Consider the following 115343-nt stretch of genomic DNA (forward strand, 5'->3'; position numbering starts at 1 on the left):
ACTGGAGCCTTTTTTGTACGAGGCCGCCTCGACAGCCGGGACAAGCGCAACGAGCACCATGCTCACCGAGAGCAGTACCGCGAGTGCGAGACACAAGCGTTTGGATCGTTTCTGCATATACAAAACTCCTTCGCAGACGTTTGGTTCTAGTCTGCGAAGGAGCGTTTTTTCTTATACGGTCAAATTTGAAATATCAGCTTTTGCGCGACTTGACATCCGCCTGCAGGCGCGCGATGAAGTCCGAGAGGCCCTCAACGCTCTGCTCGCCGGAGAGGGTGCGCACGGAGATGGTGTCGTTTTCCGCTTCCTTATCGCCGAGGACGAGCATGTACGGGATCTTCTGGCTCTGCGCCTCGCGGATCTTGTAGCCGATCTTCTCGTTGCGCAGGTCGGTCTCGACGCGCAGGCCAGCCTTCTCCAGACGGTCGGCAACGTGCTTGGCGTAGTTGTTCGTGCGGTCGGTGATGGGCATGACCTTGACCTGCACGGGCGCGAGCCACAGCGGGAACGCGCCGGCGTAATGCTCGGTGAGGATGCCGATGAAACGCTCGATGGAGCCGAAGCACACGCGGTGGATCATGACGGGGCGGTGCTTCTCGCCATCAGCGCCGACATACTCAAGGTCAAAGCGCTCGGGCATCTGCATATCCAGCTGGATCGTGCCGCACTGCCAGGTGCGGCCGAGGCTGTCTTCCAGATGGAAGTCGATCTTCGGGCCGTAGAACGCACCGTCGCCCTCGTTGATGACATAGGGCTTGCCAAGCTCGTTGAGCGCGGAGACGAGGCCGTTTGTCGCAACCTCCCACTGCTCGTCCGTGCCGATGTGATCCTCCGGCATGGTGGACAGCTCCATGTGGTACTTGAAGCCGAAGAGCGAGTACACATCGTCGATGAGCTTGGCCACGCCCTTGATCTCGTCCTTGACCTGATCGGGCGTCATGAAGATGTGCGCATCGTCCTGCGTGAAGCAGCGGACGCGGAACAGGCCGTGCAGGGCGCCGGACAGCTCATGGCGGTGCACGATGCCGAGCTCGCCGACACGCAGCGGCAGGTCACGGTAGGAGTGCGGCTGGGACTTATAGACCAGCATACCGCCAGGGCAGTTCATCGGCTTGAGCGCGAACGGCACATCGTCGATGACGGTCGTATACATATTATCTTTATAGTGATCCCAGTGGCCGCTGCGGTGCCAGAGATCCTGGTTGAGCATGATCGGCGTCGAGATCTCGACATAGCCGGCCTTCTTATGGATCTCGCGCCAGTAGTCGATGAGCTGGTTTTTGAGCACCATGCCGTTGGGCAGGAAGAACGGGAAGCCCGGGCCCTCGTCCATGAACGTGAACAGGCCGAGCTCCTTGCCGAGCTTGCGGTGGTCGCGCTTCTTGGCCTCTTCGATGCGGGCCAGATACGCATCGAGCTCCTCCTTCTTCGGGAAGCAGGTGCCGTAAATGCGCTGGAGCATCTTGCGGTTGCTGTCGCCGCGCCAGTAGGCGCCGGTGACGCTCGTGAGCTTGATGGCATTGCCCTTGACGCGACCGGTGGAGTCCAGATGCGGACCGGCGCAGAGGTCGACGAATTCGCCCTGACGGTAGAAGGAGATGACGGCATCCTCCGGCAGGTCGTTGATGAGCTCGACCTTGTACGGCTCATCGCGCTCCTCCATGAACTTCAGCGCTTCGGCGCGCGGGAGCTCAAAGCGCTCGAGACGCAGCTTTTCCTTGCAGATCTTGCGCATCTCGGCCTCGAGCTTTTCGAGCACCTCGGGCGTGAACGGCTGGGGGCTGTCAAAATCGTAATAGAAACCGTCCTCGATGGCCGGGCCGATGGCCAGCTTCACCTCGGGGTACAGGCGCTTCATGGCCTGGGCGAGAATGTGGCTGGTGGTGTGACGGTAGGTATCTCTGTAGGTCTTGTTTTCAAAGGTGTACTGATCGTCCATAATGTCTCCTCCTAAACTAAAAACACCCCTGCGCCTCGCGGCACAGGGGTGCTGAAATCACACGGTTCCACCCTGAGTTTCCCTCAGTTGGCGCTGTAACGCGCGCCGCACGGGTCGCCTTACTGCAAGGTTCGGGCGATCGGCTCGGGGAAGGTCTGCGCCGGAGGGGTGCCGCAGGCGGCTCACAGCCTATGACCGCCATTCTCTGTCCGTCCTCACTCGGGTGCAAGTCCCGTCATTGCCTTTTGAACGGTATCATCGTAACACCGACTGTTATCCCCTGTCAAGCACAATTTCATACGAAATCCGGCCGGAAATGCCGCCGTTTGTGCATGAAACGCTGCACGGATCGCTTGCCAAATGCAGACAGTCCGTGCTATACTGAATCTGGAAGTCCAACCGATAACAGAAAGGAGCGCACCACCATGACCATAGGCGACAAATGCCCCTACTGCGGCAGGGAATTGCTCTCCGGCTATCTGCAGAGCGCGCGGCAGATCATCTGGAGTCAGGAGGAAAAGTCCATATCCTTTCGCGCGGACGAGGACGGCGATCTCGTGGTGAGCCACGGGATCTGGGAAGGCAGCTTTGCCGACTGCCGGTACTGTGCAGACTGCGGCATCTTCCTGCTGGAGCGCCCCGCGCAGCCGCCGAAATTCGGCGAGCGTCTGCACGGGAAATTCGGCCGCCTGCGCGGCGGCGACACAACGGAATAAGAAATGACCGCACGCGGCGTTTTGCCGCGTGCGGTTCGTCGTTTTCCAGAAAGATCAGACGTTGAAGCGGAAGAGCGTCACGTCGCCGTCGTGCATGACATAGTCCTTGCCCTCGGAGCGGACGAGGCCTTTCTCCTTGGCGACGGCCATGCTGCCGCAGGCTTTCAGGTCGTCGAACGCGACGATCTCAGCGCGGATAAAGCCGCGCTCGAAGTCCGAGTGGATCTTGCCGGCGGCCTGCGGCGCCTTCGTGCCGCGCGTGATCGTCCAGGCGCGGCACTCATCGCTGCCGCACGTCAGGAACGAAATGAGCCCCAGCAGGCTGTACGAACACTGGATGAGCCGGTCGAGGCCGGACTCTTCGATGCCGAGCTCCTCGAGGAACATGGCGCGCTCGTCGGGCTCGAGCTCGCCGATCTCCTGCTCGACCTTCGCGCAGATGGGCAGCACCTGCGCGCCCTGAGACGCAGCCAGATCGCGCACCTGCTGATAGTACCTGCAATCTTCATACCCGGCGGCGAATGTATTTTCGTCGAGGTTGGCGGCGTAAATGACGGGCTTGATGCTCAGCAGGTCACTCGTCTCGAGCAGGGCACGATCCTCGTCGCTGCAGTCATAGGTGCGGGCGCTCTTGCCGTCGTTGAGATGCTCGAGCAGGCCGCGGAACACATCCGCCTCGTGCAGGCAGGCCTTGTCGCCGCTCTTGCCGGCCTTGGCCGCCTTGTCGATGCGGCGCTGGACCATCTCGATGTCCGCCATGATGAGCTCGAGGTCGATGATCTCAATGTCGCGCAGCGGGTCGGTCGAACCCTCGACGTGCATGACGTTTTCATCGTCAAAGCAGCGCACGACGTGCACGATCGCATCCGTGGCGCGGATGTTGGACAAAAACTTGTTGCCGAGGCCCTCGCCCTTGGACGCGCCCTTGACGAGGCCGGCGATGTCGACAAACTCGATCACCGCGGGGGTCTTTTTCTTCGGCTGATACATCTCAGCCAGATAATCCAGCCGCGCATCCGGCACGGAGACCATGCCGACGTTCGGGTTGATGGTGCAGAACGCATAGTTGGCGACTTCCGCGCCCGCGTTCGTAATGGCGTTGAACAGCGTGGACTTGCCGACGTTCGGCAGGCCGACGATACCGAGTTTCATAGATCCGAGCATCTCCTTCGTTTCCCAGCCGCGGCCGCGGCTGACATAGCAGTTTATTATAGCATGGGTGCCCAGGCATTTCAAGCCGTCACTTGACCGGATGATAGTTGTCCGGGTCGAGATACTGTGCCGCCATGCGCACGTACCAGTCCTTCGTCCCGCGCCAGTCGGTGCGGTCTTTGTCGGTCAGCTCGCGCAGCGGCCTTGCGGGCACGCCCGCGACGAGCGTCTCCGGCGGAATGATCTTGCCCTGCGGCACGAGCGCCGACTCGGCCACGATGCTGCCCGCGCCGATCTCGCTGCAGAGGCTGAGCACCGCGCCCATGCCGATGCTGGCCTCCGGCCCGATCACACGCGCGTGGATGATCGCGCCGTGGCCGATGGTCACGCGGCGCGAAATGGTCACGACGGGATCTTCCCCGCCGGTGTGGATGATGACGCCGTCCTCGACCGCGACCTCCTCCTCGAGGACGATGCGCGAGGCGTCGGCGCGGATGACGGCATAAGGGCCGATATAGCAGCGCGGGCCGACAATCACATCGCCGATGAGCTCCGCGCTCGCACTGACGAACGCTGTCGGGTCGACCTGCGGGGCTTTCCCGCCAAAGGTATAGAGCATAATGGTCTCTCCATTCAAATAAAAGATGTATGATTTTATCATGCACAGCCGCCGGATGCAAGCACAACGCCCGGGCAGGTGGAACCTGCCCGGGCAAACGTATTTGGATCGCAATTACAGACTGCGTGCCGCCTCGTAGCCATCCCAGATGGCGCCGAAGATGTTGCGCACACGGCGGCCGTCGCCGAGCGCGAGCACGGTCTCATAGTCATCGCGGATCGCGTCAAAGAGCGCATGGTTGGCCTCCATGCCGACCGCTGTGATGACCGTGTCACCCTCCGCCAGCGCGGGCACGCCCTCGACCTCGTAATAAACGCCCTTGGCATCGACGGATTCCAGCGCCGCGCCCTCGACGATGTGCACGCCGTGGAACACGAGCAGGTCGCGCAGCATGAGCTCATTCATGGCCGGCAGCTTGGCCGAGCGCAGGAGCTTGCGCCGGGCGAGCAGCGTGACGGTGTGGCCGTTTTGCACCAGGTGCAGCGCCAGTTCGCAGGCGACGAGTCCCGCGCCGATGATGACGACCGACTTGCCGGCTTTCGCCTTGCCCTCGAGCACGTCGAGCGCGCTGACCACATTGTCTCCGTCCGCACCGGGCAATGCCAGCGTTCTGGGCGTGCTGCCCTCGGCGACGAACACCGTCTGCGGCTTGAGGGAATCGAGCAGCGCCTTATCCGCGCGTGTATTCAGGCGCACGTCCACGCCCAGATGCGCAAGCGTGGCGGCATACCAGGCAACAAGATCACGATCCGCCTGCTTGAAGTGCGGCACACCGGCCGGCTTGAGCGCGCCGCCGAGGGCATCGCTCGCTTCGAGCAGCGTGACATCATGGCCGCGCAGCGCGCTCACGCGCGCCGCCTCCAGGCCGGCAGGCCCGCCGCCGACAACGACCACGCGCTTTTTCTCCGCTGCGGGCGCGATGCCGACGAGCCGCTCGCGCGCGCACTCGGGGTTGACCGCGCAGGAGCCGACCGCGCCGTCAAACGCGCGGCCGAAGCAGCCCTCGTGGCAGCACAGGCACGGACGGATGAGCGCGAGCTCGTCGTTGCGCACCTTGCGGACGTAGTCAGGCTCGGCCAGGAGCGGACGCGCCAGACCGATCATGTCGCAGCGGCCGTCTCGCAGCGCCTGCGCCGCCAGATCCGGATCGTCCATGCGTCCGGCAGCCAGCACAGGCACGTCCACGACCTGCTTGACCTGCTCGGCAAACGGCAGATAGACGCCCTTGTCAAAGTACATCGGCGGATGCGCCCAGTACCAGCTATCGTAGGTGCCGGCATCGACATCGAGCGCGTCGTAGCCCGCATCGACCAGGATCCTGGCCGCCTGCAGGCCCTCGTCTGTATCGCGGCCGAGCTCGGTGAACGTCTCACCCGGCACCGCGCCCTGACGCAGATCCTTGATATAGCTCTTGAGCGAAAAGCGCAGGATGACCGGGAAATCCTCGCCGCAGTACTGCTTGATCTTCTGCACGATCTCGATGGCGAAGCGCAGGCGGCCGTTGAGATCGCCGCCGTACTTGTCCGTGCGCTTGTTGAACAGCGACATGGCAAAGCAGTCGAGCAGATAGCCCTCGTGCACGGCATGCACCTCAACGCCGTCATATCCGCACTTTTTGGCGATAGCGGCCGACACGCCGAACTGCTCCACAAGCCGCTCGACCTCCTCCGTCGTCAGCTCGCGGCACTCGATGCGCGGGTTCCAGCGGTTGCTGATCGTACTCGGCGCGACAAACTTGCGGTCATGGATCATGGCGGGCATGGCGCTGCGGCCAAGGCCGGCCGTGAGCTGCACGAAGATCTTGGTGTCAAAGGCGTGCACGCGGTCGGTCAGCTCGCGCGCAGCCTTGATGTATTTCCCGGGGCAGATCGTCGGGCACGGGAAAGAACCGGGGCTGTGGACCTCAATGTTGTTGTCCACCCAGTTGGCGCCCGTGATGATCAGGCCGACGCCGCCGGCGGCGCGGCGGACGAAATAGTCCACGGCGTCCGGCAGGTAGGCACCGTCCTCATCGTTGTGCGTAACGGTGCCCATGGCGGCCATGAAGTAGCGGTTTTTAATGCGCGTATTGCGGATCGAAAACGGTGTAAACAGCGGTTCGTATGCGGGGTTCATGTGGTTTCCTCCTCCTCTGGTTCGGGTTGTGTATCAAATTGCGCGGCGCACTCCGGTGACAGTTGTCCCCAGGCGACTGCCTCCTGTGCGAGCGCGCAGCGAAAGCGCGGATGCGCGATGCGGATCATGGCGCAGATGCGCGTCTCCAGCGGTTGATTGTGCAGATCGGCCGCGCCCCACTCCGTGACGATGTACATGACATCGCTGCGCGGCGTCGTGACGACTGCACCGGACGGAAGATGCGCGCGAATGTTGGACGTGAGCGTCCCGTCGGGCGCTTCGTGCGTGGAATGCAGGCACAGAAAACTCCGTCCGCCGACAGAACGCGCCGCGGCGCGGACAAAATCGAGCTGACCGCCGACGCCGGAATACTGCCGGCCGTCAATGGCCTCGGCGCAGACCTGCCCGGTCAGATCGGCCATCAGGCAGCCGTTGACCGAGATAAGCCCCGGCTGCTGCGCGGCACGGAACGGATCGTTGAGCACGTCCACCGGGATCATGCGGATGTGCGCGAGCGCAAAATCATCCAGATGCCCCGCCGCGTCGAGCACGATGGACGCCTCGACCCGATCGAGATCGACCGCGCCGCTGGCCATCAGGCGCAGCTGCGCCTGTGTGAGCACCTCCGTGTAAATCCCGAGCCGTTTGCGTCCATGCAGCCCGTAGGCGACGGCGTTGGGAATGCCGCCGATGCCGACCTGCAGCGTATCGCCGTCCCGGACGAGCGGCAGGATGTGCGCGGCAATGCGCGCATCGAGTGCATCGGGCGCTTTATAATGATAGGTATTGAGCGGATGATCCGCGCGGCAGAGCGCCGTAACCTCCGAGACATGGATGCGATGGTGCTCGCCGCGGGTGCGCTGCTGAAAGGCGTTGACCTGATAGATGCGCTTTTCGACCTGTGTATCGAGCGAACTCCAGGCCGTGCCGCGCGGGCCGTAATACAGATACCCGTCCGCATCCGGCTCGGACACCTCGAGCATCAGCGTATTGACACGGTAGACCTCGCGCGCTGCGCGCACGGTCTGGTGAAACTGCACGGAGTTTTCGTGCAGGCCGCCGCGCTGCTGAAACTTGCGGTCGGCGCGGCCGAGAAACAGGGAGTGATACGGCGTGCGCGCAAAGCAGACCGGGTCGGACAGGGCGCGGCTCTCCGTGCCGTTGACGACGGTCACGACCGGGATGCCGCGCAGCTCCGCGCGGTCGCTCACCGCGTCGATCAGCACGGCCGGGAAGCTACCGGCGCCGCCGGCAAAGATGCGGTCGCCGGGCGCGATCAGCGCCGCCGCCTGCTCCGGCGTGCAGAGCCTGCGCGCATAGATCTCACGCCAATCCATCGTGCTCACGCCTCCCGCGGTGCAACGGGAAAGAAATGATTCGGATCCAGGTACGCCGCCGTGAGCCGGACATACCAGTCCTTCGTGGCCTGCCAGCTCTCGCGGTCCGCCTGCGTGAGCGGGCGCAGAGGCTTGGCCGGGATGCCGGCAACGAGCGTCTCCGGCGGAACGGACTTGCCCTGCGGCACGAGCGCGGACTCCGCCACGACGCTGCCGGCACCGATCGCACACCCAAGGCTGAGCACCGCGCCCATGCCGATGCTGGCCTCCGGGCCGAGATAGCGCGCATGGACGATCGCCCCGTGACCGATGGTCACACGCCGGGACAGCAGGCAGCGCTTGTCCGCCCCGCCGGCATGGATGATGACGCCGTCTTCCACCGCGACCTCCTCCTCGAGAATGATCTCGGCGGCATCGCCGCGGATCACGGCGCCGGGACCGATATAGCACCGCGGGCCAACCGTCACATCGCCGATAAGCTCGGCGCTGGCGCTGACAAACGCCGTGGGATCGACGCGCGGGCATTTTCCATGAAACGAATAGAACATGATCGGATCTCCATTTCTGATAATAAGGGGGGAGCGACCCGGCCCGGGGGCCGAGCCGCTCCAAAGAAAAAAGAAGGGAATGGGGGGATTACCAAAGTCAGGCGAACTTTGCGATGGTCGCCTCGCACTCGTGCATCATCTGGCCGATGATGGTCTGCACGGGCAGCACATCGTGGATCAGGCCGGACGTCTGGCCGCAGCAGATGACGCCGCAGTTTTCCACGTCCGCGTTCTCGAAGAACATCTTGCAGGCCGTCTTTCCGGCCATGTCCTCGGCCACATCCTTGAATTCGCAGCCGGCCTGCTCCTTGGCAAAGACGCGCTTGGCGACTTCGCTCTTATACATGCGCGTGGAGTTCTGGAACGAGCGCAGAAGCAGGATCGTCTCCATCTCGTTGGCGTGCTCGACGAGGTAGTTTTTCACGGCCGGGAGCACGGGGCACTCCTCAGACAGCAGGAAGCGGGTGCCCATGTACACGCCTTCGGCGCCGAGCATGAGCGCGGCTGCCATCTGGCGGCCGGTCGAAACGCCGCCGGCGCAGATGACCGGAATGTCAAGCGCCTCCACACAGCGCGGCGTGAGCACCATGGTGCCGAGATCGTTCTCGCCCGGGTGGCCGGCGCACTCAAAGCCGTCGGCGACGACCATGTCCGCGCCGAGCGACTGCGCCTTGAGCGCGTGCTTGACGGTGGTGCACTTGTGGATGAGCACCATGCCGGCGTCCTTGATGGCGCGCACCATGTCGTCCTTCGGCGGGCGGCCGGCGGTCTCCATGACCTTGACGCCCTCTTCGGCGCAGACGCGGATGTAGCCCGCATAGTCCGGCACGACGAGCGACGGCATGAGCGTGAGGTTGACGGCAAAGGGCTTGCTCGTCATGGACTTGATCTTGCGGATCTCCGCCTGCAGCTCATCGGCCGAGGAAAACGTGCTCGACGACAGCAGCCCCAGGCCGCCGGCCTCCGACACGGCGGCGACCAGCGGTGCGCGGGAAATCCACTGCATGCAGCCCTGCACGATGGGGTATTCGATCCCCAGCATTTCGGTAAGTTTGGTACGGATCATAGGTATTACCTCCTGAAATATTCACGTGTGCCGCTGTGCGGCGTCTGGTTGTTTGTGATTTCACAATAGCAAACCGTCAGTCGCTTCACAACGCTGATTTCTCCAAAAAACAGCAGTTGCCGCCGTGCGCCGGATGGGCACGGCCTACAAGATGCGCGCGTCAGCTCGCCTGGACACTGCGCGCGCGCAGCACGGCCGTGAGCACTTTTCCGGTCGCGCCCTTGGGCAGCTCCGGCACGATCTCGATCTCCTTCGGCGCGCGGAACGTCGGCATATGCGCGCGGCAATACTGGCGCAGCGCCTCCGCCGTGAGCCGGCTGCCCGGCATGAGCACAACGCTCGCTTTCACGTGCTCGCCCCAGGTCTCGTCCGGCACGCCGTAGACCGCGACCTCGGCCACGTCGTCGCAAAGCTGCATGATGACATTGGTGACCTCTCCGGGATAGATGTTCTCGCCGCCGGAAATAATGAGATCGTCGGCACGGCCGCTCAGGAACAGGTACCCCTGCGCGTCGAGCATGCCCATGTCTTTCGTGCGGTACCAGCCGCCGACCAGCGCCGCGTGCGTCGTCTCGGGCGCATCCAGATATTCCAGCATCCGGCCCGGGCCGCGCACATAGATCTCACCCGCGGTGCCTGCCGGGCAATCGCTGCCGTCCGGCGCGACGATGCGCACGGCCGCGCCGGGGATCGGCCGGCCGACGGACGAGAGGTACTTACCGCCGTCGCGCAGGTGGTCTTCCGGCAGCAGCGCTGTGACGGTGCTGCCCATTTCCGTCATGCCGTAGGACTGATAGAAGCTGCAGTGCAGCTTCTCGATCGCGCGCTGCAGCAGCGCCTTCGGGATCGGGCAGGTGGAATAGTTGACGGTCTTGAGGTGCGAGAGATCATAGTCCCCGTTGTCCGTCTCGTCGAGGATCCACTTGAGCACCGTCGGCACGACACTGATGGACTCGATGCGCTCGGACACGAGCGTGTGCATGTAATCCTCAAGCGCGAAATGATCCTTGAGCACCATCGTGCCGCCGGTCGCAAGCGACAGGTGCGCACCGATGGCGGCCGAGTGGAACAGCTGCGCAATGAACTGATACCGCTGCCCGTCCGGGTAGGGATAGACCTGCAGCATGCTCACGATCTCGCGGAGCATGCCGCCGTGCGTGTAGACGACGCACTTCGGCTCCCCCGTCGTGCCACTCGTGTGCAGGCGGCAGGCGACATCGTCACGCGAGACCGGCACGTCCGGCGGCGTGTCCGGCTCGCCGCTGACGAGCGCGCACAGCGCCGAGCGGCCGTCGACCGGCTCCAGCCGGATCAGGCGTACGCTGTCCGCGCACAGTCGCTCGAGCTCCGCGCCCCACTCCGGCTTCTCCGCCTTGAGAAAGGCGACCGACACCTGATTGCGCGCGAGCATGCGCGCCTGCTCCGGCGGCGTGAGCCGCCAGTTGATCTTGACCACAATGGCGCCGAGCTGATAGAGCGCAAACTCGGCAATGATCCACTCCGGGCAGTTGCGCGACAGGATCGCGACCCGGCTGCCCTTGCGCACGCCGAGGTGCCGCAGATAGTGCGCCGTCTGGTGGATGTAGCGCTCCAGGTCGCCATAGGTCAGCCGCCAGTCCTCGTATACAATGGCCTCGCGCTCCGGGCAGCGCGCGAACGCATCATCCATGAGCGCGCCAAAGCTGCTGCACCGTGAAAGCTTCTGAGCAATTTCCCGCATGGGTGATCCCTCCGATCCTCTTTTTCATGGTTCTATTCTTTATAAAATTATGAATTATCTCCCGAAACGGCCAAAATGGAAAGAACCTACTTGCGCGTTTCGGATTTAACGTTTATATTTTAACGTGCTTGAAAAAAACGCACACCGTCATTCCGCCAGAAACGACCGTCGTTGTTTTTGCACATGAATCGTCACTTTCACGGCGGCGTTTTCGGAGCGATTGCACAGTCGCGCTTTTTGTTGGAATTTCAAGCGTTCCCGGGGATATGCAATCGTCGTTTCTGCACAGGTTTTGTGCAAATACGCACACTTTTTTCGTAACTCCTGCCCTTTTCGTTTGCAGTCGGCCACCTGTATAATTGGAATTGTTAAAAAGCAGTCATTCGTCACTTTCGCGCATTTTTGTTGTCTTTCGTGCGTGCGATGAGGATGGACTGAAAAATACAGGAGGTTGATACAATATGAATAAACCACTCGAAGGTCTTTTCGTCGTGGAGCTGACGACCTATTGGGCCGCCCCCTCCGCAGGTGAGTTTCTGCGCTGCCTCGGCGCCAGAGTCGTCAAGATCGAGACCGGCAAAGCGGGCGACTCGGTTCGCTACTGGGGCCGCACCTGCGGCATGCCGATCGAAGCGAACGAGAACCCCTCGTTCGACCTCTTCAACGGCGGCAAGGAATTCATGCACATGGATCTCAACGATCCCGAGCACGAGCGCGTGCTGCACAACATGCTCGCCAAGGCGGACGTATTCCTGACGAGCATGCGTCTCGGCGGTCTGAAAAAGCACAACCTGGACTATGACACCCTGAAAGAGAAATACCCGCGCCTGGTCATGGCGCACGCCACCGGCTACGGCTGCAAGGACGGCCCGCTGTCCGCTGCCCCCGGCCTGGACGCCGTGGCATTCTTCGCCATGAACGGCCTGATCTCCGACCTGCGCCTGAATCCGGACGACTCCCCGATCTGCCCGCCGACCGGCATGGGCGACCTGACGACCGGCATGCCGCTGTTCGGCGCGATCATGACGGCGCTGTTTGCCCGCGAGCGTACCGGTAAGGGCGATTATGTGTCCGCCTCTCTCTACGGCACCGGCAACTGGGTCACATCCGCGATCAACTCCGGCACGCAGTACTTCAACCCCTGGCCGCGCTCCCGCTTCACGCAGAGCCCCATGGGCCAGGCGTTCGAGACGAAGGACGGCAAGTTCGTGCAGATCTTCGTCAATGAGTACGAGCGCTACTTCCCCGTCTTCTGCAAAGCCTTCAACATCGAGGACATGCTCGACGACGAGCGTGTGAACACGCGCCCGGCGCTGAACGTCAACGGCAACTGTGCCATCATCGTGGCGCGCTGCATCGAGGAAGCAAAGAAAAAGACCGCCGACGAGATCATGAGCGTGCTCCAGGCCGGCAACGTGCCCTGCACCGTGCTGCGCGGCATCGGCGACAAGTACAAAGAGCAGGAGCAGCTCGACCAGTGCCTGTCCAACGGCTACCTCGGCGAGGGCACCTACGAGAGCGGCAAGCACTACTATCAGCCGCAGATCCCGATCTACATGGAGAGCGTCGGCGTGCAGAACTACTTCGCGCAGAGCAAATCCATCGGCGCGGACAACGACGCGCTGTTCGCGGAATTCAGCAAGTAAGCAGATCACTGCCGGACGACCGGCCAAAGGGGTGCCGGACGGCACCCCTTTTTGCAAATCAGCAATCAGCCCCCGTCCCGGGGACAGAAAAATGGAAGTGTGGTGGATTCTGAATGAAATTGTCTTTGCAACTGATCCTGGAAACCCTGACGGAATACGGCGCACAACTGATAGAGACCGACGGCGATTTCACCTTCACCGGCGTACAGATTCTGACCTCTCCCACGGATATTCTGGAGCCGGACACGCTGTATGTCTGCACACCGAAAGTGCTCCCAAAGCTGAAAAAGCAGCTTTTTGAAAACCACTGCTTCGTTTTCAAGGCCAAGCCGTCCCAGCTGCAGTGCCATCATGCGCTGCACGGCATCCTGCTTGACGAAAACACCGACCTCAACGAGGTCGTCAACCGGCTCATTACCCTCTTTACACAGTTTCACGCCTTTGAGTTTGCCATCAAGGAGGCCTCTCTCGAACGGCGCGGCTACGAGCCGTTTTTTGAGATCGCCAAAAAGGCGTTCCCGCACTGTCTGATCGTCGTCACGGACTCGGCATACAACATCGTGTGCTCCACGCGCAGCTCCGTCGATGACATCCCCTATTTCCGCGACCTGCTCCAGCGCGGCTATTACAGCCGTGAGGATATGAACCAGATCGCAAGCTGGGGCTACTATGAGGACGAGCGCAAGTGCGTCCAGCCGGTGCTCTACCCGGCGGAAAAGACCATCTGCGGGTACCCGTTTCTCGTCCGCTCCTACAAGAATCACGGCGCGGCCTACTGCTTCATCGGCTGCTATTTTCTCGATGTGCCGCCGACGCAGCGCGACATCTCGCTCTACACCTGCCTGACGCAGGAGCTGGAAAATTACTATAAAGTCAACGGCATTTTTGACGCCGGCATGCTCGGCAAACAGCAGCAGCTGCTCGACGATCTGATCCGGCCGAAGCAGAACTCGCCGGAATATTTCCACGACCGCTGCGCGCAGCTGAACATTCCCTATCAGGGCACGTTCCGCATCGGCCTCGTGCAGTGCGAGAGCTCGACCCTGTTCAAAGTCTCACACATCTCCAATCAGCTCCGCGCCCACTGCCCGCTGGCAAACTACGGCGTGTTCCAGTACGGCTCGTCCGTCATCATCCTCTTCCGCGACTGGAACGACGCAAACGTGCGCATGCAGTCCGGCTTTTCCGAGGACTGGAACGCCCTGCTGACCACCCTGCGGCAGAACAAGGCCTGCATGGGCATCAGCCTGCTGTTCAGCGACGTCACGAAGCTCTACGTCGGCTACCGGCAGGCCGAAGCCGCATCGAATATCGGCAAGCGCCGTGATACGGACGGCACCGCCTATTTCTACTCGAAATACTATCTGGAGGACATGCTCGAGCATTATGCCGACACCATGCCCCTCGAAGACACCTATACGCACTATCTGGACCGGCTCATGGACGATAACAACAGCGTCTGCAGCAACATCAAGCTCCTGTATTACTTCCTGTGCTCGGAGCGCAATATCTCCCTGACCGCCAAGCATGTGCACATGCACCGCAACAGCGTCATCTACCGCATTCAGAAGATCCAGGACATTCTCGCGCTGGATCTCGACGATCCGGATGTCCGTCTGCGGCTGATGATCTCGTTCAAGATCCTCGAAATGACCGGCCGCATCCCGCACTGGGAAACGCCGCACGGCGAGAACGATGCCGGCAACAGCGGCATCGTGCATCAAGAGTGACCACCGTTTCGCGCCCGCTTTCTCCTGAAACAGGAGAAAGCGGGCGCTTTTTTTCGTCATTTCTGCACAGTCGCTTGTGCGGAGGCGGGAAAAAACGTCGTTTTGAATGACGTTGTTCCGTGCCGCGTGCCTCGTTAAAATGTAATCAAAGTTGGGAAAGTACGTGCTTTCCCGTGAGAGGAGCAAGATTTTCATGAGCAAATACGGTTACTATCTCGGCATGACGCCGGAGCAGCAGGATATCGTCAAAATGATCCGCGAATTTGCCGAGCGTGAGCTCGACCCGGTCGTAAAAGAATATGATGAAAAGGGCGAATTCCCGGTGCAGCTACACGAAAAATGGGGCGAAATGGGTCTGTTTGGTCTGGACGTGCCGGAGCAGTACGGCGGACTGGGACTCAACGCCGTGACGCGCTACTGCATCAGCGAGGAACTGGCCAAGCATGACGCCGGCTTCACGATCTCGAACAATTCCTACTCGTTCGGCCTGTCGGCGATCCTCGCCGACGGCACGGAGGCGCAAAAGCAGGCCGCCTGCGCGCGCATTCTGCGCGGTGAGGGCATCTCCATGGCGATCACGGAGCCGCAGAGCGGTTCGGACGTCGGCAGCACGCGCACGAGTGCAAAGAAAGTGGACGGCGGCTACGTGCTCAACGGCGTCAAGTGCTTCATCACGAACGCCACGCTCTGCTCGGCGTGCGTGGTGCTGGCCGTGACGAATCCGGATGCGGGCTATCACGGCATGAGCCTGCTGCTGGTGGAAAAAAGCGACGCCGGGGTGAGCGTCGGCAAGCACGAGGACAAGATGGGCATCCGCCTGTCGGACACGGCGGATTTCGTGATGGAGGACGTGTTCGTCCCCGCCGACCGCCTGATCGGCACGGAGGGCAACGGCTTTGCCCAGACCATGAAATTCCTCGCCGGCAAACGCCCGGTCAGCGTGGCGGGCGCCGTCGGCGTGGCGCAGCGCGCGCTGGATCTGGCCGTGGACTACGCCAGGGAGCGCAGCTTCAAGCACGGGCCGATCGCAAAACTCGAGGGCATTCAGTTCCTGATCGCGGACATGGAGATGCGCATTCAGGCCTCGCGCGCCATGGCGGTCTACGGCGCGCAGATGACGGACGCCGGCATCCCGATCGGCACGCTCGGCAACTCGCTCAAATGCTTTGCCTCGGAAATGTGCTACGACGTGGTGAACATGGGCCTGCAGGTCTTTGCCGGCTATGGCTACAGCCGCGAATACCCGCTGGAAAAGCTGCTGCGCGACGCGCGCATCTACAGCATCTTCGAGGGCACGAACCAGGTGCAGCGTCAGGTCATCGGCAAGACGCTGCTCGGCTGAGGGCGGTGCCGCGTGAACATTCTCGTCTGTATCAAGCAGGTCCCGGACACGACCGAGATCCGCATGGATCCGAAAACCAACACCCTCATCCGCGCCGGTGTGCCGAGCACCGTCAACCCCTTTGACAAATACGCGCTCGAGGCGGCCGTGCAGCTCCGCGAGACGCTCGGCGGCACCGTGACCGCCATGACCATGGGGCCGGCGCAGGCGGCGCAGGCGCTGCGCGAGTGCTATGCCCTCGGTGCCGACCGGATGGTGCTGGTGTCCGACCGGCGCTTCGGCGGCGCGGACACTTATGCCACAAGCTACACGCTCGCACAGGCCGTGCGGGCGCTCGGCGGCTTTGACCTGATCCTCTGCGGCCGGCAGGCCATCGACGGCGACACGGCGCAGGTCGGCCCCATGCTGGCCGAGCATCTGGGGCTGCCGCAGCTCACGTGCGCATGCGCCATCACGATCGAGGACGGCGCGATCCGCATCCGGCAGGAGGGCGAGCGCGCCTACCGCGTGCTGCGCGCGCCGCTGCCGGCCGTGGTCACGGTCGTGAAGACCATCAACGAGCCGCGGCTGCCGAACGTCATGCGCAAGCTGCAGGCCAACCGCATGCAGCCGCAGACGCTGACGGCGGACGATCTGCCGGCACTCGATCCCGACTGCATCGGCCTGCACGGCTCACCGACAAAGGTATCAAGAACATTCGTGCCCGTGCGCACCAAGCAGACCGTGCGCATCGACGGCGCGCAGCCGGAGGCCGCCGTGGCGTCCCTGCTGGCGCAGCTCGACGCGGCGCACATCTCGCTGGAAGGAGGCGGGGATCATGTCTGAGAGCAAACACGTCTGGGTCTTCCTCGAGACGGAGGACGGGCAGCTGCGCAGCGTCGGGCTGGAGCTGCTGGGACAGGGGCGCCTGCTCGCCGACAAGATGGGTGAACAGCTCGTCGGCGTCATTCTCGACCCGCACGCCGGCACGCTCGCCGCGCAGGCGATCGGCTGCGGCGCCGACACAGTCATCACCATGGAAGATCCCGCCTTGGCGCACTACAATACGGACATTTTCACCGCCGCCATGTGCCACCTCGTGCGCAAATACGCGCCCGAAGTGCTCATGATCGGCGCGACGAACGTGGGGCGCGACCTCGGGCCGCGCATCTCCTGCCGGCTGCACACGGGGCTGACGGCCGACTGCACGCATCTCGACGTGGACGCGCACCGCTGCGTGCTCTGGACGCGGCCGGCCTTCGGCGGCAATCTGATGGCGACCAATATCTGCCCCGACACGAAGCCACAGATGGGCACCGTGCGGCCGAACGTGTTCCGCGCGCCGGCATTTGACCCCGCGCGCACCGGCGCGGTCTTTGTGGAATCGCTGCCGGAGGACGCCCGGCGGAGCAGCACGGAGCTGCTGGAGCTGATCCCGGTGCTCGACGCCGCGACCGCGAATCTGACCGAGGCGCAGATCATCGTCTCCGGCGGACGCGGCATGAAGGGACCGGAAAATTTCGCGCTGCTGCAGGAGCTGGCCGACACCGTCGGCGGCTGCGTGGGCGCATCTCGCGCAGCAGTCGACGCCGGCTGGATCTCCCCCATCCATCAGGTCGGCCAGACGGGCAAGACCGTCTGCCCGCGCGTCTACATTGCCTGCGGCATTTCGGGCGCGATCCAGCACCTGATCGGCATGAGCGCATCCGACACCATCATCGCCATCAACCGCGACCCGAACGCGCCGATCTTTCAGGTGGCGGACTACGCCATCGTCGGCGACCTGTTCCAGATCGTACCCGCTCTGACAAAAGCGCTGCGTCAGCGCCGGAAACCGGAGCAGGCATAAAGGCATAAAGAAAGGAGCCAGACCATGTCCTATCAGGAATTTCTAAGCTTTGAGCGGCGCGGCGCCGTCGGCATCGTGCGGCTCGCGCGGCCGGAAAAGCTCAACACCATCAGCGCCCCGTTTTACGAGGCCATGATCGAGCTGCAGCAGACCGAGATCGTCGGCGATCACGACCTGCGCGCCATTGCGCTGCTGGCAGACGGCCGGCACTTCTCCGCCGGCATCGACCTCAATTACGCCAAAGCGGTGATCGGCAAGCCGGGGCGCAGCCTCTACGGCGTCTATCACTGGCAGCAGGCCTACCGCTTCTGGAGCGAGTGCAACCTGCCGGTCGTGGTCGGCATCCAGGGCGCGTGCATGGGCACCGCCATCGAGCTCATCACGGCGTGCGATATCCGCATTGCCGCCGACAACGCAAAGTTTTCCCTGCGGGAGGTCGACGTCGGCATCAGCACCGATCTCGGCGGCACGACCCGCCTGACCAAGCTCATCGGCCCCGGCATGACAAAGCTGCTGGCCATGACATGCGAGGATATCGACGCGCAGGAGGCCGCGCGCATCCGGCTCGTGGAGCGCGTGGTGCCGCTCGGCGAGCTGGATCAGACGACGCTGGCCTATGCCGAAAAGCTTGCGGCCAAGCCGCCGATCGCCGTGCAGATGTGCAAAAAGTGCATCAACATCGCTACCGACGCCGGCACCTCCGTGGGCCTGCTGGCCGAGGAGATTCAGGGCATCTACACCGTATCGACCAAGGACAAGGCCGAGGCGGCCGCCGCCATGCTCGAAAAGCGCCCCGGCCGCTACACGTGCGAATAAACCAGGAGGAAACGTCCATGAACATTCTTGTCATCAACGGAAGTCCCCGCATGGAGCGCAGCAACTCGCTGCGCATGACGCGCGCCTTTCTCGAAGGGCTCGCCAAGACCTGCGACACGCAGGTCGAAGAACTGACCGTGGCCAAAATGCACATTGAGCCGTGCCTCGGCTGCCTCAACTGCTGGAAGCGCACGCCGGGCAAGTGCTTCCGCGACGACGACATGGCCGCCGCGATCGAAAGCTACGTCACGGCCGACCTCGTCGTGTGGAGCTTCCCGCTCTACTACTACGCCCTGCCCGGCCAGCTCAAGTGCTTTCTCGACCGCACGGTGCCGATCAACCGCCCCGTCATGTGCGACCGCACCGACGGCAAGGGCAACGGTAAGCACGTCACGCGCTACGACCAGTCGCACCAGCGGCATGTGCTGATCTCGACCTGCGGCTTTTTCTCCCCCAAGGGCAACTACGACGCCGTGCTCGCGCAGTTTGACCTCATGCTCGGCGTGGGCAACTACACGACGCTCTTTTGCGGCGAGGGCGAGATGATGCCGGTGCCGCCGCTGCAGGAGCGTGTGGAAGAATACCTCGGCTATGTCCGCCAGGCCGGCGAGGACTACGGCAGCTACGGCACGATCCTGCCGAAGACGCGCAAGCCGCTCGAAGAGCTGCTGCTGCCGAAAGAGAAATTTGAGGAGATGGGCAACAGCTACTACGCGCACTGCGAGCGCAAGGCCCGCGAGCGCGCGCTGCAGGCACAGGCCGAGCAGCAGACCTGACCCCGATCGGAAGCAGCACACGGCAGCGCCCCGGGAGGCGCTGCCGTGTGCTGTTCTTCTCTTTTCGCGGGCTCATTCCACAAGCGTCAGGCGGTCGCTTCCGCCGTTGTCCGGCTCCGGCGGCTCGTCCGTGATCTCCGGGAGCTTGCCCTCCATCCGCAGGATCTTGAACGTGATCATCAGCCGCAGACGCACATCCGGGTCGTCCAGGTCGAGATTGAGCACGTCCTGAATGCGCTGCAGGCGGTAAATAACGCTGTTGCGGTGCATGTGCACGCGCTTAGCGGTCAGGGAAATGTTGCGCTCCGTGTTCAGGTAGTGGTACAGCAGCAGGAGGTTGCTGTTGCTGTAGCCGCGCTCCCCGGCAAGCTGATCCAGATAGCGCACAATGACGTCATCGAGCGCGAATTTTTCCCGGTAGCATTCGAGCATGTCGTTGAGATAATACTTGGAATAGTGATACTCCAGCGCATCGGGATCCAGCTTGCGGCCGATCTCGATGGCGGTCCGCGCCTGATCGTAGCCCATGCGCAGGCGTCCCAGCTCCGTGAACAGCAGGCTCACGCCGATATGCGCATGGTTCTTGCCCAGCAGCGTCAGCAGCTCGTCCCACCGCTCGCGGAACAAAAGCTGCTCCCCGGCCGGGTAATCGTGCCAGTCCTGAAAGAGGATGAGCACGCTGTTTTGATACTGCATCACGCCATAATTGGCCACGTTGCTCCACGCGCGCAGCTGCAGCACCATGTACCCTGCCTTCGAGGTGGACGCCTGCTCGTCGAACTCGACATAGCCGAGACGGAAGTCGCCCGTCTCCGGCAGGCGCAGGCCGCGCGCACGGTCGCGCACCAGCTCCGGATTCTCCTCCCCATAGCGCAGGAGATCATGGATCATCTGCTGGCGCTGCGGCATGCTCTGGCTGTAAAAGCCCGTCTCGCGGAAGTAATGGTCGAGCTGCTCGGTAAAGCAGCGGAACAGCTCCTGATCCACCATCGTCGGCAGCCGGCCAGGGAAATAGCAACCGGCAAAGGAATAAAACATCCCGTTGGCAATGTAGGAGCGCAGGATCACGGGGTCGTTGCAGATATTCGGCGGCACCGACAGCACCGGACGCAGGTACCGGTCACTGACTTCAAAATAGCCGGCCTCCGCCATGAGCTGCAGCGAGTCCTTGTCGTAATAGCCCTGCTCGAGCATCTGATCGACATAGATATTGCCCGACCCGCGCTCGCGCGTGGCGCCGATGATGTTATACGCCGAGTCGACGACGACGATCGTCGCGTCCGGGATCATCTTCCGCCCGACCTCCATCAGCGGCTCCAGCCCGGCGTGCGCGCGCACGGCCAGACGCATCTGATACTCCAGTGTCTGCAGGCGGTCAAACAGTGTGAGCAGGTGGTTCGTCACCGCGCCGAGAGAATACTGTTCGTCATACAGCAGCGCATTGACACCGGGGCGAACGGGCTCCGCATCCTCCGGGCGCGCCCGGACAACGAAAAAGTGGTCGTGCAGCAGCCCCTTCGGTAAGCGGCGGATCACCTTTGGCTCGCTGACGTAGAGCACGTCTTCCTCGAGCGTGTTCTCGGACTCGGGCGTGAGCATCTGGACCCGGCGGAAGGCAAATGTCCGCTCCAGCTGCATTACGACCCGCGCGCCGAACGGCTGCATGCTCTCGGCGATCATTTCCACGGACAGCGTCATGATTCTCTCCTTTCCGTGCTGCGCAAAACGGCAGTCACAAGTGCATATTCCCACACAAATTTTGAGGAAAAAAGTCCCTTTCCGCAAAAACACCGGAGATCCGAATTTTTGGAGACTTCTACGATGAAATTGGAAGCCATTGGCGCAACTTTCGCGCTTTTGTCCGAATTCTCCGTGTTTTTGCGGCTTTTTCGCCTCATCTTTGTCTTTATTGTAACAATATCACGGCGAATTGTTCAGGGCATTTGTTACGAAATGCGGTTTTTCTCGCCGCCGCGCACTGTGCATTTCCTACGATTGCGTGCGCGTAAAGGGCGCTGCTGCTTTCATTTTGCCTAAAAGCAGACACCCGGGCGGCGCATAAATTCGTAGTCTCCTATGAAGACCTGTCCGCGGTGGTTCGATATAATGCGAATAAGATAATAAATTAACAAGCCGTCGGAACGTTCGAATGATTTTGTATAGGAGCGAGCCAGATATGGATAACATCAGCAGATTTCAAAAAACGACCGGCGTCGGTCAGATCCTCGACGAGAGCTTTGCACGCTGCCCGGAGCGTGAGGCCATTGTATTCGGCGACTGGCGCATCACCTACCGGGAACTGCAGGCACTCATCTACCGGACGGCGCACTGCCTGCGCAGTCTCGGCATTGCGCCGGGCGACCGCGTCGCCATCATCTCGCGCAACTGCCCGGAGGTCATGATCGCGGAAATTGCGATCCTGAAGCTGGGCGGCACCGTGGTCAAGTTCAACTGGCGGCTCGCGCCGGAAGAAATGACCTACCTGCTCGATCTCAACGAGGTCCGGTGCGCCTTCTTCAAGCCGGAGCGCGAGGACTGGGGCGACGCCCTGCGGCAGCACTATGCCGGACGCATCACGTTCCTGTCCCTGACGCCGGAAGCCGACGGCCGCTCCGCCCTCTATTCCCTGCTCGCAGGTATGCCGGACACGCCGGTGGAGACCGTCGTTGCGCCCGACGCCCCTGCCTACCACATGCACACGAGTGGCACGACCGGGCGGCCGAAGTGTGTGGTCTACTCCCACGCGCGCTATCTCAATCAGCTTGAGAGCATGCTTGAAACGCTGGAGTTCCCGGACGGGCAGGTCTATCAGTACATCTCGCAGCTATTCCACTCCGCGTGCACTGGCGCCTATCTCACGCTGGCGACTGGCGGTAAGCTCATCATGATCCCGAACTTCACCGTGAGCGACTATGTGGAGAGTCTCGTGCGGGAAAAGGTGCGCGCCATCGGCGTCATCCCGCTGATTCTGCAGGGCATCCTCGATGAGATGGACCGCAAAAACTACGACCTGTCGCAGTTGAAGGTCATCAACTACTCCACCTGCCCCATTTCCCCGGATCTGCTGCGGCGCGCGCTCGACCGGCTCAACTGCCGCTTTTATCAGTCCTACGGCATGACGGAGATGGCCAGCACCGTCACGGCGCTGCTCCCGGAGGATCACCTGATCCTCGGCGGACGGTATCTCACCTCGGTCGGACGGGCGCTGCTCGGCGCCGCCGTGCGCATCGTGCGGCCGGACGGCTCGCTGTGCGATGCCGGTGAGGAGGGCGAGATCTGCGTGCGCGGGCAGGGCATGATGCTCGGCTACTATCAGATGCCGGAAAAGACCGCGGACGTGATCCGCGACGGCTGGTATTTCACGCACGACGTGGGCTATCTCGACGAGGACGGCTATCTCTACCTGCGCGGCCGCAAGGATTCGCTCATCATCTCCGGCGGCGAGAATATCTACCCCGAGGAAGTCATCGACGTGCTGCTGAAAATGCCCGAGATCGCCGAAGCCGCCGTCTACGGCATGCCCGACCCGAAGTGGGGCGAGCACGTGAAGGCGAGCATCGTCTGCAAGCCCGGCCGGTCACTGACGGTCGAGCAGGTGCAGACATTCTGCCGCGCCAACATGCCGTCGTTCCGCATGCCGCGTGAGGTGGAATTCTTGCCGGAGCTGCCGAAGAACGCCACCGGCAAGGTGCTCATCCAGGCGCTGAAAAACCGCTGAGCACGCGAAAATACAGCACACTGGCGCGTCCCCGTCTGCCCGGCAGATGGGGACGCTTTTTGCCGTTCTGACCACGGAGACGCAAAAAAGCAGGGCCGCTGTTGCGGCCCTGCTTTTGATCGGGAGATGCGCTTTTATTCGCCGTCGCCGAATTCCTTCTCGATGGCTTCGTTGTCCGCGCCCAGCGCTCTGTGCTGTGCATAGAGATCCTGCACGCCGAGGCTGTCAAAATAGATCGGCATCTGCGCCAGATACGTCTTGTTGCCCGACGGATAGGTGTGCTCGATCAGGTAGCCGTTGGAGACCGACTGCTCGAGCCACTCGCCGGAAAAGCGATCCTTGTACTGGTTAAGGATGCAGCTCGGCACATCGTAGGCGACGAGCTCGTCGAGGATATCCTGCGCGTCGCGCTTGAGCGCGTACTCACGGATGATGTCCACGAGCGCGGAGCGGTTGGCAATGATCGTCGTCGACTCCTTGGTCGTGAAGCGCGGGTCGGTCACGACCTCTTCCGGCAGACGCAGCGCCTTGGCAAACTTCGGCCAGACACTCGTATAGTCGTTGACGAACACGTAGATGTAGCGGCCGTCACGGCACTTGTAGCCCTGGCCAAGCGGGCTCATGGTGTGCGCTTCCCGCGGCCACTCATAGCCGTAGTTGCAGTTCGTGGCAAAGCCGGCGGTGACGAAGTTGCCGGTGCCGTACAGGGACGTCATGACGTAGTCGCCCACGCCCGTCTCGCGCGCTGCGAGCAGGGCTGCCAGCACGCCGCTGAGCAGCGTGATGCCGGTCGTCGTGTCGCCCATGCCGGCAGGCGGGTAGATCGGCGGGCTGTCGGGATCGGTGCGGGTGTCAAGGATGACGCCGTTGGCGCCGAAATAAGCGATCGCGTCAATGCCGGGGCGGTTGACCAGCGGGCCGTTGATGCCGTAGCCGGTGACCTGACCCATGACGAGCTTCGGGTACTTGGCGTGCAGCGTCTCCCAGTCCAGACCGAGCTTTTTCAGGCCGGCCGTGCGGGTGCTAGTGATGAATACGTCCGCCTTGGCGAGCATGTTTTGCATGAGCTTGAGGTTCTTGGGATCTTTCAGATCCAGCGCGACGCACTCTTTGCCGCCGTTGAAAATATCGTGGATGGGGTTCTCTTCCGCCGTGATGGGCATGCCCATAGAGCGGCCGTAGTAACGGCAGAAGTCGCCGATAGGCGGGGTCTCAACGCGCACGACACGCGCGCCCATGTCGCGCAGGAACCGCGCCGTCGTCGTCGCGGACCAGTAGCTGGTCATCTCGACCACGAACAGTCCCTCGAGTGGTTTTCTCATGGATATAGCCTCCTTGTTGATGCAGATTTTTTCTGAAATTGCAACGGTTTTCAGTTTGTTGAAATGAAATGGATCCGATGCTTTGTCTATATTATAACGATTGTTTCGGCGCTTGTTACCTGTATTTCTTACAATTCTTTTGCCCCTGCGGACGTGCATTTTTGTGCTGTGTTGCCATAGATTTTCGGGCGCTTCCGGCACGAAAAAAGCGCCGCATCCGAACGGGCGGATGCGGCGCGGGAAACAAAGGGAAAAATCGCTCTTTACGGTTTCGGCATCAGGTAGAACACGATGTGCACATCGGCGCAATGCACGCCGTCGGCGTCCATAACGGGCACATCGAGCGGGTACTGCCCCTTGCCGTGCTCTTCGACATAGGCAATGCGCTCTTTGGCTTCTTCCTCCGTCATGGAGATGTCCACGATCAGGTCGCGCTTGGTCGGCTTGCGGTAATCAATGTTCACGCTCTTGATGATCGGCACATACTTGCCGGCATAGGTGCACTTGATCAGCGTGGCGCCCGAGGACTCGGCCAGCACGAAATAGCTGCCGGCATAGACGATGTTCACGTGGTTAAGGTGCATGCTGTTGGCAGGCAGACGCACGACCACATGGCGCTCCTCAGCGACTTCCGGGATGAGCCCGGCCACGTTCAGGAAGTTGATCTTCCCGTGCTGGAGATTGTATTTCGCCTCTTCAAAAAAGGCTGCGTTCATTTCCGCCATGTCTGGCTCCTTTCTCTTGCGCAGAGCTCAGTCGGCGACATACTTTGCCGCCAGGCCGCGGATGATGGTCTCGGCGTCGCCCATGACCTTCTCGACCATGTCCTTGGTCTTGGGCAGATCGGTGATGCGCTGCGCGCACTCGCCGGCGCCGGCCATGGCGTGCTCCACGTCGCCCTTATAGGTCGCGGCAATACCGTAACGCTCGAAGGTCAGCAGCTCCATCGGGATGCTCGAGAAGTCATCCGGCACACCGACGTAGGAGCCGGGGGCTTCCTTGGCGGTGTTGTAAGCATGCTGCAGGGACACGTCGCTGCGCAGCCAGCGCGCCGGGCCGACAAAGCCGCGGGCAATGATCGTGCCGCCGTCGGCGCAGTCGACGACCATCTTCTTCCACAGTTCGCAGAAATCGCTCTCTTCGGTGGCGAGGAAGCGGGTGCCCATCTGCACGCCGTCAGCGCCCATGGCGAAGGCCGCCGCGATCGACTTGCCGTCGCAGAAGCCGCCGGTGCCGCACACGAGCGTGTTCTCGTCAGAGAACTTCTCGATGATGTCCGGCAGCAGCGTCATGCTGTGCACCGGCTGCCACGCCGTGTGCATACCGCCCTCGTGGCCGGAGGCGATGAGCACCTGCACGCCGGCCTTCTTGCAGCGGGCCGCGGTGCGCACACCCGGGAACACGTGCATCCAGATCATGCCCTGCTCCTTGACGAAGTTTGCCCAGGGCATCGGGTCGCCGGCCGTAGTGACGAGCACGCGGAAGCGGCGCTTCATCTCGGGATCGGCCTCGCGCAGCTCCTTGATGGCCTGCATGACCTTCATGGCATTGGCCTTGACCTCCGCAGAGACCATGACGTTCGCGCCGAAGATACCGTCGGACTCCTTGGTCTCTTCAAACACGCGGGTGAACATTTTCTTGAAGATGGTCACATCGTCATCGGTGGTCTCGGCGTGTGCCTGCTTGCAGAAGTCTTCAAAGACGATGGGGTTGGTCTCGCGGGACGTGGTGGCAAATGTGCTGCACAGGCCGAGACAGCCAGCGTTGGCCGCCGCGATGCACAGGCTGGTGACCGGATACGGACCCATGCCGGCCTGGATGATGGGGTATTTGAGCCCGACAAGCTCGGTAAGTCTGGTTTTGATCATGATGTTTTTCTCCTTTCAAACGCTGTGTATGACCGGCAATGTGCCGGAATGTTACCTTTCTGACTATGACTACTATATCAACTCTGCACACCGCATCCCAGAGCACCGGCTACGAAAGTGACCGCCGATCGCAGCGGCGAAATTAGGCACCTTGACCAGCGGCGCATCTGGAAAGTGTCCCCCGTGCAGAGAATGTCTGCACAGGGGACGGTGGATCTGACGGGGATATTCGGATCAGCAGAGACCGATCGCCTGCCAGAGCGGGACGCTGGCCAGCATGGCGATGATCGTTATGACCATGTAGGCGTAAGAAGCCTTCTGCGCGCAGGGATAGTCGACGCACTTGTCGCCGGTCATCTTGATGAAGCCGACCACGGACGGGTTGCCGTAAGCGGTGTTCCAGTACGTGCCGCACAGCCACTCGACAAAGACGAGGATGAACATGCTCATGCCGTGTGCCTCCATGAGCGGTCCGAAGATGGCGATCATCATCGTGAGCATGCAGGTCTGGGACACGATCACGTAACGCAGGGCAAACGTGATGATGCACAGGCAGGGAACGAAGATATACGGGCTGCTCATGATGGGCGCGAAGATGGGGCCGAGCAGGCTGGCCAGCCATGCGCTGACGCCGGTGGTGTTCATGAACTTGGCGATGCTGAGGATGCCGCCGATGAAGACGACAAGCGTCCACTGGCCTTTGGCGTTGGCCTCCGGCGCCGTCAGCAGGCCGGCGGCGAAGAACGCCACGTCAGCCGCGATGGCCACGAAGCCGGCGTCCACGCCGTGCAGCTTCTGGGTGATCCAGAGGATAATGGCGATGGCAACGATGATGATGCCCTGCTTCTCCTTCTTGGAGATGGCGCCGAGCGCCTTGTACTGCTCCTTGAGGAAGGTCACGTCGCCGGCGAGCTTTTCTTTCGGTTTGCAGATGATCGTGCAGTACAGATAGGTCAGAACGATGAGCACGAGATACCAGACGATCGTGCACTTGAGCCAGGAGCCCCAGGTGAAGGCGAGGCCCTGCATGAAGCCGATCATCAGCGCAACGAACGCCGAGCCGGACATGAAGGCAATGCCGAGGATGTACGTGCCCATGAAGTTGGCAAACCACAGGCCGCGGGCCGCTTTGCTGTTCGGCTCCGCGCCGACAGCCTCACAGACCTGGCCGATCAGGGGCGCCATGATGGAGGTCTTGGCATAGGAGCTGGGGATCATCGGGGTGGTGATGATGCCCGCGAGCATCATGGCCGTGACCTGGCCACGATAGGTGCCGGGGAACTTCGTGAGGACCCACAGCGCCAGGCGCTTCATGAAGCCGCTGTTGTTGATGCCGACCGACATGATGAACACGCCGATGCACAGCCAGACGGTCGTGCCGGAGAACTCGACCGTGACGTCCGCCACCTTGCCGAGTTTGAATACCAGCAGCATGACCATGGTCGCAAGGGTTGCGACCCAGTCCGGCAGGGCGCCGGAGATCAGGCACGTCAGCAGGAAGCCGAAGCACCCGAGATACTGCCAGCCCTGACGGCTCATCATTTCCGTTTCCGGCGGCAGGTAGGCGATCAGCAGCATCAGGACAATACCGCCCAGAATGCCGAAAATCGTCTTTTTCATTTGCTTGCTCATGAGTTTCACTCCTCCTTAATGAATGGTTCTCAACTTGCGCTTTCGTTAGTTAATTATCTGTCAAGTTGGTTTTAGGTTACACCGAATTCAGCGCTTTTTCACCAACAAAGACTACGAAATCCGCAGAGAGAAAAATCATTTTTTTGTACTCCATAACCAAGCGGCCGGAAAACACACATACTGCTGATTTTCAAGTATTAAATTAGGTATTCTCTGCACACTTTCCGCCCGAATTGTACAAAAACGGGTGCGCATTGCGCTGGGTTATCCGTTTTTTGCAAGCCGTACGCGCTTTGTACATTTCCTCCAAAACACGTCGCTGCGCCCGGCCACAACTTTGGTCTGAATACTGTTGAGACCCCCGCCCCGCTTTGATATATTTTTGATTAGCAAGGCGACAGACGCATTTTTTCAAACCATTAAACATCATTAGGAGGTAGCATACATGAAAACAAAACTGACTGAAATGTTTGGCATTGAGTACCCGATCGTCCAGAGCGGCATGCAGTGGCTAGCCGTGCCGCAGCTCGCGGCCGCCGTGTGCAACGCCGGCGGTATCGGCACCATCAACGTCACCTGCTGGCCGACGCTCGACGAGTTTGCCGACGCGCTCGACGAGATGAACAGCCTGACCAACAAGCCCTACATCGTCAACATCTCCCTCGCCCCGACCCAGCGTCTGGACAACGAGGAGATCCGCAAGACCATCCGTCTGTGCGGCGAAAAGCACGTTGCCGCTATCGAGACGAGCGCCGAGGATCCGCGCGAATTCATCGCCGACATCAAGTCCGCCGGCATGCGTCATTTCCACAAGTGCCCGAACTACAAGGTCTCCATGAGTATGGAGCGCAAGGGACTCGACGGCGTCATCATCGCCGGCTACGAGGTCGGCGGCCATCCGTCGGCTGACGGCGTAGGCACATTCGTCATCGCGCGCCGCTGCGCCGCGGACATGAAGATCCCGGTCATCGCCGCCGGCGGCATCGCGGACGGCCACGGCCTCGCGGCTGCGCTCGCGCTCGGCGCTTCCGGCGTTGCCATGGGCACCCGCTTCGTGTGCGTCGATGAGTGCCCGATCTCCGACAACCACCGCCAGTGGGTCATCAACCACACCGAAAAGGACACCGTACTCTGCCAGAAGACCATCGGCAGCATGATGCGCGTGTCCAAGAACAACGCTTCCCTGCTCGCCAACGAGATCGAGAACCGCGGCCTGCGCACCGGCAAGGGCCCGATGGACATCCTCAAGGAGCAGATGCCCGTCATCACCGGCCAGAAGACCCGCGTGGCCTTCCAGGACGGCAATGTCGACAGCGCGATCTTCTGCGCCGGCATGGGTATGGGTCTCGTGCACGATGTCGTGCCGGTCAAGGTTCTGCTCGACCGCATGGTCAAGGAAGCCGAAGAGACCATCAACAGCATCAAGGCGTCCTTCTGATCGCATAACACGCTCCACACACCATCCTTTCTATACATCCACCCCTATTTTCTTCCCCCCACTCAAGGCGCGGATGCAGCCGCGTCCGCGCCGCAGCAACAGCGAGAGCCGCCCCTTTTCCAGGGGGCGGCTCTTCTATATATCGTTTAGATATCGTTGTTTCCCCGGACAGTGTGCGGCGCATACGCCGCGCGCCGGGCAGCAAGAAGGCCGCAGCGCATATGCGCTGCGGCCTTTTGATCGTGATCGTGTTTTGCGTGCGGACGGCTTACAGCTGCTCGCCGGGATCGCTGTTCGGAGCGTCCGCATCCGGTGCGGACGGTGCCTCCGGCTGGGCCGGCGCTTCCGCGTCCGGCTGCGGGGTCTCGGGGGCCTCGTCCATTCTGCGGATGACCTTCGCCGGCGGCTCAATGGTGTCGTCCGGGTGGACGGGCATCACACCGTGCTCACAGTAGTAGCGGAAGTCATCGCCCTCGATCGTCTCGTGGATGAGCAGGTACTCCGCGAGGCCGGTCAGCAGGTCGGCGTGCTCGCGCAGCAGCGCCTCGCACTTGGCGTAGGCCTGGTCGAACAGGTGCTTGACCTCCTCGTCGATCGTGGCGGCGGTCTCCTCGGAATAGCTCTTCGTGGTGCCGAAATCGCGGCCGATGAAGATGCTGTGGCTCGAATCGTCGAACGAGATCGGGCCGAGCTTCTCGGACATGCCGTATTTCATGACCATGTCGCGGGCGATGTTCGTCGCCTGCTGGATATCGTTGGACGCGCCGGTGGAGATATCGTCAAGGAAGAGCTGCTCGGCAATGCGGCCGCCGAGCGCGGAGACGATGCTGTCAAACATCTCGCCGCGGGACGTGAAGTTCTCAGCGTCCTCGGCCTTGCGATACCAGGTGAAGCCGCCGGCAGCGCCGCGCGGGATGATGGTGATATAGTGCACGGGGTCGGAGTTCTTGAGGAAGAACGACGCGATCGCGTGGCCGGACTCGTGGTACGCCGTCAGGCGGCGCGCACGCTCGGACACGACGCGGCTCTTCTTCTCCGGGCCCATGACGACCTTCAGGATCGCCTCGTCGATATCCGCCTGCATGATGAAGCGGCGCTTGCTGCGCGTGGCCATGATGGCGGCCTCGTTGAGGAGGTTCTCCAGATCCGCACCGGCAAAGCCGGCCGTGCCGCGCGCGATGCTCTTGAGATCCACATCGTCGCCCAGCGGCTTGCCGCGGGCGTGGACCTTCAGGATCTCCTCGCGGCCCTTGATATCGGGCAGACCCATATACACGCGCCGGTCAAAGCGGCCGGGGCGCAGCAGCGCGTTATCGAGAATGTCGGCGCGGTTGGTCGCCGCCATGACGATGACGCCCTCGTTATTCGTAAAGCCGTCCATCTCGACGAGCAGCTGGTTGAGCGTCTGCTCGCGCTCGTCGTGACCGCCGCCGAGACCGCTGCCGCGCTGGCGGCCGACCGCGTCGATCTCGTCGATGAACACGATGGCCGGGGCGACCTTCTTGGCCTGGTCGAACAGATCGCGCACACGCGATGCACCGACACCGACATAGAGCTCGACAAAGTCCGAGCCCGAAATGGACAGAAACTGCACGCCTGCCTCGCCCGCGACTGCGCGGGCCATGAGCGTCTTGCCGGTGCCCGGAGGGCCGACGAGCAGCACGCCCTTGGGGATGCGCGCGCCCATCGCGGTATAGTTCTGCGGGCGCTTGAGGAAGTCCACGATCTCGGACAGCTCCTCTTTTTCCTCTTCCGCGCCGGCGACATCGGCAAACGTAACCTTCTTGAGGTTGTCCTCGCCGGTGCGCGTGTGCGCCTTGCCGAACTTGCCGACGCCCGGCGCTCCGCCGCCGCCCGCCTTGTTCATGAGCAGGTACCACACGCCGACGAACAGCACGATCGTGATCAGGTACGGCAGGATGGACATCCACCACGGCGCCGTCCAGCCCTTGACGTAATCATACTCCGTCAGCACGCCGCTGGCGGTCTGCTGCTCGATCAGATCCCCCAGATCCTCACGGAACCAGGTGGGATTCGACAGCGTCTTTTTGATCGTCGTATTGCCATCGCTGTCCGGAGAATAGAGATTGAGCGTGAGCTCATCTCCCTCGAGGCAGAACGACTTGACCTGCTCCTGGCGGAACAGTTCCTCGATCTCGGAATAGGTGTATTCCTTCTGCTCTGCCGGTGTGGTCAGATAGAAGATGACGGCGAGAATGATCACGCCGATCAGCAGGTAGAACCCGATGCCTCTGGCACGGTTCTTATCAGGTTTCAAATTAAATCACATCCTTTATGGGATCCGCACCGGGCGCTCAGGTGGAGTAGACCTCCGGCTTGAGTACGCCGATATACGGGAGATTGCGGTATTTTTCTGCGTAATCGAGCCCATAGCCGACGACGAACGCATCCGGCACCTCAAAGCCGGCATAGGCGGCGTGGATCGGCGCCTTGCGGCGGGCGGGCTTATCGAGCAGGGTGGCAATGGTGATGGAGGCAGGCCGGCGGACGCTGAGATAGTCCTTGAGATAGTGCAGCGTGACACCGCTGTCGAGAATGTCCTCAACGAGGATGATGTCACGGCCCTCGATGTCCTGATTCAGATCCTTGTTGATCTTCACGGCGCCGGTGGTCGTGGTCTGGTTGCCGTAGGACGACACAGCCATGAAATCGACCGAGCACGGGATGGTCACGCTGCGCATCAGGTCGGCCATAAACACAAAGCAGCCCTTGAGCACGCCGACAAACAGCGGCTCGCGGCCGTCGAAATCCCTGGAAATCTGGGCACCCAGCTCCGCCGTGCGCGCCTGGATCTCCTCGGCGGACAGCAGAACGGACGCAATGTCATCTCTCATATCGCTCATAGTATTCTCCCCCATATGTCTGGATCTGTTCCATTCGGATGCAGATCATGGTTTGCCCCGGCGCCGCTGCGCATTGCTCGGCAACGCCGAAACCGGCGATGGCCGCCGGCGCATCTGCCGCGCGGATGATCGGCACGCGGTCGCGCTCGGCCTGTGTCAGCCCCCGTTCGGCGAACAGGTCGCTCACGCGCTTCGTGCAGCCGCGCCCCGCCAGACGGATCCGGTCGCCCGGACGCCGCGGCGTAACAGATAGTTTATCATGGATGATCGCAGATTTAAAGCAAAAAGTGGTGAACGCGCTGTGAATTTCACGAAACGGTTCCGGCACGCCGACCGTGACGCGCAGCCCCAGCTCCGGGATCTCCGCCGTCTCACCCGGACGCAGAATGTGCGTCCCGAGCGGCGGCAGCGCCTGCGCGCCGAAAAACAGCCGCCCCTGCTCGCGCGTCACGCGCAGGCCGGGCACATCGGCATAGCCGAGCCCTTCCCCGTCACACAGCCGCTCGAGCGCCAGCAGATGCCGGCGCGACAGTTCCCGTCCGGCCGCCTGCTGCAGCGCACGCACGCACACCGGGCGCGGCAGCGCCAGCAGCTCTGCGATCGGGATGCCCTCCGCGGGCATCTGTCCAGCCAGAAAATCCGCAGCCAGCCCACTGAGAAACGCCTCGTCCTCGCGCAGGAGCGCTGCCGTGTCGGCCGCGTGCTGCACGAAGGCGGGATTCACGCTCTCGAGCGCCGGCACGGCATGGTGCCGGACGCGGTTGCGGGCATAGGCATCGGCCGCGTTCGTGCTGTCCTCCACGTGCGGGATGGCATGGGCGGTCAGGTAGGCCTCCGCCTGCGCGCGCGTCGTGTCCAGCATCGGGCGCAGGAGCTTGCCGCGCTGCGGCGGGATGCCGGTCAGGCCGCGCAGGCCGCAGCCGCGCGCGAGGTTGAGCAGCAGCGTCTCGGCGTTGTCATCCGCCGTGTGCGCCGTGGCGATCCAGTCGTAGCTGTGCGCCTGCGCGCATTGCGCCAAGAACGCATAGCGCAGCTCGCGCGCGGCGGCCTCAGTGCCCATGCCGCGCACGGACGCAACATCGCCGCGCCCGGCATAAAACGGCACGCCCAGTTTCTCGCACTGCGCGCGCACGAACGCCTCGTCGCGGTCGCTCTCCGCGCCGCGCAGCCCGTGGTTGAAGTGCGCACAGCCGACGGCAAAGCCGCGCTGCGCGCCCAGCGCCGTCATCCGGTGCAGGAGGTACATGGAGTCCACCCCGCCGGACACGGCACACAGCACACGCACGCCGGGCATGATGGCATCAATAGTCATCGTCGTCGTACTTCTTCTCGATGGCCGCGAAGGATGTGTACTCCGGCAGCCACATGAGTTCGAGCGTGCCGGTCTCGCCGTGGCGGTTTTTGAGGATGATTGCCTCGGCGAGGTTCGGATTCTCGCACTCCTTGTTATAATACCCGTCGCGGTAGAGCGCGAGCACGATGTCCGCGTCCTGCTCGATGGCGCCGGACTCACGGAGGTCGGACAGCATCGGGCGCTTGTTCTGGCGCGACTCGTTGGCACGCGACAGCTGCGACAGGCAGATGACCGGAACATTGAGCTCCTTGGCCATGATCTTGAGCATGCGGCTCATGTCGGAGACGGCCTGCGTGCGGCTCTCGTTGGACCAGCCATGGCCGCTGCCGGCCGACTGCATGAGCTGCAGATAGTCGATGACGACAAGGCCAAGGTTCGGGATGCGGCGGCACTGGGCGTTCATGTCCGCAACGGACAGCGACGGGTTGTCGTCGATGCGGATATCCGTCGCGCTGATGGTCGTGGCCGCGGCGCCGACGCGCCGCCACTCGTCCGCCGAGAGCTTGCCGGTCAGGAGTTTTTGGCTGTCGACCAGGCCCTCGCCCGCGAGCAGGCGCGTCGTGAGCTGCTCGCGCGCCATTTCGAGCGAGAACACCGCGACCGTCTTGCCGGACGTCTTGCCGACGTGCAGGGCAATGTTGAGCGCAAGGCTCGTCTTGCCCATGCCGGGACGGGCCGCGATGAGGATGAGCTCGCCCGCGTTCAGACCGAGAATCGTCTGGTCCAGATCCGGCAGGCCGGTGGCCAGGCCGGGGATGCCCCCGCCGCTGCTCGCCGCCTCGGAGAGGTTTGCATACACGCGCTGGATGACCATGCTGATCGGCTGCAGGCCGCCGACATTGCGTCCCTGCCGGAGCGCATAGATCTTGCGCTCGGCCGCCTCGAGCATGGCGTCCGCTCCGCCGGAACCCTCAAAGATCATGGTGTTGATCTCATCGGCCGCCGTGTGCAGGTTGCGCAGCAGCGCCTGATCGCGCACGATGGCCGCGTACTTGAGCACGTTCGCCGCCGTGGGCGTGACCTGCATGACCTCCATGAGGTACTGCTGCGTCGTGTCCTTGTACACACCGCGGACCTTCATCTGCTCGAGCACCGTGACCGCATCCACGCTCTGCCCGTAGGAGAACATGGCGAAGATGGTGTCAAAGATATCGCGGTTGGCCTGAATATAAAATTCGTCGGACTTGACCTTTTCGATCACGTCCGGGATGCAGCTCGGGTCGATGAGCATCGCACCGATGACTGCCTGCTCCGCCGGAGCGGAATGGGGCGGCTGTCTGCCCAGCAGCTCCTCCATGACGGGTCCCTCCCTCGCCTGCGCGCGGTTTATTTCTCTTCGATGACCAGCACGTGGATGGTGCCGGTGACTTCATAGCCGAGCTTGCACTTGACCTCGTACGCGCCGAAGCTCTTGATGGGTTCGGCCTGCACGATCTTCTGCTTTTCGATGGTGAGGTCAAACTGCTCGTGCAGCGCGTCGCTGATCTCCTTCGAGGTGACAGAGCCGAAGAGCTTGCCGTTGCTGCCGGCCTTCGCCGCGATCTTCACCTGAATGGCGCCGAGCTTTTTGGCGTTTTCCTCCGCCTCGGCCTTCTCGCGGGCGATCTGCGCCGCCTTGGCCTTCTCCTTCAGGCGGAAGGCGTTGAGATTGTCGGCCGTGGCCTCCGTCGCAAGCTTGCGCGGCAGGAGATAGTTGCGGGCATAACCGTCGGACACTTCCTTGAGCTCGCCCTTTTTGCCCTGGCCCTTGACATCCACATTCAAAATCACTTTCATAGCAAGATACTCCTTTGCTTAATTTTCCAGATTCTCGTCGATCGACTTGCGCGCCATCTGCACCGCCTGCGCAACCGATACGTCATGCAGCTGCACGGCTGCCGACGAGCGGCTGCCGCCGCCGCCGAGCGCCTCCATGACCAGCTGCACATTCAGTTCGCCGATCGAGCGCGCGGAGATGAACACATCCCCGTCGCCCATCGGATAAATGACCATGGACGCCGTGACCCCGGCGATGTTGAGCAGTTCATCCGCCGCCTGCGCCGCGACGATGCGGTCCTGCGGCTCGGTGGGCGCGGCAATGGCAATGTCCGCGCGGTAGATAGACGCCGTCTGCAGGATCTTATAGCGGGCGACCGTGTGCTCCATGTCCGTCTGCAGGAGCTTTTTGACCTCCGAGGTATCGGCCCCGGCGCGGCGCAGGAACGCCGCCGCCTCAAATGTGCGCTCGCCGGTGCGGACGGTGAAGTCCTTCGTATCGAGCATGATGCCCGAGAGCATTGCCTCGGCCTCCACGCGCAGGATGTCCGGCTGCTCGACCAGCTCCTCGAGCAGCTCCGTCATCAGCTCGCAGGCCGACGACGCATACGGCTCGTGGAAGCTCATGGTCGCGTTGGTGATGTAGGTCGCCGCACGGCGGTGGTGGTCGATGACCGCCACGCGGGTGCAGGCTTCGAGCAGGTTGTGGTTTTCCACCTGATCCGGGCGGTTGGTGTCTACCACGACGAGCAGCGTGCGGCTGTCGGCATGCAGATACGCCTCCTGCGGAGACAGGAACGCTTTGCCGTACTCCGGCACGCGCAGCATCCGGTCACGCAGCTGGCCGGCGGCCGTCTTGTTCGCATCCATGACGATGCGGCAGGGCGTGCCGAGCTTGCGCGCGATGCAGCAGACGCCGGCGGCCGCGCCGAGCGTGTCCAGATCGGAGAATTTATGGCCCATGACGTAGACCTTGGACGAGTCCTGAATGAGCTGGCTGAGGGCGTTGGCCATGACGCGGGACTTGACCTTCGTGCGCCGCTCGACCTCGCCGCCGCGGCCGCCGAAGAATTCGAACGTGACGCGGTTTTTCACCACGGCCTGGTCGCCGCCGCGCGAGAGCGCCATCTCGGTGCCGAGAATGGCGAAATTATAGCATTCATCGAGGCTGTCGCCGTCGCGCCCGATGCCGACGCTGACGGTGGCGCGGATGCCGCTCGGGCTGGTCACGGCGTGCACGCTGTCGAGCAGGGATGCGAACTTGTTCTCGCGCAGCTCGTCAAGATGCCGCTCCTCGAACACGTACAGATACCGGTCACGGTCGTAGCGGCGGAAGAAGCCGCCCTTGCCCTCGCACCACTGCAGGAGCTTGTCCTCAATGGCGTCGCGCAGCTCGTTGCGCTTGCGGTCGGTCAGGCCGCGGATGAGCTCATCGTAGTTATCGATGACGATGACGGCGATAATCGGGCGCGAAGCGTAATACTCCAGCCGGATCTTTTCATAATCCGTGACATCGACCCAGTAGGTGATGCCCATGTAGCTGGCGGCATCGTCCGGATTCGTGCGCACGAGGTTGCCGTGGATCTGATACTTATGGCCCTGATACTCCAGCAGCTCCGGGCACTGGGTATTGCCCTCGAGCAGCCAGCGGCCGGAAAACTCCGGGATCACGTCCGTGATGCGCATATCGACCGTCGGCTTGTGCCGGCCGCAGAGATCGAAAAAGTTCTGGTTGGCCCAGATGACCTGCGAATCTGCCGGACGAAAGACCGCCATCGGCAGCGGGAAATTCTGCAGGGTATTATTTCGTGCAGACTCCGTATCATAGGTGACGGATTCAATATATCGTTCGAGCGTGCGGCGCTTGCGCGCGCGCATGATGACCGAATAAATGATGAGCAGCAGAATGATGACGCCCTCGCAGATCGACAGCCAGAGCCGGTCGGAGAAGAAGAACGTGATGACTGCAAACACGATCAGAAACAGCAGAAACATCCGCGAATTGGGCATCAGCGCCCGCTGCAGCTTGGATTCATTGGGTACATTGCTGACTTTGGGGTCTCGCATCGTCATACCTCCTTGCACCCTGCGGGGCAAAAGCTATTACCCCTATGATAATCAATGATTATATCAGATTCTATCCGTATTGACAAGACGCTTTCCTGCTGAAGATTCGTGAAAGGAGCGTGCGCATGAAAGCAATTTTACTGGCCGGCGGTCAGGGCCGGCGGCTGCGCAGCATCACCGGAAGCCTGCCGAAACCCATGGTGCCGCTCGTCGGCGTGCCGGTGCTCGACCGGCTGCTGGATCTGCTGCGGCGCAACGGCTTCACGGACGTGTGCATGACGCTGTGCTACCGGCCGGAGGTCATTCAGGAGCACTGCGGCGACGGCAGCAGCTACGGCGTGCACCTGAAATACCGCATCGAATCCGAACCCCGCGGCACGGCCGGCGGCGTGCGCGCGTGCAGCGACTTTTACGGCAGGGAGGATTTTCTCGTCATCAGCGGCGACGCCGCGTGCAGCTTTGACCTGCTGGGGCTCTATCGCCGGCACCAGCAGGCGGACGCGGCCGTAACGATCGCACTCTACCCGAACGCAGAGCCGCTGCAGTATGGGCTCGTGCTGCAGGACCGGCAGGGGCTTGTGCAGCACTTCATCGAAAAACCGGACTGGGAGCACGTCGTGACCGATCTCGTGAACACCGGGATCTATATTGTCTCCCCGCGGGCAATGGCCTATGTGCCGGAAGATCAGCCGTTTGATTTTGCCAAAGATCTCTTCCCGCTGCTGCTCGCGGCGCACGAGCCGATCCTCGGCGTGCCGATGGACGGCTACTGGTGCGACATCGGCACGCCGCGCGCCTACTACCGGTGCAGTCTTGACGTGCTTGACGGGCGGCTGAGCCCGGCGCAGCCGGACGCTCCGGACGACCTGCCGCCGCAGCTCCCGCACGCAGACCCGAACCGCCGCACCGTCCCCTGCCGCGACCGCGCGCACCTGATGCGCACGGTCTCGGAGGCCATGATGGAGGCCGGGGCGGACTTTACCGACGGGCTGCACCTGTGCGACGGCGGCTGGGAGCTGAGCATCCGGCCGGACGCGAACGCTTCCGCCCTGCAGGTCGAGGCAAACGCGCCGGACGCCGCCGCCGAGACGGCGCATCTGCTCGAACTGATGGAGCGGGACGAAAACCAATAGAGCGAGAATAGCGCGCAAAAACCGCCGCATCCAAGATGCGGCGGTTTTCCCCTCGGCCGAAAGGATTTTCGGCCGAGGGGAAAACCCGAAAGCACAAATGGGTTTGTGCTTTCGGAGTGCATCTCATTCGAGGCGGGCCTTGCCCCCTCGAGCTCCCCCGCTGTGCGATCGTCTCTTGCCGCAGCAACTGCTTCCAACTGCTGCAAAAACCGCCGCATCCCAAGATGCGGCGGTTTTCTGATACTTATTGCTTGTAGTGGTGTGCGTCCTCGAGGACCATTTCCTTGACCTTCATCAGGCGCACCTTGGTCGAACTTTCGTTCTCGTCCAGCTTCATGGAGATGTAACGAATGTTCTGCTCCAGCTCGGGGATCATAACGTATTCGAGCGCGTTGACGCGGCGGCGGGTCTTTTCGATCTCCTGCGCGAGCATCTGCGTGGTCTTTTCGACCTGCGCGAGCTCGAGCATGTCCTTGAACACCTCCGCCAGCTTCTCGAGCGCATCGTCCAGCTCACCGGACGTCTGCGCAAAGCCGTACGGGAAGATCTCGGACGGATCGCTGTTGCGGGTCTGGAAATCGTAGACCGGCACGTTCACGCTCATGATGTTCTGATAGGTCATGCCCAGCTCGACGCTCTGCCGCGGGTAGAGCAGCGACTGTTCGAGCATTTCCGGGGACATGATCGCGGACGCGACCGACAGAGAGCCGAACGCCTCCGTGAGTCCCTGCTCGACCTTCGCACGCAGCTGCTTGTTCAGGCGCACGTTGTCGAGGAACTGACGCATCAGCTCGTCACGCTTATCCTTGAGGAGCTTATGACCCCTGCGAGCGGTCTTCAACCGGCCCTTGAGCTGGTTGAGCACCATTCTTGTCGGGGTAATCGCTGTATTTGCCATCAAATCACCTCACTTGGTAAGTCTGCGGGACGGATGCGCTCAGGTCTCGGGCATATACTTTTCGATCAGCTCGGGCTTGATACGCTTGAGCTCGGTGCGCGGCAGCAGGCTCAGCAGCTCCCAGCCGAGGTTAAGGGTATCCTCAATGGTGCGGTTGGTGTTGTTGCCCTGATTGACGTAGCGCTGCTCAAATGCATCGGCGAACTTCGCAAACTGCTTGTCGTCGTCGGACAGGGCCGCCTCGCCCAGAATGGTCATGAGCTCCTTGGCGTCCTTGCCGCGGGCATAGGCCGCGAACAGCTGGTTCATCGTGCCGGAGTGGTCCTCACGGGTCTTACCCTCGCCGATGCCCTTATCCTTCAGACGCGACAGGCTGGGCAGCACGTCCACGGGCGGAATGATGCCCTTGCGGTACAGGTCGCGGGAGAGGATGATCTGGCCCTCGGTGATGTAACCGGTCAGGTCGGGGATCGGGTGGGTCTTGTCGTCTTCGGGCATGGTCAGGATCGGGATCATGGTGATCGAGCCGGACTTGCCGATGCGGCGGCCGGCGCGCTCGTAGAGCGTGGCCAGGTCGGTGTACAGGTAGCCGGGGTAGCCGCGGCGGCCCGGGACTTCCTTCTTTGCCGCGGAGACCTCACGCAGAGCCTCGGCGTAGTTGGTGATATCGGTCAGGATGACCAGCACCTGCATGTCCTTTTCAAAGGCCAGGTACTCGGCCGCGGTCAGCGCCATACGCGGGGTGGCAATACGCTCGACGGCGGGGTCGTTGGCAAGGTTGGAGAACACGACCGTGCGGTCGATGGCGCCGGTGCGGCGGAACTCCTGAATGAAGTACTCGGACTCCTCGAACGTGATGCCGATGGCGGCGAAGACGACGGCGAAGTTCTCGTTGTCGCCCAGCACCTTCGCCTGGCGCGCGATCTGCGCGGCCAGCGCGGCGTGCGGCAGGCCGGACGCCGAGAAGATCGGCAGCTTCTGGCCGCGGACGAGGGTGTTCAGGCCGTCGATGGTGGAAACGCCGGTCTGGATGAACTCCGCCGGGTAGGCGCGGGCTGCCGGGTTCATCGGCAGGCCGTTGATGTCGCGGTGCTCCTCGGCGAGGATCGCCGGGCCGCCGTCGATGGGCTCGCCCATGCCGTTGAAGACGCGGCCGAGCATATCCTCGCTCACGCCCAGCTGCAGCGGATGGCCGAGGAAGCGGACCTTCGACTGTGCGAGGTTGATGCCCTGCGCGCTCTCAAAGAGCTGCACGACCGCGTGGTCGTCCTCGACCTCGAGGACCTTGCAGCGGCGGACTTCACCGTTCGGGAGCTCGATCTCGGCCAGCTCGTCGTAGGTCACGCCTTCGACGTTCTTGACGATCATCAGAGGGCTGGCGATCTCCTGGATCGTTTTATACTCTTTAATCACTGCTCCTCACCTCCGGCGATAATCTCTTTGATCTGCGCGGTCATGTCCGCGGCGATCTTGGCATAGACCTGCTCGTACTCGTCGCTCGGCACGCTCTTGGCGCGGCCGATGTCGACGCGGGCAGGGATGGCAAAGAGCTTGTGCATCGGCGCGTTCTTCCCGAGCGCGTCGCGGCACTCGGCGTCATAGTGCAGGATGAGGCCGAGCAGCAGGAACTGACGGCGGTACTCGGAGTAGCTGTCGATATCGACGAAGGCGTTCTGCTGCAGAAAGTCCTCACGGATCATCTTGGCAGTCTCCATCGTCAGGCGGTCAGCCGGGGACAGTGCGTCCTGACCAACGAGGCGGACGATCTCCTGCAGTTCGGATTCCTGCTGCAGGATGCTCATGGCCTTGTCGCGGTTGGCCATATATTCCTCGCCGAACGTGGCCTCATACCACGGCTTGAGCGAGTCAACATACAGCGAGTAAGACGTCAGCCAGTTGATGGCCGGGAAGTGGCGGGCATACGCCAGGCTCGAATCGAGCGCCCAGAACACCTTGACGATACGCATGGTGGCCTGCGAGACCGGCTCGGAAATGTCGCCGCCCGGAGGCGAGACAGCGCCGATGGCGGTGACGGAGCCGCGGCGGTCGCCCTCGCTGCCGATGCAGCGGATGCAGCCGGCGCGCTCGTAGAACTGCGCGATGCGGGACGCGAGGTAGGCCGGGTAGCCTTCTTCGCCGGGCATCTCTTCCAGACGGCCGGACATCTCACGCAGGGCCTCGGCCCAGCGGGAGGTGGAGTCAGCCAGAACGGCGACGTCATAGCCCATGTCGCGGAAGTACTCGGCGATGGTGATGCCGGTATAGATGGACGCCTCACGCGCTGCCACGGGCATATCGGAGGTGTTGGCAATGAGCACGGTGCGCTTCATCAGCGGCTCGCCGTTGCGCGGGTCGGTCAGCTCCGGGAACTCCATGAGAACGTCGGTCATCTCGTTGCCGCGTTCGCCGCAGCCGATGTAGACGACGACGTCCACGTCCGACCACTTGGCGAGCTGGTGCTGCACGACGGTCTTGCCGCTGCCGAACGGGCCGGGCACGGCGGCCGTGCCGCCCTTGGCGATCGGGAAGAGCGTGTCGATGATACGCTGGCCGCTATTCATGGGCTTGTTCGGAGCGAACTTCTGCGCATAGGGGCGCGCGATACGCACCGGCCAGCGCTGGATCATGTTCAGCTCATGGTCGACGCCGTTGGCGTCGGTGAGCACAGCGACGGTCTGGTCGACCGTGAAGTCGCCGCCGGTGATGCTCTTGATCGTGCCCTTCATCTGCGGGGGCACCATGATCTTGTGCAGGATGGCCGTCGTCTCCTGGACGGTGCCGATCACGTCGCCGCCGGTGACGGCGGTGCCGGGCTGCACAACGGGGTCAAAGTGCCAGACGCGCTCGCGGTTGAGCGCGGGCACCTCGATGCCGCGGGTGATGTTGGAGCCGGTCAGGTCGCGGATCTCGGGCAGCGGGCGCTGGATACCGTCATAGATATTCTCCAGCATGCCGGGGCCAAGCTCCACGGACAGCGGCATACCGGTGGTCTCGACCTTCGCGCCGGGGCCAAGGCCCGAGGTCTCCTCATAGACCTGGATGGACGCGCTGTCGCCGGTCATATTCAGGATCTCGCCGATCAGGCGCTGCTCACCGACACGCACAACGTCGGAGACGTTGGCATCGGCAAGGCCGTTCGCCACGACCAGCGGGCCGGAAACTTTTGTAATGGTTCCGCTCAATTTCATTCTTCCTTTCCTTAAAGGATATCGGAGCCAACCGCTCGCTCGACGGCCGCCTTGAGCGCGGTCTGGCCGAGGCCGAGGGGGCCTTCCCTGCCGGGGATCAGGATGATGGCCGGCTTGGGAACATCTTTGAATTTGTCGATCTCATGCTGAAGCTCCTGCGCCAGATTCTCTTCGACATAGATGATGGCGTAGTCCTCAGAGTCTTTCGTCAGGCGGCGCAGCGTTTCGCGCGCCTCCTCGGCATTGGTGACCGGGCAGGCCTCGAGGCCGAGCGCCTTGAAGCCCATGACGGTCTCCGCACCGCCGACAACTGCAATTTTAAGCATAAGTCTCACGCAGCCTTTCCCGGATGACCGCGGGCTGAAGCCCTGCGAGTCTGCCCGTCAGGATCATTCTGGCGGCCGTGGTCTCGTTTTCCATGGCGGCGAGATAAGCGGACACATGCGCCGCGCCGAAGCTGCGCAGCTTGGCCGCGCGGATGTAGTCCATGAGCGCGTTGTCGCACAGCAGCTCAAACGCCGTCAGCGCGCCGCCGCTCATGGCCGCCGCGCCGGCAGCCGCCGCATTGCCCAGCCACGTGTTGCCGTAGAGCGCGGTGAGCGCCTCGGCCGAGTCGAACGCCGCGAGCACGCGGTCCGTGCCGATCGTGCCGCCCGGGATGAGCGCGGTCTTGAGAAAGTCCGCGTCCTTGGCCATGCGGCGCGTGCGCACGGCAGCGCGCAGGTTCGCGCTGTCGATCTGCAGCTGCACATAGCCTCTGGCAAAGCCGCCGTCGCTCAGGCCGTCGGAAAGCGCGAGCATCTGCGCGAAATACGCGCGGTCGAGCTCGAAGTCCGCTGCCTGCGGATTGGTCGTGCGCGCCAGGATCGCGGCGGCGCTGACCATGGCCTGCGCCAGAATGGGCGGGATGTCGCGGTAGTCCTCCTCGAGAAACGCCGTGAGCAGTTTCTGCGGCGCCACGGTGCCGCGCTGCGACAGGATCGCATCGCACTCCACGCCCATCGCCCGCGCCTTGATGAGCGCCTTGGCATTGTGGTAGTCATACTTGAGGCGGAACAGCTGCACGAGCTGCGCCTCCGGGACCATGCCCTCGACCTCATCGAACAGCGCCGCGATGTGCGCCTCGAGCGCAGCGCCGGCTTCCTTCGCGGACAGGCCGCTCAGGTCGCCGTAGCCGCATTCCTCCAAGATCTTGGCCGCCTCGTCGTTCGTGGGCGCGTCGATCATGCGCTCCATGCGCTCAGCGGAAAGCATTTTGGTCTCGCGGGCTGCCAGCATTGCCGTAATCGCAAGGTAATTCGTATCTTTTACTTTAGACAATTCGATTCCTCCCTCATGCGGCGCAGCACTCTGCGCCCCATATAGGATAATTCATTCCCCCCGCACGGGGCGGGGCAGGTCACGCGCCGAACAAGACCTCGGCAACCTGAGCAGCCAGATCACTGCGGCAGAGCTCTGCGATCGTCTCCACGGCACAGTTGACCTCGATATCTCCCTGCTGGAGCACAAACCCGGCGCGCAGGTCGCGCGTGGCCTGGCTCATGGTGAGCCGGCCGGGCTTGCCCTGCTGCGCGAGCAGCGCATTGGCAGCGTCCACGACCGCCTGACCGCACGCGGCCTGATCCTTGGCGTTGAACACCAGGGTCTCGGTGCCGGTCGTCGCGGCCTGCGCGGCGAGTTTGGCCAGATACGCCACGTAGTCCGCCTGCGGCATGGTGCAGATCTTATCGAGCGCGGCGGCAAACGCCGCGTCGACCATCTCCTGCTTGAGGGCAAGGACGCTCTTTCTGGCTTCCATTTCCGCCAGACGGCCCATGCGCTGCACGCGGTCCTCGCACGCTTTCACACCGTCGCGGACGCGGGCCCAGTACTGGTCCTGCGCCTGTTTGTCATAATCGGCACGGATCTCGGCGCACCTGGCCTCGGCTTCGGCCGCGATGGCCTTCGCCTGCTCCTGCGCGTCCGCCTCGATGCGGCCGGTGATTTTTTCAATACCATTCATAGATCTTTGTTCCCTTCTGTCGGAAGAGGATGGGGATTACTTCAAGCCGTTGAGCATCAGGAAGGATGCCAGCAGGCAGAGGATGGCGTAGAACTCAACCGTGATGCAGAAGATCATGCCCTTGGACCAGTCGTCGGGCTTCTTGGCCAGGATGTTCAGGGACGCGGCAGCGACCTTGCCCTGCGCGATGGCGGAGATCAGACCGCCGAGCGCGATCGGCAGGCAGGCTGCGAAGTACTGCAGGCCCTGAGCGACGGTCAGCGGAGCGGCAGCGTTGGCGGCGAAGATCTGGCTCTGAGCCAGGAACCAGATAACGAAGCCGTACAGGCCCTGGGTGCCGGGGATGACCTGCATGATCATCGCTTTGCCGAACTTGCTGGGATCTTCCGAGACGAGACCTGCGCCGGCCTCACCGGCGATGCCGGTGCCCTTTGCAGAGCCAATGCACGCGAGCGCCGCTGCGAGCGCAGCGCCGAGAAGGCCGAGAGCCAGACCACCGATGGATTCGAGAAATGCCATTTTCAATTTCCTCCTTAAATATCTCTTGAGTACGAATGTTTAGAAATTATGATTTTCCACGTCGACATAGCGCGTGTTGATCTCGAGTGGGCGGAACGGTTTGCCGCCGTCGACATAGAACTTGCCGAAGAACTCCAGGCACTGCAGACGCAGGTCATGCACGAAGCAGCCGAGCAGGTTCAGGCCGAAGTTGAGCAGATGGCCCAACAGGAAGATGATGATGAAGATCAACATCGACACGACCGTCACGCCGCCGCTCGACGGCATCGCGGCGAGGGTGTTGAACACCTGCGCGATGACGCTGCCGGCCAGCATCAGAGCCATGAGTCGGGAATACGAGAGAATGTCGCCGAACCAGCCGGTCAGGCCGTTGTAGACCGCGCCGAACACGGCGGTGACTTTGCCGAAGCCCTTGGCCTCGCGGCCGGAACCGTAGATCAGCATCAGAACGCCGATGCACAGCACGACCGGCACGCCGCCGATGTTGCCGATCTTGAGTACGAACAGCGCCAGGCCCGCGAAGATCACGAACCAGGTGCCCTCGTTGAAGATCGCATCGCCGACCTTGCCCTGACGGCACTCCATGACCATGTTCACGACCATGCCGGTCGAGAGCTGGATGAAACCGAGCACCATGGCGCCGATGAGGATCTGCGTCGTATCGGTCAGCGGGTCGAGCAGCGGGCTTGTCAGAATGCCGAGCTTGACGTCGTGACCAAACATGTTCACGATCGTCGGCACGGCGTTGCCGAAGAAGCCGCCTGTCACGATGCCGAGCAGGAACGTCGACACGCCGCAGGCGAACAGCAGCTCGCAGAAATACTTGCTGCCGCGTTTCGGCTTCATCTTGCCGAGCGCAACGAGCGCCGCGATCATCATCACAAGGCCGTAGCCCATATCCGCCATCATGATGCCGTAGAACAAAATGAAAAACGGCGCCATGAGCGGGTTCGGATCGACCGTGCCGTAGGCCGGCAGGCTGTACATGTTCGTGACCATGTTCAGCGGTTCGGTAAATTTGTTGTTTTGTAGCTTGACCGGCACCTCTGGGTACTCGTCCTCCGTGGGATCGGCCAGATCCCAGGCGCAGTCATACTTTGCGAGCACCGCGGTGAGCTTGGCCTCCTCCGGCGCCGTGAGCCAGCCGCGCATGCACACGACGCTCTCGGTACCGACCAGGCGCTCTTCCGCCTCCGCGCGGCCGAGCTTCACGCTCGCGCGGTCGATGCAGAGCTTGAACGCATCCCGGTGCGGGGCAAAGGCGGCAATATCCGTCTCCGCCTGCTCACGCCTGCGGATGACGTCCGCGATCTGCTGCTGCGCGTCCTCAATGTTCTGCTTTGCCGTGCCCGGCGCGCCGTTCAGGTTTGCCAGCGTGAAGCCGGACGCGCGCAGCGCCGTGATGGCTTCCGTCAGCTCCTCTTTCAAACAAATGAGCAGCACATAGTGCTGTTCCTTGTCCGAAGAGATCTCATACAGCTGCGACTCGGGCGCAGCGTCCGCCAGCGCTTTTGCAGCCTCGGCAAGATCCACTGCCGCGGGCAGCATACCCAGAGAAATGCGGGTCCTTACGGTTTCGCCCAGATCCAGCGGCAGGTCGAGTGTCTGCCACGGGCGCAGGGCCTCCATATTGCTGCGGAGCTTAGCCTCCTCGCCGTTGTAGCGGCGCACGGCCGCCTCCAGCTCCTCGAGCTGTGCGACTGCATCGAGCTCCTGACGGTACGCACCGTCATCCAGGAAATCCGCCTCCGTGACCTCCGGCCGGGAGCTGAGCAGCCTGGACTTGACCGGCGCATACTTGTCGAGCAGCTTGAGCGCGGCGGTCAGGCGCGTGAGTTCACTGCGCACCTCCGTCACATTGCCGCTCTCCTGACGCAGGACTGCGGCAGATTCCGCGTCCGCAAGCAAGGCGTCCGGTTCCGAGATCTGCACGCAGCCGAGCAGCATCAGATCCCGGAGCAGCTCATCTTTCTGCCGGCGAACGACCATGAGCCGCAGCTTTTTCATGTGTACAATGGCCATCAGCCGTTCACAATCCTTTCCACGATGAGTGATGCAGCCCGATCCAGATTGGTCTTAGCCTTGATGCGCATGGCAGCTTCCTTGTTCTTGGTCTCCGCCGCCAGCGTTTCCGCATCCGCCTTCGCCTTTTCATCCGATTTGGCCCGCAGCGTCTGCAGCTCCTGCTGCGCCTTACCGACGGCAGCCTCTATCACTGCCTTTCCCTCGGCCTGGGCCGCTTCCACTGCCGCCGCAGCGGCTGCCTGCGCGTCGGCTTTGATCTGTCTGGCCCGGTTTTCTGCGTCACTGATCGTTGTTATCGCCTCAAATGACATCCGTACACCTCCCTACGAATCAAACTGTTATTATGCCGCGCAACGCCCGTTTTCACGAACTGTTTCTACATAATGTAGGTATTTTACCTTATTCACCGCTGTTAATCAAGTGAAATTGCCCAAAATTGTCTGTCAAAATTCAAACACCTATGTGTTAAAAAACTATTGATCCTGCTAGCTTTTTCACGTCATTGACGAAAATTTAACGTTATCGGATTTGCATGATTTCTCGCAATGGGAACATTCATAATTTCTGATGAAAAAATGAACGAAATGTTGGGAAATGCAAGATTTCAACACTTAAAATGTTTTTCCACTTGCTATTGTGCCGGAAATAGCCTATAATATTTTTGCTAAAGTTAAAAAGTTTGAACTATATTCGCATATTCGGAGGTACTTTCATGGAAAGCAAACGCCGTTTCGGTGACCGCAAGGACGGCCGCCTGATCCAGTCCCTCGCACCGTTTTACAAGTTCATGCCCTACATCATGCCCACGAAGAACGACGCCTGCAATCAGTTTGAGGACTGCATTGAGATCACGAACACCGACCGCTGGCTGCGCCAGAAGCGCCTCGAGGGCTACAAGGGCCTCGGCTACCTGCATCTGTTCATTGCGGCCTACATCCGTATGGTCTCCATGCGCCCCGGCATCAACCGTTTCGTGGCCGGCCGGCGCATCTATGCGCGCAACAATATCGAGGTCGTGCTGACCGTGCGCCGCAGCATGTCCACCACCTCGAACGAGACGACCATCAAGGCCGTCTTCGCCCCGACGGACACGATCTTTGACGTCTACCGCAAGATGAACGAGAAGATCGACGAGATCAAGTACGGCGACCAGGACAACAACACCGAGCAGGTCGCCGGCGCGCTGCTGAAGCTGCCGCGTTTCCTGCTGCGCTTCGCCATCGGCTGCCTGCGCGTGATGGATTACTTCGGCATCATCCCGCAGAAGCTGCTCGACGCCAGCCCCTTCCACGGCTCGATGATCATCACCGATATGGGCTCGCTCGGCATCCCGCCGATCTATCACCACCTGTACAACTTCGGCAACCTGCCGATGTTCATCGCCTTCGGCGCAAAGCGCAAGGCGGTCGAGCTTGACCGCGAGGGCAAGCCGGTCGAGCGCAAGTACATCGACTTCATGGCCGTCATGGACGAGCGCGTGTGCGACGGGTACTATTACGCCTCCTCGTTCAAGTACATGAAGATGTTCATGCACAACCCGGCGCTGCTGGAAGTCCCGCCCGAGAAAGTGGTCGAGGATCTGTTCTGAGCATCCATACCTGCATAAGGAAAAACCTCCTGCGCTGCAGGAGGTTTTTGCATTTGTACGGCCACTCGCGCCTCCGGCGCCGACCGAACCGCACGCGCGGCCGAACACAGCAGCAGCATGATGAGCATGACAAAGATCACAAAGCGGAGTTTCTTCACCGCTCCCCCCTCCTCTGCTTTCGTTTGACACCAGTATACGCAGCCGCTGCAAAAAAAGCCGTCGCATCCTGACGGCGTACAGAAAACTTTGCGGAGGCAAAGATCCCCCGGCGCGGAGTGAGCCCGCGCCGGGGGATTTTTACGCATTCAGGGCAGCGCGATGCACCGCGAAAAAACAGGGCCATCCGTTCGGATGGCCCTGTGAGATATTATGCCTCGTCGTCCTGATTTGTGCTGAACTCCGCCAGCGTCAGGCCGGGATTTTTCTGCTCCGCCCAGCGGATGCTCCACTCATTGTTGAAAATGAGCAGGTTGTGGCCGCGGAAGTCCTGCACCCACTTCGTGTCGGAAGCGAGGTTGAGCGCCGTGGGGTCGGTGCCCTCGCTCGTGATCCAGCGGATATAGGAATACGACAGGTCGCGGCGGCGGATGTCGATGTTGTACTCATTCTTGAGCCGGTACTCCAGCACCTCGAACTGCAGCACGCCGACCGCACCGACGATGACCTCCTCCATGCCGCTGTTCGGCTCGTGGAAGATCTGGATGGCGCCCTCCTGCGCGATCTGGGTGACACCCTTGACAAACTGCTTGCGCTTCATGGTGTCCACCTGCGAGATGACGGAAAAGTGCTCCGGCGCGAACGTCGGGATGCCCTCGAAGCGTACGCGCAGCTTCGCATCGCAGATCGTGTCGCCGATGGAGAAGATGCCGGGGTCGAACACGCCGATGATGTCGCCGGCGTAGGCCTCATTGATGATCGCACGCTCCTGCGCCATGAGCTGCTGCGGCTGCGCGAGCTTGAGCGTCTTGCCGCCCTGCACGTGCAGGTACTCATGGTCGCGCTCGAACTTGCCCGAACAGATGCGCATGAAGGCGATGCGGTCGCGGTGGGCCTTGTTCATGTTCGCCTGGATCTTGAACACGAACGCGGAAAACGCCGGCTGCATCGGGTCGACCACGCCGTCGGCCGTCGTGCGCGGCAGCGGCGGCATCGTCATGTGCAGGAAGTTTTCCAGAAACGGCTCGACGCCGAAATTCGTCAGCGCAGAGCCAAAGAACACCGGACTGAGCCGGCCGGCGCGCACCTCGTCGAGGTCGAAGGCGTAGCCCGCGCCGTCGAGCAGCTCGATATCCTCGGTCAGCTTTTCGCGCTGGCGCGGCCCGATCAGCTCGTCGAGCCGCTCAACGTCCGTGAGCTCGCACTCGATGGGGCGGATCTTGTTCTGCCCGCGGTGAAACTCCTGAAACGCGAGGATCTCGCGGCGGTCGCGGTCGAACACGCCCTTGAAGTCGTGCCCGCAGCCGATGGGCCAGTTGACCGGATAAGTGCCGATGCCGAACTCGTTTTCCAACTGCTCCATGAGCTCGAACGGGTCGCGGGCCTCGCGGTCGAGCTTATTGATGAACGTGAAGATCGGGATGTGGCGCATGGCGCAGATCTTGAAGAGCTTGCGCGTCTGCGGCTCGATGCCCTTGGCCGCGTCAATGACCATGACGGCACTGTCCGCCGCCATGAGCGTGCGGTAGGTGTCTTCCGAAAAGTCCTGGTGGCCCGGGGTGTCGAGGATGTTGATGCAATAGCCCTCGTATTCAAACTGCATGACCGACGACGTGATGGAGATGCCGCGCTGCTTTTCGAGCTCCATCCAGTCCGAGACCGCGTGGCGCGCGGTCGCCTTGCCCTTGACCGAGCCGGCGAGCTGGATGGCCCCGCCGTACAGCAGCAGCTTTTCCGTGAGCGTCGTCTTGCCGGCGTCCGGGTGCGAGATGATCGCAAACGTCCGGCGGCGCTCGATTTCCTGTTTCAGATCCATAGTCCGCTCCTCTGTTGTTCTTTCGAATATCAAACCTAGATAGTATACCCGATTTTTCCCGCGAGTGCAACAAAAACCTGCCCGTCAGGCCGTCTGCTCGCGCAGATAGAGCGTGAGCGTGGCGAGGAAGATGTCCTTGGCGTCATAGCGCGGCGTGAGCGGGGCCAGCTGCGTGAAGAAATGCTCGCTGCCCAGCGACGCGCACAGCGCGTGCGCGCGCTCGAGTGCCGTGGTGTCCTCGTCCTCCGTCAGACGCATGGCCAGCTCCGGCAGCAGGAGCTTGAGATCGTAGATCTCCCCGCGCGGGTAGGCATACGCCTCGAGCACGCACTCCGCGCCCGCGAGTGCGCAGGCCGTCAGGTCGCCGGGGCGGTCGCTGAGGATGCGGTCGGTCAGCGGCGTGTCGCTGCGGAAAAAGTCCAGCATGGAGTCCGGCGGCGTCAGCTCCCGGCGCAGCAGCCAGAGCAGATAGTCGCGCGCGACGCCCTCGAGCAGCGTCTGCCCGTCGGGTTCGAACGTGTAGGTATGGCCGATATAGCTGCCGAGCACGCGCAGCGTGTCCGTATAGCCGAGGGCGATGCTGTGACGCAGCGCGTCGGGGTCAAACTCCAGCAGCTTGCCCAGCGGCTCCGCCGGGGCGATGTAGGTCACGAGCGGGTGGTTGGCATATTTTTTCTCCGGCGTCTCCGGCTTGAGGCCGATGGCGATGACGCGGTCAGCGCCGAGGCGGAACGCCGTGCCGATCGGCAGATTGTCCGAGTACGCGCCGTCGAGATAATTCTGCCCGTCGATCTCGCACATCGGAAACATCGGGTAGCACGCCGACGACGCGAGGATCCACTGCGGCAGGTAGCCGGGTGCAATGTCCTGCTTGCGCACCTCGACCGGCTGGAACGACGGGAAACGCGCCGTCATGAGTCCGAAATCCACCGGCGAGGCGAAAAAGCGCGCCTCGTCGAGATATTGGTGCACGAGCGCGCGGTACGGCGTGATGTCCGCCGTACGGCGGTTGAGGTCCGCCCAGTCCTTCACACGCGCGATGAGCTGCTCCGGGTGCTCAGCCAACGCCGCCAGCTCGCGCTTTTCGCGCGGCGTGGCGTCGGCGCGCTCGAGCATGATCTGCTCTTCCGTGATGTGCGTCCAGAGCTCCCACGCGCGGTCAAAATCGCCCTGCACCATCAGCGCCGCCGTGACCGAACCGATGGACGTGCCCGTAACGATGTCAAACGGGATGCCCAGCTCCCGCATCGCCTTCCACGCGCCGACCTGATACGCGCCCTTCGTGCCGCCGCCGGCCAGCGCGATCGCCTGCTTCATGGTACATCCCTCCTTGATTCCTGAATGAATAGTTTACACGCAGCGGGTGCAAAAAGTCAATTCCGAATGAAAAGCACCGGAGGACAGATCGTCCTCCGGTGCTTTTTCACGCCCGCAGCAGGGCGCGGCGGGTCTTCCAGTCCGGCAGATAGCGCGCGATGAGCGCGTAAAACTCCGCACCATGGTTCATGTAGCGCAGGTGCGCCAGCTCGTGCACAACGACGTAGTCGATCGCCTCCGGCGGGTACTGCATCAGCCGCCACGAAAAGCAGATGTGCCCCTGCGAGCTGCAGCTGCCAAAGCGCGTGCGCGCGCCCGTGATGCGCACCTGCGTCGGGTAGAGACCCATCCGCTCGGAATAGTACGCCACGCGCTGCGGCAGATAGGCTTTTGCCTGCCGGATGTACGCCGCCCGCTCGGCGTCCGTCGGCTCCGGGTGCGCGGCAGCGCGGGCCTCCTGTTTGGCCACCCCGCGCGCGATCCATTCGGCGTGCGACGCGACAAAGCGGTCAATCGTTGCCCGCGGTGTCCGGTACGGCGCGCGCACGATCACGCGCCCGCCGCGCACCTCGAGCGCCAGCGTGCGCCGGCCGGAGCGAATGAGTTCATACGGCTGCATGGCCTGCCCCCCCTTTTTTCTGTGGTATGCCAAATCGGTCTTCCGGCAAGGTTATTCTGTCTGCTGCAAACAGCCGTCCATGTACTGACGGATGCGCGCTGCGTCTTTCTTGCATTTCGCCTTGCTGCCGTAAGTCAGTGCAACGACCCACGGCTGTCCGGCATCTGTTTCAAACGTCTGCCGGTAGTTCACGGTTTGACCCCTTTCTATCCACTGTCCGCTTATGTCCTGATTAGAAAAGCAGAGTATCTTCTCGTGGACCCAATGATGGCTATAGACGTCTCCTTCCATGCAAGTACACAGATGGATCTGCTCGCTCCAAGGTACAAACACAGGTTCCGAACGCTTGGGGTCTACAACCGAAAAACCCTGCTGGCTGACCTCAATCATCGTGCGGTATCCAGCTGATTTCATGATATAAACCAATGCCGCGGCGTAACCTAAAACGAATACCGTCACCAGTACCCACACGAAAACCAGTTCCCCTTTTGTAAGAATCTTGTATCCATCCGGGAACATGGCATAGGCAAAGAAGCCCAAAATAACAATAACCGGCATCGTGCAGCCGCTTATCACGCCCTTTTTATTGGGTTGAAAAGTCAATCGTTCCACGCCATCACATCCTCCACCATCAAAACGAATCTGTAAACAGCATACACCATCCGCGGCGCGGTGGCAAGCTTGGCAGCCGCCGCGCGGTGTGCTATGATGGGGGCATCCATTCTTTGAGGTGATCGTATGTTCCGGATCGGCTGCCACATTTCCTCCGCCGGCGGGTATCTCGCCATGGCAAAGCGCGCGGAGGCGCTGAGCGCAAACACGTTCGCGTTCTTCACGCGCAATCCCCGCGGCGGCAGCGCCAAACCCATTGAGGAAACAGACATCGCGGCCTTTCACGCCGAATGCGCCCGCGCGGGCATCGACCGGCTGGTCGCGCACGCGCCCTACACACTCAACCCCTGCGCAGCCAAGGCGAACGTGGCGGAGTTTGCGCGCATGGCCTTTTCCGACGACCTGCAGCGCATGGAGCACACGCCCGGCCAACTCTACAATTTTCACCCCGGCAGCCACGTCGGGCAGGGCATCGACGTGGGCATTGAGAAGATCGCCGCGCTGCTCAATGAGGTCCTCTTCCCCGACATGACCACGACCGTCCTGCTCGAGACCATGGCCGGCAAGGGCAGCGAGGTCGGCGGCCGCTTCGAGGAGCTGCGCGCCATCATCGACCGCGTGGAGCTGACGGAGCACATCGGCGTCTGCCTCGACACGTGCCACATCTGGGACGCGGGGTATGACATCGCCGGCGACCTTGACGGCGTGCTCGCGGAGTTTGACCGCGTGATCGGGCTCGAGCGCCTGCACGCCGTGCACCTCAACAACAGCCTCAACCCCTGCGGCAGCCACAAGGACCGGCACGCAAAGCTGCTCGACGGCTGCATCCCGCCGGAGGCGCTCGTGCGCGTCACCCGGCACCCGGCGCTGGCGGGGCTGCCGTTCATCCTCGAGACGCCGAACGACGACGCCGGGTACGCGCAGGAGATCGCCTGGCTGCGCGCGGCGCAAAAATAGCGGAATCTTTGCCTCCACTGTCCTGATTATTGGACTTTGCATGTGCTATGCTGTGATAAAAGGGAGAAAACAGAAACACAACATGGACATGGGAGGAGAAGAATCATGACCCTGCGAACGTACATTGACCACGCGATCCGCGACGGTGCCGCCTTTGACGCTGTCATCTGCGGCTGCGATGTGCAGCAGACCTTCTGCTGGCAGCCGGACATGTGCATCACAGACGCCTGCGAGGCGGAGTACCGCCCGCTGCTCGACGCGGAGATCCGCATCCTGGCCGCCGCGCCGGGCGAGCGGTTTTCCATCATCGAGATCTGCACGGACAGGCTCTTTCTCGGCGACGCCTTTTCGCAGTGCGCGGCGGGCTACTGCGGCCCGCGCGAGTACCGGCGGCTGTTCCGCGCCGGATAAAACAAGCAGCACCCGCCCCGGAGCCGTTGGCTCCGGGGCGGCCCCGCAGTTACGGGAATGGGGGGATGCAACACGCACGGGACAGCGCGGTGTTAAGCGAGAGAATACTGACTGACAAAGCGCCACAGGAGCGCCGCGCGGGCATAATCGCTGACAGTGCCCGCATCGGCAAAGCCGCTCAGGACGTTCTCCGACTGCGCCGCGTCTGCAATGCCCGCGAGGCAGGCATAGCGGTAGAGGATGACCGTCAGATCCTGACGGCTGATGGCCTGCGTGGGGCAGAACGTGTCCGCGCCGCAGCCGTTGACCACACCGGCGTGATAGGCCCAGAGGACGGGCTGCGCATAGTAGGCACCGGCCGGGACATCGCGGAAGGGCATGTTCGTGCCGGCCGCATCCGGTGCTCCGGCGATGCGGTGCACGATGGTCGCAACCAGGCGCGGTCCAGCGGCAGATCGGGGGCAAAGCGCGTGCCCGCTTTGCGGCGGCCGGCGGGGAATACTGCTACACGATCGCCGCACGCACCGGCGAGATTCTCGACGTGCAGCGCCCGGAGCAGCCCGCACAGACGCCGGACACCCCGGCCACGCCGGGAAAGCCGGACGATTCCGCCGCCCCCGCAGGTTCGGAGATCAGCATATCCGAAGCCCTGAGCCGCGTGCTGCAGGAGCTTGGCATTTCGCTGCCGGACATCCGCGACGTCAATGTCCAGCGTGTGCAGGTTTCCGGCCGCGATGCCTACCACATCACCTTCACGGCGAACGGGAAGCCGTATTCGTTTTATGTAGACACCCACGACGGCGATCTTTTCTGAACAAATCCAGCAGGACGGCCTGTCAAATGACAGGCCGTCTCCGCTTGCGCATCGGTTTTTGGCGGGCCGTCTGATCGTCCGCTCTTGACTTCCGGCGCGCACAAGACTACAATACAATCCGAATTTTCAAAAAAGGCGTGAAATACGTTGCATCATCCGATCATCAAACCAAATCATATGCAGATCCCGTGGCATGACCCCATCCGGGATCAGAAAGAGCTGCCCGTCTCACAGGCGCCGCTGCCCATCCGCGCCGGCGTCGTCGGCCGGGTCGGTCTGCTGCTGCTCTCGTGCGGCACCGGCGCATGGCGTGTGCGCAGCTCCATGAACGAGATCGCCGAGGCGCTCGGTCTTGTGTGCGCCGCCGACATCGGGCTGCTGTCCATCGAGTACACCTGCTCCGACGGCGAGAACACGTTCGCCCAGACGCTGACGCTGACGGCAACCGGCGTCAACACCGCCAAGCTCGACCAGCTCGAGCGCTTTGTCAAGCGTTTTCCGCTCGACGGCGTGTACATGACGGCGGACGACCTGCACACCCGGCTCGACGAGATCGCGCAGGCAGGCGGCAGCTATACCCCGCTGCAGCAGGGAGCGGCCGCGGCGCTCGCCTGCGGCGGATTCACGTTCCTGCTCGGCGGCGGGCCGATCGAGATGCTGCTGGCCTTTCTGGGTGCGGGCGTCGGGCAGTATGTGCGCGCGCGGCTGACGCAGCGGCACCTGACGCTGTTTGGCTGCATCGCCCTGTCCGTTGCGGCAGCATGTCTGGTCTATGCCGGGCTGTTCCGGCTGGCATCGCTGCTCTGGCCCATCGACCCACAGCATCAGGCGGGGTATATCTGCGCGATGCTGTTCATCATTCCGGGCTTCCCGTTCATCACGAGCGGCATCGACATGTCCAAGCAGGACATGCGCTCCGGACTTGAGCGGCTGGCCTACGCGATCATGATCGTCGTCGTGGCGACGCTGACCGCCTGGCTCATGGCGCTGCTGCTGCGGCTGCAGCCGATGGATTTTCTGCCGCTGGGGCTGCCCGTCTGGGCGCGCATCCTGCTGCGGCTGGCGATGAGCTTCTGCGGTGTGTTCGGCTTCTCGCTGATGTTCAACAGTCCCGTGAAGCTCGCGTCCGTCGCCGCCGTGATCGGCGCGATATCGAACACCCTGCGGCTCGAGCTCGTCAGTCTGGCCGGCTTCCCGCCGGCAGCGGCCGCGTTTTTCGGCGCGCTGACGGCGGGCCTGCTCGCCTCCGTGTATAAGCGGCGCTCGGGCTACCCGCGCATCACGATCACCGTGCCGTCGATCGTCATCATGGTACCGGGGCTGTATTTCTACCGCGCCGTGTACGATCTGGGCACAATGAACCTGAGCGACAGCGCGTCGTGGCTCGTCGCCTCGCTGCTGATCGTCGTCTCCCTGCCGCTGGGGCTGATCTGCGCGCGTGTCCTCACGGACAGCAGCTTCCGCCGGTGCACGTGAAAAAGGCATGAAAAAAGGCCGCCGACGGCGGTCTCAGCTTGTCAGGAAAGTCCGTACCGAACTTTCCTGAACGCGCTTTCGCCGTCCGGCCTTTTTCACAGCAAAATGCCGGACGCGCAAAAGCCCTGATCCATCAGGACTTTTGCTTTGGATCGGATTCGAGGTGGGTCTTGCCCCCCCTCGAGCTCCCCCGCTGCGCAGTTTCTTTTTTGTTGGCACAGACACTCTAAAAGATCGAGGCCGCCTTTCGGCGGCCTCTTTTCTATCCTGTTTCATACAGAGATCAGCATTACAGGTGCTTCGTATTGAGCGCGCGGGCGGCGTTGAGCACACACAGGACCATAACGCCGACGTCGGCGAAGATGGCGACCCACATGTTCGCAATGCCGAGCGCGCCGAGCACGAGGCAGACGGCCTTGACGGCCAGCGCAAAGACGATGTTCTCCCAGACGAGGCGCATGGTCTTGCGCGAGATGCGCATGGCCAGCGAGAGCTTGCGCGGATCGTCGTCCATGAGCACGATGTCCGCCGCCTCGATGGCAGCGTCCGAGCCGATGCCGCCCATAGCGGCGCCGAGATCGGCGCGCGCGAGCACCGGCGCATCGTTGATGCCGTCGCCGACGAAGGCAAGGTATTTCCCGGGTGCGCCCTCGCCGAGCAGCCGCTCGACCTGCGTGACCTTATCCTCCGGCAGCAGCTCACTGTGCACCTCCGCGATGCCCAGCTCCTCCGCCACGGCGTCGGCCGCGCTCTTCCGGTCGCCGGTGAGCATGACGACGCGCACGCCGTCCGCCCGCAGGCGGGCCACCGCCTCGCGCGAGCCGGTCTTCGGCTCGTCGGAGATGACGATGTAGCCGAGATACGCGCCGTCGGCCGTGACGTGGATGACCGTACCGGTCTCATTGACCGCGGGCACGGTCAGGCCGAGGGTGTCCATCAGCTTCGTGTTGCCGGCGGCAACAGACCGGCCGCCGACCTGCGCGGTAACACCGTGACCGGCGAGCTCTTTGGCGTCCGTCGTGACAAGGTCGGCCGGAAGCTCTCCGGCCGCGCGGCGCAGGCTCTGGCTGACCGGGTGATCGGAAAACTGCTCCGCCGCCGCCGCAAGCTGCAGCAGCGCCTGCTCGGACAGCTCCGGCTGCGCGGGATGCACCGCCGTGACGGCGAACGTGCCGCGCGTGAGCGTGCCGGTCTTGTCAAAGACGACACGGTCGGTCTTGGCCAGCATCTCCAGATAGCTCGAACCCTTGATGAGGATACCGCGGGCGGACGCGCCGCCGATGCCGCCGAAGAACGACAGCGGGATCGAGATCACGAGCGCGCACGGGCAGCTGATGACGAGGAACGTCAGCGCGCGGTAGATCCAGTCGCCCCACTCTGCCGGGATGCCCATAATGAGCCGCACGACCGGCGGCAGGATTGCCAGCGCGAGCGCCGCACCGCAAACGGACGGCGTGTAGACGCGGGCAAACTTCGTGATGAAGCGCTCAGTGTGCGCCTTTTTGAGCGAAGAATTTTCCACCAGCTCGAGGATGCGCGCGACCGTGGACTCGGCATACACCTTCTCCACGCGCAGGCGCAGCACACCCGACAGGTTCACGCTGCCGCTGACGACGGTGCTGCCCTCCGTGACGTCCACGGGGGCGCTCTCACCGGTCAGGGCGCTCATATTCAGCGCCGACGTGCCCGTGAGCACCGTGCCGTCGAGCGGGACGCGCTCGCCGGGCTTGATGACGATCGTATCGCCGACGGCGACCTCCTCGGGCTTGACACGCACAATGCCGTCAGCAGTCTCCACGTACGCAAAATCCGGGCGGATGTCCATCAGATCGCCGATGTTCCGGCGGCTGCGGCCGACGGCGTAGCTCTCAAACAGCTCGCCGATCTGGTAAAACAGCATGACGGACACGGCCTCGGGATAGTCCCCGAGCACCATCGCGCCGATGGTGGCCACGGCCATGAGCAGGTTTTCGTCGAACGGCTGGCGGTTATAAATGCCCTTGCAGGCATCGACGAGCGTCTCGCCGCCGACGAGCAGATACGGGATGAGATACAGCACGAGCTTGAGCCAGCCCGTGACCGGCACAAAGTGCAGCCCAATGAGCAGCACGGCCGCTGCTGCTATGAGCAGCAGCGACCTTTTCTGTTCGCGCGTCATGAGATTCAGTCCTCGAAGCGGAAGTCCGGCTCGACCTTGAGCGCGGTCTTGAGGATCTCCGCCTTGGCCTCGGTCTCGTCCACACCGGGGGCATATTCGACCAGCATTTTCTGTGCCATATAGCTCACGGTCACTTCCTTGACACACTTGAGCTTTGCCACGTGCCGCTCGATGGTCGCCGCGCAGTTGGCGCAGTCTACTTCGATCTTATAGGTCTTTTCCATGATGATGTACGCTCCTTCATCTGTCATTGAATGTTATTTGAAAAGATGGCCGGGCCATCATTTTTCCAGCACATGCTCCATGCCGAGGGCCAGCACGGACCGGACGTGATCGTCGTCCAGGGAATAAAACACGGTCTTGCCCTCCCGCCGGAAGCGGACGAGGTTCGACGCCTTCAAAATGCGCAGCTGGTGGCTGACCGCCGACTGCGTCAGGTTCAGCAGCCGCGCAATGTCGCACACGCACAGCTCGCTCTCGAAGAGCACATAGAGGATCTTGATGCGCGTCGAATCGCCAAAGACGCGAAACAGCTCCGACAGGTCGTAGAGCGTCTCATCGTCCGGCAGGGCCGCAAGCACCTGCGCCACCGCGTCCTCGTGCACGTTGAGATATTCGCACGCCGGTGCGCTGTCGGGTCTCGGTTCTGCCATGGGATCTCCTCACTTTCGTTTGAACATATGAATGATTGTTCATGCGTTTATATAACCATTTTTCCTCCCATTTGTCAATAGGATATCTGCATTTTTTCAAAAAAGAATTCCCGGATGCTGCACATCCGGGAATGGGTCTCATTTTTCTTCGGTTTTCGGGCTGCGGAAGGCAAAAAAGCGCTGGCCGAGGTAATTCAGACCGGTGAAGAGCACCATGCCGACGAGCATGGCCACATTATCGCGCGTACTCACCGCAGCGTTGGCAAGCAGACGCAGACACAGCGGTTTTGCGATGCCGTAGGCGATCAGGTAACAGACGGCGATGTTCGCCGCGAAGCGCACGACCTGCCCCGCACCGCGTTCCCGGCTCTGGAATGTAAAGTGCTTGTTAAGGAAAAAGCTCAGGATGCTCGTGAGCACGTAGTTTGCCGCCGAGGCCACCCAGTACGAGCAGTTGGCAAGGTTATACAATCCAAACATGATGCCCGTGCCGATGAGCGTGTTGATCACGCCGACGAGCAGAAACTTCCACAGCTTCGCGTCAAAGAGCGTGCGCAGGCGCTTCAAAGCTCCGCCTCCCGGTCATCAAGCTCCGTCTCGATGCGGTAGCGCGGGCGCGCCTTCGTCTCGAGATAGATCTTGCCGATGTACTCCCCCACCACGCCGATGGCCAGCAGCTGCAGCCCGCCGATGGCCCAGATGGACACGGCGAGACTCGACCACCCGGCAACGGTGTGGCCGGTGAAATAGCGCACGAGAAAATAGATGAGCATGGCGATGCTGACGAGGAACATCACGATGCCGATGCGCGTGATGAGCCGCAGCGGCGAGACCGTCAGCGACGACACGCCCTCCCACGCGAACGAGAGCATCTTGCGCAGCGGGTACTTGCTTTCGCCCGCAAAGCGCTTGCCGCGCTCGTAATACACGACCGTGCTCGGGTAGCCCACGAGCGGCACGAGCCCGCGCAGGAACAGATTGACTTCTTTATACTCCGCGAGTGCGTCGAGCGCGCGGCGGCTCATGAGCCGGTAGTCGGCGTGATTATACACCACGTCCGCGCCGAGTGCGCGCAGCAGGCGGTAATACCCCTGCGCGGTGGCGCGCTTGAAGGCAGAGTCCTGCTTCCGGCTGGCGCGCACGCCGTAGACGATATCATTCCCGTTCTGAAAGGCCGTGAGCATGGCATCGATGGCATCAATGTCGTCCTGCAGATCGGCGTCCATGGAAATGACGCAGTCGGCGCGATTCCGCAGCGTCATCAGGCCGCACAGCAGCGCGTTCTGGTGGCCGCGGTTGCGCGACAGGCGGATACCGGAAAAGGCCGGATCGCGCGCATGCAGGTCGGAAATGAGCTGCCAGGTGGCGTCCTTCGAGCCGTCGTCGATGAAGCAGATGCGGCTCATGGGGCCGATCGTCCCGGCGGCGCGCAGGGCGGTGAATTTCTCCCGCAGGCGGCGCGCCGTCTCCGGCAGGACCGTCTCCTCGTTATAACAGGGGATCGCAAGATAGAGCGTCACGGACACGGCCGCGCCTCCCTTCCAAAAATCACAGTTCAGTCGATCGTGCCGCCGCCGAGCACCGTGTCCCCGTCGTAGAACACGACGGCTTGGCCGCGCGTGATGGCGCGCTGTGGGGTCTCAAACGACACGTGCACCGTGTCCGGCCCCGTGGCCGTGACGGTGCACGGCTGCTCCGGCTGCCGGTAGCGGATGCGGGCCGTCACGCGCAGCGGCACGTCCGGCACGTCGCCGGAAATCCAGTTGCAGCCGCCCGCGTCCAGTTCGGTCGAAAAGAGTTCGTCATTGCGGCCGAGCACGACCTCGTTGCGCGGCACATCGATGCCGCAGACGTACAGCGGCATCTCGGCCGCGATGCCGAGCCCGCGGCGCTGGCCGATCGTATAGTGGATGATGCCGCGGTGCGTTCCAAGCACCTTACCCTGCGTGTCCACGAAGCGGCCGGGCTCGCTGTGCGCGCCGGTCAGCCGCTCGACCGCGGCGGCATAGTCACCGTCCGGCACAAAGCAGATGTCCTGACTGTCGTGCTTGTGCGCGTTGCAGAAGCCATGCGCCTCGGCGATCTCCCGTGCCTCGGTCTTGTGCAGACCGCCGAGCGGAAAGCGCGTGTGCGCGAGCTGCTCCTGCGTGAGCCAAGCGAGCACGTAGCTCTGATCCTTCGTCGTGTCCACGGCCTTTTTGAGCGTGTAGCGCCCGTCCGGCAGCTGCTCGACGCGGGCATAGTGCCCGGTCGCCAGCACGTCGCACCCGAGCGCGCGGGCGCGTGTCTCCAGCAGGCCGAACTTCAGATACCGGTTGCAGTCCAGGCAGGGGTTCGGCGTCGCCCCGTGCTGATAGGCCGCGGCAAAGCGCGCCATGACCTGCTCACGAAACGCATCCTTATAATTAAAGACATAGTACGGCATGCCCAGCGCATAGGCCACGCGGCGGGCATCCTCCACATCGTCGAGCGTGCAGCAGGTGTGGCCGCGCGGCACGCCGGCGTCCTCGTTTTCATACAGCTTCATGGTCACGCCCATGCAGTCGTAACCCGCCTGCTGCATCAGGTATGCCGCCACGCTCGAATCCACGCCGCCGCTCATGGCGATCATCGCCTGCGGGCGGCCGCTCTTTTCCGTCTGCATCTGTGCACCTCGTTTTCCTCGGGTTTCTCTTTAGATTATACCGCACAGCCACGGCTTGTCAACGCAAGACACCCCGCCTGCACACGGCAGGCGGGGGGAAAGGCGGGATAAAGCCGTCAGGACTGCGGATCGTTCGGGATGTCGGTGAACGAGCCCTCGTAAATGCGCGGGCCGCCCTGCGCGCCGACGAGCCGGTTATAATAATTTGCGTTCGTGATAGCGCGGTACGGGTCGAGCCAGATGGACACGGGCGCGAACAGGGCGCTCAGCAGCATCCAGCCGAGGAAGCTCAGATCCAGCACAAACAGCTCCCACTTGTGGCCGCGCATGAGCGCTGCGCTCTCGCGCAGGCACTGCCAGGCGGACTTCTCCGGGTGGTCGAGCAGCAGGTACAGTGCCTGCCGGTAGCGATAGGCCGCGATGATGCCCGGTACGACCAGCAGCAAGCTCCACAGAAACACGAACAGCCCCTGCAGGATCGCCAGCCACAACACGCGGAAGAAGAGGGCGAACCCGTCAAAGAGGTTGCCGATCTCGGCCGTTTCATCCCGGCTGACGTGCAGCGAAAAGATCACAAAGCCGACACTGACCATATAGTTCATGATCTCCAGCGCGACGACGAGCACGACCGCAACACCGGACACACTGTAATGCTCAAAGAAGCTGATGTATGCCTGCTCGACCGCGTCGGGGCCGAACTGCGCGGCGTTTGTCAGCGCCGTGGTCAGGCGGTCGCCGCCCATCAGGTACGACGAGAGCGTCGAGATGAGCAGCCCGAGGGCAAAGACGATCAATGCCGCGAGGATCGGGCTCGGGCGGTAGCCGGCGGCGCGCCGGCGGGCGTCTGCTTTGAGGGCAGCACGGTTCAAATCCATTTTGATCACAACTCCGTTCCCGGCATGGCCGGGTCTCATTTTTTCATCGGTATAGTATACCAGATACCGCCGGATTTGAACACCCGGAGCGGAAAAAATTCACGTTTTCGACACACGTTGCGATTTTTTCTGGCAGTTGCGGAAAATACGCTTGACAATCCGCACGCGAAATGCTATATTAAACAGGCTTTGAACGACAAAGCTTATGCGCGAGTGGTGGAATTGGCAGACTCGCTAGATTCAGGTTCTAGTGTCCACTCCGGACGTGCGGGTTCAAGTCCCGCCTCGCGCACCATGGCGAGTGTTCTTACAGCATTTGAAAAGCTGTAAGAACACTCGCTTTTTATACAGCGAGTTCACAGGGGGCGTAGTTGACGACTACGCCTTTTCTTGTATTTACGGACACTTCCGGGATCGGCAGGGGCAGTACCGTTGGGATCTCGATCGTTCCGACGCAGTTATAGTGGATGCGAAGCCGCTGCTCCCAAACGCCGTCGATCTTCTCAGCATTAAACACTTCGATCTTCTCAACCAGTTCGTTCAGCATCCGGGGCGTCAGTTTCCTCGCTCTGGTGTACTTGCGAACAAGACCGATAAACATATCCGTTGTCATGGAACGGCTGCTCTGCTTCTCTATCTCGGAGCGGAGCTTTTTTATTTTCTCCGACAGCTCCTTTTGCTCGTCCTCATACCGCCGGGACATTTTTGCGAAGCGGTCATCGGAGAGCTTGCCGGAAACATTGTCCTCATAGATGCGCTCAAAGAGACCGTCCAATTCTTCGTCACGGGCAAGGAGCGTTTTCAGCTCTTTTTCCTTCAGCTTGCGGTCTGTCTGTTCCGCCTGCTGGGAATGACCAATCACCGCTTTTACAAATTCGTCCTCATAGAGACTGGCGAATTTCGTTAAGCGTCGTATCTCTCCCAGCACCACTTCCTCCAGGAAGTCCACACGGACATAATGGGTAGAGGTACAGGTGCCGCGGTTGCCCTTATAGTTGGAGCAGTTGAAATACTTGATCTCCGGATTGCCCTGATTGAAGTGAAAGTGAAGGTTGCTGCCGCAGTCGGCGCAGACCAGCAGTCCGGAAAACATATTGTGTTCTCCGTTGTTGGTACGGCGCTTGCGGATTTTGCCCCGTTTCTGCTGCACCTGCTCATAGACAGCCCGCTCGATGATCGCCTCATGGACATCCTGGAACACCACCCAATTCTCGCGGTCATTGTCGATTCGCTTCTTATTCTTGTAGGATTTGGAATAAGTTTTGAAATTGAGAATGTCACCACAGTATTCCTGCAGGGAGAGAATTTTGGTTATTGTGGAGCTGTTCCACTTGGTAGGCGGCTGCTGCTTGCCCTTGCCGGGGCGTTTGATGCCCTTTGTAAGCCAGTAGGCCCGCGGGGTCAGGACATCGTCCTTTTCAAGCTGGGCGGCAATCTGCTCTGTTCCGAACCCCTCCAAAGTCATGCTGTAAACGCGGCGCACAACCTGGGCTGCCTCGTCATCCACGATCCAATGCTTCGGATCATTCGGGTTCTTGATGTAACCATAGGGAGGCTGGCCCATCGGCTCACCGGCATTGCCCTTGATCTTATTGCTGATGCGCCGCTTTTTGCTGATATCGCGGGCATACCACTCGTTGAACAGGTTGCGGATCGGGGCAAGCTCATTTTCGCCCTCTGCCGTGTCGATGTTATCCGAAACGGCCACCAAGCGGATATCATGGTTCGGGAAAAATTCTTCCGTCAGCCGTCCGACCTCAATGTAGTTTCGCCCCAGGCGGGAAAGGTCTTTGACAAAGACGGCGGCGGCTTTTCCCTGTTCCAACTGGCAGATCATTTCTACAAAACCAGGGCGATCCATCGTCACGCCGGAAATGCCGTCATCCAGAAAATGAACCAGATTTGTGTAACCCTTTTCCTTTGCGACTTTGGCAAGCAGTTTCTTTTGATTGCCGATGCTGTAGCTTTCGCCTTCAAGATTATCGTCACGGGAAAGCCTTTCATAGAGAAAGGCGGTCACGTCACGGGATTTTTTGTTATTCGACTGTTTCATAAGTCCTCCTTCCGTCAAGGCAGTCGAATAGCAAATATACTTGTACGAACACATTATACCGCCATTTGCTGCCTCTGTCAGCCGGGTTTGAAAGCTATTTACAGCTTTTCACTCTCGGACTTCATCAGGCGAAGGAGAACGCTACCCAGGGTATCCGGGCTTTCTTCTTTGAAAACCGGCTCAACAACGAACGACCGATTGCCAATGTGATAGGTCGTTTTTGCATCCAGAGGATTTTTCTCTGGTCTGCTGGTCTTGCCGGGATTTGTAGCTTTATCTTGCATGATAAAATCCCCTTTCATAAAGCATAAAGATAGCAATGAAAGAGGCAAAACGGACGGCTGCTGGCACAGCTCCACGGGAGTCTAACCCCGGCCCATGCTGATGGGTGCGGCGCACAATGCTTTTTGGGCGTTCAATGCGCGAGTATCTTTGACCCTGCCCGTGTGTCATCGCCCGCAAGCTGCCACGCTTGCTTTGCGGTCTGGTGTTTCTCGCTCTCTCCGCATGGAGGTCATGGCGCACCGACCGTATGGCTCGGCACAAACAGGAATGTATCCGTTTGCCTTATACTGCGGCGCTGGCCTCCCAACGGGCTTTCTTTGTCAAGGTACGGAACACACCATGCGGAAAGGGGAACGCACGGCGGTCATCTGAATCAGGTCAGGTCAAAATCCAGAATCGCAATAATCAGCTTCGTTTCCAGTCTGCGGCGCAGATCATCGTCCACCTGAGAATGAGGACAGCCCTGAGGATCATAGCTTGTCCTTGTGGAAAGCGCCGCTATGTAGCCGGAGTAGTGGCCGATCACACGGTTTACCGCGTCAGGGTCGCCCTGGACAGCGGCGGTAATGACCGGATAAGGAAGAAGATTATTCCGGGAAGCTGCGGTGTCACGCATCCGTATCACCTCCCATCAGCTCTTTCAGCAGCCGATAGGATTTCAGCCTGCGGTTGTTGATCGTCCTGCGGGCCAGGTTCATACGCTCCGCGATCTCACGGTCCGCCATTTCCAGGAACCAGTACATCAGAAGGATATCCCGGTTGTCCTGAGGCAAGGCGTTCAGCGCATCGGCCAGCAGATCGTTTTCGATCAGGATCACATCACCGCCAAGAATGAAGGTGTTGTACTCCCAGGGATAACGGTCATAGGCCGCAAGCTGCTCCATTGCGTCCTCCGGCAGTTCGCTGAAAGGGATGCTGTGCTTCTTCCTGCGGCTGATCTCTCGATAGCCATTGCAGGCCTCGCACTTCAAGACCTTTTTGCAAAAGCTGTCAAAGGCGTGCTGCTTGTGTTCGGCGTGGCGATCAGGTTTCATGTTCTCACCTCCCTTCGTGCCGGGAGGCAGTTCTTTTCTTCCCCTTTCGCCCACTACTCGTTCTGCGGAAGGCTGTTTTGGCCAGCTCTGCCGGGAAAAATCAAAATTATTTTTTCTGTCGCTCATTTGTGCGCTCCTTTCGTCCTGATCGGGTGGGTGGCCGGATCAGGCAAAGGGCGGAGCGCGGGGACAGTAGAAACATCCCCGATAACGACAAAAAGCGCCTGTCTGCAAAACGCAGATAGGCGCAGAAGAATTATAAAATCTATTTACATGATTTCTGTGTTCATACTCATAGCCGGAATAGTCCGATGGAGGGGTTACGCTTTTTTTAACTGGTGCAGATCATGGACGTTGCGAAAAAGCAAAAAGGACACGGCAATACCTCCCAGATACCGCCGTGTCCTTAAAAAAGGGCGACTTTAACACACCCCCCGTATTCTTATTTTTCGAAAAGAAAACGGCGGCTTTGATTTCGTATTAAAGCCGCCGTTTTTTATTTCGCGCAAATCTGCTGTTAGCGGCTCTGTGCGAATGATTTATAAAACTTGATGCTTTGCAAATACACGGCGAGAGATACCTGCACCAACTCCCAAAAAGAGCAGTGCTGCCGGGATTGCCCATATCGCATACAGCATCCCGTTACTCATTTGTTCCACCGACAGGAGCGAAATGGCTAGTACATGATAGATCGGAAGAAGTCCAACCAATCGGAACAATGGATTTACTTCGGTGATCGGCAGCAAAACGGGAAAAAGAAAAATTGCCATCGCCGCAACCAAAGCTACAATCTGATTTTTACTGATTGCAGATAGGAACAGTGTAATTCCCGTAACGCTAAGCGTACAGGTAAATGCCAGCAGAATTTGATATTTGAGCAGCGTACCGCAGGTGATATTAAAAGGGATAAACGCTTCCACATAGTCACTGGGGGCAAATAGAATACTGCAATCCAACCCTTCTGTTCCATAAAAAACAAAAGCAAGAAGCAGGTTAAATGCTGCAATCAGCGTGGTAGTGAGAATGGCGGTGATAATACCTGCAACCACCTTTGCAGTAGCGCATTTGGTTTTACCGTACTTGCTTGTCAATATGATATTATCAACACCTTCATACTCGCCGGAGAAAATCGGAGCAAGCATGATGATAACCGCAAGAGCAAGCGCGACAAAAACCCGCACCATGTTTCGGCTGGTGGAAAGCCAACCGTCCACATAGCCAATTTTGATTTCTTCATTGCCAAATACATCAGAAACACTTAATCCGTTCCAATTTCCCTCTTTATCAGAAAACCGTGAAAAGGCTGCCGATTGCATGGCGTTTTGATAAACATAGATTGCACTCAATCCATGTAAATCTGATGTCGGTGCAAAATCAGACATCATTTGCTGCACTTTTTTGTCTGTCAGGATTCCTTCATATTTCGCTGCAATTTCCTTGTCGATTTCTACTGCTGTTTTGCCAGTACCTTTACCGATATTTTGGTCAAACGCATATTTGTTTTGAAAGGTGGAAAAGGATAGCAAGGCAGAGAACAGGATAATTCCAATTAGAGCGATGAGCGCCAAACGCTTTGAAAACACTTTCCGCAGTTCAAAAAGAATCAGTTTTTTCATTCTTCACAGCCCCCTTTGAAATAGAACAGGTACAAATCTTCCAAAGTAGGCTGCACCCTTACTGCATTTTCCATCGGCGGACGATCTCCAATGATCCGTAAAATTGTCTGGTTTTCGCTGGTGTTTCGCAAGTTGCTTGTGTTGTAGGCAGCCGCGTATTTTTCCGCATAGGCAGTCGGAACCGTACATTCCCACACTTGGCCGTCGATTTCAGAAGTGATCTCCTGCGGATTTCCAAAGTGAATGATTTGCCCGGATTTCATCATGATGATTTCCTCCGCAATAAACTCCACATCGGAAACAATATGCGTAGACAGGATCACAATGCGGTCTTTGGAAAAGGCGCTGATCAAATTGCGGAAACGGACGCGTTCTTTCGGGTCAAGCCCCGCCGTCGGCTCGTCTAAAATCAAAATATGGGGGTCATTGAGCATGGCCTGTGCAATCCCCAAACGCTGCTTCATGCCCCCGGAAAAGGTTTTGATTTTGTGCTTACTTTCTCTCGATAAGTCTACTGCTTCCAGCAGCTCCTTTGACTTCTTCCGCGCCGCCTTCTCGTCCAATCCTTTTAGGGCAGAAACATAGAGCAGAAAGTCAAACGCTGAAAAATCCGGGTAATATCCGAAGTGCTGGGGCAAGTAGCCCAAAAGATTGCGATAGCGTTCACCCAGCCCCACAATGTTTTTCCCGTTCAGCAGAATTTTCCCGGAAGTAGGATTTTGGATATTGCAGAGCAGACGCATAAGCGTTGTTTTCCCTGCGCCATTTGCACCCAGTAAGCCGTAGACGCCATTTGTTAAGGTAATATTCAAATTGTCCACGGCGGTTTTGGAACCGAACTTTTTTGTCAGTCCGATCGTTTTTAATTCCATAAAAAGCCCCTTTCTCCATAGGGAGTAAAAAAATACTCTCCATGTGTTTTCATGGAGAGTATAGAGGGAAAATATCTACTTTTTATCTACAAGGCAGGAGATTTGAAGTAGGCGGATACCTTTGCCCCGGATGCAGTATTTTCGATCTTCAAATAGCCGTTGTGGTGTTCACAAAGCAGCTTGCAAATATACAGCCCAAGTCCAAAGTGCTCGGAATGGTTGCTTTCCTCTGTGTAATATGGACTGGTGGCTTTTTGCAGACCGTTTTTGTCAAACCCCTTTCCATCATCCGATACGGAAAGCAGCAGACCATTGTCACGCAAGGCAAAAGAGATTGTCACCGCAGTCCGGGCATACCGAACCGCGTTGGAGATCAGGTTATTGCTGACCTGTGAAACAAAGGCCCCATCAAGGGATAACTGCGAAACAGGCATGTCATTTTGTAAAATCAATTCTTTTCCGTTTTTCGCACATACGATTTTTGCGCTGTCATACAAAGAAGATGCCACTGTCTGCAAGTCTATCAACTTGTACTCCGGCTGCGCATCTTCCATGCGCCTAAGATTGCTCATACTGCTCACATAGCTTTCCATACGGGAGATATGTTTGCCCATTATGGCGGCGGTTTCTTGTGTTTGAGGATTTTCGCTGGCTTGCAGCATTTCATTATAGCCTTTTAGTACTGTTAGAGGGGTACGCAAATCGTGAGCAAAAGCGGCGTTGAGTGCTTTTCGTTCTTCAACTTGCCGCCACATTTTAGAGAAATTGTCCGCAAGGGTTGTCCGCATGATTTCAAAGGACGCGCAAAGCTGCCCCAATTCATCGTTGTTATCATAGTCGATTGAAAAGTCCAAGTCATTGTTCGCTATTTTTTCAGAAGCAGTCCGCAGTTCCACAAGCGGCTTTTTCAGCCTGTTTCTGTAAAACAGCAGCGCAGCAGCGATAATACAGAATGCAGAATAGATAGGAGTTGCAACAATGGGAAGTTTCTCCAGTAGCGCAATGGTACGCTCGTCCTCTTTAGACATCGGGACGGGCACTGTCCCGATGTAAGCGCCGTCGCCCAACTGTTCCCCCTGTTCATTTGTCAAATAATATTTTTCGCCGGACGGGGGATAAGATGCTCTGATACCTTCGGCAGCACTACCACAGATTGAAAAAGTCGTTACGGATAGAAAGACTGCGAGTACAACAAAGGCAATTATATAGAGAACAAGGCTTTTTCGGAGAGATAAATAGTGCTTGCGGCAATTTACTTGACCCATTTGTATCCACACCCCCAAACCGTTTCAATATATATGCGGTCGGTATATGCCGCGATTTTGGATCGTATTCTGCGGATATGCTCTGCCACAACGCTGCTGTCGCCCTCGCTGTCATAATCCCAAATACGCTCATATATCCGTTCTTTATCAAAGATCTGTCCTGGATTTTGAGAAAGCAGTTCCACAATATCAAATTCCTTTTTTGCAAGACCGACACGCTTATCGCCAAAGAACAAGCAACGTTCTGAATAGTCAATCGTCAAATCACCGGAAAACTTGACTTGTGCTTCAAAATTGTGTCGTGCTTCCCGGCGCAGATGAGCGCGCACCCGCGCTTCAAGTTCCATAAGTGAAAAGGGCTTCACAATGTAATCATCGCCGCCAACAGTAAAGCCTTTTACCTTATCTGTATCTTCGATTCGAGCAGTCAGAAAAAGGATCGGGCAGGATATGTGATCGCGGATACGCTTGCAAACTTCTAACCCGTCTTTTCCGGGCATATTGATGTCAAGCAAAATAATATCCGGTTGTTTTTCCACTTGCTTTAGTGCTTCTGCACCATTGAAAGCGGGCAGGACACGAAAGCCCTTGCTTTCAAAAAAGCTGCCGAGCATAGAAACAATGTCGCTTTCATCGTCAGCGATTAAGATTTTTGCTCCCACTTTACACACCTCCTAACAATTAAGTGTAGTGCTCATTTTTCAACTATTTATCAATTATCTTACTGTCTATTCTTCTCCCGTCAACAGGCTTTTCCGCGTCTTTGGGTATCAACCAAATGCGGCTGAACTTTACCGCGCCGGGTATGCGCTCACCCTCGCAAAGTTTCTGCACCCGTCTTTCGGAAATGCCCCATTTTGCCGCCACTTCCGCACAAGATACATATTCCATACAAGCACCCGTCCTTTCTGTTCAAAACCTACCATGATATATTATATACGGTCAAACGAATAATAGCAATAGACCGAATGTGAATAATAGGAAGTATTTAAGCTAACACAATGAACTAATAGGGCATATCCTTGAAAACGAGGTGAACAGTAGAATGTAGTAGGGTGAATGGATATGCCTAAAAGAACGAAGAAAGATAAGCGGCCTGTTGCGAAAATCGACTTCAAGCCGTATGGCGCAGCAATCAAAGCCGGGCGCACAAAGCAGAAAGAATCCCGGAATAAGGCAGCTGATGCGCTGTTTATTTCGCCGCGCTATCTCGCCAACATCGAGAATAAGGGACAGCATCCCAGCGTACAGGTATTCTTAGAGCTGATGTCCCGGTATCATATCTCCGTGGATCAGATTCTTCATGGCGAAGCTATGGAGGGCAAGTCTACGGAGCGTATGCAGTTTGAAACGCTGTTGGACGAGCTGACGGATGCGGAAATCAAAATCCTTACGGCAACGGCGCAAGCGCTACTGGATGCAAGAGCAGACAGCGAGGGAGAAAATTGAATACGGTGTAAGGAACGCTATGAACAGGTAGTTCATGGCGTTTTTCTTTTGCAAAATCCGCAGATGTGGCCAAAAGGCCCCATTCAGATTGTAGTATGGGTAGCGGAAGGAATACGGGGGTACGAAGTAGTCAGCAAGCACAGCAAGTGTAGCCACACTTGCGGATTTTTCTTCTTTTCAGGTCCCTTGCCCGAAAAGAGAAAACTGCTTGTTGGGATATCCCAAACCCTTATGAGAAACGGAGGTATCCGCTATGGCGAACAGGAAACGGCCCATCGTTCTTCGCTGCCCGGTGACGGCGGAGGAACGGGCTTTGATTGAACAGAAGATGGCTCAGCTCCCCACCCAGCGGATCGGTGCCTATCTCCGCAAGATGGCGATTGACGGGTATATCATCTATACAGATACCGCAGATATCAAGGCGTTCACCAAAGAGCTTTCCGCCATCGGCCGGAACATCAATCAGATCGCCAAGCGGATCAACGCCGGAGGTCCTGCGTATCAGGCCGACATGGACGAGATACGGGAAAGGCTGGACGAGATATGGCAGTTACAAAGACACATCCTATCAAGTCAACGCTGAAAGCAGCCATTGACTATATCTGCAACCCGGAGAAAACAGACGGGAAGCTCCTGGTATCCGCCTATGGCTGCTCCGTCGAAACTGCGGATATCGAATTTGCCTGGACCCGCCGCCATGCCATCGACAAGGGAACGAACCTGGGCCGACACCTGATCCAAGCCTTTCAGCCTGGGGAGGTTACGCCGGAACAGGCCCATGAAATAGGCATGGAACTTGCAAAAGAAATCTTGGGCGGCAAGTATGAATTTGTACTTACCACCCACATAGACAAAGATCATGTTCATAACCACTTGATTTTCAATGCGGTCAGCTTTCAGGATCACAAGCACTATCACTCCAATAAGCGGAGCTATCACTTCATCCGCCGCACTTCGGACAGGCTTTGCAAAGAACACGGTCTGTCCGTCATCATCCCCGGACAGGACAAGGGCAAAAGCTATATTGAACATCAGACCACGCAAAACGGCACCAGTTATAAGGCGAAGCTGAAAGCTGCTATTGACCGGCTCCTGCCAGCCTGTTCCAACCTGGAAGAACTGCTTCGCCGCCTGCAGAGAGAAGGCTATGAGATCAAGCGTGGCAAATATATCTCCGCCAGAGCGCCGGATCAGGAACGGTTTACCCGTCTGAAAACCTTGGGGATGGACTACACCGAAGAAGCCCTTGCCGCCCGGATTGCCGGACGCGCCAGACCTTCCCGCCAACCGAAACAGCAGAATGGAAAGATCAGTCTGCTCATTGATATCCAGAACAACATCAAGGCGCAGCAGAGTGCAGGCTATCGCCGCTGGGCGACCATCGAAAATCTGAAACGGATCGCGGATACCTCCAACTTTTTGACGGAGCATGGTATCGGCAGTTATGAAGAATTGTTGGATCGGTGCGAGGTGGCATCCGCCTCCGCTGCCCGGCTGAAAGCGGACCTTCGGGATACCGGGGCGAAAATCGACGAGCTGGCCTTGAAGATGAAGCACGTCGCCGCCTACCGCCAGCTCAAGCCAATCTATGACCGCTATAAGGCGTCCAGGGATAAGGAAAAGTTTCTGCGAGGGCATGAGAGCGAGATCATCCTTTTTGAAGCCGCCGCCAGGGAGTGTAAGCGGCTGGGTGCGGTTCCGCTGCCTGCCACAGAGCGGATGCAGGCCGAAATAGACGAGCTCAACGCAAGAAAAGCCATTCTAAAAGCTGAATTGCAGAAAGCCCAGCGGAAAGAACAGGACTATGCTGCCATGCGTCAGAATGTGGAGGATTTTCTTTCCCCGCCGCAGCCGGAGCAGGAGCGGAAAAAGAATGTGGAGCTGGAATAAATCCGTTTTCTGCGTTTTATTCTGGGCTTTTGTCAGAACATCAAATATAATAACGATATAGACATATCAAAGGAGGCGAGCCTATGACGAGAGGCGAAGCAATAAAGGATTTCTTTTGCAAGACGATCCTGCCCGTGGCGGCCGCCGCGCTGCTGTACTGCATCTTCCGGTCCGCTTGCGTGAAAACCGGTGAGCTGGACTACCTATGGTTATGGATACTCTGCGGGCTGCCGTTCGGCATCTGGCGGCTGCGCCTCTGGATCATACCAGGCGGCGGCTCCCTGGGCAGTGGGATTGCCTTGTTCGCGCTGAACTTTATTCTGGCCGGGATCATCGGCGGTTTCGTTCTGGTCTGGCGGCTGATCGTGGCGGTGTGGTATGTGCCGCTGACGGTGTGGAGATTGATAGTTGGATGACTACACTTAAAACACAAACCGGAGGGATAATACCCTCCGGTTTCTTAATCATTCCGTGTCCGCAAAAAAATCATATGCATTTTCTTTGTTAAAGTAGTAGTTTGCTATCACTCGGTTTCGTCTTTGATAGTATTCTTTTAGATATAGATTTGAAATGATTGTAACAGCATCAATAACACTTGAAAGCAGTTTAGCAATATCTTCATCTTCTATTTTAATGAGCGGGATGTCTACTCGATCTTTCCATCTTCTGAACGTAGATGTGGACTCAAAGCGCTTGTCTACTTGTCCGTTATTATGTACTATCATGTTCCGAAGGTTCACAATATCCAGTAAATCATCCCAAGTTTCAGCGTTCAAATTCTTTCGTATTTCAATTCCAAATGCCTTTTTGTAGATATCATTTGTTTTTTCAATATTCATAAAGTCGTTCCCAGTATACTTGCGAACAATTTTTTCCAAGAAGCTATCTTTTTTAGATTCACAACTTATGAAGAGTAAGGCCTCAAAATAATCCCTAAATAGAACCTCGATAATAGATGCCAGTTCAATTATTTCGATTTGATAGCAGTCATACGCCAATAGCCACTTCTCTGTTTCAGGTCGATGTTCCGCAACTGCCTGAATACTAATACGATTCATTCGTTTAATACGAACAAAGCGAGCCAGATGCTTTTGTATATTTTTTAGCGTAGATGTTCGGCCACAAGAATGGCAAAAATTATATCCAGCAGTCTTAGATTCTTTCTTATCGTGAATGCATAAGGAAACTGTCCCACAATAAGGGCAACAAAGTTGGTATAGTTGAAATCTTCTGAGGTGCATATTCTTAAAAAAATCCTCAGAAGTTAATGGCTTTCGTTTGATTCTTTTGCAATAGCCAGCATAGAATGAGTAGTAAAGTTTCTTCATATAGTTCAAATGTTGATTGGAGAATTTCGCCAGAAATTCCTCGTCTACCAAGGCATACATCTCATTATCTGCTTTTTCCATAAAGCGATTCCTCTCATAGCAAACATTTTTCTCTAATCCTGACGCAAACAACCATATCCTTATATTTTATAATTATAGCAGTTATTTTTCCAATTTACAAATATCTTCATTTTGCAAAAAGAAAAAAGCGGGAGTACAGCCAATCGGATGAACCGAAAAGCTGTACTCCCGTTTTATGTGTCAGAAAGTGTTTGAAATCAAGCCTTTTTCTTCATGTACCAGCAAACAGACCGACACATGAGAAATCATAAAGGCTCCCTTTGAAAATACGGATACAGGGAATTATTTTGCGGTTTTTCCACCCCTATCTTCACATATTTTAGACCGTTTGGAATTGTAATGCGGACAAGCGACCAGACACGCCCTAAAACTCTGCTTGCAGCCGTGAACACATTTTTTACAAATATGGTTATACTGCCGCCTGCCGTTCTCGCCCAGGAAGAACGCCCATTCCAGCCGCCACTTCTTGCTTCGGCTCATAGGCAGTCATGCTCCGGCACATCACGGCCGGGCTTCTTGCCCTCCGGGGGCTTGTGCTCAGCACACTCCCGTTTGGCATCCTCTAACCGCTCACGGATGGAAGGCTTCTCCGGCGTTGTCCGATCTGCGTACTCCTGGGCTTTTTCCAATTCTTCGCCGCGTCTGCCGTTGTTGATAACGCCATCGATCATCCCGTAGTCATCTTCCAGCGTCATTTCCGCCGTGCGGAGGGGATTGTCCTGTTCCGGCTGCTGCGCGAGGACAGCAAAAGCCCGTGTGCCGTTGCCCATGATGAGATATTTCCCATCGTCAGACTGATGGTGAACCCCATATCCCGCCGCCTCCATTTGTTCCCGCGTCATATTGGTCACACAAAAGCTGCCTCTGGGTGTGCTGATCCGCTCCTGCGTCGCCATCTGATCCGGCGTGGGGATCGTGACCTCCGCTGCCCGTTCCGGCTGCAAAAATTCCGGCACCTGGGAGAAGCCAAAGCGGTCACAGTAATGCGCGGTGTTCTCCCCGTCCTGATGCAGCACCACAATATCGGATACGGACAGGGAGTGCCCCTTGAAGTCTGCCGGGTGGTTGATATTAAATCGGGTATAGATGCTTTCCAAACTGTCCTGCTCTGTCAGCGGGGCGGTGTAGACCAGTTCATAGTTCTCCGGCTTTACAGAAAGGCCATTGTTGCGGATGGCATCCAACGGCTCAAAGCGGTAATCCAATGTTTCATTGCCGCTTTTCAGTTGGTAGATGGAAAAGGTATCTCTCGGAACGGCCTGCGCCTGCTCCGCAATGTCGGCGGGCGTCTGCACATAGGCGGCCGCCTCCGCTGCATACTCCCGTTCTGCCTTTTCCGCAAAGGCCAGCATTTCATCCGCATGGGACTTCTCCGGGTCATCCAAAGCGGCCTTGACCTCCGCCGGATCAAAATCAAGAAATTCCTCATAGCCCGTGGCGTCCTTGAATTTTTCGATCTCCGAAGGAAGATAGTCCTCCTGCGTTTGCCCCAGCGCCGCCAGCTTTTCATCCAGAGCGGAAATGCGCCCTGCCATCAGGTTTTCGTAAAGTTTCTCCTTTGCAGCATGCGCCTCCGGGTGCTCCGCCGCATACTGCGGATCGTTCTGACGGAAAAACTCGTCCATGTCAAAGGCGATATCCATAGCCCATTCAGATTTTTCTTCTTCGGGAAGATCGTCCTGAAAGGTCATCACCCGGTACTCGTCGGGGATACTGCCGCGCTCGCCGTCATAATACTCATGGAAGCTGTCGCCCGTATCACGAACATAGCCCTGATCCGTGAAGGTGCCGTTTTCATCTATCACCACGTCCCGGCCGTAGGCCTCATAATCTATGTAGTTTTGCAGGTGCTCCGGCACCTGCATGACCTCCAGTTCCTCAATGTAATAGCGGCCCAGATCGTCATAGTCATGGATATCGGGATAGACCTCATAGCAATCCAGATTCTCGGTGAGGTTGATGATCTCCTGCAGGCTGCCGCAATGGTCGCCCATTTCCATACCGGCCTGAAACTGTGCGTATTCGCTTTCGCTCATTTCATCCAGCTTCGACGCCAGATAATTCAGCTCGTCCAGATTTTCGTATTCGCCCAGCTTGCTGTAAAGACCATCCACATAGCAATCATAGTCCGTGATGAACCATTCCTCGTAGGGCTGGCCGAAGTCATCTTTCTGGCCGATTCCGATCCGCTTAAACACTTCCTTCAATTCCTCGGCGGTGGTGGGAAACTTCACCCACTCGCCCACAAGCTCGCCCTCGTTATATTTCCCAAGATTGGTGATAAAGGCGGCAAAGGGATAATCCTTGTTGTGATCGTAATATGGCATATCAGCACCTCCTTACAGTTCCGGCGCAGATTTTTCCTTATGGGGCTGCACCTTGTTTTTCTCTGCACATTCCTTCTTGCCCTGTTCCAGCCGTTCCCGGATGGAGGGCTTTTTCTCCGGCTCCGCAGGGCGTTCATGCACCCACTCGTCGCCGGAAAGAGAAATATATCCGTGTTCCGTAAAATGGCCCTGTTCCTCCTGCATGGCGTACTTGCCAAAAGGAACAGGGTCGATTGCTTTCAGAAGTTCCGGGGGCAGCAGCATATCCATGTGCTGTGCCAGATACCGCCACCCCAGATCGTTCAGATCGTGGATATTGGGCTCAAATACGAAATAGTCGATGTTGGCCGCAAACTCCTTGAACTGCTCCGGCGCTGTCAGCTTGAAGGGCGATGCCTGCACTGCCGCCAGCAGTTTTCGGTCCTCCGGGGAGAGGACAGCCACCGCCGCCCTCACTTCGGGTAAATGTTCCAAAGTCTTATTTTCTGCCATTGACACCTTCCTTTCTTTTCGGAAATTCCAGTTTGAAGTTGATGTATTTGCCACCCGTGTCATCCAGGATCACCGCAGCGTCATAAGCAGCCTGTTTCTTTTCAGACCACATTCCCTTGACATTGGTACGTCCCTTTTTCAGAAGGTCCGCTGCCATCTTCTTTGTCAGCTCTTTCTTGCGGCTCGTCCAGAAGCGGTCATTTTTCCAGAGCACGAAACCGCAGGACCGATCCGAACACGCAAAGTTCTTCTTGCCCTCATAAACCGGCTGGCCGCAGCGGGGGCAGGTACCGATCACTTCCTTCTCCGGGGCAAACAGCTTTTTGCCATCCTCGGAAATACAGGAATAGGTGGACACGATCTCCTGGACCATCGTGCGGATACCGTCCATAAAGGTATCCGGGTCAGCGCCGCCCTTTGCGATCTCCGTCAATTTCTGTTCCCATTCCGCTGTCAGCATGGGAGAGGTCAGCGGCTCCGGCAGGACCGTGACAAGGTTGATACCGGCTTTCGTGGGGATCAGACTCTTGCCCTTGCGCTCCACAAATCCGGCAGCCACCAGCTTTTCGATGACAGCCGCCCTGGTCGCAGGCGTGCCAAGACCTTTTCGCTCCGCCTCATCGGGAATATCATCCTTGCCTGCGTTCTCCATAGCGGACAGGAGGGTATCTTCGGAGTAGGGCTTCGGCGGCTGGGTAAAATGCTCGGTAACAGCAACCTCCGCACCGCCAAAAGTCTGCCCTTTGGTGAAGTCCGGGAGCGTATCGCCGTCCCCATCCGCAGGCTTTTCTTTTAGGGAGGTACGGAAAATGCGGTCGATCTCCCGCCAGCCTTCGGAGAGGATGCGCTTGCCCTTTGCGGTGAAGGCGTGTTCGCCGCAGTCAAAAGTTGCCGTGACCGTCTCATACACATACGGCTCCGCCGATGCACACAGCAGCTTGCAGCAGACAAGGAGGAACAAATTGCGCTCGCCCAGAGGCAGAGCCTTGATATCCGCTTTTTCAATTTCCATTGTGGGAATGATAGCGTGGTGGTCGGATACCTCCTTGTCGGAGATCATGGCCTCCACCAGCGGGAAGAAGTTGGAGCAGCAGTCAAAGGGCGGCAGCTTTGCCGCCAGGTGGATCACACAGGAGGCCGTTTCCGCCATATCGGAGGTAAGGTATCTGCTGTCAGTACGGGGATAGGTCAGCAGCTTCTTTTCGTAGAGGCTTTGCGCGTAGTCAAGGGTCTGCTTCGCCGTGTATCCGAACAGGCGGTTTGCCTCACGCTGCAAAGTGGTAAGATCATAGAGCTTTGGCGGCTGTTCTTTCTTCTGCTCCTTCGTAACAGAGGTACAGGTGACGGCCGCACCCTTGCACATGGCCGCTGCCTGTTCCGCCGCTGACGGATCGGTGAACTTCTCCGACACCGCCTCGGCTCCATCCAGCGTCAGGCGCAGCAAATGATATTTTCCCTTGTGAAACAGCGTGATCTTTGCGTCACGCTCCGCCAGCATTGCCAGCGTGGGTGTTTGCACACGGCCTACATTCAGGGTGCGGTGATAGAGGACGGAGAAAAGGCGCGTGGCATTGATCCCCACCAGCCAATCCGCTTTCTGGCGGCACAGGGCTGATTGATACAATGCTTCATAATCGGCGCCGGGGCGCAGACCAGAAAAGCCCTCCCGGATGGCGCTGTCCTCCATGGACGAGATCCAAAGCCGGAGGACCGGCTTGCGGCAGCCGGTCATTTCATACACCAGCCGGAAGATCAGCTCACCTTCACGCCCGGCGTCACAGGCATTGACGATGGTATCCACGTCGGGTCGGTTCATTAGGGCGCGTAGATTTTCAAAGGCGTCCTCCTTGCCCGGTGCAAGCACATAACGGAACGGCTCCGGCAGAATGGGAAGATCGTCATAGCGCCATTTCTTGAAACGCTCGTCATAGCCGCCCGCATCCATCGGGGATACCAGGTGCCCAACGCACCAGGATACAAGAAGGCCGCTGCCCTCATAAAAGCCATCGGCCCTGGATGAAGCACCCAGGGCCGACGCGATAGATTTTGCCACACTCGGTTTTTCTGCGATAATCAGTTTCAAAAGACTACCTCCCAAATTGTGATAGAAATGTTGATTTATCATTGTTGTGCAGTATAATTGTGGATATCAGAGAACGGAGGCGTTATTATGTTTGAACGGAAGTATGAAATAGTCCCCAATGCACCAGCGCATACGTCCTGGGATGACTATTCTAAGATAAGTCTCAAAGAATATCGGAATCTTCTTGAAACAGCATCAGATGACGAAACTGCATTTCAACATTTTTTTGAGGAAAACCCCTCTTTTGTCCCAGGTGCTTTTGAACTCTTTGGCAGTTCTGGACACTACCCGTATACGCAATCTCTGATTACCCAGCCAAAACTTGATGGGGGTATTTTCAATCGCGTTCCAGATTTTATCTGGCTCGCACAAGATAGTTTATCATTTACCCCTGTTTTGATTGAAATAGAGAAGCCAAACAAGCGGACGTTTACAAATGCAGCGATACAGTCCTCAGATTTTACGCAAGCACTTGGGCAACTGCAAGAATGGATGTCGTTATTAAGCATACCTGAAAACATTCTGCAGTTTTACCGTTGCTTTGACATTCCTGAATGGATGAAAAAGAAGAAATTCGCCCCGCAATATGGGTTGATTTATGGTAGACGAGCTGAGTATGAAAATAATTCAATCTTACTTGGAAAACGGGCGCAGCTTGTTCCACCTAATGTAATGCTTGCGTCATTTGATAGACTACAGCCTGACCCCAAAGGACAAGATTTGTTATGTACTTCTTTATCTCACGGTCAGTATACGGTAAAAACAATCCCCCCAACCTTCAGGTACTCACCCATGACAGCGGATAATTTATCTGTAGTAAACGGTTTTGATTATGCAATTACGAAAATGAACCATTGTTCTGATGAGCGAAAGAATTTTCTTATAAAACGATATCCTTATTGGAAGGAATATGGTAGTTTGGACAATAAAGGGGTTATGAATAGCTCCGATTGCGAATAAATAGTTGGCACCATATATTTTGTGGTGCCAACTATTTTTAACTTTAAACTATATCGTCCTCATTGACCATTTCTTCATCCTCAAAATCGTAATCGTCGGGATCGGCGCTGACCTTCATGCCCTGCTTCGGCTTGATGAATTTCACATAAGCGAAGGCCCCACCGCCTGCCAGCGCCAGCAGCAGGACAATGACCAGCAGACCGCCGCTGCTCTTTTTCTCCGGCTGCTCTGCTTCAGGCTCCGGCTCTGCCACTACCTCCTTGCCGCTGCACTCGGAGAGGTTATTCTTGCAGACAGGGCAATTCGTATTTACCGCGCCAGCCGCACACTTTTCCTTGCAATTGCAGACGGCGGGTACCTCCGCCGCAGGCGCATCGTCGCCCATGAGCGTCAGAAGGTCGGCTTCGTCCACCTGGTTCAGAAAATGCACGGTTTCCTCGCCCTCGTCGTCACGGTCAATAATGAGATAGAACACGTTGCCGTTTCTCGTTTCCACAGTGATAAACTGCTTGCCGCTCCGGGTACTGCTGCCGATATCGTCGATCAGCGAAAGGTTCCCGTCCGGCGTCAGGGCGGCATCGCCGCTGCCGCCCATAAGCTGCTCAAACAGCTCGCTCAATTTGTCGGGATCAATGGACAGAGATAGGCCGCCGTCAGCCTCGCCGCCCGTATCGCTGAGCGTCATATAGCCGGAATAGACGTAGCCGATCTTTTCCGGCAGCCGGACCATATACCAGTCGCCATCCGTGCCCACGACCTCTACCACCGTTCCGTTCGGGAGCTGCGCGAAAGCGTAGTTATCCAGCCCAGCGCCCGTGCGGACATTCAGCTTGCCACCATTGGTGGTGACGGTGCCGGTCTTACCGGATTTCTCTGCGCCGCCCAGCACAGAGCCAAACAGCGTGGAGATTAGTTCGGAAAGATCGTCCCCGGTGATATCCGCGCTGTCAGTCGGTTCCGTCTGTGCCTCAGAGGTAGGCACTGTATCCTCGCTGCTTGCAAAAGCGACCGTGGAAAAGGCCGTCATGCAGAGCATAACGGCCAGCAGCACCGCAAGTGTGCGGATCGTGTGCTTATTCTTCATCGTCGGTGCCCTCCATCATGTCGGAATCAGCGGCGGCCTCCATTTCCATCATTCCTTCCGGCAGGGAGATCATGCCGCTGGCGTAGGCACGCAGGAAGGCGGTCAGTTCCTTGTTGTCCATGTGGACAGCCTTTACCATACGGACGATCTCCAGATTTTCTTCCTCCGCAAGCTGCGCCTCCAGCGCACGAAGGCGTTTCTGCTGCTCCGTGATCTTCTCCCGGACCTTCTCAATATCACGACGGATCTTCTCAGTAGTTGCCATAGTCAAATAAACTCCTTTCCAAATCGTTCTCTCCATGAATAGTTGCGTCCAAGCCCCTGAACGGTTTTCAGGTTGGCCCGTGCGTTATCCTCCAATGCCAGCGCACGCCGGAACAAATCCGGGTAATGCTCCCGCAGATCGATGATCTCCTCCGCCCGCATGCTGGGGCAGAAAAAACAGGAGGACTTTCCCGGCTGCGGCAGGCCAGCCGCCTCGATTGCCCGGATACACGCCTCCCGGTCCCAGCCCCATTCCATCAGGGGATACCATTTGCTGTACTTCGGGTCTGCCAGATCACGCAGAAGGACCTTATCGCTGCGGTAGTGCTCGCCAGCGTCATAGCCGATGAACTTGACCACCTTTTTCCCGCTGACCCAGACCTTGCGGCATGGAGGATAGTTGTTGCAGAACTTTTCCTGCGGCCCGATCTTGTGTTTCAGAGAACACCGCTTGAAGCCGTAGGCGATAGAGGGCAGCGTGCCGCTTTTCAGACATTCATCCTCCAAGGTCAGCCTCCTGCCGTCCTTCGTGGTCTTATAGACCCGTGTGATCTCCGGCATACCGTGATCCTTCAACCAGCGATCCATGATATCCAGATAGGCGTAGGTATGGGGATGCTCGCCGCCCGTATCTGCAAACAGGATCAGGTCAACGGGGATACGGTGCTGGTGCAGCCCAACAAGAAGGGCGGTGCTGTTCGCACCGCCGCCATAGGAAACAATATTGATATGCTCACCTCCATCAATCATACGGCGGTCTGCCGTAGGCGTAAAAGTGCTGTTGCCAGTAGCTTGTATTGAGCCTTGCGTACTGGATCGGGTCGCCGCAATGCAGAAACATGGGGTTACCCGCCTCATCCAGTCCCACATAGAAGCCGACATGGGAGATGCCTGCGGTATCATAGGTCCCAACGAAAAACACCAGGTCGCCCGGCTGCGGATCGGATACCCGCGTGGAAATATTGTATAGGCCCTGGGCGCCCAGCCGCCCGGTATTGCATAGACCGCTGTTGGTCAGAACATAGCTGACAAAGCCGCTGCAATCAAACGAGGTGGAAGGGCTGCTGCCGCCCCAGACGTAGGGATATCCCAGGTACTTTTCCGCCTCTGTAATAAGCGCCGCAAAGCGTTCATCAGACAGGTATTCCGCAGGGATTTCATAGTCCTCCGGCGGGTTTGTGATGTACTTACCCACATACCCGGAGGATGGGAACAGGTCAGAGCGGTTTCCCAGCGTGGACATATACACGGCGTACATGGAAAGCGTTTCCTGATCCATGATGTAAACGGGAACATGGCTCAAATCGAAGTTTTCAAGCTCTACGGTGCAGATATACCAGGTGTATGGGACTTCTACCTCATACTCGTTGCCCTCGCTGTCCGTTCTCGTCTCCGTGCGGTAGCGGGTTTCCGTGGTGACCGTCTCGGTAAGAATATATTGCTTGTCGAACAGCATTTGAAGATCATCCTGTACCTGGTCAATGGTGAACTGGCCCTCATGGAGCGCCGACAGAATGGACAGCAGCACATAGGGATCGTGCTTGATCTCGTCCAGAGTAAAATGGTACTCGTCATAGTCGTGGGTCTGCTCATAGGTGTCCAGATATTCCCGCAATTCATCCTCCATCGCGCAGTAGGCGGCCTCTGCCGCCAGCAGGTCAGAATCCTCGGAGAGATAGGAGGACGCAACAATGTTGGACACACCTCCGCCGAAGATAGAGGAACAGGATTGCAGCAGCCCCAGCAGCATGACCAGCAGCAGACCGATCCCGCCCACAAGCAGAAATGCCTTTTTGTGTTTAGAAACGAACTCTCCAGCCTTCTTTGCCGCGTCCGCGCTTTTCTTCGCGCCCTTCGATGCTACCTGCGCCGCTGCCGCTGCGTCCCCAGCACGAAGCGCCGCCCGGTATGCGGCGGCATACTGCTTTTGCAGCTTCTTTTTCTGCCACATCCGGGAGATGGGATTGCTGTCTGCAAGCTGCGGATTCTCCCGCAAAGCCTTTTGGTACAGCGCATCCGCGTTGGCCTGAACCGCCGCCTGCTCCGCGTGGGATACCTCCCGCCAGGGTTTCAGCTTGCGGTCCGCCTGCCAGTTATGGAGCTTGCGGTTTCCGTAGCGGACAGCCTTTTCCATGCCGCGCTCCGTCAGGTGTCCCGCCTCCACGCCGACATTTTCCTGCTCCACCTCATGCACCTTCGCATGGGCGGCGTGGCCGATCTCCTGCAGCGGCCGTGCCAGCGGATTTACCGGCTGATGAAATGAGGGCTGCTTTTCGGGAATGGCGGCTCTTGCCGCGTCCAGCTTATCCGCCGCCTTGTCGGACTTGCGGATCGCCTTTTGCAGCTCCGGCGCAGCGCGTTCCTCGTCTGTAAACTGCAAACGGGAGGATGGGCAATCGCTGGCCGCCGTACCCTCCCGGTAGGACCTGCGTCGTTTCCGGCGCTTTTTCTTTTCGCTTTTGTGGATACGCCGATCATCTAATCGCTCCGCCGCGCTGTGAACAAACGCCGTGGAATCGCCGGAGGGGGAATAGTCCTGCTCCGGCGCACGGTCTGAAACATGGCTCGCCTCGCCTGTGACCATGTTGACGGAAATGGCTCCGTCGCGGGTCATCTTCTGCGCCTCCTTCTCGGCGGCCTTCCATTCCTTCATGCGTCACCACCTGCCTTTCCGTAGGGGCAAATGCTCACGCACTCGCCCGTCTCGATCATAGAGATATATTTGAAAATGGGGTATGCCTGTGGCGGGCAGACCGCGTTGCCCAGGGTTTTCAGCCGTAGGGCGCGGTCTGCGGTGTTCTCGGTGATACGGGGGACTCCCTCCGGCTCAGCGGCCCAGAGGATACGTCCGTCCATTTCCGGGGGAAGCCCATGAGCCATTCCACCCAATCCGGGTTCAGCGCCGCCGTCTCGGATATCGGCCGCTCCTGCCGGATCACCTGGGATGACAGGTTGGCAGACGGAGCGCTGTTGCGAAACGCCGCCGGTTTCAGCGTGGAGCGGTAGCCCTCCGATGCTGCCGGGGTCAGATAGAATACCGCCGCCGACAGGCTGAGGCTCCAGATCGCGCCGTTCTTGTTCACCTTGCGGAATATTCCGTTGTCGGAGAGGTACACATCCAGGTTGGCCGCGTCCCTGCAGGTGTTCTTGTCGGAGGCAAGGGGTGTGGGAAACATCAGCCGCGACGATAAAAGTTCGCTGGCGCTCATGCCATGCGCCGACGCCGCAAGCCGGAAATACGAATGGGAGAACAGCGTATCCCGCTTTTGCCAGGTCAAAGATCGTTTTGTCGAGCCCCATATTGATGAAGCCAGCAACATTTTCCCCAAGCACCCAACGGGGCCGCAGCTCGGTAATAACGCGGCACATTTCCGGCCACAGGTAGCGTTCATCCGCAAAGCCCCTTCGCTGCCCTGCGGTGGAGAAGGGCTGACAGGGAAAGCCGCCTGAGATGACGGTAACTGTTTCAAGTCCTGTTTTTTCAAAAAACGCCTCCTTCGTAAAAGTAGTAATATCCCGGAATCTCGGCACATCCGGCCAGTGCTTTTCCAGAACGGAATAGGGATAGTCTGCCCACTCGCATTGACAGACGGTGCGGAAACCCGCCGCCTCCGCCGCCAGATCAAGCCCACCGATGCCGGAAAACAGGCTTACATGGGTCAGCTGATTTGCTATTTTGTATTCACCTCCTGATTTTGGGCATAGAAAAACCTCGCTTCGGTTGAAGCGAGGTTTTCTTCATCGTGAATATAACTTTGAAATTGGTAATGCAGCACATTCTTCTTTATCGAAATACAAGTACAAGAATTGATGGTACTTTTTCTGATAAATGTCCTCAAACTCAAATTTCAAAATAGAATGATATTTCTGAGTTACCTTGGAAAAATCAAAAACGAGGTTGAACTCCCCAGCGTTCGCACACAAATTGTACTGCGGAGATATAAGCCAGCCACTTTCATTTTTTACAGGTTCGGCATCGACACCGGTTTCCTCATAGTATGTATAGCCCTTATAATCAATCTTATCGTAAAAATCATCAATGGGCGTTGTAGCTATTTCATCAAGAGATGCCAGCCCCTTAACACTTTTTAGATCGTAAAGGTACACACATACCTGAAATGCTGTTGATAATCCCTTGTTTGTTACCTTGATATTAGCACTCTTCCTAAATCCATCTGGCTCCGTTTTTCCTGGTGTTCTAAGAATAATATATCCGTCATTGTAGATTCGGCCATCTGTGTCATTAAATATTCGGAATACTTTATTCTGGGCGTTGTTGTCAAGTGTTGAATATGCGTCAACATCCAAACAAGGAACAACACTTAACTCTTGCTGCTTTTTCAAACACCACACAGATAAAAACAAGCCTCCAACCACACCGACAAACCCCAACCAGTCCCATCCTCCTGTTGGAAATGAGTAATTAAACCACATCGGAAGAAGTACAAACCACAGATATGTTCCAAAGACAAAAGCAACCATGTATCCTACATATTTCTTCAATATACATACCTCCTCACTATGAACGCCAACATTATAGCATACATATTCCCGATAAGGTAGAAGAAATATTTATTGTGACTAAGCGTATTATACTGAAATTGCCTTATTTACTGTTTTTTGCGGCTCTTTTTACCATGGCATTGTGTAACTAGGGTCAGTTCAGTCATAGTCGGCCTCGCTGCCGTCCGGGTCATAGGGCGTCAGATGCGCGCGCCGCAGCTTTGCCTCCAGAATGTCATAGCAGGTGACGCCCTGATCCTCCGCAAAGCCCCACCTGCAGTACATCCTGCGGATCGCCGGGTGGTCGCCGGAGAGGTTCTTTTGCAGCCGCGCAAGCTGCCGCTCCGTTTTTACATCCAGAACACGATTACGGAGATATCCGTACTGTGCCAGCAGGTCAAAGAGATCGCCCACCAGCATACGGAAGGCGCTGCCGGAAATGATGTAGGCGGGATCATTGCTGGAAGCTGCACGCTGCTTTTCTCTGATTTTTGCATCATGCTCTTTCAGTACGGCAGTCAGCGGCGTAAGCTCCGCCGCCTTCAGTTCGGCAAGATCATCCCGGTCCCCGAACGCCAGGTAGCGTCCGGGAATGAGCCAGTCGTCAAACTTTTTCTCCGCGATCTCGCCGTAGTGCTTTGACGTCTCGACCAGATTTGCCATGTCCTCCTCGTCCTTCACCTTCCCGGCGAGGAATGCGAGCTGATGCAGCAGACCGTAAAGATGCACCTCGTCACGGATATGCTTTTCGTAGGTTTTGCTGTCGATCACATATTTCATATCTTGTCCCATCCTTTCCTTATCTGCTTTCCCCGTCGTGGGCGACCTCGCTGGGCTTGGTCGTGAGAAGTTTATACAGCTCTGTATCCTTCGGGAACTCGTCCCGGAACGGAAGGATCACATTCTGGAAGAACAGAAGACCGCTGCCGGGGTCCGCGTTGGTCACATAGGCAAGCTGCTCGGCGGAAATGTTCAGCCGCTCCGTCATCAGCTTGCGGTCGCCAGCAGACAAGTTCAGCAGGTAGATGAAATCGCTGTTTTCCAGAATGTTTTCGATCTCCGGCGAGGAAAGCAGGTCTTTGGGGTTCTGTGTCGCCCCGGTCGGGACGCCGCCCCACTTTCTAAAACGCTTCCAAATCTCGGCGCTGTACGCTGCCGTCTGTTCCTCCTTCAAGAGCAGGTGAAATTCGTCCACGAAATACCAGGTGGCCCGTCCAATGGAGCGGTTCACCGTGACGGTGTTCCACACCGCGTCCTGGACAATGAGCATCCCCGGCTTTTTCAGATTCTTGCCGAGGCCCTTGATATCGAAGCAGACAAGGCGGTTGCGGATATCCACGGTGGTACGGTGGTTGAAGAAGTTGAGCGAGCCGTTTACATACAGGTCGAGCGCCTGAGCCACGCGCTCCGCCTCCGGGATGCCCTGCGCCATGAGCGCGTCCAGCAGATCGCCCAGCACGGGCATATTCTCCGGCCGCGGGTCCGCGAAGTACGGCTGGTAGATCATCTGCACGGCCCGGTCAATGACGGTTTTCTCGATAGCCTCCAGCCCCGTCTTGCTGCCCATGATAAGCTCGCAGAAAGACAGCACGAAATCACTTTTCAGCGCCAGCGGGTTTTCTTCCTCGCTGTAATTGAGGTTGATATCCAGGGGATTCACATAGTCGCGGCTGTTGGGGGAAAGCCGGATCACCTGACCGCCCAGCCGGTTCACCAGCGGGGAGTATTCATCCTCCGGGTCGCAGATGATGACGTTATCCTTCGTGGTCAGCATGACATAGGTAATCTCCCGCTTGCAGCTCATGGACTTGCCGCTGCCCGGTGTGCCGAACACAAGGCCGTTGGGACAACGGGACTGCTTGCGGTCCAGCAGGATCATGTTGTTGGAGAGAGCGTTGAGGCCGTAATACATGGCATTGCCGCCCATAAAAAGTTCCTGGGTGACGAAGGGGATAAATACCGCCAGCGCCGATGTGGTGAGGCTCCGTTCGATCTTGATACGGTTGAGGCCCAGCGGCAGCGAGGACATAAGCCCGTCCTCCTGCTGGAAGTCCAGCCGGGTCAGGATGCAGTTGTGCGTCTGGGCGACGCTGGCCGACTGCGAAACGGCAATCTCCAGCTTTTGTTTCGTGGGCGCCAGATGCAGCATGAGGAAGGTCATATTGAACATTCTCTCGTTGCGGCTCTGCAAATCCTGCAAGAGATTTTTCGCCGCGCCGCCGTAGGTGGAGAGGTCGGAGGGGAGAATATCCAGATCGTAGCCGCTGCGGGCGGCCTTCTTCTGCTCTTGGATCTTCATGGCGTCCAGATTGGTGATCTTGCGCTTGACCATCTTGATGGCCTCGTTCTGGTTGATGCCGCGGACGTGCATGGTGACGAGAAGGTTTCCCTCCACATCCATGAAATCCGTGAGGATACGGTCCTGAATCTCCGGGGCCAATATCTGCAAAAAGGACACCGCGCCGTACATTTCGCCGATGCGGAAACGCCGCGTCTCGCCAAACTCGAAGGAAGAAGGCGCGATAAAGTCCTTGACGGACAGGCCGCTTGCCGGGAGCCAGTTCCATTCAAAGGCGAATTGTCCGCCCTCCGGATGGAGAAGGCCATGCAGCAGCGCCAGCCGCTCTTTGCCGTCCAGCACCCTTGCGCCCGCGCCCATGACCTTGAAGCGGTTCAGGGTGTCTGCCTCGATCCGGGAAAACCTTGCCCGCGCCGCCGGAAGATTTTCCGCCTCGATGGTCAGCGTGACATATTTGCGCTTTACAAAGCCGTTGTTGCCGCGCTCATACTGTATTTGCAGGATGCCGGACGCCTCCACGCGCATATCATCCAGCGCGTCGCCCTGGGCGTCCATGCCGAACAGGTTTCCGTTCTTGTCCTCATGGCGGCTGCTCAGGGTCATTTGCACGCCGATGGAGGGATCATAGCCGTTATAGAAATCGCAGAGGCGTTCAAAGATATCCCGCTGGTCGTCCGGCCCCGCCAGACGGTAGTTGACGTCCTCATAGGCTATGGTCTTGGAGAAAAGCCGGTCGTCCAGCCTGCACAGGCCGTCCGGGTACAGGTTCCGAAACGGGATGCTGTCCTGCACGGTATGGGGCTTGCCGTCGCCCTTCGCCTGCCGGATGATGGCTTCAATCTGTTTTCGCTCCGCCCGCGTGAGCTTACGCTTTGCGGCGGGCTGCGAGTTTTCCGGTTTTGCCGTTCTTTTCAGCAATCGCCCGTACCTCCTTTTCCAGTTTTGCCTGCCGCACCAGGGCGGAATAGGCGTTGTTGGTCTGATAGATGCGCCGCTTCGGACGGATGAACTTGCATTGGATCAGGTGCCCCAGGATCACTTCCAGCGTTTGTCCATTTTTCTCATAGAGGGCAAACAGGAAGAACGGGAGCATGACAAGGATCATGCACAGCGCCGCCGAGGTCGTACCCATGCTGCCCTTGCTCAAAAAGAAAAGCGGCACTCCCACAAGCGCCGCCGATCCGAAACACACAAGCTGCCGCTTCGTCAGGCCGAACAGCATCTTGCTTTTGATTTTTGTCAGGTCCTTCGGGACCGTTACGTATGCCAAAATTGATACCTCCTTTAATGCGCTCCGAACAGGCTTTTTGCAAGGCTGCCGGTTTTGAACAGCGTGTAGCACAGCAGCACCGTGTAGCCCATGCACTCCCAGATCGCCACGGTAATATCATCCCCCACGGCGATATTCTGTACCAGCACCGCATAGATGCCGACGCAGACCATAATAAGAAATGCCTGAAAGCCCAGCGCCAGCAGGGACTTCAAGTAGTTCTGCCCCGTATGACCCCATTCCCGGTTGACCATCGTGGCAAACGGGATTGGCCCCACGGATACGGTCAAATACACCTCGATCATTCTTCCGTAGATCACAAGGAAAATGGCAATGGTGAGGATATGCGAACAGAGGCCCACAAAGACGCTCTGAAACCACAGGCCCAGCAAAGAACCGATGCTCCAGTCCGCCAGCGTTGTTTCCAGATCACCCACGACGCCGGAAATGTCGATCCCAGCATCGGAGATGATGACGCCTGCGCTCTGATCGACCACGCTCTGCGCCACGTCGAACACCGCCATAACGATATTCCAGGTGTTCGTGACGATCAGCACCGCGCAGAAGGTCTTGAAAATCCACTTCCAGAAAAGCCAGGTGTCAAAATCATGGAGATTATTTTTCTCGACGATCAACTGGATCAGCTCATAGCACATGACGAAGGTGAGGATGATGCCTGCAATGGGGACAATGACCGTTTCGGACAGGCTGCGGATCATGTTGAAGATACCGCCGTTCCAGCCGGAGGGCGTCATGCCGACCTCGCCTGCGATCTCGGCCACCTTCGTATTCACGGTATCAAAGGTCCCGGAAAGGTTTGAGATGATGCCGTCGATCAGCACCTCCTTGAACCATTCCTGGATCGTGTCGATTATCACGGGTGGTCACACCTCCTTTCGGGGGCTCCCGCCGTGAAACGGGAGCCTCCGGGTGGGATGGTCCTGCCGCCGCTCAGCCAAGCAGGCCGGACAGCAGGGGGACAAGGGTCACGCCGATCAGGGCGACGCCGCCGCCCGCGACGAGCTGTTTGACGCCCTGGCTTTTTGCTTATGTGTGATAAAGAAGTAATAGAAGTGTAAAAAATTTTGCCTTTCCTATCCGATACTTGTCTTTGGTATCGGATAGGGCAGGCGGTCATTCGGGCAAGTCCACCTTGCCGACGAAAGAATAGTAAATCTCAATATCCTGTCTGCGTGTGCCGTTTTCATCGTAGCTGCACTCATGCACAACGATTTTCTCTACAAACTCACGTAAGAGGGTGTGGGTCAGTTCTTCAAAGTTCATGTGCTTGCGGACAATGTTCATAAACTTTTCTGCGTTTACGGTAGCTTCCTGTGCTTTGGAAAGCTCCGCCTGTATTCTGGCAACACGCTCTTTCAATTCCTGCTGTTCGGCTTCATAGTCTGCCGAAAGCTCCGTGAAACGCTCGTCAGAAATGCGACCGCTTACGCTGTCCTCATACAGCCGCTTGAAAATAGCGGAAAGTTCACCGATACGCTTTTCGGCAGCTTCCAGTTCCTTTTTCTTGGCGGCGTTCCGGCGTTTGCCGCCGTCCTCGTTCTGCTCGATCAGCAGCTTCATAAAACGGGCTTCATGCTTTGCCGCATAGCTCGTCACTTTCCGTAGATTGGAGAGAACGCCCGCAGTCAAAAGGTCGGTGCGGATAAAATGTGCGGTGCAGTCATGGGTGCGCTTCTTGTAGTTCCCGCAGATATAGCAGTCCTGTTTCCGCTTATCGGTCTGGTAACGCTGCTGATACATGACGCTGCCGCAGTCCGCGCAAAAGAGCATACCAGAGAACAAGCCCACTTCATCATAGCGGTTCGGACGCTTGCGCTGTTTGCGTAATTCCTGCACACGCTCCCATGTCTGGGTGTCGATGATAGGCTCATGGTGGTTCTCGAAAACTGCCTGTTTCTCAATGGGATTTTCTATGCTGTGCTTGGTCTTGTAGGACGGTTTCTCCGTCTTGAAGTTCACCAAACAGCCCATGTACTCCCGGTTTTCAAGGATATGCACCACGGTATTTGTCGCCCATTTGCACTCATAGCCGGGGTGATAGCGGCGTGTGCTGCCCGTCCTGCGGTATTCCAGCGTTCCCGGCGTTGGGATTTCCTGCTCGGTCAGCATACGGGCTATCTTGGTCGGACCGTTCCCGGCAAGGCACAGACGGTATATCTGCTTGACCACGGGTGCGGCTTCCTCGTCAATGATGAAGTTTTCGTCCTCGTCCATGAGGTAGCCGTACACGGGTTTGCTCGTAACAGGCTTGCCGCTCATGCCTTTTGACCGTTTTACAGCTTTGATTTTCTTACTCGTATCTCTCACCAGCCATTCGTTGAAAATGTTCCGCAGAGGGGCAAAATCATTATCGCCCTGTGCGCTGTCCACTCCATCGTTAATTGCGATAAAGCGGACGCCTTTTTGTGGGAAAATCATCTCGGTATACATTCCCACCTGCAGGTAGTTTCGCCCTAACCGTGACATATCCTTTACGATAACGGTAGCCACTTTCCCGGCTTCAATGTCCGCAAGCATGGATTGAAAGCCCGGTCTTTGGAAGTTCGCACCAGAATAGCCATCGTCCGTGTACCAGCGCAGATTGGAAAAGCCGTTCTGCTTTGCGTAGGTTTCAAGGATACGCTTCTGGTTGGAAATGGAATTACTTTCGCCTTGCAGCTCGTCCTCATGGGATAGTCTTGGATAAAGGGCAGTGATTTTCTGGGTGGTCTGTCTTAACATAAAATCCTCCGTTTCCGACAGCCAGCCCCACTATTCCGTATTTCGATTATACCACATGGGGCGGCTGTCTGTATAGCGGCTTCTGCTTCTTTACCGCCCGGTAAAATGACGATTTTTCTGTGCGGCTTGTAGCGTTAGGGCGAAAGCTGGGCTTTGTGTCCTGCGGCGGCTTCCGCCTCCAGCACTTTCATCATCTTATCGGCTGCGGTGTCGGTGGTATCTTTTTTGAAAAATCCGGAAACGACAAGGACGGTGTTGCCCATGCGGATCTCTGTCACGCAGTCCGGGCGGCGTTCCGGGGTGGTGTTCTGCTTGTTCTCTGCCATAGGCAACTCCTTTCATTTCATCAATTCTTTTAGTCTGTTCAGCTTGGCTTGCGCCGTTTCACGGCGGAAGTTCTCTCCCGTAAAGAGGATAGGGGCGCACATTTCCAAAAGGCGGCCATAAATCCGGGCATGGGCGGTGTCCAGCGGATTTTGCAGGCTGTCCAATGTCAGATTGGTGGTAACGATTAAGGGCTTGCGGCTGCGGTAGCGGCTGTCAATCACATTGTAGACCTGTTCTAAACCGTACTCTGTGCCGCGCTCCATTCCAAAATCATCAATGATAAGCAGAGGAAAACGGCAAAGACGCCCGATATACTCGTTGCGCCCCTCAAAGCTGGCGGTCAGGTCATTCAAAATCGCAGAGAAGTTCGTCATGCGGACAGCGACTTCCTGCTCCATGAGGGCATTAGCGATACACCCGGCAAAATAGCTTTTTCCTGTGCCGACCTTGCCCCATAGCAGATAGCCGATATTTTCCTCGCGCATGGTTTCCCAATGCTCCACATAGAAGTGTGCAATCTCTATTTGCGGGCATTTCCCGTTGTCGTTGGCGAAAGTCCATTCCTGCATGGTAGGATTGGTAAATCCCCGGCGCTTCAAGTCCTCCACGGTGTCAAGGTGCTTTCTGCGCTGTTCGGCGGCTTCACGCTCCAAACGCTGGGCTTTCTGGCAGTCACATTCTGCCGGGTGGCGGTCACGCCCAAACAGGGCGGCTTGCTTTTCCGGGAAGTAGGCTTCTTTCGGAGTGTAACACTTGCCGCAGTAAAGCAGTCCGTCCTCGCCCGTGTAGTCCTCCGGCTGTGGGGTAACAGCCGCCATATTCAAAACTCGTTCTGTAAACAGATTACTCATAAGCTCTCGCCCTCCTTGCAGGTGTATTCGGGTATGCCCTGTTTCGGGGCAGCCTTTGCGGTATCGTCTGCCGCCCATCTGCGGATAGTGGCGGCGTGGTTTTTATATTTCTTGCCCGTGGACGCGATATAGCCGGAAAGCCGCTCAATGTAGTACGCCCATTTTTCGGGCAGCTCCGCTTGCAGTTCGGAAAGCTCCGTATCAGTCAGAAATACATTCTCATATCTGCCATAGCTGCGGGCGATGGCTTGTCCCTTTAACTCTCCCTCTTTTTCTAACTCTATATCTATCTCTTTCTTTATCTCTATCTCTGGTGGACGAATGTCGGACAAATGTCCGCCATTTGTCCGCGGCGGCAAAAGTGCCTTATTTTCAAGCCTTGCGGCGCGTTTCCGTTCCGCTTCGGTAGAGGATTGACCGATCATCAGCTCGATGTCGGTCATATAAAGCAGCCCGCAGTCAAGCTGCTCCACAAGTCCTAACTGCTGGAAGATGGCTAATGCCCGTTCCACCGTCCCGATTTGGTGACGGGTCAGCGTGGCTATCATCTGGGCGGTATAGGGGATATGCTCGTCAAGCTGCAATCTGCCGCCATTTTTCAGCGATTTTAAGTACAGCTTCAAGAGGATATTGGAATACAAAATCCCGTCTTTCATGTCCTCCAACAGCACAATGGAATCGCTGTCGAAGAAGTTTTCTTTCAGTTTGAGGTAGTAATATTTGCGGTTATCTGCCATTGGCGGTGTCCTCCCTGTGTTTCCATCTCTTAGAGAAATACCGGGGGCAGAGGACGATAATCGCCCGGAAGCTCTGCTTGCAGCCGTGTGTGCAGCCCCGGCAAAGGTCATTGTAGGTAATACGGTTTCGGTGGTTGAGGAAAAAGCTCCATTCCAACCGCCGCTTTTTGCTCATGCGTGGCATTTCTCGCTCCTTTCTGCCGTTTCCGCTGGTATAAGCGGATAGGTCGGTAAAAATGTAGTTTCTCGGTGTCATTTTCGGGGATTTCCTGCGCTGTGCGCCCCGTTTCAAAGGTGGGCAGTATTGCGGATAGGGTGCAGGGCATATCCCCGTTTTGGTATCGTTTCGGGGCGGTTTTTAACGCTCATGTTCGTGCTTTTTCTCTCTGTCTTTCTCGCCTTGCAGGATTTGAGAAAGATTGCTTTTCACGGTATGCAGCTCCTTGACACGGGCTTTTTTCTCCCGGTATTCGTTGTAATGGGCGTTCTTTTCGGCGGTAAGCTGCTCGATTTCCGCTTGCAGGGCTTTATGGCTTGGCAGCTTGGAAACGCCATGCGCCCGAAAATAACGGGTGGCTGCGTCCGCTATGATAAAATCGCTTTCGTGCCGTTCCCGGTAGGCGCTGCGGGCTTTTTCCGTTTTCTGCGCTTTCAGACCGTCACGGGCAGGCTTGGTCTTGGCATAGGCAAGCACCTGTGTCTGAAGTTCCTTTTTCTCCCGGATAGCAGCGTCCAGGGCTTTCAGCTTGGCGGTGCTGTCCTGTAAATCCGCATTGGCGGATACAAGGGCTGCGTCCAGCTCCTCCGGCGAATAGCCGTACTGCCCGTAGGCGGCAACGGTAGCCGCCATTTGTTTCAGATTGTGGACTGCCGCCCAGCGGTCATAGCCCGCGCCCTTTCCCTCCGCTCGCTTCGCTGCCCGGTCAACCATGCGCTGAATACCGTCCTTTTCCGGGGTGGTTTGGACAGCTTTTTTGCCCTGCAAACGCTCCCTTATGTTGCGGGGGTATTCGGGTACGGTTGCGGTCTGCTCGGCGGCTCTGTGGGCGTTCTGTTCCAAAAGGGCAAGAACGGCAGCGCGGTCAAAATCATCTCCCAGCTTGCGGGCGGTAATGGGCTTTGTCCTGTCCGGCGTGAGGTAGGATAGCCGCCATCGGCTCTCCTTGACAGTCACGCCCTGTTGCAAGAGAACGGCGGCGAACTCGCCATAGCTTGCGGCAGAGGACAGCGCGGTGCGTATGGCCTGCCGCAATTTTTCCTTGTCTGTTTCAAACTTCGTGGGCTTGGCTGGCTGCTCCTCGGCTGGCAAGGCGGCAGCTTCCTTGTCCAGCTTTACCTGCCCTTTCCGCTGCGCCCAATACTCACGCTCGGTAATGCGGCTTTTGCTGCCATGCAAAAGGTCGATTTGATAGAGATTTTCCCGGTGGCACAGCTCCATGACTTCGGCTTTGAAGTATTCCATCGCCGCGTCTGTGCAGCGGTGTTTGCACCCGGCGCGGGTGTCTGCCGGTCTGTCCATATAGGGCAAGAATGGAACTTCGGCTATCCGCAGAGAATTGATAACGATATGCACATGGATATTGCCGCTGTGGTTGTGTCCGTCCGGGTGGGTGCAGACAATGGCTTGGTGTCCAGGAAACTGCTTCCGGCAAAATTCCTCGCCCAACGCCTGCGCCCGGTCTACGGTCAAACCGTTGTCCACCGCGTCCCGTGGGTCAAAGCTGATAATGTAGTGGTGGCTTTTTACATCTTCCCGCTTCTGGTTCTTCCCATAGCGGAGATTGGAGCGCATACAGGCAACGGCAAAATCCTCGTCGCCGCAGTTCAGCGTGGCTATTCGATAGTCCTCCCTGAGCATGAGCCGCCCGTTTTCATCAAGGGTGGGCTTCATGGTAAACTCGTCATGTTCAAAGGTGAGGTACTGCTCGGCTGCGCCATAGTCCGCATTTTTAGAGCTGATATGTTTGAATGTTGCCAACAGCGTCACCTACCTTTCGCAGGACTTCAAACTTCAAGGCAGCAAGGTCAGAAATGGCGGCGCGGACTTCAACGGACAGGGCGTTGTATGGTGTGCCGTACTCGTTGAGGGCGCGGGCAATCTGATTGAGGTTGCCACCGATTTTTCCATATTCGGCGGTCAGCCTGCCAACGGCGGACAACAGTTCATCATTGACCGGGGAAACGGTAACGATGGGGCGAATGGTCGCCCGTGTAATGGCTTGCCGGATAAATTCGGCTTGGCTCATGTCATAGTGTTTCAGCCGCTCGGTAAAGTCGGCGTATTCTTCCTCGGTCATGCGGGTTTTGACCACATGGCAGCGGTGGGGCGTGTTGTATTTTTTCTTCAAGCGTTGACCTCCTTTCTCGCCCGACAGGGCGCATGAGCAGGGTTTGGGGAAGGCACTCCCCAACAAGATTTACCAAAGGGGGCAAAACCGCAGATATGCGGATTTTGGCACCGTGGTAGAATCTTGCTCTAAAAAACTACCGCTTTCCTCGGCGGCTCTGGTTTGCGGATATACTGGCTTGCTCCACCAATATAGCGATTGCGGCGGCGTGTTCTGCCCGCTGTTCACCACTACAACGGTGAAAAGGGGTCGTTTTGGCAAACGCAGCGGAAATTTTTTTGTTTTTCCTGTCTGCTCCCTACAACAATCCGGCGGTGTGGTTTGCCAAAGATTTTTGAAAATGGGCGCAAAAAAAGCAGTAAACCTTTTCAAGATTTACTGCTTATCTGCCGCTGTGATGGGCGGCGGTATTAAATTGTCAGCCGTTTTTCAAATGGAATTTATCTGCAATCGCTTTCTTTCCGCTTTCCAATTCCTTTTCTGTAATCTTCCATAATCCTAACGCAATGATCTGCTATCTTTTGCATTCCGAGTTCTTCAAAAAAGGCAATTTGTATTTTCATCAGTTCTTCACAAACAGTCAACTTCTGCTCATCCATATTGCTAATAGCAAGCCATGGGAACGCTTTATATTTCTTAGTGTCCCCAATGAGAAAATTGTACCCTATCAACTCATTTTCACGGAAAACGAAATAGAATTGTGGGCCTGAACCTGGAACTGACTTTTCCATAATTTGCTGCATTGTTCTCACGCCGCCGTATGCCGGAAAAAAACCTATTCGCTCAAGAGCATTTAATATGTCAATCCTTTTATCTGTGGGTATGTCTCTATAATTGATAATCTGTTCCATTTGCTCTACCCTCATTGAAGTTTAATTTGTCAGGCTCTAATTATACAACTTTTCTGTTTAGCGGTCAAAGCGGAACTTCAACAGGCTTTCTATCAGTTGCCTGACGATATGCTCCTGCATATCTGTGTTAATCTGTCCGTCCATCTTCGCACAAGAGCGGACATATCCCGCATAATGGGATAGGACGGCGGCAACAGCTTCCGGGTCGCCCTCGCTTGCCTTAACGATTGTCTCATAGGGAAGTAGCTGGCTCATAGGACAAACCCTCCAACTCTGCCCGTAGCCGCCGTAAAATCATCTGAATACGCCGCCCGGTTGTGTTGCCAGCCCGTCCATATCTCCGTCCAATCTCCCTATGCGTCAATCGTTGGAAGTAGTACAAGAAAATGATTTCCTGTTCCATCTGTGATAGTGCGGACAGGGCTGCGGCAAGCTCTGGACTTTCCAAAAGCACCATCTGACCACAGACGAAAAGCGGATAGCTGGTCATGCCGGATTGCTCCGCAAAGTATTTATCTGTGGTACTGAATGGATAGTGTTTTTCTTCTATCAGATATTCAAGCGAGATTTCCCGCTTGCGGCGGCTCCGTATGCTCCGAGCTGCGTCTATGGCAGCGTGGCGAATAACAGTCTTGCAAAAGGCATCGTGTGTATGCCGGATATGTTCTTGATACTTTTCGTGTTCGGTCATGGAAAATCCCCCTTTCTGAATAATGGCAGAGGGCGGCAGCATCTTGTGCTGTCGCCCTCTTGATTACCGAACAGCAAAGACGGGCGGGGCTGTCAACGGCGGCGCATTTGCGCCGTTCATCTTGACCGTTGACAGGCTCGGCTGGGTTTGCTATCTGCTCACGGCAATTCACTCTCATTGATAGGAATTGCCTCAAGTTCCGTATTCAAATTGTTCCAATAAGAGCCGATATCCGCACTTGTGAAATACTTAAAACCGCCTGCTGCTGACTTCAATTCGCCGTTTTTAACCCCATAGCAGGCGTAAATCAAATCGTAGCTTGTTCCATCTGAGAGGTTAAATCTAAAGCTGGTCACATCTGCTCTGGCAGTTTCCTCAGTCGTTTTGTCTTTTAGGGATAAGCCCTTGAACTTATCATACAGGGTCTTTATATCATTTTCAGCAACAACTACTTTCTTTTCTGCTGATGCAGGCACTCCGTCATAGTGGTACATTTCAACGTTTTCGACATCTTCAACCTCAAATGGGAAGTCGATTTTGACAGGCTCATAAGCAATGTTTATAGGTAACAGAAAGAGAGCTGTAAAAATTGCAATGATACAAAGAGCGATGGAAACGAGAACAGCAATCGTTATCTTTTTTCTGCCTCTCTGCTTTTCTTTTGCCTCATGGCGCATAATAACGCTTTCGCTTTCTTCGTGAAGAACATCTTCGCTCGTGTGAGAAAGCAATTTCTGATAAATTGCGTTACAGTCAGCACAGGCGTTCAAATGCTCTTTTACCATCTCTGCGCTTGCTTCGCTGCAAGCACTGTCAACATACAGCGGAAGAATATCTCGAACAATATCGCATTGTTTACTCATGCTTTTCATCCATCCTTTCTTGAATTTTTAGCTTTGCACGATGATAAGTAACTCTCGCCCATGATTCTGTTTTTCCAAAAATTGCAGCGATTTGTGAAAAAGATAGTTCCCCGAATACGCGAAGCTGAAAGACTTCTTTGTATGGTTCTTCCAAACGGTGAAGAACGAGGTGTATGCGGAACGCCATGTCAGAATCTGCAACTGAGTTCTCAACATTTTCATTTGATGGCAAGTCATTGATTTCACTCACATCAGCTACTCGCTGACGGCTTCGCATTTCATCATGGTAAAGGTTTTTTGCTATGGAGCAGAGCCATGTCAATTCATCTGACTTACCTTTGAATTGTGATGTTGTAGAAACAGCCTTATAGAATGTGTTCTGCGTGATTTCCTCTGCTATCTCACGATTTTTGGCAAGAGAAATAGTATACGAGTATACCTGTAAATAGTAGGCTTTATAGAGCTTTTCATAGTCCATACTTGTCATCACCTCCTTCAGCTTCATAGGTTAGACGGAGAAATCGGAATTTCGTTACAAAGAAGTTTGAAATTTTTATACCTTTACGCTACTCTTGCTTTGTGCGGACTATTGGTAGACGCGCATTAACGGCAAGTAAAGAGATTGCTGTGTCAGCTTGATATGTTCAAATGCTAATTAAGTATAGCATACAGCTATGAATTTTTCTATTGCGTTCCCCTGACTTCGGAATAGTGGCAGGGCTGGCTATCCTTGTTTTGCTTTGTGCTTCTCTACCGTACATGAGCATTGGCCGCAGGGTTATCCTGACCGTAACCTTCCAGAAGGTTGATGCCGCCCCACACGCACAGGCCGCCGCCCAGGGCGATCACGAGAGTCTGCAATACGTCAATAGCACTGTTGAAGAAATCCATAAATCATTTTTCCTTTCGTTTTGTAGAATTGTTGTTGTCGGGTTCCAGATCGGATGCGTTCAATTCGTACATATCGAAAGGCTCGTCCGGCTTCACAATGGCCGGTCTGCGTTTCATGTACCGTTCTACGTCAAAGACGTTTCTCTTGTCGGCGTCGGACAGGTATTTATATCGGGGATGCTTCGTGATATCAAACTTGTCGCTGAAAAACGGGCGCACACCACGAAGCTGCAAAATACACTTGCCGCCGTCCATGACTGCAATTTCGTCCTGGGTCATCAACTCCTTTCCTAATTTCTGATAACTGAGGCCGTGAGAAGTCTGCGCGCCGCGGTTTTCGGACTGGCTCAGGCTGTCGATGGTCTCCTTGCCCAGCAGCTCCGAAATCTCTTTCAGCGTCCCTTTCTCCTTGCCTCCCAAAAACAAGGTGCTGTCGCAGTTGCCGACGATGGTATCTGCCGCGTCCTTGTAGATGGTCTTTAGCTGGCTTTGCGACTGCAAAATAATAGAAGCCGATATCTCACGGCTTCGGATGGTGGCGATCAACTTATCAAAGTTTGGTATCTGGCCGATGTTGGCAAATTCGTCCAAAAGGCACCGCACATGAACAGGCAGCCGCCCGTTATAGAAATCGTCCGCCTTGTCGCAGAGCAAGTTGAAAAGCTGGCTTTGCAGCATGGCAATGACGAAATTGAAGGTGGTATCGGTATCGCTCATAATGAGGAACAGCGCCGTTTTCCGGTCACCCATTGTGTCCAGCTCCAATTCATCCTCCGTCATAATGTCCCGAAGCTCCTTGATATCGAAGGGGGCGAGGCGGGCGCCGCAGCTCACCAAAATGCTTTTGAGTGTCTTGCCAGAGACGAAAAGTCAAGGACTTTTTCATCAAATTCAAAAAGAAGTCACATTTTGCGGACTTCTTCACGGAGCATACGCTTGATTTTGTCCTCCATCGTCTCCTTGGCGGTCTCGCTGAAATGGACACGGACGATATAGGTGGTCTTGCCAATCTGCTTTCTGACAGTCGGGCAAGTGGCGGTGTTGGTTGCGGTATTGTTCATTCAAAATCCTCCTGTAAATGAAAAATGCCCGGTGACTGTTCATCATCGGGCGGTGTCGGTATGAGGGAACAAGGCAAGGCGGCAACATTAAGGTATCTATAAAAACCTTGCCGTCTTTGCCACGCTTGCCGTGTTCCTGTTGTCAGTCTCGGAGATAGCAAACCCATACTGTGCCGTCTTTCTCGGTCACAAGTCTGTCTCCGATACGGCTTTTTGCCGTTCTCATGGTGCGTGAGGAAATCCCACGCTCATTGACTGCCTTTTCCAGCTCTGCACTCGGCATACGCTTTCCGTCCGCAAGCAGTTCCAGAATAAGCATTTGCGCCTGTGCGGTCTTGCTTTCCGTCTTGGCTGTGTCTGTCCCGTCAAGAAGCTCGTCAGCGGTAATGTCATAAGCCCCTATCCACTCAAAACCTTTCTCGTCTCCCAGAGAAAATGCAAGGGACTGTCCGGGCGGCGCAAGGGAGCTTTTCTCATGGATAAGCACCCTCGTTGTGGGGCTGTCCTTCAGCTTGCCGATAAAAAGCAGGCTGCGGACTGCCGCCGTAATGTCGATAGACCCCAATCCCCGGTAGGTGCTTTGCGTTCCTGCGGCTTTATTAAGGTGTCCGATCAGCACGATAGCGCACCCGGTAGCCTGTGCAATGTCTCCCAGACTGCGAAATATCGGGCGCACCTCGTTTGCTCTGTTCATGTCCACATCTGCACCCAGAAAAGCCTGTACTGGGTCAATGATAACCAGCCTTGCGCTGTTTTCCCGGATTGCCCTTGCTATGCGTTCATCGGCAAGGGTCAGCGGCGTGTCTCTATCGTCAATGACAAGCACTCGTTCAAGGTCTGCGTCTGCTTCTATCAGTCGGGGCTTGACGGTATCACCCAGACCGTCCTCGGCGGTCTGATAGATGATATTGAAAGGTTCAAGTGTCTCCATACCGGGCAAAGGCTTTCGATTGGTGCAAGCCGCCGCAAGGCGCATGGCAAAGTAGGTCTTGCCCTCGCCGGGATTGCCCTGGATAATTGTCAGCTTTCCAAATGGGATATAGGGAAACCATAGCCATTCCACGCTCGTCAGCTCCACATCAGCCATACGGAGCATTGGGACAGGCTGGGCGGTTGGCAGCTCTCGCAGCGTGATTGTCTCGGCTATGAATTTGCGGCTCGGAATATCCCCTTGCTGGCGGAGAACATCGTTCCAGTCTTTCCTTGCCGGGACAAGGCGAATGACGGCTATCTCGCAGGGAATGGACTGTGCCAGTCGGGTACAAGCTTCATTTCCTGCGGTGTCGCTGTCAAGGCAGAGGAACACTTTTTGGGTGTCCTTGCGCTCAGAAAGAAAACGGTCAAGGGCTTTGCCAGAAACGCCGCCCAGGGCAAGATAGCTCCTTGTCTGCCAGTCCTGCGGATAAAGGCAGATAAAGGACAAAAGGTCTATCGGCGCTTCAAAGACAAAGAGCTGGTTGCCGTTTCCCTCATAGCGGAACGGATAGGACTTGTCAGACCCGGTAATATCCTGTCTGAATGTGTCTGCCGTTCCTCGCACATGGGCGTATCTCGGTGTGCCGTTTCGGTCTCTGCCGACAAAGACAACATTGTGCCGCTTTGCGTCCTCATAAATATCCCCGGAAAGAAGAAAAGTCTCAACCAGTTTCGGGTTGAGACCTCGGCTTTCGCAAAGATATTGAATTGCTCTGTCGGCTGTTCGGTTGTGCAAGGGCAAGTGGAACGCTGTGGGCGGTGCTGTGGTGGCTTCGGTCTGTCCCTCGCCGTTTTCGCCTGTCAACATCTGGACGGCTTCGGGAAAGGACTTGCCGTAAAACTCTATGACAAAATCAATGGGATAGCCGCCCTTGCTCTGGCTGTGGCGAAACCACTTGTTTCCCCGGACGGTCAGACTGTCATGTTCTTTCCAGCGGTATTCTCGTCCGCTTTTTATCAGTGTCTCTCCCTGTGTGCGGAGAAAATCTTCCAGACTGACGGCATTTGCCCGGTCAATCTGTGCTTGGGTGTAATTCATCGGGATAGTTCCTCCTTTTTCTGTCGTGTTTGGGGTCGATTTTGGAGCTTTTGTTCCTCTGTACGCTCGTTAAATCGGGCGGCAGTATCTACGCATGACTTGACCTTCCAAAGGCGGTGTAAATCGTCTCTGACAGCCTTAAACTCGCCATAGGTGGTTTCGTGCGCCTGTTCCAGTTCGTCATACTCGTCGGACAGCTTTTTCATATCCACCTTGCCGTCCGGGAATTCCCCGGTCAGCTTTCGTCTGGCGGCGTAGAACTGTATCAGTTCCGCTTCATGCTCTGCCTTGTACTTGGCTCTGGGCTTCTCAAACTTGATTTTCTGCAAGCCGTCATAGACAGGCTTCAAGTTCTGGAAAGCAGCGGAGCTGTCATAGAGCTGCTTAATTGCTTTCATTCGGGCGGTCTGCCCGTCCAGCGTTTTCTTCAAGCTCTCTGTGGTGGAGCTGTGTTCATTGACATGGCTTTCCAAATCTTCAAGGGTGTAAATGCCGTTTGCCCGGAGATAATTGAAAGTCTCGTTCATCTCCTTTAGGTTGCTGATTTTGCCTTTCTGGGAATAAGCCCCGGCTTTGCGCTGGGTGTAGTAGGCGTTCAGCAGAGAAACAAGGTCGGGGGTCTGCGGCTTGGCAAGCTCTGCTTTTGCTTCGGCAATCCAATCAAACAGGAGAGTGATTTTCTTCTTGATGTCCCGGATAACGGCATTGGTTGCCTTGGTCCAGCGGTTGAACTCGCCTTTCTCGGTGCGTATGCCTTTCTTCTCCATTGCCCGGACGGTTGCGCCCTCGTGGACGGTGGGAAGAAACTCCACGCCCTGACGCTCATAGCTCCGGTGGTCGATACGAACGTCAAGCTCCTTTTCTGCAAACTTGGCGTTGCATAGCTCCGCCCATGTCTGCCGCCAGTATTCCAGCGTTTCGGGACTGCCCCAGTCGGTAGTGGGAACGGCGTTGAAAACAAACTCGCCGTTCTGGTCTCGGATACGGTTGTCGTCCTCGTCCAGCTCATACACCCGGCGTTGCTTTAGCCCCCATTTGCCGTCCTGCTCGATGGGGCGGATAGGGCAAAGCACATGAAAATGCGGGTTTGGTATGCCGCCGTCCTCCCGGTCTGGCTGGTGTACGGCGAAGTCAACCACCATGCCCCGGCTCACAAAGTTCTCCAATAAAAATTGCCTTGCAAGAGCGATGTTTTCCTCAAGGGAAAATTCATTCTGCAAGGCAATGTCAAAGCTGTATGCAAGCTGGGCGTTCTTTCCACGCTCGGCTTTTTCCACGGCGTTCCATAGGGTCTGGCGGTCTGCGTATTCGGGCGGTGCATGGGACGGCAGGAGAATGTCAGAGCAGATCACGCCGCCCTTGCGGGTGTAGTCGCTGTATTCGCCGTAATACTCGCTATACAATCGCTCCCCGGCTCGGTAGGCAGCAGAAGCGATAGCGGACTGTCCTGCGCTTCGCTTAGTCTGCGTGACGCTCAGATGAAATAGTGCCATCGGCTTTCAACTCCTTTTCTCTGTTTGCTTGGCTGATGTGGGTAATCGCCATGTGACGGACGGCTCGCTGGACTTCGGACAAAGAAAAGATTTGTTCCATCAGCTCTGTCATTTCGGTGCGTGTGAGATCTTTGACCTCCGGGGCAAGGCTCTCAATCGTGCCGCCCAGATTGCAAAGGCGGTGGGTGCGTTTCTTTCTTTCGCCCTGTTCCAGAAATTTCTTTCGGTTCTCCAGACGCTCCAGCTTGTGCTGTTCCTGTGCAAGCTGTGTCTCGACCTGTTCCTTTTCGGCTCGGAGCTGTTCAAGGTTTTTCGGTTTTGCCATTTTTCGTGACCTCCTTTTTTGAAAATGGGGATAAAAAAAGACCGTCAACTTTTCGCAGATTGCGACCAGTCAACGGTCAGTTTTTCGGTATTCAGTTGTTGTGTTCAGTTCGGTAAATTGAAGTTGGTCAAAGTTGTTGGCGAAGATATTCCACAACATTTCCATTCGTATCATAGAAACAGATGTTTCCTACATTGAGGGGCAGGACAATGGCGAAAGGCTTGCCACTATCAATATCAATCACCTGAATGCCGTTGCCATCATCTACTTCAAGTCGAACAATATTTTGGGTATTCATTGAGATAAATGCCCTTTCGTTATTTCCCTCAACAACAAACTCTGCAATGTAATCATCAACCTCAACTATATCTCCACCACCACGGAAGAAATATCCAAAAGACAAGCCAGGGCGATTTACATAGACAGAAAAAGTGTGGTCTGTCTTGTCCTGTGGGTAAGAAATAAATGCAGCCATTGTGTCGGAAATGCTTCCATCAACAATCCAATCATCCAAAATTTTTTGAGATTGGCGAATGTCTGCTTCTAAACTGTTTGCGGTTTTACCAATGTCATTGTTTGCATAAAGGAAACCGAAAACCAACACACAAGCCAAAATAACACCCAAGAGGATTATGGGTAATTTCTTTTTCATAGAATCACACTCCTTTATCAAATTAAGATTCTTGATTTTCAAACTTGCTGGCGGCGAACGGTTTGTCAAAACCGTTTGCGGACGGCAAGTCCACAGGGGATAGCCGCTTTAGCGGCGCAAGGGGGTGTAGCCACCTTGACGGAACGAAGTGACGCAACATTCTCGGTCATGCAGTTTTCTTCTGCTGACGGAGAATGAAGCTCCGCAGGACGCACTACTCTCGACAGAGAGTATAGAAGTGCGCCCTTTAGTTCCTAAAGGGTTTTGCTCCGGCTTAATTTCTCGACAAACTGCAATTAGTCATTTCAGTAAGTATTTTCCGAGTCCTATCTGAATCAAATATAGGACAAGGATATGTGCTGGATAAAAAACATAGAAGAAGTATTTTAGCTTCAGTTTACCACGCTTTCCGTTGTATAGCAGAATAAGCAAGCAGGCAAGAAGCGTACATAAAGGCGGTTGATTCCCCGTTGTCCCCATGTAAGCCAAAAGGAACAGCAACACTTGATAGATTCGGTGATTACGGCAAATATAAAATGCTGATATGAATAAGATCCCCTGCATACCGTAGTCACAATGGATTCCTTCCGCAATGCCGGAAAAAAGCACTACACTGAGAACTTGCAGGACTGCTGATTTTATTCTATCCACCGGTAGGTCTGATTTACACGAAAATCTTTCAAGGCATACCAATGTCAATAAGCCTAAAAACAAGGTGAAAAATACATTTTGATACTTCAAGTAAAACGGAAATGTATCTTCCATTCGTGAATACGCACTAAAGAAACCTATGTCAAATGGAACTTCCGAAATAAGGGCAAATGCAAGCATCAACCCAATATAGCGTTTTTTACTTCTTGTGTGTTGGAATCCTTCTGCCAGCAAAAAACAGAATAGCGGAAAAGCAATCGTCCCAATGCTTTGCAAATCAAACCGTATGAAATAATCTATCTCTCGGAATCTCTCCCACGACATTTGCCCGTTATCTGCCATAGCCCCCCAGTAGTTTGATAGCAGCCATTGCAGCACAATTTTACATAGATGGTCAATAAGCATTGTCAGTACAGCAATAACCTTTAGCGAATTTCCTGAGAGAAATTGAATGCGATTTATTTTCCTATCAAGGCTCATAAAGCAACCTCCTACCAACTTCCAATTCTACGATTTTTCGCATTCAAATTATACCATAAAACTCGTGAACAATTCTATCGCAACTTTGGAATATATGAGAAAAGTCCGAACAGTTTTCTGCCCGGACTTCCTCACTCAATCATAAATCAATTCTGCTTTCACAACTTCCTCTGCCTGTGCCTTGCAAGCGTTCATCTGCCGCACCCATTCCATTTGGTTTTCAGCTTTCAGTTGCTCGGTCACGCCGTACTGTTTTGCCAGCTCCGGCACGATCAGTTCCATGCGGTTTCGTGCCGCTTCGTCAATCTCGGCGCAATGTTCAAAGAGCTTGTCGGATAGCACCAGTTCATTGAACAGTATCGGGCGGTGCATTTCTAAATACGCCTTGCGAAGTCTGCCGTAATGTCCGAGGGGCTTGGTCTTGCGGATAACGATGTTCGGGATAAGATAATCACCGTTCTGTGTGTAAGTGATATTCATGCTGTTTGTACTCCTTTCATCGGCTCTCTCTGCGGTAAACTGCTGACAGGGACGAACACGCCATTTGCAATATCCTCCGCACGAATGGCGGCTTTCTTGGCTTCGATTTCTGCCTTTTTCCGCTTCTTGATTTTGTCCTCGTATCGTTTCTGCGCTCCGCTGGCTTTCCGCTTCAAGTAGTTCTGATGAAGCCTATCCTTGCGTTCCTCACGCTTGCGGATTTCCTCTAATTCCTCCGGGGTAAGCTCCTCTTCTCCAAACGCTGGGGGAACGAAACGCCCGACAAAATTGAAGTAAATCTCGACCTCCTGTGTGGTCTGAATACTGCCCTTGCGGTCACGCTCATGCACAAGGATTTTCTCGATAAACTCGTTGAGCATGGCAATGGTCAGCTTGTCGAAGTTCTCATATTTGTCAATCAGAGCGATAAAACGGTCAGCGTCCTTTTCGTGCTTCTCATAGCTCTTGACTGCCTTTTCCAGAACAGAGATTTCAGCGGTAAGCTCGGACTGTTCCTTTTCGTATTGAGCGTCCAGAGTGGCGTATCTGCTGTCGGACAGCTTTCCCAAAATGTTGTCCTCATAGATTTTACAGAGCAGGACTTCCAGCTCGGACACTCTCTGCTTGGCGGTGGCAAGGCGTGTACGCTGTTTCTTGACCTCTGCCGTCTGCTGGCTGGACTGCGCTTCCTGCACCACACGGACAAACTCGGCTCGGTCATGCTTGGCATACTCGGCAATAGCTTTGAGCATTTCGGAAACAAGGGACAGAACCACATCTTCATTGATACGGTGCTGTGTCGTGCAGAGCTTTCCAACTGGGACTTTGCTGTATTGGGAACAGGTATATTGAGAAATACGCTTGCCGTTGTTGGTGCGGTGGACATACATCTTGCCGCCGCAATCGGCGCAATAGAGCAAGCCCGTGAGGGGAGCTGCTTCGCCCCAGCCGTCCGGGTAGCGTCTGACATTCCCACGGATTTTCTGCACAAGGTCAAAGGTCTGCTGGTCAATGATAGCTTCATGGGTATTCTCGAAAATCGTCCATTCGTCCTCCGGGACATAATGGCTTTTCTTGTCCTTGAAGTGCTTTCGGGTCTTGAAGTTGATGGTGTGTCCCAGATATTCACGCTTTTCAAGAATGTTGCAGATGGTGGAAGAACCCCAGCCGTACACATCTTTGAAAGTCTTGTTTTTGTTCACGCCCTCGCTGTGCTGGGCAAGGTAAGCGGACGGAATGAGGACTTTTTCTTCTTTCAGCTTGCTGGCGATCTGATACGGACCGTAGCCCTCAATCGTCATGGCAAAGATGCGCTTGACCACATCAGCGGCTTCGGGGTCAACCAACCATTGGTCTCTGGCTTCGTTCCAGAGATAGCCGTAAATGACCGTGCCTGTGAGGTGCTTGCCGGACTTGCCTTTTGACTGGAAAGTGGAACGGATTTTACGGCTGGTGTCTCTGGCGTAATACTCGTTCATAATGTTGCGGAAAGGGGTAAAATCATCGTCCCCTCTGGCACTGTCCACACCGTCATTGATGGCGATAAGGCGAACGCCACGCTGACGCAGGATTTCCATAATCTGACCGACTTTCAGATAGTCACGACCCATGCGGCTCATGTCCTTGATACACAGATACTCCACATTCCCGGCTTCAACCTCTTTCATCATTGCCAAAAATCCGGGACGGTCAAAGCAAGTACCACTAATGCCATCGTCCGTGAAATGGACAATGTTTGTAAAGCCCTGCCGTGCGGCGAACTCCTCCAACATAGCCTTTTGATTGGAAATGGAATTGCTCTCACGCTGTTGGTCATCATCTTTGCCAAAGTCATCACGGCTCAGTCGTTCGTACAGAGCTGTGATTTTCTCGTTTTTTTTCATAACTTGCGCTCCTTTCTTCGGTTTTAGGTTGTGTGTTCTAAGAGACTTCCCAACCGCTTGATTAAGAAGTCTTTTAGAGCATACAACACCCGCCGCCATTTTGAATTTGACATACTGCTTGACGGCGAAGTGCTCCGGCTGCTTTTTTGCCAAATCGTCAAAGAGGATATCTACGGGACTTTTATAGGTCTCGTCGTCCTCTCTGGCTTCGCAGGCGTTTAGCAGGTACAGAAGCGTGATGAAGTTCCGTTCCTCTGGCTCTGCCTCATACCAGATGTAGCCGATCAGGGCGCAGTATAAAAGCCGCTCGGCTTTGACCCAAAAATCTTCGGAGGATTTTTCACCGTCGCCCTTCGTGTTGGCGATGATGACATTGACCAGCTTGAGGATATCCTTCTCGGAGCGCACATAGGCCAGCGGGTTATATTTCATGCTTTTGGAAAAGTTGATGGTGTTCAGGACCTTGATGCGGTATGGCTCATAGACGACCTTGCCGCGCTTATCCCGCACCGGCTTTCCGTTCTCGTCCCGCTTCGGCCCGCCGTGCGCCAGGAGCTTTCCCGTCTCCCGAAGGAGCTGCCCTTTGGGATCGGTGACCACATAGGAGCTGTGCATTTGGAGCAGGGACGGCTTGACAAAAAACCTTGTCTTGCCGCTGCCGGAGCCGCCGATGACCAGGATATTTTTATTTCTCGCCGTTTTTGGATCCTTCGGGCGGCTGGTCATGGTGAGGCTTTCCGTCCGGGTCAGAGGGATGTTCCAATCGGGAACGGGGTCTATGTAGGGCGCGATATCCTCCGCCGTGCCCCAGCGGGCAGAGCCGTATTCAATACCCTTGCGGTATTTCTTCGCGTTCTTGCCCTTGACATACACCGTCAGCCGGACGAGGACTGCGCCGAGGATGCCGACGCAGATATCCAGCGCGTGAAAGCTGGGTGCGGAGCTGGCGAAGGCCGTCTGAAAGCCCTGCCCGATATGCAGCAGCTTTTCCGAGGCATCAAGCCCCGGCGCCAGCCGCACCGCCTGGCAGAGCTTATCAAAGAGATACACAAAGAACAGATACGGCAGGTTTGGCAGAAGATATTTTTTGAGCTTATCCTTCATCGCTCCACACTCCGTTCTCTGGTCTTGACCTTTTCGCCGCGCTCCTGCTCCTTGTGCTGCGTTTTGGACTGCTCCTGTGCCTTTTCCAGCTTGTGCCGGATAGAAGGTGCTTTCTCACGGCTCAGATTTTTAGCGGAGAACTCCCGGAAGGCCGCTGTAATCACATCGGCGTCCCGACCCTTGAAGAACACCAGGTAACGGGTATGCTCGCCGGAAGTGTCCTTCTTCAAAGCAAAATCCAGGCCGTACTTCTTCGCTGTGGAAGAAAAGGCCCGGATATTCTGATCTGTGATCTCGATGTTGGAAACGCCGGTGTTGTGCTTCATAAGCTGCCGGAGCGTCTGCTTGCCGTGCCGGAGCTGCGGATTTTTCTTGTGCTTCTCCATGTCTGCCAGCACCTTCTTTATAGCCTGCTGCAAGAGCTGGGCGGTCATTTTGCTGGCCTCCACACATAGCGCAAGGGTTTTCTGCGTGATTTCTTCCTGCAAGGCGTTCACCTCCGATCTCCGCTGCCGTACAGGTCATGGCTGACAAGGGATGTGTAATAGCTGTCCATCGTGACCGGCGCGTTATACAGCGCCGCCAGCAGATATTTCTTGATATTGCGGACATAGGTGGTGTTCTCCCGCATCCGGTCAAGGACATACTCGATATGCGAGGCGTTCAGCTTCAGGAACCGCGACCGGACGACCTCGGCAGGGTAATCGTCCCCAGCCACACGGATCATCTCCCGGTTGGAGCAGACGGTATCCACCATGAGCTCCACCAGCTCGTCCAGCCGGTCCTTGTCAAGCTGCACGTTCTGCGAGAGTACGTCATACTCGATGTTCTCTAAGATCAATGCCCGATAGCTTTCCCGCTTTCGCATCCCGTCCTGTCCGGTCCGCTCCCCGGGGGCTGGGGGACTTGATGGGATAGGACTTGATCCTTGCGTAATTGATAGATCTGTCTTTGATGGATAGTTACTTGATTCTTCTTTATTTAATTGGGCGGGGTTCTCCTGAATTGGAGCGTCCAACATTGGATTTGCCTGTACGGGATTTTCCCGTATAGGTTTTTCCTGTGTAGGTGATGGCGCTTTAGGTTGTTCCAGAATAGTGTATTCGATAGAGCCGAGCTGCCCGTTTGCGCCACGGACACGCGCACGGATCAGATAGCCGTGCGCCTCCAGCTCCCGGATGCCACCACTGATGCTGTCAATTCCATCCTTGCAGATACGGGCAAGACCCTTCATGGTGTAGTCCCAATTCTCCGGCAGAGACAACATGAGAGATAAAAGCCCTTTCGCTTTCAGCGACAGCGACATATCCCGCAGATGATAGTTTGACATGACCGTGTAATCCCTGGTCTTTTCGATACGGAATACAGCCATCTTCGCACCTCCTTCCTCTGAAAATGAAAAGTGTTGATTTCGATGAAAAAAGCCTCCGGTTTGCCTCTCGGATGTGATCCATAGGAAAACATCCATGCCCGCCTGCTTGCGGCGGGCAGAGAGGAAAAAACAGAGGCTTTCGCACCCTAATCACAACACTTGAATTTAGGTATAGAAAAAGGGCGGCTGTCTTAAAAACAGTCGCCCGAAAAGGGGATATATACAAGTTATTTGCTACTCGTCCGCCTTGAAAACCGTTGATATTACTGGCTTTTTCAAAAAGTTCTGTATCACCACTCGCACCACGCCCCGGAAGCTTCGGCTTCCGGGTTTTTTTCTGTCTGCAGCAAATATCACAGCAAAAAAGCGCCGGCCTCCCGCGGGAGACCGGCGCCGGTTTTTTTACGCGCCGAAGCACGTGAACATGATGACGAGATAAACGATGTACAGTCCGCCGATGAAAAAGCCGACCCAACGCTTGAATTTGCCCTGCACAAGCGCAGGGATGAGCGCACCTGCGCACACGACAAGGCACGCCGGAATGTCCAGCAGCAAGCCCTGCCGCTCGACCGGCAGCGGCTTGCCGAGGATGAGCGCGCACAGCGGCATGATAAGCGTGAGATCCATGATGTTCGCGCCGATGATGTTGCCCACCGACAGGGACGACTGCTTTTTGCGGATGGCGGTGATGGTCGTCACGAGCTCCGGCAGCGACGTGCCGATGGCGATCATGGTCGCACCGATGATGGCATCCGGCACACCGATCATCTGTGCGAGCGCGGTGCCGTTGTCGATCAGCAGCTGCGCACCAAGCACAATGGCCGCAGCGCCAAACACAAACTTGCCGATATTGAGCGCGACCGTCCGGCCGTCCGTCTTGGGGCGGGCATCCTGCTCCGGGGCCTCAAGCGACTGCTCACGCCGCGCAGCGACAAGGCTCTCGGCAATAAAGCACACAAAAATGACAAGGATCAAAACGCTCTCAAGGATGGACAACTGCCCGTCGCGCGTGAAGCCAAACAGAACCGCGATCGCCGCGAGCAGCAGCACCGCCTTGACCGCATACTGCCGCCGCGGCATGGTGCACTCCATGCAGATCAGCGACAGGCACATGATCAGGCCGGTATTGGCCGTCACCGAGCCGACGGCGTTGCCGATGGCGATGTCCGCATTGCCCTCCAGCGCGGAAAAGACGGACACAAGCATCTCCGGCAGCGTCGTGGCAAAGCTCACAACGGTCGCGCCGATGATGAATTTTGGGATGCCGGAGGCCTCCGCGATCCACGTGGCGGCGTCGACAAAAATGTCGCCGCCCTTGATGATGCACACAAGGCCCGCCGCGAACAGCAGCAGGACAAGAAAGAGGGTACTGCCGGTAAAATCGAGGTTCATAACGCATTCTCCTTCGTGATCGCACAAAAAAATGAGACTTTCGGCACGATCATAAATATGATGTGCTAAAAGTCTCATTACCTATCACAATAGGCGCATGACCACCGGCGGATGCCGGGAGATTGTTGGTCATGCATTTGTAACTACTCCCTTTTAACGAGAAAGCATCATAGCACACCGCGCCGGGCTTGTCAAGCGATTCCACACCCGGTTGCCGCTCAGCGCACCAGCTTCATGAGCAGGCGCTCAAACTCGCCGAGCATGCCCACGGAATCGGCAAAGATCATGCTCTTTTCGTACATACGGCGGTAAGCGTCCACGTTCTCGTCCGTGCGCGCGGTGTAAATGATCGGGATGACGAGCAGGCCCCGGCGGCGCGCCGCCTGCACGGCCGTGCGCACGTCGTCGATCGCCTCCGCCTCGCTGAAATAGCCGGACGGCAGCCCGTCGGAGAGCACCATGAGGATCTTGCGGCGCTCGGTGCGCTTGGCCAGATCCAGCGCGGCGGCGCGGATGGAATAACCGTCCTTGTTGCCGTTGCCGGCGGCGATCTGCTCCATGGCGTCGATGCAGCGGCTGCCGATCTCCTTCTGGTCGAAATCCTTGATGACGCAGTGCTCCACGGCGTTCGTGCCGCCGTCAAAGGCGACAATCTTCGTATAGGCGATGCCCTTGAGCGCCTCCTCGAGCACGGCCGCCGTGGCCAGTGCCGTAAAGAGCTTGGATGTCCCGTCGCCGATACCGGCGCCCATGCTGCCGCTGCGGTCAATGAGCAGGTAAAACGCCGTCTCGCGCTTGGACGGCGGTGCTTTGCGGCGAAAAACGTCCTTGGCATCGAGCGGGATCTTCCACAGCTCGCGCTGCGAGAGCGCGCCGGTGCGCTGGCTGGCGCTGCGTTCGCGCTGCTGGCGCAGGAGTTTGTCGAGCCGGTGGTGCAGCGCCTTTGCCCGCTCGGCAAATGCGGGCGGCAGCCGCCCGCCACCCGGCGTGATATACGTCTCCGTAAACGTCAGGCCGGCATACCGCTCGGCCAGCCCCTGCCGCTCCCCGGCGTCGAGCCGGGCAGCACGCGGGCCGGAGACATGCAGCTGCTGCTCAATTGCCCGCTCGCGTGTGAGCGCTTTTTCCGCCGCGGCGAGCATGGCGTCCGTCTCGGCCGCGCTGAGCGCAAAGCCGCGGTGCGCGCCCCAGCCCGTGCCGAGCACTTCGCGCAGGCTCTCCGGCCCGCCGGAGGCCGCCTTCTGCGCAGCAGACACCGTATCCGACGAGGTGGCGGTCGCCCCGCTCTGGCCGTGATTGCCGCTGCGGCCGACGCTGGACGATCGGCCGCGGTCCTCCCTGCCGTTTGTCCCGGCTGAGCCGCTCGGCTTGACCTCCTGACTGGCGAGGCTGCCGCTCATGTCGCCGTGGCGCTCGGAGTTGTCGCCGCTGCCGCCGGCTGCGCTGTCGCCTTTTTCAAGATCGGCGTCCTCCCCGTCGGCAGACGGGCCCTGGCGCGCCGCATCCTGCGCCTCACTGCGCAGGCGGAGGCGGCTGTCGCAGCCGTCGCCGAAGGCTTCCGCGCGGTCGCCCTCGCTGAAGGCATAGTCCACGAGCTGCGATGCGATGCGCGCGAGCGCATCGGCATCCGCGATGCCGCACAGGCGCGCCAGCTCCGGCGCGAGCGCCGCGAGGATCTGCCGGCCAATGTCCGCGCACGCGGCGGCCGACGGCGCAAGGATCGCCGCCTCCACCTCGGCCCGGACGGCGGC

Annotated in this window: 112 protein-coding genes, 1 tRNA gene and 1 pseudogene (2 of these 114 cut by a window edge); 23 read left to right on the forward strand and 91 right to left on the reverse strand. The window is 57.6% G+C overall.

All coding sequences use genetic code 11. From position 1 onward, the window contains the following. Positions 1-117 carry the beginning of a spore cortex-lytic enzyme gene (gene sleB, locus OGM61_09770; protein UYI84125.1) on the reverse strand. Its footprint begins 576 nt before the window's first position, so only the first 117 of its 693 coding nucleotides appear in the window; the start codon lies at positions 115-117; its stop codon lies beyond the left edge, outside the window. Positions 118-193: 76 nt separating this feature from the next. Beyond that, entirely contained in the window at positions 194-1939 is a 1746-nt protein-coding gene (thrS, locus tag OGM61_09775; GenBank protein UYI84126.1) for a threonine--tRNA ligase, read from the reverse strand. Positions 1940-2364: 425 nt separating this feature from the next. Between thrS and OGM61_09780 the strand changes: the two genes are divergently transcribed. Next, positions 2365-2655: a PF20097 family protein gene (locus tag OGM61_09780; GenBank protein UYI84127.1), complete on the forward strand. Its 291-nt coding sequence runs from the start codon at positions 2365-2367 to the stop codon at positions 2653-2655. A 54-nt stretch (positions 2656-2709) separates the two neighbouring features. Here OGM61_09780 and ychF read toward each other — a convergent pair whose 3' ends face one another. The 7 genes from ychF to OGM61_09815 all read right to left on the reverse strand — a co-directional run bounded on the left by ychF (position 2710) and on the right by OGM61_09815 (position 11212). Next, positions 2710-3807 carry a redox-regulated ATPase YchF gene (gene ychF, locus OGM61_09785; GenBank protein ID UYI84128.1) on the reverse strand — a complete coding sequence of 366 codons (1098 nt, stop codon included), beginning with the start codon at positions 3805-3807 and terminating at the stop codon, positions 2710-2712. 88 nt (positions 3808-3895) lie between these two features. Further along, on the reverse strand, positions 3896-4426 hold the full coding sequence (locus tag OGM61_09790; GenBank protein ID UYI84129.1) for a gamma carbonic anhydrase family protein: 531 nt from the start codon (positions 4424-4426) through the stop codon (positions 3896-3898). A 114-nt stretch (positions 4427-4540) separates the two neighbouring features. Then, entirely contained in the window at positions 4541-6541 is a 2001-nt protein-coding gene (locus OGM61_09795; protein ID UYI84130.1) for an FAD-dependent oxidoreductase, read from the reverse strand. Continuing rightward, positions 6538-7878: a hypothetical protein gene (locus OGM61_09800; GenBank protein UYI84131.1), complete on the reverse strand. Its 1341-nt coding sequence runs from the start codon at positions 7876-7878 to the stop codon at positions 6538-6540. The genes OGM61_09795 and OGM61_09800 overlap by 4 nt, the downstream gene beginning before the upstream one ends. Positions 7879-7883: 5 nt before the next feature. Next, positions 7884-8426 carry a gamma carbonic anhydrase family protein gene (locus tag OGM61_09805; protein UYI84132.1) on the reverse strand — a complete coding sequence of 181 codons (543 nt, stop codon included), beginning with the start codon at positions 8424-8426 and terminating at the stop codon, positions 7884-7886. A gap of 97 nt (positions 8427-8523) precedes the next feature. Then, complete coding sequence (locus tag OGM61_09810; GenBank protein UYI84133.1) at positions 8524-9492, reverse strand: nitronate monooxygenase; 969 nt, start codon at positions 9490-9492, stop codon at positions 8524-8526. 160 nt (positions 9493-9652) lie between these two features. Continuing rightward, positions 9653-11212: an AMP-binding protein gene (locus OGM61_09815; GenBank protein ID UYI84134.1), complete on the reverse strand. Its 1560-nt coding sequence runs from the start codon at positions 11210-11212 to the stop codon at positions 9653-9655. A gap of 461 nt (positions 11213-11673) precedes the next feature. Here OGM61_09815 and OGM61_09820 point away from each other — a divergent pair, with 461 nt between their 5' ends. The 7 genes from OGM61_09820 (at position 11674) to OGM61_09850 (ending at position 19350) form a co-directional block, all read left to right on the forward strand. Then, positions 11674-12858 (forward strand): CoA transferase, encoded by a 1185-nt coding sequence (locus tag OGM61_09820; GenBank protein ID UYI84135.1) that lies wholly within the window; start codon positions 11674-11676, stop codon positions 12856-12858. A 113-nt stretch (positions 12859-12971) separates the two neighbouring features. After that, on the forward strand, positions 12972-14588 hold the full coding sequence (locus tag OGM61_09825; GenBank protein ID UYI84136.1) for a helix-turn-helix domain-containing protein: 1617 nt from the start codon (positions 12972-12974) through the stop codon (positions 14586-14588). Positions 14589-14781: 193 nt separating this feature from the next. Next, positions 14782-15930, forward strand: a complete 1149-nt coding sequence (locus OGM61_09830; protein ID UYI84137.1) for an acyl-CoA dehydrogenase family protein — start codon at positions 14782-14784, stop codon at positions 15928-15930. Between the two features lie 12 nt (positions 15931-15942). Further along, the gene (locus OGM61_09835) at positions 15943-16755 is read left to right on the forward strand and encodes an electron transfer flavoprotein subunit beta/FixA family protein (GenBank protein UYI84138.1); all 813 of its coding nucleotides are present in this window, start codon (positions 15943-15945) and stop codon (positions 16753-16755) included. Next, positions 16748-17758, forward strand: coding sequence for an electron transfer flavoprotein subunit alpha/FixB family protein (locus OGM61_09840; protein UYI84139.1), 1011 nt, complete (start codon positions 16748-16750; stop codon positions 17756-17758). The genes OGM61_09835 and OGM61_09840 overlap by 8 nt, the downstream gene beginning before the upstream one ends. 24 nt (positions 17759-17782) lie before the next feature. Beyond that, the gene (locus tag OGM61_09845; GenBank protein UYI84140.1) at positions 17783-18574 is read left to right on the forward strand and encodes an enoyl-CoA hydratase/isomerase family protein; all 792 of its coding nucleotides are present in this window, start codon (positions 17783-17785) and stop codon (positions 18572-18574) included. A 17-nt stretch (positions 18575-18591) separates the two neighbouring features. Continuing rightward, entirely contained in the window at positions 18592-19350 is a 759-nt protein-coding gene (locus tag OGM61_09850; GenBank protein UYI84141.1) for a flavodoxin family protein, read from the forward strand. Positions 19351-19422: 72 nt separating this feature from the next. Here the strand turns inward: OGM61_09850 and OGM61_09855 are convergent, their stop codons facing one another. Beyond that, positions 19423-21048, reverse strand: coding sequence for a helix-turn-helix domain-containing protein (locus OGM61_09855; protein UYI84142.1), 1626 nt, complete (start codon positions 21046-21048; stop codon positions 19423-19425). A 478-nt stretch (positions 21049-21526) separates the two neighbouring features. On the opposite strand from OGM61_09855, the gene OGM61_09860 reads away from it, so the two are divergent. Continuing rightward, positions 21527-23068, forward strand: coding sequence for an AMP-binding protein (locus OGM61_09860; GenBank protein UYI84143.1), 1542 nt, complete (start codon positions 21527-21529; stop codon positions 23066-23068). 134 nt (positions 23069-23202) lie between these two features. Here the strand turns inward: OGM61_09860 and OGM61_09865 are convergent, their stop codons facing one another. From OGM61_09865 to OGM61_09880, 4 genes are all read right to left on the reverse strand, one after another. Continuing rightward, positions 23203-24390 (reverse strand): CoA transferase, encoded by a 1188-nt coding sequence (locus tag OGM61_09865; protein UYI84144.1) that lies wholly within the window; start codon positions 24388-24390, stop codon positions 23203-23205. Positions 24391-24653: 263 nt separating this feature from the next. Continuing rightward, entirely contained in the window at positions 24654-25115 is a 462-nt protein-coding gene (locus OGM61_09870; GenBank protein UYI84145.1) for a PaaI family thioesterase, read from the reverse strand. Positions 25116-25142: 27 nt separating this feature from the next. Beyond that, the gene (locus OGM61_09875) at positions 25143-26258 is read right to left on the reverse strand and encodes a nitronate monooxygenase (GenBank protein ID UYI84146.1); all 1116 of its coding nucleotides are present in this window, start codon (positions 26256-26258) and stop codon (positions 25143-25145) included. 234 nt (positions 26259-26492) lie between these two features. Continuing rightward, the gene (locus OGM61_09880) at positions 26493-27890 is read right to left on the reverse strand and encodes an SLC13 family permease (protein UYI84147.1); all 1398 of its coding nucleotides are present in this window, start codon (positions 27888-27890) and stop codon (positions 26493-26495) included. A 502-nt stretch (positions 27891-28392) separates the two neighbouring features. Here OGM61_09880 and OGM61_09885 point away from each other — a divergent pair. Further along, positions 28393-29328, forward strand: a complete 936-nt coding sequence (locus OGM61_09885) for a nitronate monooxygenase (GenBank protein ID UYI85586.1) — start codon at positions 28393-28395, stop codon at positions 29326-29328. Positions 29329-29596: 268 nt separating this feature from the next. Here OGM61_09885 and ftsH read toward each other — a convergent pair whose 3' ends face one another. From ftsH to OGM61_09915, 6 genes are read right to left on the reverse strand one after another with little or no spacing between them, the layout of a single operon-like run. After that, positions 29597-31606 carry an ATP-dependent zinc metalloprotease FtsH gene (gene ftsH / locus OGM61_09890; protein UYI84148.1) on the reverse strand — a complete coding sequence of 670 codons (2010 nt, stop codon included), beginning with the start codon at positions 31604-31606 and terminating at the stop codon, positions 29597-29599. A gap of 37 nt (positions 31607-31643) precedes the next feature. Beyond that, positions 31644-32192, reverse strand: coding sequence for a hypoxanthine phosphoribosyltransferase (gene hpt, locus OGM61_09895; protein ID UYI84149.1), 549 nt, complete (start codon positions 32190-32192; stop codon positions 31644-31646). After that, the gene (tilS, locus tag OGM61_09900) at positions 32173-33504 is read right to left on the reverse strand and encodes a tRNA lysidine(34) synthetase TilS (GenBank protein UYI84150.1); all 1332 of its coding nucleotides are present in this window, start codon (positions 33502-33504) and stop codon (positions 32173-32175) included. The genes hpt and tilS overlap by 20 nt, the downstream gene beginning before the upstream one ends. Then, positions 33494-34843: a replicative DNA helicase gene (gene dnaB / locus OGM61_09905; GenBank protein UYI84151.1), complete on the reverse strand. Its 1350-nt coding sequence runs from the start codon at positions 34841-34843 to the stop codon at positions 33494-33496. Before dnaB ends, tilS begins: the two co-directional genes overlap by 11 nt. Positions 34844-34872: 29 nt before the next feature. Beyond that, positions 34873-35322, reverse strand: a complete 450-nt coding sequence (gene rplI / locus OGM61_09910) for a 50S ribosomal protein L9 (GenBank protein ID UYI84152.1) — start codon at positions 35320-35322, stop codon at positions 34873-34875. An 18-nt stretch (positions 35323-35340) separates the two neighbouring features. After that, positions 35341-37368, reverse strand: a complete 2028-nt coding sequence (locus OGM61_09915; protein ID UYI84153.1) for a DHH family phosphoesterase — start codon at positions 37366-37368, stop codon at positions 35341-35343. A gap of 125 nt (positions 37369-37493) precedes the next feature. Between OGM61_09915 and OGM61_09920 the strand changes: the two genes are divergently transcribed. Further along, the gene (locus tag OGM61_09920) at positions 37494-38501 is read left to right on the forward strand and encodes a sugar phosphate nucleotidyltransferase (GenBank protein ID UYI84154.1); all 1008 of its coding nucleotides are present in this window, start codon (positions 37494-37496) and stop codon (positions 38499-38501) included. 244 nt (positions 38502-38745) lie between these two features. Here the strand turns inward: OGM61_09920 and OGM61_09925 are convergent, their stop codons facing one another. From OGM61_09925 to OGM61_09965, 9 genes are all read right to left on the reverse strand, one after another. After that, complete coding sequence (locus OGM61_09925) at positions 38746-39399, reverse strand: V-type ATP synthase subunit D (protein ID UYI84155.1); 654 nt, start codon at positions 39397-39399, stop codon at positions 38746-38748. 39 nt (positions 39400-39438) lie between these two features. Then, on the reverse strand, positions 39439-40812 hold the full coding sequence (locus OGM61_09930; GenBank protein UYI84156.1) for a V-type ATP synthase subunit B: 1374 nt from the start codon (positions 40810-40812) through the stop codon (positions 39439-39441). Further along, positions 40809-42587, reverse strand: coding sequence for a V-type ATP synthase subunit A (locus tag OGM61_09935; GenBank protein UYI84157.1), 1779 nt, complete (start codon positions 42585-42587; stop codon positions 40809-40811). The genes OGM61_09930 and OGM61_09935 overlap by 4 nt, the downstream gene beginning before the upstream one ends. Before the next feature lie 11 nt (positions 42588-42598). Further along, positions 42599-42913 (reverse strand): V-type ATP synthase subunit F, encoded by a 315-nt coding sequence (locus OGM61_09940; GenBank protein ID UYI84158.1) that lies wholly within the window; start codon positions 42911-42913, stop codon positions 42599-42601. Continuing rightward, the gene (locus tag OGM61_09945) at positions 42906-43907 is read right to left on the reverse strand and encodes a V-type ATPase subunit (GenBank protein ID UYI84159.1); all 1002 of its coding nucleotides are present in this window, start codon (positions 43905-43907) and stop codon (positions 42906-42908) included. Before OGM61_09945 ends, OGM61_09940 begins: the two co-directional genes overlap by 8 nt. Before the next feature lie 79 nt (positions 43908-43986). Then, on the reverse strand, positions 43987-44589 hold the full coding sequence (locus tag OGM61_09950; protein UYI84160.1) for a V-type ATP synthase subunit E: 603 nt from the start codon (positions 44587-44589) through the stop codon (positions 43987-43989). Positions 44590-44625: 36 nt separating this feature from the next. After that, positions 44626-45108, reverse strand: a complete 483-nt coding sequence (locus tag OGM61_09955; GenBank protein ID UYI84161.1) for a V-type ATP synthase subunit K — start codon at positions 45106-45108, stop codon at positions 44626-44628. A gap of 39 nt (positions 45109-45147) precedes the next feature. Continuing rightward, entirely contained in the window at positions 45148-47130 is a 1983-nt protein-coding gene (locus OGM61_09960) for a V-type ATP synthase subunit I (protein UYI84162.1), read from the reverse strand. Then, on the reverse strand, positions 47130-47444 hold the full coding sequence (locus OGM61_09965; protein ID UYI84163.1) for a hypothetical protein: 315 nt from the start codon (positions 47442-47444) through the stop codon (positions 47130-47132). Before OGM61_09965 ends, OGM61_09960 begins: the two co-directional genes overlap by 1 nt. A 401-nt stretch (positions 47445-47845) precedes the next feature. Here OGM61_09965 and OGM61_09970 point away from each other — a divergent pair, with 401 nt between their 5' ends. Further along, entirely contained in the window at positions 47846-48721 is an 876-nt protein-coding gene (locus OGM61_09970) for a hypothetical protein (GenBank protein UYI84164.1), read from the forward strand. Between the two features lie 367 nt (positions 48722-49088). Here the strand turns inward: OGM61_09970 and OGM61_09975 are convergent, their stop codons facing one another. The 4 genes from OGM61_09975 to OGM61_09990 all read right to left on the reverse strand — a co-directional run bounded on the left by OGM61_09975 (position 49089) and on the right by OGM61_09990 (position 53241). Beyond that, positions 49089-50693 carry a peptide chain release factor 3 gene (locus tag OGM61_09975; GenBank protein UYI84165.1) on the reverse strand — a complete coding sequence of 535 codons (1605 nt, stop codon included), beginning with the start codon at positions 50691-50693 and terminating at the stop codon, positions 49089-49091. Between the two features lie 84 nt (positions 50694-50777). After that, complete coding sequence (locus OGM61_09980) at positions 50778-52010, reverse strand: patatin-like phospholipase family protein (protein UYI84166.1); 1233 nt, start codon at positions 52008-52010, stop codon at positions 50778-50780. Positions 52011-52116: 106 nt separating this feature from the next. Continuing rightward, positions 52117-52629 (reverse strand): M48 family metallopeptidase, encoded by a 513-nt coding sequence (locus tag OGM61_09985; GenBank protein UYI84167.1) that lies wholly within the window; start codon positions 52627-52629, stop codon positions 52117-52119. Positions 52630-52680: 51 nt separating this feature from the next. Beyond that, entirely contained in the window at positions 52681-53241 is a 561-nt protein-coding gene (locus OGM61_09990) for a hypothetical protein (GenBank protein ID UYI84168.1), read from the reverse strand. Positions 53242-53367: 126 nt separating this feature from the next. Between OGM61_09990 and OGM61_09995 the strand changes: the two genes are divergently transcribed. Next, positions 53368-54198, forward strand: a complete 831-nt coding sequence (locus OGM61_09995; protein UYI84169.1) for a deoxyribonuclease IV — start codon at positions 53368-53370, stop codon at positions 54196-54198. Positions 54199-54303: 105 nt separating this feature from the next. Next, entirely contained in the window at positions 54304-54609 is a 306-nt protein-coding gene (locus OGM61_10000) for a hypothetical protein (GenBank protein UYI84170.1), read from the forward strand. A gap of 92 nt (positions 54610-54701) precedes the next feature. Here OGM61_10000 and OGM61_10005 read toward each other — a convergent pair whose 3' ends face one another. Next, complete coding sequence (locus OGM61_10005; GenBank protein UYI84171.1) at positions 54702-54989, reverse strand: S-layer homology domain-containing protein; 288 nt, start codon at positions 54987-54989, stop codon at positions 54702-54704. 20 nt (positions 54990-55009) lie between these two features. Between OGM61_10005 and OGM61_10010 the strand changes: the two genes are divergently transcribed. Then, on the forward strand, positions 55010-55423 hold the full coding sequence (locus OGM61_10010; protein UYI84172.1) for a hypothetical protein: 414 nt from the start codon (positions 55010-55012) through the stop codon (positions 55421-55423). Between the two features lie 177 nt (positions 55424-55600). Further along, complete coding sequence (locus OGM61_10015; protein UYI84173.1) at positions 55601-56899, forward strand: threonine/serine exporter family protein; 1299 nt, start codon at positions 55601-55603, stop codon at positions 56897-56899. A gap of 289 nt (positions 56900-57188) precedes the next feature. On the opposite strand, the gene OGM61_10020 is transcribed toward OGM61_10015, so the two are convergent. The 7 genes from OGM61_10020 to OGM61_10050 all read right to left on the reverse strand — a co-directional run bounded on the left by OGM61_10020 (position 57189) and on the right by OGM61_10050 (position 63229). Beyond that, entirely contained in the window at positions 57189-59057 is a 1869-nt protein-coding gene (locus OGM61_10020) for a heavy metal translocating P-type ATPase (GenBank protein UYI84174.1), read from the reverse strand. Between the two features lie 5 nt (positions 59058-59062). After that, positions 59063-59281 (reverse strand): cation transporter, encoded by a 219-nt coding sequence (locus OGM61_10025; GenBank protein ID UYI84175.1) that lies wholly within the window; start codon positions 59279-59281, stop codon positions 59063-59065. 57 nt (positions 59282-59338) lie between these two features. Next, complete coding sequence (locus OGM61_10030) at positions 59339-59710, reverse strand: metalloregulator ArsR/SmtB family transcription factor (protein UYI84176.1); 372 nt, start codon at positions 59708-59710, stop codon at positions 59339-59341. Between the two features lie 138 nt (positions 59711-59848). Continuing rightward, on the reverse strand, positions 59849-60277 hold the full coding sequence (locus tag OGM61_10035) for a GtrA family protein (protein ID UYI84177.1): 429 nt from the start codon (positions 60275-60277) through the stop codon (positions 59849-59851). Beyond that, positions 60274-61236 carry a glycosyltransferase family 2 protein gene (locus OGM61_10040; protein ID UYI84178.1) on the reverse strand — a complete coding sequence of 321 codons (963 nt, stop codon included), beginning with the start codon at positions 61234-61236 and terminating at the stop codon, positions 60274-60276. The genes OGM61_10035 and OGM61_10040 overlap by 4 nt, the downstream gene beginning before the upstream one ends. 29 nt (positions 61237-61265) lie before the next feature. After that, positions 61266-62354: a tRNA 2-thiouridine(34) synthase MnmA gene (gene mnmA / locus OGM61_10045; protein UYI84179.1), complete on the reverse strand. Its 1089-nt coding sequence runs from the start codon at positions 62352-62354 to the stop codon at positions 61266-61268. A 116-nt stretch (positions 62355-62470) separates the two neighbouring features. After that, the gene (locus OGM61_10050) at positions 62471-63229 is read right to left on the reverse strand and encodes a DUF975 family protein (protein UYI84180.1); all 759 of its coding nucleotides are present in this window, start codon (positions 63227-63229) and stop codon (positions 62471-62473) included. A gap of 207 nt (positions 63230-63436) precedes the next feature. Between OGM61_10050 and OGM61_10055 the strand changes: the two genes are divergently transcribed. Beyond that, positions 63437-63524 (forward strand) — tRNA-Leu (locus OGM61_10055). Positions 63525-63572: 48 nt separating this feature from the next. Here the strand turns inward: OGM61_10055 and OGM61_10060 are convergent. From OGM61_10060 to OGM61_10100, 9 genes are all read right to left on the reverse strand, one after another. Beyond that, positions 63573-65282 carry a recombinase family protein gene (locus tag OGM61_10060; protein UYI84181.1) on the reverse strand — a complete coding sequence of 570 codons (1710 nt, stop codon included), beginning with the start codon at positions 65280-65282 and terminating at the stop codon, positions 63573-63575. Positions 65283-65380: 98 nt separating this feature from the next. Next, complete coding sequence (locus OGM61_10065) at positions 65381-65566, reverse strand: hypothetical protein (protein ID UYI84182.1); 186 nt, start codon at positions 65564-65566, stop codon at positions 65381-65383. Positions 65567-65940: 374 nt separating this feature from the next. Beyond that, entirely contained in the window at positions 65941-66183 is a 243-nt protein-coding gene (locus OGM61_10070) for a helix-turn-helix domain-containing protein (protein UYI84183.1), read from the reverse strand. Next, positions 66176-66727 carry a sigma-70 region 4 domain-containing protein gene (locus OGM61_10075; protein UYI84184.1) on the reverse strand — a complete coding sequence of 184 codons (552 nt, stop codon included), beginning with the start codon at positions 66725-66727 and terminating at the stop codon, positions 66176-66178. The genes OGM61_10070 and OGM61_10075 overlap by 8 nt, the downstream gene beginning before the upstream one ends. A gap of 413 nt (positions 66728-67140) precedes the next feature. Then, a complete protein-coding gene (locus tag OGM61_10080; protein UYI84185.1) occupies positions 67141-68217 on the reverse strand; it encodes an ABC transporter permease in 1077 nt (358 codons plus the stop codon). Next, entirely contained in the window at positions 68214-69089 is an 876-nt protein-coding gene (locus tag OGM61_10085; protein UYI84186.1) for an ABC transporter ATP-binding protein, read from the reverse strand. Before OGM61_10085 ends, OGM61_10080 begins: the two co-directional genes overlap by 4 nt. An 86-nt stretch (positions 69090-69175) precedes the next feature. Beyond that, positions 69176-70354 (reverse strand): HAMP domain-containing histidine kinase, encoded by a 1179-nt coding sequence (locus OGM61_10090; GenBank protein UYI84187.1) that lies wholly within the window; start codon positions 70352-70354, stop codon positions 69176-69178. Next, positions 70342-71016, reverse strand: coding sequence for a response regulator transcription factor (locus OGM61_10095; protein ID UYI84188.1), 675 nt, complete (start codon positions 71014-71016; stop codon positions 70342-70344). Before OGM61_10095 ends, OGM61_10090 begins: the two co-directional genes overlap by 13 nt. A gap of 43 nt (positions 71017-71059) precedes the next feature. After that, positions 71060-71245 (reverse strand): helix-turn-helix domain-containing protein, encoded by a 186-nt coding sequence (locus OGM61_10100; GenBank protein ID UYI84189.1) that lies wholly within the window; start codon positions 71243-71245, stop codon positions 71060-71062. Between the two features lie 174 nt (positions 71246-71419). Here OGM61_10100 and OGM61_10105 point away from each other — a divergent pair, with 174 nt between their 5' ends. The 4 genes from OGM61_10105 to OGM61_10120 all read left to right on the forward strand — a co-directional run bounded on the left by OGM61_10105 (position 71420) and on the right by OGM61_10120 (position 74109). Then, positions 71420-71803, forward strand: a complete 384-nt coding sequence (locus OGM61_10105) for a helix-turn-helix transcriptional regulator (GenBank protein UYI84190.1) — start codon at positions 71420-71422, stop codon at positions 71801-71803. Between the two features lie 253 nt (positions 71804-72056). Then, positions 72057-72386 carry a MobC family plasmid mobilization relaxosome protein gene (locus OGM61_10110; GenBank protein ID UYI84191.1) on the forward strand — a complete coding sequence of 110 codons (330 nt, stop codon included), beginning with the start codon at positions 72057-72059 and terminating at the stop codon, positions 72384-72386. Continuing rightward, positions 72347-73693: a relaxase/mobilization nuclease domain-containing protein gene (locus tag OGM61_10115; protein UYI84192.1), complete on the forward strand. Its 1347-nt coding sequence runs from the start codon at positions 72347-72349 to the stop codon at positions 73691-73693. Before OGM61_10110 ends, OGM61_10115 begins: the two co-directional genes overlap by 40 nt. Before the next feature lie 83 nt (positions 73694-73776). After that, a complete protein-coding gene (locus tag OGM61_10120) occupies positions 73777-74109 on the forward strand; it encodes a DUF6050 family protein (GenBank protein UYI84193.1) in 333 nt (110 codons plus the stop codon). A gap of 48 nt (positions 74110-74157) precedes the next feature. Here the strand turns inward: OGM61_10120 and OGM61_10125 are convergent, their stop codons facing one another. The 4 genes from OGM61_10125 to OGM61_10140 form a co-directional block, all read right to left on the reverse strand. Next, positions 74158-75102, reverse strand: a complete 945-nt coding sequence (locus OGM61_10125; protein ID UYI84194.1) for a hypothetical protein — start codon at positions 75100-75102, stop codon at positions 74158-74160. A 476-nt stretch (positions 75103-75578) separates the two neighbouring features. Next, positions 75579-77429, reverse strand: a complete 1851-nt coding sequence (locus tag OGM61_10130; GenBank protein ID UYI84195.1) for an antirestriction protein ArdA — start codon at positions 77427-77429, stop codon at positions 75579-75581. Between the two features lie 12 nt (positions 77430-77441). Next, positions 77442-77921, reverse strand: a complete 480-nt coding sequence (locus OGM61_10135) for a hypothetical protein (GenBank protein UYI84196.1) — start codon at positions 77919-77921, stop codon at positions 77442-77444. Continuing rightward, a complete protein-coding gene (locus OGM61_10140; GenBank protein UYI84197.1) occupies positions 77908-80046 on the reverse strand; it encodes a DNA topoisomerase 3 in 2139 nt (712 codons plus the stop codon). The genes OGM61_10135 and OGM61_10140 overlap by 14 nt, the downstream gene beginning before the upstream one ends. 45 nt (positions 80047-80091) lie before the next feature. Here OGM61_10140 and OGM61_10145 point away from each other — a divergent pair, with 45 nt between their 5' ends. Then, a complete protein-coding gene (locus tag OGM61_10145) occupies positions 80092-80964 on the forward strand; it encodes a DUF4263 domain-containing protein (GenBank protein ID UYI84198.1) in 873 nt (290 codons plus the stop codon). A gap of 43 nt (positions 80965-81007) precedes the next feature. Here the strand turns inward: OGM61_10145 and OGM61_10150 are convergent, their stop codons facing one another. The 18 genes from OGM61_10150 to mobC all read right to left on the reverse strand — a co-directional run bounded on the left by OGM61_10150 (position 81008) and on the right by mobC (position 97389). Further along, entirely contained in the window at positions 81008-82048 is a 1041-nt protein-coding gene (locus tag OGM61_10150; GenBank protein ID UYI84199.1) for a DUF4366 domain-containing protein, read from the reverse strand. Further along, positions 82038-82313 (reverse strand): DUF4315 family protein, encoded by a 276-nt coding sequence (locus OGM61_10155; protein UYI84200.1) that lies wholly within the window; start codon positions 82311-82313, stop codon positions 82038-82040. Before OGM61_10155 ends, OGM61_10150 begins: the two co-directional genes overlap by 11 nt. Before the next feature lie 2 nt (positions 82314-82315). Continuing rightward, positions 82316-83041 carry a phosphoadenosine phosphosulfate reductase gene (locus OGM61_10160; protein ID UYI85587.1) on the reverse strand — a complete coding sequence of 242 codons (726 nt, stop codon included), beginning with the start codon at positions 83039-83041 and terminating at the stop codon, positions 82316-82318. 13 nt (positions 83042-83054) lie between these two features. Beyond that, positions 83055-84965, reverse strand: coding sequence for a C40 family peptidase (locus OGM61_10165; GenBank protein UYI84201.1), 1911 nt, complete (start codon positions 84963-84965; stop codon positions 83055-83057). Continuing rightward, complete coding sequence (locus OGM61_10170; protein UYI85588.1) at positions 84962-85987, reverse strand: DNA cytosine methyltransferase; 1026 nt, start codon at positions 85985-85987, stop codon at positions 84962-84964. The genes OGM61_10165 and OGM61_10170 overlap by 4 nt, the downstream gene beginning before the upstream one ends. Positions 85988-86050: 63 nt before the next feature. Continuing rightward, a complete protein-coding gene (locus tag OGM61_10175; protein UYI84202.1) occupies positions 86051-86815 on the reverse strand; it encodes a hypothetical protein in 765 nt (254 codons plus the stop codon). Positions 86816-86974: 159 nt separating this feature from the next. Then, positions 86975-87595 (reverse strand): hypothetical protein, encoded by a 621-nt coding sequence (locus OGM61_10180; GenBank protein ID UYI84203.1) that lies wholly within the window; start codon positions 87593-87595, stop codon positions 86975-86977. A 19-nt stretch (positions 87596-87614) separates the two neighbouring features. Beyond that, positions 87615-90032, reverse strand: coding sequence for a PrgI family protein (locus OGM61_10185; GenBank protein ID UYI84204.1), 2418 nt, complete (start codon positions 90030-90032; stop codon positions 87615-87617). Next, positions 89980-90384 (reverse strand): PrgI family protein, encoded by a 405-nt coding sequence (locus OGM61_10190; protein UYI84205.1) that lies wholly within the window; start codon positions 90382-90384, stop codon positions 89980-89982. The genes OGM61_10185 and OGM61_10190 overlap by 53 nt, the downstream gene beginning before the upstream one ends. A gap of 14 nt (positions 90385-90398) precedes the next feature. Next, positions 90399-91262, reverse strand: coding sequence for a CD0415/CD1112 family protein (locus tag OGM61_10195; protein UYI84206.1), 864 nt, complete (start codon positions 91260-91262; stop codon positions 90399-90401). Next, positions 91259-91522, reverse strand: coding sequence for a hypothetical protein (locus OGM61_10200; protein ID UYI84207.1), 264 nt, complete (start codon positions 91520-91522; stop codon positions 91259-91261). The genes OGM61_10195 and OGM61_10200 overlap by 4 nt, the downstream gene beginning before the upstream one ends. Further along, entirely contained in the window at positions 91519-93126 is a 1608-nt protein-coding gene (locus OGM61_10205; protein ID UYI84208.1) for a recombinase family protein, read from the reverse strand. Before OGM61_10205 ends, OGM61_10200 begins: the two co-directional genes overlap by 4 nt. A gap of 134 nt (positions 93127-93260) precedes the next feature. Continuing rightward, complete coding sequence (locus tag OGM61_10210; protein UYI84209.1) at positions 93261-93452, reverse strand: transposon-encoded TnpW family protein; 192 nt, start codon at positions 93450-93452, stop codon at positions 93261-93263. Positions 93453-93464: 12 nt separating this feature from the next. Then, positions 93465-94304 carry an ATP-binding protein gene (locus tag OGM61_10215; GenBank protein ID UYI84210.1) on the reverse strand — a complete coding sequence of 280 codons (840 nt, stop codon included), beginning with the start codon at positions 94302-94304 and terminating at the stop codon, positions 93465-93467. Beyond that, positions 94301-95041 (reverse strand): phage replisome organizer N-terminal domain-containing protein, encoded by a 741-nt coding sequence (locus OGM61_10220; protein UYI84211.1) that lies wholly within the window; start codon positions 95039-95041, stop codon positions 94301-94303. The genes OGM61_10215 and OGM61_10220 overlap by 4 nt, the downstream gene beginning before the upstream one ends. Next, a complete protein-coding gene (locus OGM61_10225; GenBank protein UYI85589.1) occupies positions 95031-95225 on the reverse strand; it encodes a hypothetical protein in 195 nt (64 codons plus the stop codon). Before OGM61_10225 ends, OGM61_10220 begins: the two co-directional genes overlap by 11 nt. Before the next feature lie 174 nt (positions 95226-95399). Continuing rightward, positions 95400-97019: a relaxase/mobilization nuclease domain-containing protein gene (locus OGM61_10230; protein ID UYI84212.1), complete on the reverse strand. Its 1620-nt coding sequence runs from the start codon at positions 97017-97019 to the stop codon at positions 95400-95402. After that, positions 96991-97389 (reverse strand): plasmid mobilization relaxosome protein MobC, encoded by a 399-nt coding sequence (gene mobC, locus OGM61_10235; protein UYI84213.1) that lies wholly within the window; start codon positions 97387-97389, stop codon positions 96991-96993. The genes OGM61_10230 and mobC overlap by 29 nt, the downstream gene beginning before the upstream one ends. A 43-nt stretch (positions 97390-97432) precedes the next feature. On the opposite strand from mobC, the gene OGM61_10240 reads away from it, so the two are divergent. After that, positions 97433-97885: a hypothetical protein gene (locus OGM61_10240; protein ID UYI84214.1), complete on the forward strand. Its 453-nt coding sequence runs from the start codon at positions 97433-97435 to the stop codon at positions 97883-97885. Here OGM61_10240 and OGM61_10245 read toward each other — a convergent pair. The 19 genes and pseudogenes from OGM61_10245 to OGM61_10335 all read right to left on the reverse strand — a co-directional run. After that, positions 97830-98255, reverse strand: a complete 426-nt coding sequence (locus tag OGM61_10245) for a hypothetical protein (GenBank protein UYI84215.1) — start codon at positions 98253-98255, stop codon at positions 97830-97832. The two genes, OGM61_10240 and OGM61_10245, sit on opposite strands and share 56 nt — an antisense overlap. A 42-nt stretch (positions 98256-98297) precedes the next feature. Further along, positions 98298-98495, reverse strand: coding sequence for a helix-turn-helix domain-containing protein (locus OGM61_10250; GenBank protein ID UYI84216.1), 198 nt, complete (start codon positions 98493-98495; stop codon positions 98298-98300). After that, a complete protein-coding gene (locus tag OGM61_10255; protein UYI84217.1) occupies positions 98473-98973 on the reverse strand; it encodes a sigma-70 family RNA polymerase sigma factor in 501 nt (166 codons plus the stop codon). Before OGM61_10255 ends, OGM61_10250 begins: the two co-directional genes overlap by 23 nt. Before the next feature lie 116 nt (positions 98974-99089). Continuing rightward, positions 99090-99794, reverse strand: a complete 705-nt coding sequence (locus OGM61_10260) for a zf-HC2 domain-containing protein (GenBank protein ID UYI84218.1) — start codon at positions 99792-99794, stop codon at positions 99090-99092. After that, on the reverse strand, positions 99787-100299 hold the full coding sequence (locus tag OGM61_10265) for an RNA polymerase sigma factor (GenBank protein UYI84219.1): 513 nt from the start codon (positions 100297-100299) through the stop codon (positions 99787-99789). The genes OGM61_10260 and OGM61_10265 overlap by 8 nt, the downstream gene beginning before the upstream one ends. Positions 100300-100544: 245 nt before the next feature. Then, positions 100545-100685: a Maff2 family protein gene (locus tag OGM61_10270; protein UYI84220.1), complete on the reverse strand. Its 141-nt coding sequence runs from the start codon at positions 100683-100685 to the stop codon at positions 100545-100547. A 3-nt stretch (positions 100686-100688) separates the two neighbouring features. Continuing rightward, a pseudogene (locus OGM61_10275) lies at positions 100689-101546 on the reverse strand (TraM recognition domain-containing protein). Between the two features lie 41 nt (positions 101547-101587). Continuing rightward, on the reverse strand, positions 101588-101746 hold the full coding sequence (locus OGM61_10280; protein ID UYI84221.1) for a transposon-encoded TnpW family protein: 159 nt from the start codon (positions 101744-101746) through the stop codon (positions 101588-101590). 142 nt (positions 101747-101888) lie between these two features. Further along, positions 101889-103760, reverse strand: a complete 1872-nt coding sequence (locus OGM61_10285) for an AAA family ATPase (GenBank protein ID UYI84222.1) — start codon at positions 103758-103760, stop codon at positions 101889-101891. After that, a complete protein-coding gene (locus OGM61_10290) occupies positions 103757-105253 on the reverse strand; it encodes a MobA/MobL family protein (GenBank protein ID UYI84223.1) in 1497 nt (498 codons plus the stop codon). Before OGM61_10290 ends, OGM61_10285 begins: the two co-directional genes overlap by 4 nt. Beyond that, positions 105219-105578 (reverse strand): DUF3847 domain-containing protein, encoded by a 360-nt coding sequence (locus OGM61_10295; protein UYI84224.1) that lies wholly within the window; start codon positions 105576-105578, stop codon positions 105219-105221. Before OGM61_10295 ends, OGM61_10290 begins: the two co-directional genes overlap by 35 nt. A 127-nt stretch (positions 105579-105705) precedes the next feature. Next, entirely contained in the window at positions 105706-106230 is a 525-nt protein-coding gene (locus OGM61_10300; protein UYI84225.1) for a hypothetical protein, read from the reverse strand. 300 nt (positions 106231-106530) lie between these two features. Then, the gene (locus tag OGM61_10305; protein ID UYI84226.1) at positions 106531-107361 is read right to left on the reverse strand and encodes a conjugal transfer protein TraX; all 831 of its coding nucleotides are present in this window, start codon (positions 107359-107361) and stop codon (positions 106531-106533) included. A gap of 135 nt (positions 107362-107496) precedes the next feature. Further along, positions 107497-107841 carry a TnpV protein gene (locus OGM61_10310; protein UYI84227.1) on the reverse strand — a complete coding sequence of 115 codons (345 nt, stop codon included), beginning with the start codon at positions 107839-107841 and terminating at the stop codon, positions 107497-107499. Then, entirely contained in the window at positions 107838-110828 is a 2991-nt protein-coding gene (locus tag OGM61_10315; protein ID UYI84228.1) for a DUF4368 domain-containing protein, read from the reverse strand. Before OGM61_10315 ends, OGM61_10310 begins: the two co-directional genes overlap by 4 nt. Then, positions 110825-111316 carry a PcfB family protein gene (locus tag OGM61_10320; GenBank protein UYI84229.1) on the reverse strand — a complete coding sequence of 164 codons (492 nt, stop codon included), beginning with the start codon at positions 111314-111316 and terminating at the stop codon, positions 110825-110827. Before OGM61_10320 ends, OGM61_10315 begins: the two co-directional genes overlap by 4 nt. Before the next feature lie 5 nt (positions 111317-111321). Then, positions 111322-112200 carry a helix-turn-helix domain-containing protein gene (locus tag OGM61_10325; protein UYI84230.1) on the reverse strand — a complete coding sequence of 293 codons (879 nt, stop codon included), beginning with the start codon at positions 112198-112200 and terminating at the stop codon, positions 111322-111324. Positions 112201-112602: 402 nt separating this feature from the next. Further along, positions 112603-113592, reverse strand: a complete 990-nt coding sequence (locus tag OGM61_10330; protein ID UYI84231.1) for a calcium/sodium antiporter — start codon at positions 113590-113592, stop codon at positions 112603-112605. A gap of 218 nt (positions 113593-113810) precedes the next feature. Beyond that, on the reverse strand, positions 113811-115343 hold the 3' portion of the coding sequence (locus OGM61_10335; protein UYI84232.1) for a hypothetical protein. Its footprint extends 567 nt past the window's final position; the window shows 1533 of its 2100 coding nt (coding positions 568-2100); its start codon lies off the right edge, out of view; it ends in the stop codon at positions 113811-113813.

This window comes from Clostridiales bacterium, from assembly GCA_025757645.1.
Taxonomy (GTDB): domain Bacteria; phylum Bacillota; class Clostridia; order Oscillospirales; family Oscillospiraceae; genus CAG-103.

What these genes read in the sequence shown, in the direction of transcription:
- OGM61_10150 (UYI84199.1), bottom strand. Translation starts at nt 82,048, where the DNA reads ATGAAGAATAAGCACACGATCCGCACACTTGCGGTGCTGCTGGCCGTT.
- OGM61_09855 (UYI84142.1), bottom strand. Translation starts at nt 21,048, where the DNA reads ATGACGCTGTCCGTGGAAATGATCGCCGAGAGCATGCAGCCGTTCGGC.
- OGM61_10300 (UYI84225.1), bottom strand. Translation starts at nt 106,230, where the DNA reads ATGAAAAAGAAATTACCCATAATCCTCTTGGGTGTTATTTTGGCTTGT.
- mnmA (UYI84179.1), bottom strand. Translation starts at nt 62,354, where the DNA reads ATGCAGACGGAAAAGAGCGGCCGCCCGCAGGCGATGATCGCCATGAGC.
- OGM61_10220 (UYI84211.1), bottom strand. Translation starts at nt 95,041, where the DNA reads ATGGCAGATAACCGCAAATATTACTACCTCAAACTGAAAGAAAACTTC.
- OGM61_09995 (UYI84169.1), top strand. Translation starts at nt 53,368, where the DNA reads ATGTTCCGGATCGGCTGCCACATTTCCTCCGCCGGCGGGTATCTCGCC.
- OGM61_10085 (UYI84186.1), bottom strand. Translation starts at nt 69,089, where the DNA reads ATGGAATTAAAAACGATCGGACTGACAAAAAAGTTCGGTTCCAAAACC.
- OGM61_09985 (UYI84167.1), bottom strand. Translation starts at nt 52,629, where the DNA reads ATGCAGCCGTATGAACTCATTCGCTCCGGCCGGCGCACGCTGGCGCTC.
- OGM61_09800 (UYI84131.1), bottom strand. Translation starts at nt 7,878, where the DNA reads ATGGATTGGCGTGAGATCTATGCGCGCAGGCTCTGCACGCCGGAGCAG.
- OGM61_10280 (UYI84221.1), bottom strand. Translation starts at nt 101,746, where the DNA reads ATGAACAATACCGCAACCAACACCGCCACTTGCCCGACTGTCAGAAAG.
- OGM61_10050 (UYI84180.1), bottom strand. Translation starts at nt 63,229, where the DNA reads ATGGATTTGAACCGTGCTGCCCTCAAAGCAGACGCCCGCCGGCGCGCC.
- OGM61_09925 (UYI84155.1), bottom strand. Translation starts at nt 39,399, where the DNA reads ATGGCAAATACAGCGATTACCCCGACAAGAATGGTGCTCAACCAGCTC.
- OGM61_09815 (UYI84134.1), bottom strand. Translation starts at nt 11,212, where the DNA reads ATGCGGGAAATTGCTCAGAAGCTTTCACGGTGCAGCAGCTTTGGCGCG.
- rplI (UYI84152.1), bottom strand. Translation starts at nt 35,322, where the DNA reads ATGAAAGTGATTTTGAATGTGGATGTCAAGGGCCAGGGCAAAAAGGGC.
- OGM61_10260 (UYI84218.1), bottom strand. Translation starts at nt 99,794, where the DNA reads ATGAGTAAACAATGCGATATTGTTCGAGATATTCTTCCGCTGTATGTT.
- OGM61_10015 (UYI84173.1), top strand. Translation starts at nt 55,601, where the DNA reads ATGCAGATCCCGTGGCATGACCCCATCCGGGATCAGAAAGAGCTGCCC.
- OGM61_10105 (UYI84190.1), top strand. Translation starts at nt 71,420, where the DNA reads ATGCCTAAAAGAACGAAGAAAGATAAGCGGCCTGTTGCGAAAATCGAC.
- OGM61_10210 (UYI84209.1), bottom strand. Translation starts at nt 93,452, where the DNA reads ATGGCAGAGAACAAGCAGAACACCACCCCGGAACGCCGCCCGGACTGC.
- OGM61_10030 (UYI84176.1), bottom strand. Translation starts at nt 59,710, where the DNA reads ATGGCAGAACCGAGACCCGACAGCGCACCGGCGTGCGAATATCTCAAC.
- OGM61_09780 (UYI84127.1), top strand. Translation starts at nt 2,365, where the DNA reads ATGACCATAGGCGACAAATGCCCCTACTGCGGCAGGGAATTGCTCTCC.
- ychF (UYI84128.1), bottom strand. Translation starts at nt 3,807, where the DNA reads ATGAAACTCGGTATCGTCGGCCTGCCGAACGTCGGCAAGTCCACGCTG.
- OGM61_09870 (UYI84145.1), bottom strand. Translation starts at nt 25,115, where the DNA reads ATGGCGGAAATGAACGCAGCCTTTTTTGAAGAGGCGAAATACAATCTC.
- OGM61_10205 (UYI84208.1), bottom strand. Translation starts at nt 93,126, where the DNA reads ATGTTAAGACAGACCACCCAGAAAATCACTGCCCTTTATCCAAGACTA.
- OGM61_09810 (UYI84133.1), bottom strand. Translation starts at nt 9,492, where the DNA reads ATGATCCGTACCAAACTTACCGAAATGCTGGGGATCGAATACCCCATC.
- OGM61_10125 (UYI84194.1), bottom strand. Translation starts at nt 75,102, where the DNA reads ATGGAAAAAGCAGATAATGAGATGTATGCCTTGGTAGACGAGGAATTT.
- OGM61_10165 (UYI84201.1), bottom strand. Translation starts at nt 84,965, where the DNA reads ATGAAGGAATGGAAGGCCGCCGAGAAGGAGGCGCAGAAGATGACCCGC.
- OGM61_10130 (UYI84195.1), bottom strand. Translation starts at nt 77,429, where the DNA reads ATGCCATATTACGATCACAACAAGGATTATCCCTTTGCCGCCTTTATC.
- OGM61_10115 (UYI84192.1), top strand. Translation starts at nt 72,347, where the DNA reads ATGGCAGTTACAAAGACACATCCTATCAAGTCAACGCTGAAAGCAGCC.
- OGM61_10310 (UYI84227.1), bottom strand. Translation starts at nt 107,841, where the DNA reads ATGAATATCACTTACACACAGAACGGTGATTATCTTATCCCGAACATC.
- OGM61_09830 (UYI84137.1), top strand. Translation starts at nt 14,782, where the DNA reads ATGAGCAAATACGGTTACTATCTCGGCATGACGCCGGAGCAGCAGGAT.
- OGM61_09920 (UYI84154.1), top strand. Translation starts at nt 37,494, where the DNA reads ATGAAAGCAATTTTACTGGCCGGCGGTCAGGGCCGGCGGCTGCGCAGC.
- OGM61_10080 (UYI84185.1), bottom strand. Translation starts at nt 68,217, where the DNA reads ATGAAAAAACTGATTCTTTTTGAACTGCGGAAAGTGTTTTCAAAGCGT.
- OGM61_09825 (UYI84136.1), top strand. Translation starts at nt 12,972, where the DNA reads ATGAAATTGTCTTTGCAACTGATCCTGGAAACCCTGACGGAATACGGC.
- OGM61_10325 (UYI84230.1), bottom strand. Translation starts at nt 112,200, where the DNA reads ATGGCTGTATTCCGTATCGAAAAGACCAGGGATTACACGGTCATGTCA.
- OGM61_09795 (UYI84130.1), bottom strand. Translation starts at nt 6,541, where the DNA reads ATGAACCCCGCATACGAACCGCTGTTTACACCGTTTTCGATCCGCAAT.
- OGM61_10075 (UYI84184.1), bottom strand. Translation starts at nt 66,727, where the DNA reads ATGAGCGACAGAAAAAATAATTTTGATTTTTCCCGGCAGAGCTGGCCA.
- OGM61_10290 (UYI84223.1), bottom strand. Translation starts at nt 105,253, where the DNA reads ATGGCACTATTTCATCTGAGCGTCACGCAGACTAAGCGAAGCGCAGGA.
- OGM61_10265 (UYI84219.1), bottom strand. Translation starts at nt 100,299, where the DNA reads ATGAAGCTGAAGGAGGTGATGACAAGTATGGACTATGAAAAGCTCTAT.
- OGM61_09980 (UYI84166.1), bottom strand. Translation starts at nt 52,010, where the DNA reads ATGAAGCAGGCGATCGCGCTGGCCGGCGGCGGCACGAAGGGCGCGTAT.
- OGM61_10140 (UYI84197.1), bottom strand. Translation starts at nt 80,046, where the DNA reads ATGATAAATCAACATTTCTATCACAATTTGGGAGGTAGTCTTTTGAAA.
- OGM61_10255 (UYI84217.1), bottom strand. Translation starts at nt 98,973, where the DNA reads ATGCTGCCGCCCTCTGCCATTATTCAGAAAGGGGGATTTTCCATGACC.
- OGM61_09955 (UYI84161.1), bottom strand. Translation starts at nt 45,108, where the DNA reads ATGGCATTTCTCGAATCCATCGGTGGTCTGGCTCTCGGCCTTCTCGGC.
- OGM61_09880 (UYI84147.1), bottom strand. Translation starts at nt 27,890, where the DNA reads ATGAGCAAGCAAATGAAAAAGACGATTTTCGGCATTCTGGGCGGTATT.
- OGM61_09845 (UYI84140.1), top strand. Translation starts at nt 17,783, where the DNA reads ATGTCCTATCAGGAATTTCTAAGCTTTGAGCGGCGCGGCGCCGTCGGC.
- OGM61_09965 (UYI84163.1), bottom strand. Translation starts at nt 47,444, where the DNA reads ATGTCATTTGAGGCGATAACAACGATCAGTGACGCAGAAAACCGGGCC.
- OGM61_09950 (UYI84160.1), bottom strand. Translation starts at nt 44,589, where the DNA reads ATGAATGGTATTGAAAAAATCACCGGCCGCATCGAGGCGGACGCGCAG.
- thrS (UYI84126.1), bottom strand. Translation starts at nt 1,939, where the DNA reads ATGGACGATCAGTACACCTTTGAAAACAAGACCTACAGAGATACCTAC.
- OGM61_09820 (UYI84135.1), top strand. Translation starts at nt 11,674, where the DNA reads ATGAATAAACCACTCGAAGGTCTTTTCGTCGTGGAGCTGACGACCTAT.
- OGM61_10005 (UYI84171.1), bottom strand. Translation starts at nt 54,989, where the DNA reads ATGCCCTTCCGCGATGTCCCGGCCGGTGCCTACTATGCGCAGCCCGTC.
- OGM61_09935 (UYI84157.1), bottom strand. Translation starts at nt 42,587, where the DNA reads ATGAAATTGAGCGGAACCATTACAAAAGTTTCCGGCCCGCTGGTCGTG.
- OGM61_10295 (UYI84224.1), bottom strand. Translation starts at nt 105,578, where the DNA reads ATGGCAAAACCGAAAAACCTTGAACAGCTCCGAGCCGAAAAGGAACAG.
- OGM61_10200 (UYI84207.1), bottom strand. Translation starts at nt 91,522, where the DNA reads ATGACCGCCTGCCCTATCCGATACCAAAGACAAGTATCGGATAGGAAA.
- OGM61_09840 (UYI84139.1), top strand. Translation starts at nt 16,748, where the DNA reads ATGTCTGAGAGCAAACACGTCTGGGTCTTCCTCGAGACGGAGGACGGG.
- OGM61_09790 (UYI84129.1), bottom strand. Translation starts at nt 4,426, where the DNA reads ATGCTCTATACCTTTGGCGGGAAAGCCCCGCAGGTCGACCCGACAGCG.
- OGM61_10135 (UYI84196.1), bottom strand. Translation starts at nt 77,921, where the DNA reads ATGGCAGAAAATAAGACTTTGGAACATTTACCCGAAGTGAGGGCGGCG.
- OGM61_10145 (UYI84198.1), top strand. Translation starts at nt 80,092, where the DNA reads ATGTTTGAACGGAAGTATGAAATAGTCCCCAATGCACCAGCGCATACG.
- OGM61_10120 (UYI84193.1), top strand. Translation starts at nt 73,777, where the DNA reads ATGACGAGAGGCGAAGCAATAAAGGATTTCTTTTGCAAGACGATCCTG.
- OGM61_10090 (UYI84187.1), bottom strand. Translation starts at nt 70,354, where the DNA reads ATGGGTCAAGTAAATTGCCGCAAGCACTATTTATCTCTCCGAAAAAGC.
- dnaB (UYI84151.1), bottom strand. Translation starts at nt 34,843, where the DNA reads ATGGAGGAGCTGCTGGGCAGACAGCCGCCCCATTCCGCTCCGGCGGAG.
- OGM61_10215 (UYI84210.1), bottom strand. Translation starts at nt 94,304, where the DNA reads ATGAGTAATCTGTTTACAGAACGAGTTTTGAATATGGCGGCTGTTACC.
- OGM61_10100 (UYI84189.1), bottom strand. Translation starts at nt 71,245, where the DNA reads ATGGAATATGTATCTTGTGCGGAAGTGGCGGCAAAATGGGGCATTTCC.
- OGM61_09960 (UYI84162.1), bottom strand. Translation starts at nt 47,130, where the DNA reads ATGGCCATTGTACACATGAAAAAGCTGCGGCTCATGGTCGTTCGCCGG.
- OGM61_10305 (UYI84226.1), bottom strand. Translation starts at nt 107,361, where the DNA reads ATGAGCCTTGATAGGAAAATAAATCGCATTCAATTTCTCTCAGGAAAT.
- OGM61_10285 (UYI84222.1), bottom strand. Translation starts at nt 103,760, where the DNA reads ATGAATTACACCCAAGCACAGATTGACCGGGCAAATGCCGTCAGTCTG.
- OGM61_09970 (UYI84164.1), top strand. Translation starts at nt 47,846, where the DNA reads ATGGAAAGCAAACGCCGTTTCGGTGACCGCAAGGACGGCCGCCTGATC.
- OGM61_09915 (UYI84153.1), bottom strand. Translation starts at nt 37,368, where the DNA reads ATGCGAGACCCCAAAGTCAGCAATGTACCCAATGAATCCAAGCTGCAG.
- OGM61_10060 (UYI84181.1), bottom strand. Translation starts at nt 65,282, where the DNA reads ATGAAACAGTCGAATAACAAAAAATCCCGTGACGTGACCGCCTTTCTC.
- OGM61_09805 (UYI84132.1), bottom strand. Translation starts at nt 8,426, where the DNA reads ATGTTCTATTCGTTTCATGGAAAATGCCCGCGCGTCGATCCCACGGCG.
- OGM61_09875 (UYI84146.1), bottom strand. Translation starts at nt 26,258, where the DNA reads ATGATCAAAACCAGACTTACCGAGCTTGTCGGGCTCAAATACCCCATC.
- OGM61_09850 (UYI84141.1), top strand. Translation starts at nt 18,592, where the DNA reads ATGAACATTCTTGTCATCAACGGAAGTCCCCGCATGGAGCGCAGCAAC.
- OGM61_10000 (UYI84170.1), top strand. Translation starts at nt 54,304, where the DNA reads ATGACCCTGCGAACGTACATTGACCACGCGATCCGCGACGGTGCCGCC.
- OGM61_10110 (UYI84191.1), top strand. Translation starts at nt 72,057, where the DNA reads ATGGCGAACAGGAAACGGCCCATCGTTCTTCGCTGCCCGGTGACGGCG.
- OGM61_09860 (UYI84143.1), top strand. Translation starts at nt 21,527, where the DNA reads ATGGATAACATCAGCAGATTTCAAAAAACGACCGGCGTCGGTCAGATC.
- OGM61_10315 (UYI84228.1), bottom strand. Translation starts at nt 110,828, where the DNA reads ATGAAGGATAAGCTCAAAAAATATCTTCTGCCAAACCTGCCGTATCTG.
- OGM61_10070 (UYI84183.1), bottom strand. Translation starts at nt 66,183, where the DNA reads ATGCGTGACACCGCAGCTTCCCGGAATAATCTTCTTCCTTATCCGGTC.
- OGM61_10225 (UYI85589.1), bottom strand. Translation starts at nt 95,225, where the DNA reads ATGCCACGCATGAGCAAAAAGCGGCGGTTGGAATGGAGCTTTTTCCTC.
- OGM61_10250 (UYI84216.1), bottom strand. Translation starts at nt 98,495, where the DNA reads ATGAGCCAGCTACTTCCCTATGAGACAATCGTTAAGGCAAGCGAGGGC.
- OGM61_10025 (UYI84175.1), bottom strand. Translation starts at nt 59,281, where the DNA reads ATGGAAAAGACCTATAAGATCGAAGTAGACTGCGCCAACTGCGCGGCG.
- hpt (UYI84149.1), bottom strand. Translation starts at nt 32,192, where the DNA reads ATGAGCGATATGAGAGATGACATTGCGTCCGTTCTGCTGTCCGCCGAG.
- OGM61_09940 (UYI84158.1), bottom strand. Translation starts at nt 42,913, where the DNA reads ATGCTTAAAATTGCAGTTGTCGGCGGTGCGGAGACCGTCATGGGCTTC.
- OGM61_10245 (UYI84215.1), bottom strand. Translation starts at nt 98,255, where the DNA reads ATGAGGGTAGAGCAAATGGAACAGATTATCAATTATAGAGACATACCC.
- OGM61_09975 (UYI84165.1), bottom strand. Translation starts at nt 50,693, where the DNA reads ATGGATCTGAAACAGGAAATCGAGCGCCGCCGGACGTTTGCGATCATC.
- OGM61_10155 (UYI84200.1), bottom strand. Translation starts at nt 82,313, where the DNA reads ATGGCAACTACTGAGAAGATCCGTCGTGATATTGAGAAGGTCCGGGAG.
- OGM61_10020 (UYI84174.1), bottom strand. Translation starts at nt 59,057, where the DNA reads ATGACGCGCGAACAGAAAAGGTCGCTGCTGCTCATAGCAGCAGCGGCC.
- OGM61_10065 (UYI84182.1), bottom strand. Translation starts at nt 65,566, where the DNA reads ATGCAAGATAAAGCTACAAATCCCGGCAAGACCAGCAGACCAGAGAAA.
- tilS (UYI84150.1), bottom strand. Translation starts at nt 33,504, where the DNA reads ATGACTATTGATGCCATCATGCCCGGCGTGCGTGTGCTGTGTGCCGTG.
- OGM61_09885 (UYI85586.1), top strand. Translation starts at nt 28,393, where the DNA reads ATGCAGTGGCTAGCCGTGCCGCAGCTCGCGGCCGCCGTGTGCAACGCC.
- OGM61_10270 (UYI84220.1), bottom strand. Translation starts at nt 100,685, where the DNA reads ATGGATTTCTTCAACAGTGCTATTGACGTATTGCAGACTCTCGTGATC.
- OGM61_10330 (UYI84231.1), bottom strand. Translation starts at nt 113,592, where the DNA reads ATGAACCTCGATTTTACCGGCAGTACCCTCTTTCTTGTCCTGCTGCTG.
- OGM61_10180 (UYI84203.1), bottom strand. Translation starts at nt 87,595, where the DNA reads ATGAAATATGTGATCGACAGCAAAACCTACGAAAAGCATATCCGTGAC.
- OGM61_09865 (UYI84144.1), bottom strand. Translation starts at nt 24,390, where the DNA reads ATGAGAAAACCACTCGAGGGACTGTTCGTGGTCGAGATGACCAGCTAC.